The organism is Serpentinimonas sp. SSL01, from assembly GCF_056323735.1.
This window is the reverse complement of the sequence record NZ_CM150487.1, coordinates 507,107-617,037: the sequence shown is the minus strand read 5'-3', so window position 1 is coordinate 617,037 and position 109,931 is coordinate 507,107. Positions and strand designations below refer to the sequence as shown.

The 109,931-nt window shown below is 66.8% G+C and carries 108 protein-coding genes, 4 tRNA genes and 2 pseudogenes (2 of these 114 running past the window's edge); 37 read left to right on the top strand and 77 right to left on the bottom strand.

Annotated elements, in window-relative coordinates:
* The 3 genes from argG to ACVMK0_RS02915 form a co-directional block, all read left to right on the top strand.
* A protein-coding gene (gene argG / locus ACVMK0_RS02925) for an argininosuccinate synthase (protein WP_476464240.1) crosses the window boundary here: on the top strand, positions 1-1,220 show its 3' portion. It extends 109 nt beyond the left edge of the window; 1,220 of the gene's 1,329 nt are visible here — the last part of the coding sequence; its start codon lies off the left edge, out of view; its stop codon occupies positions 1,218-1,220.
* Positions 1,221-1,305: 85 nt separating this feature from the next.
* Positions 1,306-1,914, top strand: a complete 609-nt coding sequence (locus tag ACVMK0_RS02920; protein ID WP_250959649.1) for a type IV toxin-antitoxin system AbiEi family antitoxin domain-containing protein — start codon at positions 1,306-1,308, stop codon at positions 1,912-1,914.
* Entirely contained in the window at positions 1,911-2,051 is a 141-nt protein-coding gene (locus ACVMK0_RS02915) for a hypothetical protein (RefSeq protein ID WP_432715190.1), read from the top strand. The genes ACVMK0_RS02920 and ACVMK0_RS02915 overlap by 4 nt, the downstream gene beginning before the upstream one ends.
* 9 nt (positions 2,052-2,060) lie before the next feature.
* On the opposite strand, the gene ACVMK0_RS02910 is transcribed toward ACVMK0_RS02915, so the two are convergent.
* Both ACVMK0_RS02910 and murB read right to left on the bottom strand, forming a co-directional pair.
* The gene (locus tag ACVMK0_RS02910) at positions 2,061-3,380 is read right to left on the bottom strand and encodes an MFS transporter (protein WP_476464239.1); all 1,320 of its coding nucleotides are present in this window, start codon (positions 3,378-3,380) and stop codon (positions 2,061-2,063) included.
* On the bottom strand, positions 3,377-4,420 hold the full coding sequence (murB, locus tag ACVMK0_RS02905) for a UDP-N-acetylmuramate dehydrogenase (RefSeq protein ID WP_476464238.1): 1,044 nt from the start codon (positions 4,418-4,420) through the stop codon (positions 3,377-3,379). The genes ACVMK0_RS02910 and murB overlap by 4 nt, the downstream gene beginning before the upstream one ends.
* Before the next feature lie 44 nt (positions 4,421-4,464).
* On the opposite strand from murB, the gene ACVMK0_RS02900 reads away from it, so the two are divergent.
* Both ACVMK0_RS02900 and ACVMK0_RS02895 read left to right on the top strand, forming a co-directional pair.
* Positions 4,465-4,950 (top strand): YajQ family cyclic di-GMP-binding protein, encoded by a 486-nt coding sequence (locus ACVMK0_RS02900; RefSeq protein ID WP_045534840.1) that lies wholly within the window; start codon positions 4,465-4,467, stop codon positions 4,948-4,950.
* A gap of 19 nt (positions 4,951-4,969) precedes the next feature.
* Entirely contained in the window at positions 4,970-5,935 is a 966-nt protein-coding gene (locus ACVMK0_RS02895; protein ID WP_476464237.1) for an HD-GYP domain-containing protein, read from the top strand.
* On the opposite strand, the gene plsY is transcribed toward ACVMK0_RS02895, so the two are convergent.
* From plsY to ACVMK0_RS02855, 8 genes are all read right to left on the bottom strand, one after another.
* Positions 5,932-6,564, bottom strand: a complete 633-nt coding sequence (plsY, locus tag ACVMK0_RS02890; protein WP_476464641.1) for a glycerol-3-phosphate 1-O-acyltransferase PlsY — start codon at positions 6,562-6,564, stop codon at positions 5,932-5,934. The genes ACVMK0_RS02895 and plsY overlap by 4 nt on opposite strands.
* Positions 6,565-6,621: 57 nt before the next feature.
* Positions 6,622-7,692: an aldo/keto reductase gene (locus tag ACVMK0_RS02885; RefSeq protein ID WP_476464236.1), complete on the bottom strand. Its 1,071-nt coding sequence runs from the start codon at positions 7,690-7,692 to the stop codon at positions 6,622-6,624.
* Between the two features lie 23 nt (positions 7,693-7,715).
* Positions 7,716-7,808: transfer RNA gene (locus ACVMK0_RS02880), tRNA-Leu, on the bottom strand.
* A 21-nt stretch (positions 7,809-7,829) separates the two neighbouring features.
* Entirely contained in the window at positions 7,830-8,444 is a 615-nt protein-coding gene (locus ACVMK0_RS02875; RefSeq protein ID WP_250959653.1) for a hypothetical protein, read from the bottom strand.
* 8 nt (positions 8,445-8,452) lie between these two features.
* On the bottom strand, positions 8,453-9,403 hold the full coding sequence (ylqF, locus tag ACVMK0_RS02870; RefSeq protein WP_476464235.1) for a ribosome biogenesis GTPase YlqF: 951 nt from the start codon (positions 9,401-9,403) through the stop codon (positions 8,453-8,455).
* A 27-nt stretch (positions 9,404-9,430) separates the two neighbouring features.
* Positions 9,431-10,090 (bottom strand): HAD family hydrolase, encoded by a 660-nt coding sequence (locus tag ACVMK0_RS02865; protein ID WP_045534830.1) that lies wholly within the window; start codon positions 10,088-10,090, stop codon positions 9,431-9,433.
* A 189-nt stretch (positions 10,091-10,279) separates the two neighbouring features.
* Entirely contained in the window at positions 10,280-10,576 is a 297-nt protein-coding gene (locus tag ACVMK0_RS02860; protein ID WP_250959655.1) for an H-NS histone family protein, read from the bottom strand.
* 48 nt (positions 10,577-10,624) lie between these two features.
* On the bottom strand, positions 10,625-11,635 hold the full coding sequence (locus ACVMK0_RS02855) for an RluA family pseudouridine synthase (RefSeq protein WP_476464234.1): 1,011 nt from the start codon (positions 11,633-11,635) through the stop codon (positions 10,625-10,627).
* Between the two features lie 518 nt (positions 11,636-12,153).
* Here ACVMK0_RS02855 and ACVMK0_RS02850 point away from each other — a divergent pair.
* The 4 genes from ACVMK0_RS02850 (at position 12,154) to ACVMK0_RS02835 (ending at position 17,894) form a co-directional block, all read left to right on the top strand.
* Complete coding sequence (locus ACVMK0_RS02850) at positions 12,154-15,255, top strand: Rne/Rng family ribonuclease (RefSeq protein WP_476464233.1); 3,102 nt, start codon at positions 12,154-12,156, stop codon at positions 15,253-15,255.
* Between the two features lie 107 nt (positions 15,256-15,362).
* On the top strand, positions 15,363-15,908 hold the full coding sequence (locus ACVMK0_RS02845) for a bacteriohemerythrin (protein ID WP_476464232.1): 546 nt from the start codon (positions 15,363-15,365) through the stop codon (positions 15,906-15,908).
* A gap of 5 nt (positions 15,909-15,913) precedes the next feature.
* Positions 15,914-16,606: a VC0807 family protein gene (locus ACVMK0_RS02840; RefSeq protein WP_045534823.1), complete on the top strand. Its 693-nt coding sequence runs from the start codon at positions 15,914-15,916 to the stop codon at positions 16,604-16,606.
* A 133-nt stretch (positions 16,607-16,739) separates the two neighbouring features.
* Positions 16,740-17,894 (top strand): alpha-hydroxy acid oxidase, encoded by a 1,155-nt coding sequence (locus ACVMK0_RS02835; protein ID WP_476464231.1) that lies wholly within the window; start codon positions 16,740-16,742, stop codon positions 17,892-17,894.
* Positions 17,895-17,900: 6 nt separating this feature from the next.
* On the opposite strand, the gene soxZ is transcribed toward ACVMK0_RS02835, so the two are convergent.
* From soxZ to ACVMK0_RS02810, 5 genes are all read right to left on the bottom strand, one after another.
* Positions 17,901-18,215: a thiosulfate oxidation carrier complex protein SoxZ gene (soxZ, locus tag ACVMK0_RS02830; protein ID WP_476464230.1), complete on the bottom strand. Its 315-nt coding sequence runs from the start codon at positions 18,213-18,215 to the stop codon at positions 17,901-17,903.
* Between the two features lie 78 nt (positions 18,216-18,293).
* On the bottom strand, positions 18,294-18,746 hold the full coding sequence (gene soxY / locus ACVMK0_RS02825; protein ID WP_045534818.1) for a thiosulfate oxidation carrier protein SoxY: 453 nt from the start codon (positions 18,744-18,746) through the stop codon (positions 18,294-18,296).
* A gap of 150 nt (positions 18,747-18,896) precedes the next feature.
* Entirely contained in the window at positions 18,897-19,601 is a 705-nt protein-coding gene (lolD, locus tag ACVMK0_RS02820; protein WP_476464229.1) for a lipoprotein-releasing ABC transporter ATP-binding protein LolD, read from the bottom strand.
* Positions 19,594-20,844, bottom strand: coding sequence for a lipoprotein-releasing ABC transporter permease subunit (locus ACVMK0_RS02815; protein ID WP_476464228.1), 1,251 nt, complete (start codon positions 20,842-20,844; stop codon positions 19,594-19,596). Before ACVMK0_RS02815 ends, lolD begins: the two co-directional genes overlap by 8 nt.
* Positions 20,845-20,988: 144 nt before the next feature.
* Positions 20,989-21,648 (bottom strand): class I SAM-dependent methyltransferase, encoded by a 660-nt coding sequence (locus ACVMK0_RS02810; RefSeq protein ID WP_476464227.1) that lies wholly within the window; start codon positions 21,646-21,648, stop codon positions 20,989-20,991.
* A 149-nt stretch (positions 21,649-21,797) separates the two neighbouring features.
* Here ACVMK0_RS02810 and recJ point away from each other — a divergent pair, with 149 nt between their 5' ends.
* Positions 21,798-23,534, top strand: a complete 1,737-nt coding sequence (recJ, locus tag ACVMK0_RS02805) for a single-stranded-DNA-specific exonuclease RecJ (protein ID WP_476464226.1) — start codon at positions 21,798-21,800, stop codon at positions 23,532-23,534.
* 36 nt (positions 23,535-23,570) lie between these two features.
* Here recJ and ACVMK0_RS02800 read toward each other — a convergent pair whose 3' ends face one another.
* The 10 genes and pseudogenes from ACVMK0_RS02800 to ACVMK0_RS02755 form a co-directional block, all read right to left on the bottom strand.
* Positions 23,571-24,209 carry a 3-oxoacid CoA-transferase subunit B gene (locus ACVMK0_RS02800; RefSeq protein WP_476464225.1) on the bottom strand — a complete coding sequence of 213 codons (639 nt, stop codon included), beginning with the start codon at positions 24,207-24,209 and terminating at the stop codon, positions 23,571-23,573.
* A 17-nt stretch (positions 24,210-24,226) separates the two neighbouring features.
* Complete coding sequence (locus ACVMK0_RS02795) at positions 24,227-24,931, bottom strand: CoA transferase subunit A (RefSeq protein WP_045534809.1); 705 nt, start codon at positions 24,929-24,931, stop codon at positions 24,227-24,229.
* Positions 24,932-25,030: 99 nt separating this feature from the next.
* The gene (locus ACVMK0_RS02790) at positions 25,031-25,324 is read right to left on the bottom strand and encodes a type II toxin-antitoxin system RelE/ParE family toxin (RefSeq protein WP_476464224.1); all 294 of its coding nucleotides are present in this window, start codon (positions 25,322-25,324) and stop codon (positions 25,031-25,033) included.
* Complete coding sequence (locus ACVMK0_RS02785; RefSeq protein ID WP_476464223.1) at positions 25,324-25,593, bottom strand: type II toxin-antitoxin system ParD family antitoxin; 270 nt, start codon at positions 25,591-25,593, stop codon at positions 25,324-25,326. The genes ACVMK0_RS02790 and ACVMK0_RS02785 overlap by 1 nt, the downstream gene beginning before the upstream one ends.
* 76 nt (positions 25,594-25,669) lie before the next feature.
* Entirely contained in the window at positions 25,670-26,539 is an 870-nt protein-coding gene (gene queF / locus ACVMK0_RS02780) for an NADPH-dependent 7-cyano-7-deazaguanine reductase QueF (protein ID WP_476464640.1), read from the bottom strand.
* 38 nt (positions 26,540-26,577) lie between these two features.
* Positions 26,578-27,267 (bottom strand): annotated as a pseudogene (locus tag ACVMK0_RS02775) (2OG-Fe(II) oxygenase); the annotation flags it as partial.
* A gap of 11 nt (positions 27,268-27,278) precedes the next feature.
* The gene (gene yaaA, locus ACVMK0_RS02770) at positions 27,279-28,049 is read right to left on the bottom strand and encodes a peroxide stress protein YaaA (protein ID WP_476464222.1); all 771 of its coding nucleotides are present in this window, start codon (positions 28,047-28,049) and stop codon (positions 27,279-27,281) included.
* Positions 28,050-28,097: 48 nt separating this feature from the next.
* Positions 28,098-28,427 carry a DUF2442 domain-containing protein gene (locus tag ACVMK0_RS02765; RefSeq protein ID WP_476464221.1) on the bottom strand — a complete coding sequence of 110 codons (330 nt, stop codon included), beginning with the start codon at positions 28,425-28,427 and terminating at the stop codon, positions 28,098-28,100.
* Positions 28,428-28,511: 84 nt separating this feature from the next.
* Entirely contained in the window at positions 28,512-28,910 is a 399-nt protein-coding gene (locus ACVMK0_RS02760) for a PIN domain-containing protein (RefSeq protein ID WP_476464220.1), read from the bottom strand.
* Entirely contained in the window at positions 28,907-29,143 is a 237-nt protein-coding gene (locus tag ACVMK0_RS02755) for a ribbon-helix-helix domain-containing protein (RefSeq protein WP_476464219.1), read from the bottom strand. Before ACVMK0_RS02755 ends, ACVMK0_RS02760 begins: the two co-directional genes overlap by 4 nt.
* 205 nt (positions 29,144-29,348) lie before the next feature.
* Between ACVMK0_RS02755 and ACVMK0_RS02750 the strand changes: the two genes are divergently transcribed.
* Positions 29,349-32,483, top strand: coding sequence for a valine--tRNA ligase (locus ACVMK0_RS02750; RefSeq protein ID WP_476464218.1), 3,135 nt, complete (start codon positions 29,349-29,351; stop codon positions 32,481-32,483).
* 16 nt (positions 32,484-32,499) lie between these two features.
* On the opposite strand, the gene ACVMK0_RS02745 is transcribed toward ACVMK0_RS02750, so the two are convergent.
* Together ACVMK0_RS02745 and cysM are read right to left on the bottom strand one after the other, a co-directional pair.
* Positions 32,500-32,727 (bottom strand): sulfurtransferase TusA family protein, encoded by a 228-nt coding sequence (locus ACVMK0_RS02745; protein ID WP_034112787.1) that lies wholly within the window; start codon positions 32,725-32,727, stop codon positions 32,500-32,502.
* 73 nt (positions 32,728-32,800) lie between these two features.
* On the bottom strand, positions 32,801-33,676 hold the full coding sequence (gene cysM, locus ACVMK0_RS02740) for a cysteine synthase CysM (RefSeq protein ID WP_476464217.1): 876 nt from the start codon (positions 33,674-33,676) through the stop codon (positions 32,801-32,803).
* A 252-nt stretch (positions 33,677-33,928) separates the two neighbouring features.
* Here cysM and ACVMK0_RS02735 point away from each other — a divergent pair.
* A tRNA-Leu gene (locus ACVMK0_RS02735) sits at positions 33,929-34,016 on the top strand.
* A gap of 68 nt (positions 34,017-34,084) precedes the next feature.
* Positions 34,085-35,080 (top strand): calcium/sodium antiporter, encoded by a 996-nt coding sequence (locus ACVMK0_RS02730; protein ID WP_476464216.1) that lies wholly within the window; start codon positions 34,085-34,087, stop codon positions 35,078-35,080.
* Positions 35,081-35,088: 8 nt separating this feature from the next.
* Here ACVMK0_RS02730 and ACVMK0_RS02725 read toward each other — a convergent pair whose 3' ends face one another.
* Both ACVMK0_RS02725 and parS read right to left on the bottom strand, forming a co-directional pair.
* Positions 35,089-35,997, bottom strand: coding sequence for an SDR family oxidoreductase (locus ACVMK0_RS02725; RefSeq protein ID WP_476464215.1), 909 nt, complete (start codon positions 35,995-35,997; stop codon positions 35,089-35,091).
* A 12-nt stretch (positions 35,998-36,009) separates the two neighbouring features.
* On the bottom strand, positions 36,010-36,432 hold the full coding sequence (gene parS / locus ACVMK0_RS02720) for a type II RES/Xre toxin-antitoxin system antitoxin (RefSeq protein WP_476464214.1): 423 nt from the start codon (positions 36,430-36,432) through the stop codon (positions 36,010-36,012).
* A 246-nt stretch (positions 36,433-36,678) separates the two neighbouring features.
* On the opposite strand from parS, the gene ACVMK0_RS02715 reads away from it, so the two are divergent.
* Positions 36,679-37,713 carry a CDP-6-deoxy-delta-3,4-glucoseen reductase gene (locus ACVMK0_RS02715; RefSeq protein WP_476464213.1) on the top strand — a complete coding sequence of 345 codons (1,035 nt, stop codon included), beginning with the start codon at positions 36,679-36,681 and terminating at the stop codon, positions 37,711-37,713.
* Positions 37,714-37,780: 67 nt separating this feature from the next.
* Here the strand turns inward: ACVMK0_RS02715 and ACVMK0_RS02710 are convergent, their stop codons facing one another.
* Both ACVMK0_RS02710 and ACVMK0_RS02705 read right to left on the bottom strand, forming a co-directional pair.
* Positions 37,781-38,176, bottom strand: coding sequence for a type II toxin-antitoxin system VapC family toxin (locus ACVMK0_RS02710; RefSeq protein ID WP_476464212.1), 396 nt, complete (start codon positions 38,174-38,176; stop codon positions 37,781-37,783).
* Positions 38,173-38,427, bottom strand: coding sequence for an AbrB/MazE/SpoVT family DNA-binding domain-containing protein (locus tag ACVMK0_RS02705; protein ID WP_476464211.1), 255 nt, complete (start codon positions 38,425-38,427; stop codon positions 38,173-38,175). Before ACVMK0_RS02705 ends, ACVMK0_RS02710 begins: the two co-directional genes overlap by 4 nt.
* A 295-nt stretch (positions 38,428-38,722) precedes the next feature.
* Here ACVMK0_RS02705 and ACVMK0_RS02700 point away from each other — a divergent pair, with 295 nt between their 5' ends.
* Positions 38,723-39,244 carry a hypothetical protein gene (locus ACVMK0_RS02700; RefSeq protein WP_476464210.1) on the top strand — a complete coding sequence of 174 codons (522 nt, stop codon included), beginning with the start codon at positions 38,723-38,725 and terminating at the stop codon, positions 39,242-39,244.
* 63 nt (positions 39,245-39,307) lie between these two features.
* Positions 39,308-39,451: pseudogene (locus tag ACVMK0_RS02695) on the top strand (CDP-6-deoxy-delta-3,4-glucoseen reductase); the annotation flags it as partial.
* Positions 39,452-39,535: 84 nt separating this feature from the next.
* Here ACVMK0_RS02695 and ACVMK0_RS02690 read toward each other — a convergent pair.
* The 13 genes from ACVMK0_RS02690 to ACVMK0_RS02630 form a co-directional block, all read right to left on the bottom strand.
* Positions 39,536-41,083: an O-antigen ligase family protein gene (locus ACVMK0_RS02690; RefSeq protein WP_476464209.1), complete on the bottom strand. Its 1,548-nt coding sequence runs from the start codon at positions 41,081-41,083 to the stop codon at positions 39,536-39,538.
* Positions 41,084-41,406: 323 nt separating this feature from the next.
* Positions 41,407-41,850, bottom strand: a complete 444-nt coding sequence (locus ACVMK0_RS02685) for a pilin (RefSeq protein ID WP_476464208.1) — start codon at positions 41,848-41,850, stop codon at positions 41,407-41,409.
* A 291-nt stretch (positions 41,851-42,141) separates the two neighbouring features.
* Entirely contained in the window at positions 42,142-42,795 is a 654-nt protein-coding gene (locus ACVMK0_RS02680) for an SCO family protein (protein WP_476464207.1), read from the bottom strand.
* Positions 42,796-42,844: 49 nt separating this feature from the next.
* Positions 42,845-43,384 carry a GNAT family N-acetyltransferase gene (locus tag ACVMK0_RS02675; protein ID WP_476464206.1) on the bottom strand — a complete coding sequence of 180 codons (540 nt, stop codon included), beginning with the start codon at positions 43,382-43,384 and terminating at the stop codon, positions 42,845-42,847.
* A gap of 34 nt (positions 43,385-43,418) precedes the next feature.
* A complete protein-coding gene (locus ACVMK0_RS02670) occupies positions 43,419-43,598 on the bottom strand; it encodes a hypothetical protein (RefSeq protein ID WP_476464205.1) in 180 nt (59 codons plus the stop codon).
* A gap of 191 nt (positions 43,599-43,789) precedes the next feature.
* Positions 43,790-44,107 (bottom strand): helix-turn-helix domain-containing protein, encoded by a 318-nt coding sequence (locus tag ACVMK0_RS02665; protein WP_476464204.1) that lies wholly within the window; start codon positions 44,105-44,107, stop codon positions 43,790-43,792.
* Entirely contained in the window at positions 44,100-44,234 is a 135-nt protein-coding gene (locus ACVMK0_RS02660) for a hypothetical protein (protein ID WP_476464203.1), read from the bottom strand. The genes ACVMK0_RS02665 and ACVMK0_RS02660 overlap by 8 nt, the downstream gene beginning before the upstream one ends.
* A gap of 196 nt (positions 44,235-44,430) precedes the next feature.
* Entirely contained in the window at positions 44,431-45,036 is a 606-nt protein-coding gene (locus ACVMK0_RS02655; protein ID WP_250959723.1) for a hypothetical protein, read from the bottom strand.
* 219 nt (positions 45,037-45,255) lie between these two features.
* Positions 45,256-46,302: an Rpn family recombination-promoting nuclease/putative transposase gene (locus tag ACVMK0_RS02650; protein WP_476464202.1), complete on the bottom strand. Its 1,047-nt coding sequence runs from the start codon at positions 46,300-46,302 to the stop codon at positions 45,256-45,258.
* 88 nt (positions 46,303-46,390) lie between these two features.
* Positions 46,391-47,293: a methyltransferase domain-containing protein gene (locus tag ACVMK0_RS02645; RefSeq protein ID WP_476464201.1), complete on the bottom strand. Its 903-nt coding sequence runs from the start codon at positions 47,291-47,293 to the stop codon at positions 46,391-46,393.
* A gap of 70 nt (positions 47,294-47,363) precedes the next feature.
* Positions 47,364-47,636, bottom strand: a complete 273-nt coding sequence (locus ACVMK0_RS02640; RefSeq protein ID WP_476464200.1) for a type II toxin-antitoxin system Phd/YefM family antitoxin — start codon at positions 47,634-47,636, stop codon at positions 47,364-47,366.
* 8 nt (positions 47,637-47,644) lie between these two features.
* The gene (gene mazF / locus ACVMK0_RS02635) at positions 47,645-47,983 is read right to left on the bottom strand and encodes an endoribonuclease MazF (RefSeq protein WP_034114637.1); all 339 of its coding nucleotides are present in this window, start codon (positions 47,981-47,983) and stop codon (positions 47,645-47,647) included.
* The gene (locus ACVMK0_RS02630; RefSeq protein WP_034114635.1) at positions 47,983-48,225 is read right to left on the bottom strand and encodes an AbrB/MazE/SpoVT family DNA-binding domain-containing protein; all 243 of its coding nucleotides are present in this window, start codon (positions 48,223-48,225) and stop codon (positions 47,983-47,985) included. The genes mazF and ACVMK0_RS02630 overlap by 1 nt, the downstream gene beginning before the upstream one ends.
* A gap of 182 nt (positions 48,226-48,407) precedes the next feature.
* Between ACVMK0_RS02630 and ACVMK0_RS02625 the strand changes: the two genes are divergently transcribed.
* From ACVMK0_RS02625 to ACVMK0_RS02600, 6 genes are read left to right on the top strand one after another with little or no spacing between them, the layout of a single operon-like run.
* Positions 48,408-49,028 (top strand): GspH/FimT family pseudopilin, encoded by a 621-nt coding sequence (locus tag ACVMK0_RS02625; RefSeq protein WP_476464199.1) that lies wholly within the window; start codon positions 48,408-48,410, stop codon positions 49,026-49,028.
* A complete protein-coding gene (gene pilV / locus ACVMK0_RS02620) occupies positions 49,025-49,603 on the top strand; it encodes a type IV pilus modification protein PilV (RefSeq protein ID WP_476464198.1) in 579 nt (192 codons plus the stop codon). Before ACVMK0_RS02625 ends, pilV begins: the two co-directional genes overlap by 4 nt.
* Before the next feature lie 14 nt (positions 49,604-49,617).
* Complete coding sequence (locus ACVMK0_RS02615; RefSeq protein WP_476464197.1) at positions 49,618-50,766, top strand: PilW family protein; 1,149 nt, start codon at positions 49,618-49,620, stop codon at positions 50,764-50,766.
* A complete protein-coding gene (locus ACVMK0_RS02610) occupies positions 50,763-51,329 on the top strand; it encodes a pilus assembly PilX family protein (RefSeq protein WP_250959738.1) in 567 nt (188 codons plus the stop codon). The genes ACVMK0_RS02615 and ACVMK0_RS02610 overlap by 4 nt, the downstream gene beginning before the upstream one ends.
* 41 nt (positions 51,330-51,370) lie before the next feature.
* A complete protein-coding gene (locus tag ACVMK0_RS02605; RefSeq protein ID WP_476464196.1) occupies positions 51,371-55,831 on the top strand; it encodes a pilus assembly protein in 4,461 nt (1,486 codons plus the stop codon).
* A 60-nt stretch (positions 55,832-55,891) separates the two neighbouring features.
* Positions 55,892-56,380 carry a type IV pilin protein gene (locus ACVMK0_RS02600; RefSeq protein ID WP_476464195.1) on the top strand — a complete coding sequence of 163 codons (489 nt, stop codon included), beginning with the start codon at positions 55,892-55,894 and terminating at the stop codon, positions 56,378-56,380.
* 34 nt (positions 56,381-56,414) lie between these two features.
* Here the strand turns inward: ACVMK0_RS02600 and dnaE are convergent, their stop codons facing one another.
* Positions 56,415-59,990: a DNA polymerase III subunit alpha gene (gene dnaE / locus ACVMK0_RS02595; protein WP_476464194.1), complete on the bottom strand. Its 3,576-nt coding sequence runs from the start codon at positions 59,988-59,990 to the stop codon at positions 56,415-56,417.
* Between the two features lie 148 nt (positions 59,991-60,138).
* Here dnaE and ACVMK0_RS02590 point away from each other — a divergent pair, with 148 nt between their 5' ends.
* Entirely contained in the window at positions 60,139-60,477 is a 339-nt protein-coding gene (locus ACVMK0_RS02590; RefSeq protein WP_476464193.1) for a hypothetical protein, read from the top strand.
* Between the two features lie 79 nt (positions 60,478-60,556).
* Here the strand turns inward: ACVMK0_RS02590 and ACVMK0_RS02585 are convergent, their stop codons facing one another.
* Both ACVMK0_RS02585 and ACVMK0_RS02580 read right to left on the bottom strand, forming a co-directional pair.
* Positions 60,557-61,117, bottom strand: coding sequence for a flavodoxin family protein (locus tag ACVMK0_RS02585; RefSeq protein ID WP_476464192.1), 561 nt, complete (start codon positions 61,115-61,117; stop codon positions 60,557-60,559).
* A gap of 60 nt (positions 61,118-61,177) precedes the next feature.
* Positions 61,178-61,876: a pirin family protein gene (locus ACVMK0_RS02580; RefSeq protein WP_250959745.1), complete on the bottom strand. Its 699-nt coding sequence runs from the start codon at positions 61,874-61,876 to the stop codon at positions 61,178-61,180.
* A 185-nt stretch (positions 61,877-62,061) separates the two neighbouring features.
* Here ACVMK0_RS02580 and ACVMK0_RS02575 point away from each other — a divergent pair, with 185 nt between their 5' ends.
* From ACVMK0_RS02575 to ACVMK0_RS02535, 9 genes are all read left to right on the top strand, one after another.
* The gene (locus ACVMK0_RS02575) at positions 62,062-63,027 is read left to right on the top strand and encodes a LysR substrate-binding domain-containing protein (protein WP_476464191.1); all 966 of its coding nucleotides are present in this window, start codon (positions 62,062-62,064) and stop codon (positions 63,025-63,027) included.
* Positions 63,028-63,191: 164 nt separating this feature from the next.
* Positions 63,192-64,067, top strand: a complete 876-nt coding sequence (locus ACVMK0_RS02570) for an energy transducer TonB (RefSeq protein WP_476464190.1) — start codon at positions 63,192-63,194, stop codon at positions 64,065-64,067.
* Between the two features lie 9 nt (positions 64,068-64,076).
* Positions 64,077-64,838, top strand: a complete 762-nt coding sequence (locus tag ACVMK0_RS02565; protein ID WP_045534748.1) for a MotA/TolQ/ExbB proton channel family protein — start codon at positions 64,077-64,079, stop codon at positions 64,836-64,838.
* A gap of 17 nt (positions 64,839-64,855) precedes the next feature.
* Complete coding sequence (locus ACVMK0_RS02560; protein ID WP_045534746.1) at positions 64,856-65,266, top strand: ExbD/TolR family protein; 411 nt, start codon at positions 64,856-64,858, stop codon at positions 65,264-65,266.
* A 141-nt stretch (positions 65,267-65,407) separates the two neighbouring features.
* On the top strand, positions 65,408-66,517 hold the full coding sequence (locus ACVMK0_RS02555; RefSeq protein WP_476464189.1) for an NAD(P)/FAD-dependent oxidoreductase: 1,110 nt from the start codon (positions 65,408-65,410) through the stop codon (positions 66,515-66,517).
* Complete coding sequence (locus tag ACVMK0_RS02550; protein ID WP_476464188.1) at positions 66,514-67,593, top strand: glutamyl-Q tRNA(Asp) synthetase; 1,080 nt, start codon at positions 66,514-66,516, stop codon at positions 67,591-67,593. Before ACVMK0_RS02555 ends, ACVMK0_RS02550 begins: the two co-directional genes overlap by 4 nt.
* Before the next feature lie 119 nt (positions 67,594-67,712).
* A complete protein-coding gene (gene trmB / locus ACVMK0_RS02545) occupies positions 67,713-68,618 on the top strand; it encodes a tRNA (guanosine(46)-N7)-methyltransferase TrmB (protein ID WP_476464187.1) in 906 nt (301 codons plus the stop codon).
* Between the two features lie 10 nt (positions 68,619-68,628).
* Positions 68,629-69,831 carry a bifunctional diaminohydroxyphosphoribosylaminopyrimidine deaminase/5-amino-6-(5-phosphoribosylamino)uracil reductase RibD gene (ribD, locus tag ACVMK0_RS02540; protein ID WP_476464186.1) on the top strand — a complete coding sequence of 401 codons (1,203 nt, stop codon included), beginning with the start codon at positions 68,629-68,631 and terminating at the stop codon, positions 69,829-69,831.
* A gap of 94 nt (positions 69,832-69,925) precedes the next feature.
* Positions 69,926-70,870 carry a pseudouridine synthase gene (locus ACVMK0_RS02535; protein ID WP_476464185.1) on the top strand — a complete coding sequence of 315 codons (945 nt, stop codon included), beginning with the start codon at positions 69,926-69,928 and terminating at the stop codon, positions 70,868-70,870.
* A 76-nt stretch (positions 70,871-70,946) separates the two neighbouring features.
* On the opposite strand, the gene alaS is transcribed toward ACVMK0_RS02535, so the two are convergent.
* Complete coding sequence (gene alaS / locus ACVMK0_RS02530; protein ID WP_476464184.1) at positions 70,947-73,598, bottom strand: alanine--tRNA ligase; 2,652 nt, start codon at positions 73,596-73,598, stop codon at positions 70,947-70,949.
* Between the two features lie 66 nt (positions 73,599-73,664).
* Between alaS and ACVMK0_RS02525 the strand changes: the two genes are divergently transcribed.
* The gene (locus ACVMK0_RS02525) at positions 73,665-74,228 is read left to right on the top strand and encodes a dihydrofolate reductase (protein ID WP_476464639.1); all 564 of its coding nucleotides are present in this window, start codon (positions 73,665-73,667) and stop codon (positions 74,226-74,228) included.
* 19 nt (positions 74,229-74,247) lie between these two features.
* Here ACVMK0_RS02525 and ACVMK0_RS02520 read toward each other — a convergent pair whose 3' ends face one another.
* From ACVMK0_RS02520 to ACVMK0_RS02480, 9 genes are read right to left on the bottom strand one after another with little or no spacing between them, the layout of a single operon-like run.
* A complete protein-coding gene (locus ACVMK0_RS02520) occupies positions 74,248-75,738 on the bottom strand; it encodes a 3-deoxy-D-manno-octulosonic acid transferase (protein ID WP_476464183.1) in 1,491 nt (496 codons plus the stop codon).
* On the bottom strand, positions 75,707-76,768 hold the full coding sequence (locus ACVMK0_RS02515) for a glycosyltransferase family 4 protein (protein WP_045534735.1): 1,062 nt from the start codon (positions 76,766-76,768) through the stop codon (positions 75,707-75,709). Before ACVMK0_RS02515 ends, ACVMK0_RS02520 begins: the two co-directional genes overlap by 32 nt.
* 2 nt (positions 76,769-76,770) lie before the next feature.
* Positions 76,771-78,171 carry a phosphomannomutase/phosphoglucomutase gene (locus ACVMK0_RS02510; RefSeq protein WP_476464182.1) on the bottom strand — a complete coding sequence of 467 codons (1,401 nt, stop codon included), beginning with the start codon at positions 78,169-78,171 and terminating at the stop codon, positions 76,771-76,773.
* Between the two features lie 3 nt (positions 78,172-78,174).
* Positions 78,175-80,001, bottom strand: a complete 1,827-nt coding sequence (gene typA / locus ACVMK0_RS02505; protein WP_476464181.1) for a translational GTPase TypA — start codon at positions 79,999-80,001, stop codon at positions 78,175-78,177.
* Positions 79,998-81,011: a tRNA pseudouridine(55) synthase TruB gene (truB, locus tag ACVMK0_RS02500; protein ID WP_476464638.1), complete on the bottom strand. Its 1,014-nt coding sequence runs from the start codon at positions 81,009-81,011 to the stop codon at positions 79,998-80,000. Before truB ends, typA begins: the two co-directional genes overlap by 4 nt.
* Before the next feature lie 56 nt (positions 81,012-81,067).
* Positions 81,068-81,439: a 30S ribosome-binding factor RbfA gene (rbfA, locus tag ACVMK0_RS02495; RefSeq protein ID WP_476464180.1), complete on the bottom strand. Its 372-nt coding sequence runs from the start codon at positions 81,437-81,439 to the stop codon at positions 81,068-81,070.
* A gap of 32 nt (positions 81,440-81,471) precedes the next feature.
* Positions 81,472-84,489, bottom strand: a complete 3,018-nt coding sequence (infB, locus tag ACVMK0_RS02490; protein ID WP_476464179.1) for a translation initiation factor IF-2 — start codon at positions 84,487-84,489, stop codon at positions 81,472-81,474.
* A 29-nt stretch (positions 84,490-84,518) separates the two neighbouring features.
* Positions 84,519-86,036: a transcription termination factor NusA gene (gene nusA / locus ACVMK0_RS02485; protein WP_476464178.1), complete on the bottom strand. Its 1,518-nt coding sequence runs from the start codon at positions 86,034-86,036 to the stop codon at positions 84,519-84,521.
* A complete protein-coding gene (locus ACVMK0_RS02480; RefSeq protein WP_476464177.1) occupies positions 86,033-86,719 on the bottom strand; it encodes an LSm family protein in 687 nt (228 codons plus the stop codon). The genes nusA and ACVMK0_RS02480 overlap by 4 nt, the downstream gene beginning before the upstream one ends.
* Positions 86,720-86,978: 259 nt before the next feature.
* On the opposite strand from ACVMK0_RS02480, the gene ACVMK0_RS02475 reads away from it, so the two are divergent.
* A tRNA-Pro gene (locus ACVMK0_RS02475) sits at positions 86,979-87,055 on the top strand.
* A gap of 73 nt (positions 87,056-87,128) precedes the next feature.
* Here ACVMK0_RS02475 and dnaQ read toward each other — a convergent pair.
* From dnaQ to ACVMK0_RS02410, 13 genes are all read right to left on the bottom strand, one after another.
* A complete protein-coding gene (gene dnaQ, locus ACVMK0_RS02470) occupies positions 87,129-87,995 on the bottom strand; it encodes a DNA polymerase III subunit epsilon (RefSeq protein ID WP_045534724.1) in 867 nt (288 codons plus the stop codon).
* 22 nt (positions 87,996-88,017) lie between these two features.
* Complete coding sequence (gene fdx, locus ACVMK0_RS02465; protein WP_045534722.1) at positions 88,018-88,356, bottom strand: ISC system 2Fe-2S type ferredoxin; 339 nt, start codon at positions 88,354-88,356, stop codon at positions 88,018-88,020.
* Between the two features lie 33 nt (positions 88,357-88,389).
* Positions 88,390-90,300 carry a Fe-S protein assembly chaperone HscA gene (gene hscA, locus ACVMK0_RS02460; protein WP_476464176.1) on the bottom strand — a complete coding sequence of 637 codons (1,911 nt, stop codon included), beginning with the start codon at positions 90,298-90,300 and terminating at the stop codon, positions 88,390-88,392.
* A 9-nt stretch (positions 90,301-90,309) separates the two neighbouring features.
* A complete protein-coding gene (gene hscB, locus ACVMK0_RS02455) occupies positions 90,310-90,822 on the bottom strand; it encodes a Fe-S protein assembly co-chaperone HscB (protein WP_476464637.1) in 513 nt (170 codons plus the stop codon).
* 85 nt (positions 90,823-90,907) lie between these two features.
* A complete protein-coding gene (gene iscA, locus ACVMK0_RS02450) occupies positions 90,908-91,231 on the bottom strand; it encodes an iron-sulfur cluster assembly protein IscA (protein WP_045534718.1) in 324 nt (107 codons plus the stop codon).
* 26 nt (positions 91,232-91,257) lie between these two features.
* On the bottom strand, positions 91,258-91,689 hold the full coding sequence (iscU, locus tag ACVMK0_RS02445) for a Fe-S cluster assembly scaffold IscU (protein WP_045534716.1): 432 nt from the start codon (positions 91,687-91,689) through the stop codon (positions 91,258-91,260).
* Between the two features lie 42 nt (positions 91,690-91,731).
* Positions 91,732-92,952, bottom strand: coding sequence for an IscS subfamily cysteine desulfurase (locus ACVMK0_RS02440; protein WP_476464636.1), 1,221 nt, complete (start codon positions 92,950-92,952; stop codon positions 91,732-91,734).
* The gene (iscR, locus tag ACVMK0_RS02435) at positions 92,949-93,482 is read right to left on the bottom strand and encodes a Fe-S cluster assembly transcriptional regulator IscR (protein ID WP_045534712.1); all 534 of its coding nucleotides are present in this window, start codon (positions 93,480-93,482) and stop codon (positions 92,949-92,951) included. The genes ACVMK0_RS02440 and iscR overlap by 4 nt, the downstream gene beginning before the upstream one ends.
* Before the next feature lie 208 nt (positions 93,483-93,690).
* Complete coding sequence (locus ACVMK0_RS02430; protein WP_476464175.1) at positions 93,691-95,640, bottom strand: sensor histidine kinase; 1,950 nt, start codon at positions 95,638-95,640, stop codon at positions 93,691-93,693.
* Entirely contained in the window at positions 95,637-96,293 is a 657-nt protein-coding gene (locus ACVMK0_RS02425; protein ID WP_171820270.1) for a LuxR C-terminal-related transcriptional regulator, read from the bottom strand. The genes ACVMK0_RS02430 and ACVMK0_RS02425 overlap by 4 nt, the downstream gene beginning before the upstream one ends.
* Before the next feature lie 53 nt (positions 96,294-96,346).
* Positions 96,347-98,446, bottom strand: a complete 2,100-nt coding sequence (gene uvrB, locus ACVMK0_RS02420; protein ID WP_476464635.1) for an excinuclease ABC subunit UvrB — start codon at positions 98,444-98,446, stop codon at positions 96,347-96,349.
* A complete protein-coding gene (locus ACVMK0_RS02415; RefSeq protein WP_045534707.1) occupies positions 98,442-99,539 on the bottom strand; it encodes a PDDEXK nuclease domain-containing protein in 1,098 nt (365 codons plus the stop codon). The genes uvrB and ACVMK0_RS02415 overlap by 5 nt, the downstream gene beginning before the upstream one ends.
* A gap of 75 nt (positions 99,540-99,614) precedes the next feature.
* On the bottom strand, positions 99,615-99,881 hold the full coding sequence (locus tag ACVMK0_RS02410) for a helix-turn-helix domain-containing protein (RefSeq protein ID WP_045534705.1): 267 nt from the start codon (positions 99,879-99,881) through the stop codon (positions 99,615-99,617).
* 97 nt (positions 99,882-99,978) lie between these two features.
* Between ACVMK0_RS02410 and ACVMK0_RS02405 the strand changes: the two genes are divergently transcribed.
* Positions 99,979-100,356 carry a cysteine-rich CWC family protein gene (locus tag ACVMK0_RS02405; RefSeq protein WP_476464174.1) on the top strand — a complete coding sequence of 126 codons (378 nt, stop codon included), beginning with the start codon at positions 99,979-99,981 and terminating at the stop codon, positions 100,354-100,356.
* A gap of 375 nt (positions 100,357-100,731) precedes the next feature.
* Here ACVMK0_RS02405 and fghA read toward each other — a convergent pair whose 3' ends face one another.
* From fghA to ACVMK0_RS02375, 6 genes are all read right to left on the bottom strand, one after another.
* Positions 100,732-101,640, bottom strand: coding sequence for an S-formylglutathione hydrolase (fghA, locus tag ACVMK0_RS02400; protein WP_476464173.1), 909 nt, complete (start codon positions 101,638-101,640; stop codon positions 100,732-100,734).
* 10 nt (positions 101,641-101,650) lie between these two features.
* The gene (locus tag ACVMK0_RS02395; RefSeq protein WP_476464172.1) at positions 101,651-102,769 is read right to left on the bottom strand and encodes an S-(hydroxymethyl)glutathione dehydrogenase/class III alcohol dehydrogenase; all 1,119 of its coding nucleotides are present in this window, start codon (positions 102,767-102,769) and stop codon (positions 101,651-101,653) included.
* A gap of 44 nt (positions 102,770-102,813) precedes the next feature.
* Positions 102,814-103,884, bottom strand: a complete 1,071-nt coding sequence (locus ACVMK0_RS02390) for an FAD-dependent oxidoreductase (RefSeq protein WP_476464171.1) — start codon at positions 103,882-103,884, stop codon at positions 102,814-102,816.
* Between the two features lie 207 nt (positions 103,885-104,091).
* Positions 104,092-104,168: transfer RNA gene (locus tag ACVMK0_RS02385), tRNA-Val, on the bottom strand.
* Between the two features lie 37 nt (positions 104,169-104,205).
* On the bottom strand, positions 104,206-106,494 hold the full coding sequence (locus ACVMK0_RS02380; protein WP_476464170.1) for a RelA/SpoT family protein: 2,289 nt from the start codon (positions 106,492-106,494) through the stop codon (positions 104,206-104,208).
* The gene (locus tag ACVMK0_RS02375; protein WP_476464169.1) at positions 106,491-107,483 is read right to left on the bottom strand and encodes an alpha/beta fold hydrolase; all 993 of its coding nucleotides are present in this window, start codon (positions 107,481-107,483) and stop codon (positions 106,491-106,493) included. Before ACVMK0_RS02375 ends, ACVMK0_RS02380 begins: the two co-directional genes overlap by 4 nt.
* A gap of 99 nt (positions 107,484-107,582) precedes the next feature.
* Between ACVMK0_RS02375 and ACVMK0_RS02370 the strand changes: the two genes are divergently transcribed.
* Positions 107,583-108,362: a 3-hydroxybutyrate dehydrogenase gene (locus tag ACVMK0_RS02370; protein WP_476464168.1), complete on the top strand. Its 780-nt coding sequence runs from the start codon at positions 107,583-107,585 to the stop codon at positions 108,360-108,362.
* 62 nt (positions 108,363-108,424) lie between these two features.
* Here the strand turns inward: ACVMK0_RS02370 and ACVMK0_RS02365 are convergent, their stop codons facing one another.
* On the bottom strand, positions 108,425-109,198 hold the full coding sequence (locus ACVMK0_RS02365; RefSeq protein WP_476464167.1) for an SIMPL domain-containing protein: 774 nt from the start codon (positions 109,196-109,198) through the stop codon (positions 108,425-108,427).
* A 222-nt stretch (positions 109,199-109,420) separates the two neighbouring features.
* Between ACVMK0_RS02365 and ompR the strand changes: the two genes are divergently transcribed.
* Positions 109,421-109,931 carry the 5' portion of an osmolarity response regulator transcription factor OmpR gene (gene ompR, locus ACVMK0_RS02360; protein ID WP_476464166.1) on the top strand. It continues 236 nt past the right edge of the window, so the window shows 511 of its 747 coding nt (coding positions 1-511); the start codon lies at positions 109,421-109,423; its stop codon lies off the right edge, out of view.

Here is a 109,931-nt window from a genome sequence, read left to right as displayed (position 1 = left end):
TGCCCTACGCCTACACCGCCCACTTGGGCCAGCCCGACGAGAGCGACTACGACGCCATTCCGCGCAAGGCGCTGGGCTACGGTGCCTTGGCCGCGCGCCTGATCGACTGCCGGCCGCAGCTGGTGGCCGAAGGGCTGGCGGCGCTGCAAGCCGGGGCTTTTCACATCAGCACCGCCGGCAACACCTATTTCAACACCACGCCGCTGGGCCGCGCCGTCACCGGCACCCTGCTGGTGGCCGCCATGCGCGCCGACGAGGTGCACATCTGGGGCGACGGCAGCACCTTCAAGGGCAACGACATCGAGCGCTTTTACCGCTACGGCCTGCTCACCAACCCGGCGCTCAAAATCTACAAGCCTTGGCTGGATCAGCGCTTCATCGACGAGCTCGGTGGCCGCACCGAGATGAGCCAGTTCCTGATCGCGCACGGCTTCGACTACAAAATGAGCGTAGAAAAAGCCTACAGCACCGACAGCAACCTGTTGGGCGCCACGCACGAGGCCAAAGACCTCGAGCACTTGAGCAGCGGCGTGCGCATCGTCAATCCGATCATGGGCGTGCCGTTCTGGCGTGAAGACTGCGCCATCAAGGCCGAAGAGGTGACGGTGGCCTTTGAGGAGGGCGTGCCGGTGGCCCTCAACGGCCAGCGCTTCGAGTCGCTGGTGGCACTGTTCGAACAGGCCAACGCCATCGGCGGCCGCCACGGGCTGGGCATGAGCGACCAGATCGAAAACCGCATCATCGAAGCCAAGAGCCGCGGCATTTACGAGGCCCCCGGCATGGCGCTGCTGCACATCGCCTACGAGCGCCTGCTCAGCGGCATCCACAACGAAGACACGATCGAGCAGTACCGCGACAACGGGCGCAAGCTCGGGCGCCTGCTGTACCAAGGGCGCTGGTTCGACCCGCAAGCCATCATGCTGCGCGAAGCGGCGCAGCGCTGGGTGGCGCGCGCCATCACGGGCAGCGTGACGCTGGAGCTGCGCCGCGGCAACGACTACTCGATCCTCGACACCGCCAGCCCGAACCTGAGCTACGCGCCCGAGCGCCTGAGCATGGAAAAGGTCGAAGACGCCGCCTTTGGCCCCAGCGACCGCATCGGCCAGCTGACCATGCGCAACCTCGACATCGCCGACACCCGCGCCAAGCTCGGCATTTACGCCAACAGCGGCCTGCTGGCGCTGGGCCAGGGCACCGACTTCATGCGCTTGGAGCGCTAGGCGGGGGCTGGCTGGGCGCGGCAGCATTGTTGCGTTTTTTCGTCAAAAAATTTCTTTCGACGAAAAAAAGGAACATACTCGCGCCATGCCAGTCGCTCTCACCCACGGCCAGCGCGTCCTCGATCTGGCCAGCCTCAAGGGGCTGCTGCGCGCCAGCGATCTGGATGCCATCGGTGCGCCCCGCATCACGCTCTCGCGCCTGTGCGCCGCTGGCCTGCTGGAGCGGGTTGGGCGCGGCCTCTACCGCTTGCCCAGTCACCCGGCTTCAGAGCACGAAAGCCTTGCGGCCATCGCCACCAAGGTGCCGCAAGCCGTGTTCTGCCTGCTGAGCGCGCTGCAATTTCACGAGCTGACGACCCAACTGCCGCGCCAAATCTGGATCGCCATGCCGCGCGGCAGCCACCTACCCCGGATCGACTACCCGCCGCTAAAAATGGTGCAGATGAGCACCGCAGCCTATGCCACCGGCGTTGAAGAGCACCTGCGCGACGGCGTGAGGCTGCGGGTTTTTGGCGTGGCCAAAACGGTCGTGGACTGTTTTAAGCACCGCAACCAAATCGGCCTCGACGTGGCGCTAGAGGCACTTAAAGATGCCCGCGCCCAGCGCAAGGCAACGGCGGACGATCTGTGGCGCTGCGCCAAAATCTGCCGCGTGGCCAATGTGATGCGCCCATATTTGGAGGCCATCGAATGAACGACAGGGCAGCTTCGGTGCGCGCCCGCCTGCTCAAGCTTGCCCAAGCGCAAGGCGTGGATTTCAACCAAGTGTTGGTGCGTTTTGCGCTTGAGCGCCTGCTTTACCGGCTGGGCCAGTCTGCTTACGCAGACTGATCGGCTCGATCAGCCCTGCGCCAAAGCCGCCCGGTAGCCCCGCTCGGCATCGACCCCGCGCAGCAGCAGCAGCCCAATCACAAAGTACAGGCCGGTGACGAGCATGGCGGTGCGGTGGTCGCCGCCGGTGAGCCAAGTCACCAGCCCGTAGGTGAGCGGGCCGACGATCGAGGCCAGCATCACCGCCAGCCCCCAGAGCCCAAAAAATTCGGCACGCTGCGCCGGCGGTGCCAGGTAGCCGACCAGCGCCCGCCCGGCCGACTGGCTTGCCCCTAGGCACAGCCCGGCCAAGTTGGCCGCGACCCAAAAGCTGGCCGCGCTCTCGCTCGACCAGGCCACCAGCACCATCGCTATCCAGCCCAGCAGCGTGAGCGCAATGCCGCGCACCGGGCCGATGCGGTCTTGCAGGTAGCCAAAACCCAGCGCCCCGATGGCGGCGGTGATGTTGACGACAAAAATCATCATCACCGTCTGCGCGGTGTCAAAACCCATCACCTCTTGGGCGTAGATGGCCGCCAGCGCGATCACCGTCATGATTCCGGCCTGATAAAACACGATGCAGATGATGAAGCGGCGCATGTCTTGATATCGGGCCGACTGCCGCCAGGTCTTGGCCACCTGCGCCCAAGCCGAGATTCCAGAGCGCGTTTGCGGCTGCGCGCGCTCACGCACCAAAATAAAAAACGGCAGGGCCGTGAGGGCAAACAGGCCCGCCGTGATGAGCAAGGTGACCGGCACGAACTCCGATGCCGTGTGGCCGCGCGCCTGCGCCCACGTGATGTAGGCCAAACACAGCGCCAGGCACAGCAGACCGCCGACGTAGCCCAAGCCCCAGCCCCAGCCCGACAGGGTGCCTAGGCGCTGCGGGCGCGCGAGCTCGGGCAAAAAGGCCGCCACCAGATTGCCGCCGGAGCTGAAAAACGCATTCGACAGCACCAGCAGCGCCAGCGCCAGCAGCACGCTGCCCGGCCCAACCCAGCCCAGCGCCGCCGTGGTGAGCACGCAGCCGAGGGTGGTGAGCGCCGCCAGCCGTTTTTTGCCGGCGTGCACATCGGCCCAAGCCCCCAGCACGGGGGCGCTGAGCAGCACCAGCAGATTGGAAAAAGCCAAAGCCGCCGTCCAAGCCAGCGTGGCCCAAGTGGCGCCGCCGGCGATGCCGGCCACGAAGTATGCGCCGTAGATGGCCGTGATGACCACCGTGGTGTAGCCCGAATTGGCAAAGTCGAACATCGCCCAGCCGAAGGCCTCGCGCCGGCGCACGCCGTCTTGCAGCACCGGGCCCAGATTCGCCGCCGATGCGGGCGTGGGGCTAGAGGGCTCAGGGCTCACCACAGCTCCGGTTCGATTTCGAGCCGCACGCCAAAGCGCTCGAGCACGCTGGCTTGGATGGCGGTGGCCAGCGCCATGACATCGGCGCCGCTGCACGGCTGGTAGGCGTCGCCGCGGTTGACCAGCACCAGCGCTTGTTTTTCATAAACGCCGGCGCGGCCCAGCGTCTGGCCCTTCCAGCCGCAGGCCTCGATCAGCCAGCCGGCTGCGAGCTTGACGCGCCCATCGGGCAGCGGGTAGTGCACCACGGCTGGATGGCGGGCGCAGATTTCGGCACACTGCTCGCGGCTGACCAGCGGGTTTTGGAAAAAACTGCCGACGTTGCCGATCACGGCCGGGTCGGGCAACTTGGCGCGCCGGATTTGGCACACCCAGTCAAAAATCTGCCGCGCCGTGGGCTGCTCTAGGCCGGTCTCGGCCACTTTGCGCTCCAGTTCGAGGTAGCCCAGCACCGGCTGCCAGCGCTTGGGCAGCCAAAAGCGCACCCGCGTGATGAGCCAGCGCCCATGGCCCGGTGCGACGGTGCGCTCGCGCTTGAACACCGAGTCGCGGTAGCCGAAGCGGCACTGCGCCGCGTCTAGGTTGTGCACCTCGCCGCTGTGCAGATCGATGGCGTCGAGCGAATGAAAGCGGTCTTGCAGCTCGAGCCCGTAGGCGCCGATGTTTTGCACCGGGGCCGCGCCCACCGTGCCGGGGATGAGCGCGAGGTTCTCGAGCCCATACCAGCCCCGATCCAGCGTCCAGGCGACGAAATCGTGCCAGTTTTCGCCCGCGTCGGCCTCCACCAGATAGCCGGCCTCGGTCTCGCGCAACAGGCGCCGCCCCAGCATTTCGATTTTCAGCACCAAGGGCTCGACGTCGCCGGTGAGCACGATGTTGCTGCCGCCCCCGAGCACGCGCAGGCGCTCGGCGCACCAACCGGGCTGGCGCACCAAGTCGGGCAGCAGCTCGGCCTTGCGCAGCCGCAACAAGCGCTGTGCCTGCGCCGCGATGCCAAATGTGTTGTGCGGCTGCAAGGCCGCGTTGTTCTCGACTAACATCTGGCTATTGTCGCACCCCCGCATTACATTACCAGCACCGCACCATGCCTTCATTCGATACCGTCCTCGAACCCGACCGGGTTGAAATCAAAAACGCCGTCGATCAAACCGCCAAGGAAATCGGCAACCGCTTCGACTTCAAAGGCACCAGCGCCGCCATCGAGCTCAAAGAAAACGACATCGTGCTCAGCGGCGACAGCGATTTTCAGCTCGCCCAGATCGACGACATCCTGCGCGCCAAGCTGAGCAAGCGCAGCGTCGATGTGCGCTTCCTCGATGCCGGTAAAATCGAGAAAATGGGCGGCGACAAGGTGCGCCAAGTGCTCAAGGTGCGCGAAGGCATCGCCAGCGAAGACAGCAAAAAAATCCAGCAAGCCATCAAAGGCAGCAAGCTCAAGCTGCAAGCCGCCATCCAGGGCGAGGCGGTGCGCGTCAGCGGCGCCAAGCGCGACGAGCTGCAAGCCGCCATGGCCCTGATCCGCCAAGCCCTGCCCGACCTGCCCCTGAGCTTCAACAATTTTCGCGATTGAAACCGCCCGCTTGCCGCCCATGAATTTTGCCGCTGCGCCCGACCCCGCCTACGCGCTCATGCGCGAGTGGACGCTGCGCTGGTCCGATCTCGAGAGCGATCTGGCGCACCTGCTGCTGCAGCCCCGCACGCACAAAGACTTTTGCGCCCGTTTGCATGCGCTGCAGGTGCAAGCCCAAGAGCTGCTGCAAATCGACCCTGACGCCAGCCTGTACTGGTTGCTGCAACTGGCCACCAGTTCCAGCATCGGCTACAGCAGCTCGCACGCGCTGATGTGCTGGGCCTTGTGCAGGCTGGTGGCGCCCAGCCTCGATTGCCCCGCAGCCAAGCAGGACAGCCTGGCACACGCGGCCTTGACCATGAACATTGGCATGACGCAGCTGCAAAACACCTTGGCCGAACAGACCATCGAACCCAGTGCCGAGCAACGCGCCGCCATCGACACCCACGCCGCCCGGGGCGCCCAGTGGTTGCGCGAGCTCGGCGTCACCGATGCTGACTGGTTGCACACGGTGGAGCAGCACCACGAACGCTCTGACGAACTCGACACCCCGACCCGGCTGCTGCAAGCCGCCGACCGCTACGCGGCGCAGATCAGCCCGCGTGAAACCCGCGCCGGCCGCTGCGTGACCGATTCGGGCCGGCACGCCATGCTAGCCACCGATGCAGGTGCAGGCAGCGGAGCAAGCGCGATCAACGCCATCGGCCACGCCCTGCTGCGCACCGTGGGCATTTGCCCGCCGGGCAGCTTTGTGCGCCTCGAAGACGACACCATTGCCGTGGTGCTGCGCCGCACCACGCAGCCGGGCGCGCCTTGGGTGGCCAGCGTGCTCGACGTCGCCGGGGCGGCGCTGGCCGAGCCCACGCTCATCGACACCCGCAGCGACGGTTGCGGCATTGCCGCGGCCTTGGTGGCGCAAACGGTGCGCGTGCGCCTCAACCACGCCCGGCTGCTGCACCTGTCGCGCATGGCGCTGGCGCATTAGCCTTTTTTGCGGCCCACCTGGCTCTCTTGTCCGGCCAGCAGACGCTGGATGTTGCCACTGTGGCGCCACAGCAGCAGCGCACTCATGGCGCTGATGGCAAGCCCTAAGGCGGGTTGCATCTGCCACCAGGCGGGCGAACCGAACCAATAGAGCAGCGGCGCCACCAGCGCCGCCACGATCGCCGCCAGCGAGGAGTAGCGCGTGAGCAATAGCGTGAGCACCCACGACAGCAGCACCAGCAGGCCCAGCAGGGGCTCGAAACCCAGCAGCACCCCGGCGGCGGTGGCCACCCCTTTACCGCCCTGAAAGCGCATAAACACCGGATACACATGGCCGATGAAGGCGGCCAAGCCAACCAGCGCAACCGTGCCCCAGCCCAGCCCCCATGCGGGCCCAAACTGCAGCACCAGCCACACCGGCAGCCAGCCCTTGAAGGCATCGAGCAGCAGCGTGAGCGCCGCCGCCACCTTGTTGCCCGAGCGCAGCACGTTGGTGGCGCCGGGGTTTTGGCTGCCGTAGGTGCGTGGGTCGCTCAAACCCATGATGCGGCTGATGAGCACCGCAAACGACAGAGAACCGATCAAATACGCCAGCACCACAACCGGCAGCCAGAGCCACTCAACAATCATCGTCATCCCTTGCTCATGCCTTGTAAATGCAGCGCTGGATCAGCGCTGGCGAGCTGATCAATAGGCCGGGTCGCGCTGCTCGAGCCGAATGGCGTCGATGGCTTGCAGCAGCTCGGGCGCCAGCACCGTGCCCCAGGCGTCTAGGCAGGCATCGAGCTGCGCCAGCGACGTGACGCCGATCAAGGTGCTGGCCACCTGCCACTTGGTGTAGCAAAAAGCCAGCGCCATTTGGGTGGGCGCCAGGCCGTGCTCGCGCGCCAAGGCGTTGTAGCGGCGCGCCGCCTGCAGCGCGCTGGCGCGGCCCCAGCGCTGCTGGCGCATGCTGGCAAAACGCGCCATGCGGCCCAGCGCCGGGTCGGCGCCCTCAAAGCCGCTGTCATCGTACTTGCCCGTGAGCAGGCCAAAGCCGAGCGGCGAATACGCGAGCAGCCCGACCCCGAGGCGGTGCAGGGTTTCGTCGAGCCCGTTTTCTGCGCCACGGTGGATCAGGCAGTAGGGGTTTTGCACGCTCGCCACGCGCGGCAAGCCGTGCTGTTCGGCCAAGCGCACGAACTCGTGCACGCCGTAGGGGGTTTCGTTGGACAGGCCGATGGCGCGCACCTTGCCCTGCTGCACCAGCTGCGCCAGCGCCTGCAACTGCTCCAAGATCGAGGGGCATGGCCGATCTTTGGACGGGTCGTAGTACATCGTGCCAAACATCGGCACGTTGCGCGCCGGCCAGTGGATTTGGTACAGGTCGATGGTGTCGGTGCCCAAGCGGCGCAGGCTGCCTTCGCAGGCGGCCACGATCTCGGGCGCCGTCAGGCCGGTGTGCTCGCCCCGAATCCAGCTCATGCCGCGCGCTGGCCCGGCCACTTTGGTGGCCAGCACCACGCGCTGGCGCACCCCGGGGCGCGCCGCCAGCCACTGGCCGATGATGCGCTCGGTGGCGCCATAGGTTTCGGCCCGCGGCGGCACCGAATACATCTCGGCGGTATCAAAGAAGTTGACCCCACGCTCGAGCGCCCGGTCCATGATCGCAAAGGCCTCGGCCGCGCCCACTTGCTCGCCAAAGGTCATGGTGCCCAAGCCGATGACGGGCACTTGCAGGCCGCTTTGGCCGAGGGTGACGATTTTGATGGCCGACATGCAAACTCCATTTAAGCCAGCGCTGGTGCCCCGAGCCGGAATCGAACCGGCACGCCGCTTATGCAGCAAGCGGCGGATTTTAAGTCCGCTGTGTCTACCTGTTTCACCATCGGGGCGCAAGCCGACGATTCTAGCCTTTAGGCGGCGCGCGGGCCGCCTTCGAGCAACGCCAGATAGGCGCGCCGGGTGGGTACGGCGACGGCTTCGAGCACCTGCTCGTAGGCGGTGCGGTGGCGCGCCAGCAGGCGAAACGAGGCCACGCTGCGCGATTTGCAGAACCAGTGACAGGTGTGCTGAAACAGCATCAGCTCAGCCAGCAGCGTGTGGGCGCGCGCTTTGGCGCTGCGCTGCTCGTGGTTGGCGGTGGCGGCTCGCACGGCCTCAGCGTGTACGCGCAGCACGGCACGCAAATCGAGCGTGGACTGGGGCAGCCAGCGCTCGATCATGGGCAGGCTGACGCGGCACAGGCGGGTTTGCTCGGCCGGCAGCTGGCCGATGTCGGCAGCCAAGTCGCTGAGCTGCTGCGCCAGCTGGCCCTCGGCCTCGCTCAGTGCGGCCCACATCGGGTTGCGGCGCTCGGGGTCGGGCTCGCCGAGGGCGCGTAGGTAACCGTGGTTGAGCTGCTCCATCAGCTTTTCGATCTGGTAGCGGCGCAGGTGGCTGCTGAGCAAGGCGATGCGCTCGCGCTCGCTGCGCGCCTTGAGCATGAAGTAGCCCAAGCCAAACAAAAAAGCGATCAGAAAGGCGTCCATTGGGAGGGTCAGGTGTGGGATGCGCGATCCACTTGGGGTTTGGGTAGGCGCGCGGCAGCGCGCTCGGCGGCGCGCTCGGCCTCGGCTTGCTGGGCGGCGCGCAGCCACTGGGCAAATTGCTGCGGCGTCTCGAGCGTGATGGGCCCTAAGGCGGCGCTGCGAAAATCGCTCAACAGCACCTCGGCGGCTTTTTGGGTGTTCAGGCGCCCGCCGGGCAGCAGGCAGCCCCGGCGCTGGCCGATGGCTTGCAGCAAGGCGTCATCGGGCATGGCGGCGATCTGCTCGAGCGTTTGCGGCAGCTGGTAACGCGCTTGCAGCAGCGCGGCATAAGGCTGGCGCAGCCGCAGCAGCAGCTCGAGCGCCACGCTTTCTTCGTCGTAGGCGTTGCGCCCCACGGCGCCGCTGGCCGCCAGCAGGTAGCCGCTTTCGGGCACGATGATCTTGGGCCACAGCACGCCCGGCGTGTCGTAGAGGTAAAAATCGTCGGCCAGCAAAATGCGCTGCTCCGCCCGCGTGACCCCGGCTTCGTCGGCGACGCGGGTGGCGCGCTTGCCCACCAGGGTGTTGATGAGGGTGGATTTGCCCACGTTGGGGATGCCGCCGATGAGCACACGCATGGGCTTGGCCAACCCGCCGCGCCTAGGGGCCAGCTCGTGGCAGGCGCCGATCAGGGCGCGCGCCGGCCCGGCCACGCTGGCATCGAGCCCGATGGCGCGGGTGTGGGGCTGGCTTTGGTAGTGCGCCAGCCAGGCCTGCGTTTGGGCCGGGTCGGCCAGATCCTGCTTGTTGAGGATTTTGAGCGTGGGCTTGGGGCCGATCAGGCGCGCCAGCATCGGGTTGGCGCTCGAGCCCGGCAGGCGCGCATCGAGCAGTTCGATCACCACGTCGATGGACTTGAGGCGCTCGGCGATCGCTTTTTGTGTCGCGTACATGTGCCCGGGAAACCATTGCACCGCCATGTTGTGTTCTCTTGGATGCCTGTGCGCTTAGGCGTGTGCGGCCAGCCAGGCGCGCAGTTCGGGCACCGAATGCACCACCTGCAAGGGCCCGAGGGGGTCGAAATGGGCGTGGTCGTGGGCGCCGTAGCTCACACCCACGCTGGCGCAGCCGGCGTTGCGCGCCATCTGCAAATCGTGCGTGGTGTCGCCGATCATGAGCGTGCGCTCGGGCGCCACGTCGAACGCCTGCATGAGCTCGTGCAGCATCAGGGGGTGCGGCTTGCCTGCGGTTTCGTCGGCGGTGCGCGAGCCGTCGAACACCCCTTGCAGCTGCACCGAATGCAGCGCTTCGTCGAGGCCGCGGCGGCTTTTGCCGGTGGCCACCACCAGCAGGTGCTGGCGCTGGCGCAGTTCGGCCAGCAAGGGCAACACGCCCTCAAACAGGGTCAATTCGTGCTGCTGCGCCAAATAATGCTGCTGGTAGCGCTGGCCCAGCAGGGGATAGCGCTCGGGGGGCACGTCGGGGGCAACGTGGGCCAGCGCCTGCATCAGGCCCATGCCGATCACCCAAGCGGCCTGCTCGTCGCTGGGCACTTGGCCGCCGACGTCGCGCACGGCGGCTTGGATCGCGCGCACGATCTGGGCGGTGGAGTTGAACAGGGTGCCGTCCCAGTCGAAAGCGATCAGGTCGAATTGGCGCGGGCGCATGGGACGGGTGACTACAAAAAAGAGGAAGGGCGCATTCAAGCGCCCCCGTGGGATCTGCTGGGCGGGCCTGACGCTGCACCCAAAGACAAAGCGTCGCGCTTGACAGCGGATTATCGCAGAACCGACGCCACTGACGCCTGAACTTACGCCGCTGACGCCTGAACCGACGCCGCTTACGCGGCGGGGCACTCAAATGCGGTAGTTTTCGATGTTTTTGCCTTCGGCCTGCAGGGCCCGCACCCACTCGGGCTTGCGCCCTGGACCGCCAGACCAGGTTTCGCCGTTGGGGCCTTTGAATTTGGCCGGGGCTTTGGCGCGGGCACCGGCCTTGCGCACTGCGGCACCCAAGTCTTCGAGCGTAATGCCGTGCTCTTTCATGGTGGCCTTGATACCCAAAATGACATTGGTCAATTCCTGCTTGCGCACCTGCTCGGCTTGCAGCAGCAGGGCTTCGGCCTGGGCTTTGAGTTCGGCGTAAGTGGCCATATCGAGATTCCTTTAAATGAAGGGTGGTAGCAGAAGGCCCGATTGTAATCACAAAAAACGCTGGCAATCGGCCCAATGCAACAAATCGGGGGGCAATGGCGCCTGCAGTTGCACTTCCTGCCCCAACACAGGGTGCGCGAAGCGCAATTTCCAGGCGTGCAGAAACATGCGCTTGCCACCCAGTTTTTGCAAGACACGATTCCAATCAAAATCGCCGTATTTGTCGTCACCGGCAATCGGATGCCCAGCATGCGCCAAATGCACCCGAATCTGGTGCGTGCGCCCGGTTTTAATGGTCACAGCCAGCAGCGTGGCCACTTGTGCGGCACCGCTTTCGCTGGCGCCAGCCAACGTGAGTTGCCCCAACACCTGCACCAGACTGATCGCGCGCATGCCTTGCGGATCGTGCGCATCGGTGACGCGCACCCGGCGTTCGCCATCGGGCAGCAAATATTTATGCAAGGGCCAGTCGAGCACTTTGAGCCGGGCTGGCCATGGGCCTTTGACCAGCGCCAGGTAGCTTTTGCCCATGCTGCGCTGGCGCAACTGCTCTTGCAACAGGCGCAGCACGCTGCGTTTTTTGGCCACCAGCAAAATTCCGCTGGTATCGCGGTCTAGGCGGTGCACCAGCTCCAGCAGCGGCGCTTGCGGGCGTGCGCGGCGCAGCTGCTCGATCACGCCAAACGACACCCCGCTGCCCCCGTGCACGGCCACCCCGGCGGGCTTGTCGATGGCCAGCAGGGCGTCGTCTTCGTAGAGCACGGGAAACTCGCGCGCTGGCACCGCAGCCATCCCCGCTTGATCGGGCGCCGACTGTGCGGACGCGGCCAAGCGCAAGGGCGGGATGCGCAGCACATCGCCGGCGACCACGCGGCTGTCGGCCTGCACCCGGCCCTTGTTGCGCCGCACCTCGCCCGAGCGGATGAGGCGGTAGATCAGGCTTTTGGGCGCCCCTTTGAGCTCGCGCAGCAGGTAGTTGTCGAGCCGCTGGCCGTCGGATTCGGCATCGACCACGAGCAGGCGCACGGCGGGGCTGGGATTGTTTATAATGGTTGCCACCTGAGTCGATGGGTGAGTGTGGGACAAGCCTTTGAGCAAGCCTCTTTGAGCCAACCCTTAAGGCAGCCTTGAATTTTAAGGCACCACCACCCCCGGCTCGGTAACAAGTCGCCAGCCCTGCCCTTTCGTGCCGCCCCGCATAGGCTGCAGCAAAGCCGCCCACAGCGGCCGCACGAACCGCAGGATGGGTCAGCACAAACGAAGCGAACCCGATACGGAATACCCCAAACATGCAGCCCGCGCCCTAGCGCCGCAGGCTGCATGCGGACCAAAGTGAAACCAAAGCCCCACTGGCATACGCTGTGACAGCCCACCACTGGCCCCCTTTGCTCACCGCCCTCCACGCGCCCATGCCTGGGCAGGTTTGAGGCTGCGCGGCTGCGCTCCAGCAGCCGATTGCGCAGCCCCCGCTTGCGCCCGGGATCTCCGGCAATTCCTCCTCGTTCGCTCGCCGCACGCTGGCCGCTGGCCGTGCGCCCCGTTTTGGGGCATGGTGTGTGCAAGCTAGAGGAAATTTTATGAAACGCATGTTGATCAACGCCACGCAAGCCGAAGAGCGGCGCCTGGCCATTGTGGATGGGCAAAAACTGCTCGACTACGAAATTGAAATCGAAGGGCGCGAGCAGCGCAAAGGCAATATTTACAAGGCGGTGGTCACGCGCGTCGAGCCCTCGCTCGAAGCCTGCTTTGTGGACTATGGCGAAGAACGCCAAGGTTTTCTGCCCTTCAAGGAAATTGGGCGCCAATACTTCCAGGGCAACACCGCGCCGGCGCAAGCGCGCATCCAGGACGTGATCAAAGAGGGCCAGGAACTGCTGGTGCAGATCGAAAAAGAGGAGCGCGGCAACAAAGGGGCGGCGCTCACCACCTTCGTTAGCCTCGCCGGGCGCTACGTGGTGCTGATGCCCAACAACCCGCGCGGCGGCGGTGTGAGCCGGCGCATCGAAGGCGACGAACGGGCCGAACTCAAAGCGGTGCTGGACCAACTCGACTACCCGGGCGGCATGAGCATCATCGCGCGCACCGCCGGCATTGGGCGCGAGGCGGGCGAATTGCAATGGGATTTGAACTACCTGCTCAAGCTCTGGAACGCCATCGACGGCGCCGCCAAAGCCGGCAAGGGCGCGTTCCTGATTTACCAAGAATCGAGCCTGGTGATTCGCGCCATCCGCGACTATTTCAACACCCAGATCGGTGAGATCCTGATCGACACCGACGACATCTACGAACAGGCGCACCAGTTCATGAGCCACGTGATGCCCGAGCAGGGGCATCGGGTGAAACGCTACCGCGACGACGCGCCGCTGTTTTCGCGCTTCCAGATCGAGCACCAGATCGAAACAGCCTACAGCCGCACGGTGCAACTGCCCAGCGGCGGCGCGATCGTCATCGACCAGACCGAGGCGCTGGTGGCAGTCGATGTGAACTCGGCCCGCTCCATCAAGGGCGGCGACATCGAGGAAACCGCGCTGCGCACCAACCTCGAAGCCGCCGACGAAGTGGCGCGCCAAGCGCGGCTGCGCGATTTGGGCGGCCTGCTGGTGATCGACTTCATCGACATGGAAGAATCGCGCAACCGGCGCGAAGTGGAAAACCGCCTGCGCGACGCACTGCGCCAAGACCGCGCCCGGGTGCAGTTCAGCGCCATCAGCAAGTTTGGCCTGCTCGAAATGAGCCGCCAGCGCCTGCGCCCCACCTTGGCCGAAGGCGCCTCGATCCCCTGCCCGCGCTGCGGTGGCTCGGGCCACATCCGCGACACCGAGAGCTCGGCGCTGCAGATCCTGCGCGTGATCCAAGAAGAATCGCTCAAAGACGGCACCGCCGCCGTGTTCGTTCAGGTGCCGGTCGAGGTGGCGAGCTTTTTGCTCAACGAAAAGCGCACCGAGATCACCAAGATCGAACTGCGCCAGCGCATCAACGTGCTGCTGGTGCCCAACAAATCGCTCGACACGCCGCACTACAAGCTCGAGCGCCTCAAGCACGACGACCCGCGCCTCGACAAGCTCGACGCCAGCTACCGGCTGGCCGAGGAGATCGACGACGTGGCCACCGTGACCCGGCGCAGCCACGAGCGCGCCAACAAGCAAGAGCCGCTGATCAAGGGCGTGCTGCCCGACGGCCCGGCCCCGCAAGTGGCGGCCAAGGCCAGCCCAGGCGCTGGCGCAACCGGTGCGGCTGCGGTGGTGCCTCAGGCACCCACTGCGACACCAACCACCGCAGCCAGCGCGGGCGCAGCTGCGCACGGCGTGCCGGCCGCCGCCTCGAGCGGCTTCATGACGTGGTTCAAGCGCTTGCTGGGCTTGGCACCGGCACCCGAGGCTGCGCCTGCAGCAGCACCGGCTGCCACGCGCGCCGCAACGGCCGGCCCTGCTGCCACCAAGGCCGAGTCGCCACGCGGTCCACGCGGCGGCAGCGGCCGCGGTCGTGGCGGAGAACGCGGTGAACGCAGCGAGCGCGGGGAGCGTGTTGAACGCAGCAACCGCGCCGAAGGCGCTGCCGAAGCCGGTGCACGCACGGGCGAAGGCCGCCGCGGCGAGCGCAGCGATCGCCCCAGCCGCAACGAAGGGCGTACCGAAGGCCGCATCGAGGGCACAACAGAAGGCCGCACCGAGCGCGGTGGCGCACGCACCGAGGCCGGCGAACGGCCAGAGCGCAGCGAAAGCCGCCGCCCCGGTCGCCCAGAGCGCGGCGAGCGGCCCGAGCGCGAAGGGCGCCCAGAAAACACCAGCACCGAAGCCCAGCTGCCCAGCGCCGCTGGTGATGCAGAAGGCCAAGCCAGCACCAGCGCACCCGCCGACCACGCGCGGCGCGAGCGCAGCCGGGGCGGACGCGGCGAGGGCCGACGCAGCGCCGCCGCAGCCGATGCCAGCGCAGCCTTTGCTGACCCAAGCGACGCCGACACCAGCGCCCAGCCGGCCTTGGCCGATGGCGCTGTAGCCCAAGAAAACGGCTCCAGCCAGCCAGCGGGCGAACGCGAGAACGAGGGCACGGGTGGGCGCCGCCGCAGCCGCGACCGCTTCGGCCGCGACCGGCGCGAACGCGCCGCCAGCACGGAAGGCACCGAGGGCAGCGAGGGCAACGCCGACAGCCCAGAGCGCGCCGCAGCCTTGGCCAGCACAGCAGCCGCCGCAGCCAGTGCCGCCAGCGCAGCCGCCGAGCCCAGCGAGCACGAGGACGCCGCACCGGCACGCTCGTACTTCAACCGAGCCAGCAGCCAGCCCGTGCCTGCCGCACCTGCCTCCAGCCCCACTGCCGCTCTGAACGCAACGGCAAAGGCTGATGCAGCGACGGCGCAGCAGGCCGATGCAGCAAGCAACCAAAGCCAGACCCCGACAGCGGCCACCGTGCCTGCAGCACCAGCCCCGGCTCCGGCCGCAGCCAGCGCCCCCTTCACGCTGCCGCTGCCAGAGCTCGAGGCGCTGGCCGCCCAAGCCGGCCTGCAGTGGGTGCAGTCCGACCCGGCCCGCATCGAGCAGGCCCGCGCCGCCAGCGCCGCTCTGGTGCCGGCGCCACAGCTGCCGCGCCAGCCCAAACCGGTGCAACTGCCCGACGACGGCCCGCTGGTGCTGGTCGAAACCCGCCGCGACCTGCGCCAACTGGTGCTGCCACACGAAGGGTGAGGGTTACCCCCACGCTTGGCGCTTTCTGAACTTAATCCGGCTGCAGGACTCAGGCATTTGATGCGAATCAAGGCCTGAGTCACCCGCTGGCGCTATCCTGTAAAGCTATGAACACCGCCACCCTCGAGCCCACCACCAGCCCAGCAGCAGCCCCCAGCGCCCCAGTGCGCGAGTTTCCGCCCGTGCCCGATCTGCAGTGGTCCGAGGCGCTGCAAACGGGCGACGCGCGCATGGACGCCACGCACCAAGAGATGGTGGACATGCTGGCGCGCCTGCGCGCCCTGCCGCCTGAGCAGCAGCTCGAACCCTACCGCGCACTGCTCGCGCACACCACCGAGCACTTCGCCCAAGAAGACCGCTGGATGCTGGCCAGCGGCTTCACCGCCGACAACTGCCACAGCCTGCAGCACAAAAGCGTGCTCGACACCCTCATCGCCGTCGAAGCGCACTTCCACCAAGGCGACCGCAGCATCATCACCCGCATGGCCGAGGCGCTGGTCGAGTGGCTGCCCCTGCACGCGCAGAGCATGGACGCCGGGCTGGCGCAGCACCTGCAAGCGCTGCAATTCGACACCCAAACCGAAACCCTGCCCGACCCCTCCCGGGTGCGCCCGGCGAGCATGAGCGGTTGCGGCAGCATCAGCTGCAGCTAAGCCCCATGACCGAGCGCAAACCCACCAGCCCCCTGACCGAGGTCCTGATCGCGGTCATCGTGCCGTCGATCATCCTGATGCAGCTCAGCGGCCCCGAAGACCTCGGCCCCGTCAACGCGCTGCTGCTGGCGCTGGCTTTTCCGCTTGGTTGGGGCGCGCGCGACCTGTGGCTGCAAAGCCGCATCAACCCCTTTGCCGTGCTGGGCTTGGTCAGCATCGGGCTCACCGGCGGCATCGGGCTGCTCGAGCTCGACGCCTTTTGGCTGGCCGTGAAAGAGGCCGCCATCCCGGGCCTGATCGGTTTGGTGGTCATCGGCTCCACCTGGACCCGCTACCCGCTCATCCGCACCGTGCTCTACCACCCGCGGCTGATCGATGTCGAGCGCGTGCAGGCGCAGTTGCAGCTGCGCGGTGCCCAAGCCGAATTTGAAGCCCGCCTGCTGCGCGCCACCTGGATGCTGGGCGCCACCTTCTTCTTTTCGGCCACCATGAACTTCATTCTGGCGCGCTGGATCGTGGTCAGCCCGGCCGGCACCACCGCCTTCAACGAAGAGCTCGGGCGCCTTACGCTCCTGAGCTACCCCATGATCGCCATCCCGGCCACGCTGATGATGCTGCTCGTGCTCTACTACATCGGGCGCGCCATCCACCAGCTCACCGGGCTCAAGCTGACCGAGTGCCTGCACACGGCGCAGTAAGCCACCCAAGTAAGCCCTCCAGCGCGACAGCAGCGCCATATTTCACGCCCCAGCAGCCGCTTTTCAATCGCCTAGGGCGGCCTTTGCTGCCCCCGGGCGCTACCATGCGGGATCACTCACAGGAGACCCGCCCATGACCGTCATCACCTGCGTCGAAGACCTGCGCCGCTTGGCCCAAAAGCGCGTGCCACGCATGTTTTACGACTACGCCGACAGCGGCTCGTGGACCGAAAGCACCTACCGCGCCAACGAGGCCGACTTCGTGCCCATCAAGCTGCGCCAGCGCGTGGCGGTCAACATGGAGGGCCGCAGCACCCGCAGCACCCTGATCGGCCAGGAGGTGGCGATGCCGGTCGCGCTCGCCCCCACCGGCCTGACCGGCATGCAGCACGCCGACGGCGAAATCCTCGCCGCCCGCGCCGCGCGCGCCTTCGGCGTGCCGTTCACGCTCTCGACCATGAGCATCTGCTCGATCGAAGACGTGGCCGAGCACGCCGGGCCTGGTTTCTGGTTTCAGCTCTACGTGATGCGCGACCGCGACTTCATCGAGCGCCTGATCGACCGCGCCAAGGCCGCCGGCTGCTCGGCGCTGGTGCTCACGCTGGATTTGCAAATTCTGGGCCAGCGCCACAAAGACCTCAAAAACGGCCTCTCGGCCCCGCCCAAACCCACCGTGGCCAGCGTGCTCGACCTGCTCAGCAAACCGCGCTGGTGTCTGGGCATGGCGGGCACCAAACGGCGCCAATTTGGCAACATCGTCGGCCACGTCAAGGGCGTGAGCGATATGTCGCAGCTCAGCGCCTGGACGGCGCAGCAGTTTGACCCCGGCCTGAGCTGGGCCGACGTCGAGTGGGTGAAGCAGCGCTGGGGCGGCAAACTGATCCTCAAGGGCATACAAGACGAAGCCGATGCCCGGCTGGCGGTGCAATCGGGGGCCGACGCGCTGATCGTGAGCAACCACGGCGGGCGCCAGCTCGACGGCGCCGAGAGCAGCATCCACGCCCTGCCCAAGATCGTGGCGGCCGTGGGCTCGCAGATCGAGGTGCATATGGACGGCGGCATCCGCAGCGGTCAAGACGTGCTCAAAGCGCGCGCATTGGGCGCCCGTGGCACCTACATCGGCCGCGCCTTCCTCTATGGCTTGGGTGCCCAAGGCCAAGCCGGTGTGAGCAAGGTGTTGGAGCTGATCCAAAAAGAGCTGGAAATCAGCATGGCCTTCACCGGCCACACCGCCATCGACACCGTGGACCGCTCCATTCTGCTGCCCGGCACCTACCCGGTGGCTTGAGCCGGTTTAGGCGATCACGGCTTCGTCGGTGCGCGTGCCGCCGCGGTTGTCGGTCCAGCGCACCGCCACCCGGTCGCCCTTGGCGGCGCCCCGGAAGCGAAACGTAAGCAAGGGGTTTTGCGCCACCGCCGTGCCCCACTGCGCGCTGAGCACGGCGCGCCCATTGTGGGTGGCCTCTACGAGGGTGATGTAGTGCGAGGGGATCGGGGCACCGTCGGCGTTGCGGCGCACGCCGGTTTCCATCGGGTGTTCCATGAGCACGCGCACGGTGGTCAGGCCGGCTTCTTCGGTGGCACGGATGCGCATCGGTCTGGTGGACATGGTTGCTGGCTCCTAAGGCTGCAAGGGTGTGGCGCGGGTGTGTCTGGGTGGGGCGTGGGCTTTGTGCGGGCTTTGCGATCAGGCGCCGCAGCCGCCCAAGGTCACCCGCGTGCTCTTGGTGGCCGAAAACAGCTGCCCATTGGAGCGCACCACGGCCACGATGTTGCTGCTTTGGCCCATGCGGATGCGGATCTGCACCTCGGGCTCGGTGCCCGGCGCAAGGGTGAACGCAGCCAGCAGCGGAAACGGGTTGTCCTCCACCAAAATGAACAATTCGGTGACGCCGGGCAAGATGCTGGAAACACCCACCGGCACCAAAGCGCCGTTTTCGGCGATATCGGGCGAGGTGACGCGGATTTGGTTGCTCGGGGCTGGCACGCCGCCCACGGCCCGCAGGGCGTCTTGCAGGGTGCGCGCCTCAAAGCCCGGCCGACCCGCGGCGTGGGCTTGCTGGGCGGTGACGATGCCCAGCGCGACCAAAGACGCCAAGGCGCCACCGGTCTTGATTGCAGTGCGACGATTCGCTTTCACGGCTTCATCTTTCTGAATAAAGAACCTAGATTTTATATTCGATTCAAAATATCCGACTGAGTTCAGTGGATTGCCATCGCTACGCCACAGGGTTCTGGCGGCTTGAGCGCAAGACAGCGGTAGTGCAGCTGGGCAACGGTAGCGCAGGCTCTACGCTGGGCCCAGCGGCTGCAAACGCCCACCCTGCATTTGCAGCACCCGGTCGCAGCGCCGCGCCAGCTCGGGGTCGTGGGTCACGACCACAAAGGCCGTGCCCTGCTGGCGCGCCAGCTCGAGCATGAGCTCGAACACCGTACCGGCGCTGGTGCGGTCTAGGTTGCCGGTGGGTTCGTCGGCCAGCACGCACGCCGGCTTGGTCACCAACGCGCGCGCCAAGGCCACGCGCTGGCGCTCGCCGCCCGAGAGCTCGGCTGGGCGGTGCTGGGTGCGCTCGGCCAGCCCCACCCGCGCAAGCCAGTGCGCGGCCTGCTCGGCCGCTTGCGCACGCGGCTCGCGCCGAATCCACAGCGGCATGGCGACGTTGTCGAGCGCCGAAAACTCGGGCAGCAAGTGGTGGAATTGATAGACAAACCCCAGATGGCGGTTGCGCAACTGCCCTTGCTGCGCCGGCCCCAACTGGTGCAGCGGCTGGCCGCAGAGCTGCACCGCGCCGCTGCTGGGCGCATCGAGCCCGCCGAGCAGGTGCAGCAGCGTGCTCTTGCCGCAGCCCGAGGCGCCGACGATAGCCAGCGTCTGGCCGGCGCAGACTTGCAGATCGACGCCTTGCAGCACGGTGAGGTCGATCGGCCCTTCGCGAAAGCGCTTGACCAGCCCCTGCGCGGCCAGCACCACGGGCGTTTGGGCTTGCTCACTCATAGCGCAGCGCCTCGGCGGGGTTGACGCGGCTGGCGCGCCAGCTCGGGTAAATGGTGGCCAAAAAAGCCAGCAGCAGCGCGATCAGCACGATCGGCACGATGTCGGCGGCGCGCGGGTCGCTAGGCAAGGTGGTGATGAGGTAAATCTCGGGTGGCAGCAGGGTAAAGCCGAGCAGGCGCTCGAGCCCCGCCATCAGGGTATCGACGTTGAACGCCACCCCCAGCCCGAGCAGCAGCCCGAGCGCGGTGCCGATCAGGCCGGCCAGCGCCCCCTGCACCATGAAGGTGGCCATGATGCTGCCCGGGCTCGCCCCCAGGGTGCGCAAAATGGCGATGTCGGCGCGCTTGTCGGTCACGGTCATCACCAATGTCGAGACGAGGTTGAACGCCGCCACCGCGACGATCAGCGTCAGGATGATGAACATCATGCGTTTTTCCAGTTGCACGGCGGCAAACCAGGTGCGGTTGACGCGCGTCCAGTCGCGGATGAACAGGTCGCCGCTGAGCGTGGCCGCCAGTTGCAGGGCCACTTCGGGGGCTTGGTGCAGATCGCGGATTTTGAGCCGCACCCCGGTGGGGCCTTCGAGGCGAAACAGCCGCGCCGCGTCTTGGTAGTGCAGATACGCCAGGGTGGAGTCGAACTCGTGGTGACCCGAATCGAACAGGCCCGACACCGTGAGCTGGCGCATGCGCGGCATCACCCCCGCCGGCGTGAGCTGGCCGCTGGGCACGATCAGCGTCACCGCATCGCCCAGCCCCACGCCCAGGTTGCGCGCCAGCGCCGCCCCCAGCACCACGCCAAAGGCACCCGGCTGCAGCTGCGCCAGCGCCTGCTGCTCGGCCGCCAGTTCGGTCACCTCGGGCTCGAGCACCGGGTCGATGCCCCGAATCTGCGCGCCGCGCATGGTGTCGCCCCACGCCAGCAAGCCCTGCGCGGCGATGAAGGGCGCGGCGCCGATAACCTCGGGGTGCGCGCGCACTTGGCTCAAGGTCAGATCCAGGTGCGGGATGGCTTGCTCGCCAGGCGCGAACACCTCGACGTGCGCCAGCACGCCCAGCATGCGGTCGCGGACCTCGGTCTGAAAGCCGTTCATCACGCTGAGCACGATGATCAAGGCCGCCACGCCCAGCGCGATGCCCAACATCGACACGCCGCTGATGAAGGAGATGAAACCGTTGCGCCGGCTGGAGCGGCCAGCGCGGGTGTAACGCCAGCCGAGCCGGAGTTCGTAGGGAAGCTGCATGAAGTCGAGAGCGGGTCCGGGCCGGCCGCCCTGGGCGGGAACGAAGCGGGGGGGATGAAAACAGGCTATGTTAGCGCAAAGCGCTGCCGCTGGTGCAAATTGGCTGCCGCCCCCCGCTGTGGCTCCGGCTGCTACTGCGCCCGCTCAACGCGCCGCCTGCGGCGTGTAGCGCCACACCGAGGCCGGCGGAAAGTTGGCCGGCGTCCAGGCTTCGCGCTTGCCCTGCAGGCCCAGCTTGTGCGCCGACAGCGGCGAGGTGACGCAGTACGAGTAATGCAGAAAGCCGCGCCCGGGGGCCACGGCCTCGATGGCGTCGATCAGCCCCTGCTGGCGCTCGAGTGGCAGCAACACCATGGGGATGCCGCAGACCACGCTGCCGATGCGCCCCAGCGCTTGCAGGCCGAGCAACTGCGGCAGGCTCCAGGCGTCGCCGCAGATCACCGTGACCCCGGGGTAGGTTCGGCGCAGCACCTCGGCCATTTCGGGCACGATTTCCACCACAATCAAGCGCTCGGGGCCGACGCCGCCACGGATCATGGCCGCCGTGATGGCCCCGGTGCCGGCGCCCAGCTCGAGCACCATGCCGTCGGGGCCGCGGTGCACCGCTGCGGCCACCAAGCTGCCAAGCGCGTCCGACGAGGGCACAATGGAGCCCATTTGCAGCGGATTGGCCAGCCAGCGCTTGAAAAACACCCACGCCCGACCGGCCGCCGTGCTGGCATGGCTGCTGTGGGGCAGCGCTGTGCTCGGGCCAGAGGCGGCGGTATGATCGGCGCTGGTGGCGCGGGCGCGTATGGGTTGCATGGGGTTTGAGCCTTGATGTAAAACAGCAATCAACGATCAGCCAGCGGCTGAAGCTTTATCGATGCTAGCGCTGCTGTGTGAAAGACATTTGACGCTTGCATGGCAAAACCGTGGCATGGCGCCCTCCCCTCCTCTATTTGGCCCCAAGCTTGAAAATCACCCTGCGCGACGCCCCGCCTCGAGCCATCTGGGCGCTCGAACAAGCCGGCATCCACCCCTTGCTGGCGCGCCTATACGCTGGCCGCGGCGTGCGCTCCCCCGACGAACTCGACGACCAGTTGGCCCTGCTGCCGCCACCCGAGCAGATGCGCGGCTGCACCGACGCCGCGCGACTGCTGGCCCATGCCTTGCAAACGGGCGAGCGCATCTGCATCGTGGCCGATTACGACTGCGACGGCGCCAGCGCTTGCGCGCTGGCCCTGCGCGGCTTGCGCCTGCTGGGCCAACCGCTGGGCTGGAGCCGCGCCGACTACTTGGTGCCCGACCGCGTGCAAGACGGCTATGGCCTGACGCCCGCCATCGCCACGCGCGTGCACGCCAGTGGGGCCGACGTGCTGGTGACGGTGGACAACGGCATCGCCAGCGTCGAAGGCGTGGCGCACGCGCGCGCCCTGGGCCTGCAAGTGCTGATCACCGACCACCACCTGCCCGCCGTGATCGGCGGCAGCGTGGCGCTGCCCCAAGACTGCGTCATCGTCAACCCCAACCAGCCCGACTGCGGCTTCGAGAGCAAGGCGCTGGCCGGGGTCGGGGTGATGTTTTATGTGCTGCTGGCGCTGCGCGCCGAGCTGCGCGCGCGCGGTTTGTTTGGCGCCAGCAACCAGCCGCGCCTCGACCCGCTGCTGCCGCTGGTGGCGCTGGGCACGGTGGCCGACGTGGTGCGGCTCGACGCCCTCAACCGGCGCTTGGTGGCGCAGGGCCTCAAGCGCATCCGCAACGGGCAGATGCCCGCCGGTCTGGCGGCGCTGTTTGAGGTCGCCGGCCGGCGCAGCGCCTTGGCCAGCAGCTTCGACCTCGGCTTCGCCCTCGGGCCGCGCATCAATGCCGCCGGCCGCTTGAGCGACATGCGGCTGGGCATCGAATGCCTGAGCTGCGACGACCCGGCGCGCGCAGCCGAGCTGGCGCAAACGCTCGACGCCATCAACCGCCAGCGCAAAAGCCTAGAGGGCGAGATGCGCGAGCAGGCGCTGCAACTGGCCGAAGAACGCTGCACCACCCACACCGCCACCCCGCCGGCTTTGTGCCTGTACGACAGCGCCTTTCACGAAGGCGTGATCGGCATCGTGGCGGCGCGGCTCAAAGACAAGCTGCACCGTCCCACCTTCGTGTTTGCGCCCAGCCAGGCCGCCGACCAGTCGGGCACGCTCAAGGGTTCAGGGCGCTCGATCGTGGGTTTTCACTTGCGCGACGCACTCGATTTGATCGCCAAGCGCCACCCCGGCGTGCTGCTGCGCTTTGGTGGCCACGCTGCCGCGGCCGGCTGCACCATTGCCGCCGATCAGCTGCCCACCTTTGCCGCCGCCTTCGAGCAGATCGGCAGCGAATGGCTCGACGCCGCCACCCTGCAGCAGCGCCTCGAGACCGACGGCGCGCTCGAGCCCCAGTACCGCCGCCTGGACTTGTGCGACTCGCTGCAGCAGCAGGTTTGGGGCCAGGGCTTTGCCCCGCCGCTGTTTTGCGAAGAGCTCGAGGTGCTGTCGCAACGCCTGCTGGGGCAAAAACACCTCGCGCTCAAGCTGCGCCACGGCGGCGAGCCGGTCGATGGCATCTGGTTTGGCCGCACCGAAACGCTGCCTGCGCGCGCCCGGCTGGCCTACCGGCTAGACGCCGACGAGTGGCAAGGACGGCGCCGCCTGCGTTTTTTGATCGAAGCCGCCGAGACGTAATGGGGGCCCGGCGTGGAGCAGCCCGCCCCCAAAGGTTCAGAGCAGCGGCACCCCGGTTTTGCTCTGGATTTCGTCGCGCGTCACGCCCTCGGCCAGTTCCACCAGCTTAAGGCCTTCGGGCGTCACGTCCATCACCCCCAGGTCGGTGATGATGCGGTTCACCACCCCTTTGCCGGTGAGCGGCAGGGTGCATTGGGGGATGATTTTCAGGTCGGTGCTGCCGTCTTTTTTGCGCGCCACGTGCTCCATCAGCACCACCACGCGCGGCACGCCGGCCACCAAGTCCATGGCGCCGCCCATGCCCTTGACCATCTTGCCCGGAATCATCCAGTTGGCCAAATCGCCGCTGCCGGTGACTTGCATCGCGCCCAAGATCGAGAGGTTGATCTTGCCGCCGCGGATCATGGCAAAGCTGTCGTGGCTGCCAAAGATCGACGAGCCCTTGATGGTGGTCACGGTCTGTTTGCCGGCGTTGATCAGGTCGGCATCCACTTCGTCCTCGTAGGGGAAGGGGCCGATGCCGAGCATGCCGTTTTCGCTTTGCAGCCAGACCTCGATGTGGTCAGGCACGTGGTTGGCCACCAGCGTCGGGATGCCGATGCCGAGGTTGACGTAAAAGCCGTCTTGCAATTCTTGCGCCGCGCGGGCGGCCATCTGGTCTTGGGTCCAAGGCATGGGGGGCTCCTGCGGTGTCAGAATTTGCGGTCGCGGGTGGTGCGCTTTTCGATGCGCTTTTCGGGCGTGGGGTTGTGCACGATGCGGTGCACGTAGATGCCGGGCAGGTGCACGTCGTCGGGGGCGATGTCGCCAGTGGCCACGATGCGCTCGACCTCGACGATGCACAGTTTGCCGGCCATGGCCGCGGCCGGGTTGAAGTTGCGCGCCGTGAGGTGAAAGCGCAGGTTGCCCGACAGGTCGGCCACGTCGGCCTTGACCAGCGCCACGTCGGGCCGCAGGGCGCGCTCCATCACATAAGTGGAGCCGTCGAAGTCGCGCAGCTCTTTGCCCTCGGCCACCAGGGTGCCGACGCCGGTTTTGGTGAAAAACGCCGGGATGCCGGCGCCGCCGGCGCGCAGTTTTTCGGCCAGGGTGCCCTGCGGGGTGAACTCGAGCTCGAGCTCGCCGGCCAAATACTGGCGCTCAAATTCTTTGTTTTCGCCCACATAAGACGAAATCATCTTGCGAATCTGGCGCGTCTCGAGCAGCTTGCCCAAGCCAAAGCCATCGACCCCAGCGTTGTTGGAGATCACCGTCAGGTCGCGCACGCCGCTGTCGCGCAGCGCGTCAATCAGCGCCTCGGGGATGCCGCACAGGCCAAAGCCGCCCACCGCGATCAGTTGCCCATCGGCCACCACGCCCTGCAGCGCCGCCGCCGCACTGGGATAGACCTTGTTCATGCACGCTCCTGTGTGTAGTTGATGGGCACGAATTGTACGGGGGCTACGGGGCTAGGGCCGATGCCGCTGCGTGGGAACTCGTGGCCTGATCCTGATTTTTTAGTTTTCTGCAAACTGCGCCTCGATGTCCATCGCGCCGTGCAGGATGCGCACGATCTGCACCAGTCCGTCGCTCTCTGCGTAGAGAATGAGGTAGTTGCCGTGGGCGCATGAGCGCAGACCTTTGCCGAGCTCTGGCCGGGGCCTGTAGGCTTTGGGCGACATGGCCAGCTTGCGGCACTGCGCTTGCAACTCGCGCACAAAACTGGCGGCACGGCGTGGGTTGTTTAGCGCGATGTAGTCACCGATGGCCTCGAGATCCTGCTCGGCCTTGGGCAAAAACACCAATTGCATCAAACTCTTTCGGCCGCTTCGGCCAGCGCGAGAAACTTGGCCTCTAGGCGGTCAAAAACCTCCTCCTCTGACAGGCACGGCCCACTGGCCAAGCCCACGGCAATCGCCTCGCGCAGGGCCTGCAGCTTGGCGGCTTGTTCGGCTTCGCGCTCTTCGAGCAGGCGCAGCCCAGCGCGCACCACCTCGCTGGCGTTGTTGAAGCGGCCCGCCTCTACCTGCTGGCGGATGAAGGTTTCAAAATGGGGGCTGAGGGCCACACTGGTCGGCATCGCAGATTCTCCTAACTGTTAACAACTGTTATTAAATCCAGCGCACAGGTCCTTGTCAAGAGCCAGCCACCCCACCCTATTGGCGCGCCGTGCGCACCGGCTCGGGCGGCTGCTGCGGGTGGCTGCAGCGCCAGGGGTTGATGTCGAGCCCGCCGCGGCGCGTGTAGCGCGCATAGACGCTGAGCTTGAGCGGGCGGCAGCGCTGCCAGATGTCGAGGTAGATGCGCTCCACGCATTGCTCGTGAAATCCGGTGTGCTGCCTGAAGCTCACCAAGTAGCGCAACAGGCCGGCTTGTTCGATCGGCGCCCCGCTGTAGGCGATCTGCACGCTGGCCCAGTCGGGCTGGCCGGTCACGGGGCAGTTGCTTTTGAGCAGGTCGCTGGTCAGCACCTCTTGCACCACGGCTTGGCTGGTGTCGGCCTGCAGGTGCTGCGGGGCGGGCTCGTAGTCGCTGCACTCCTCATCCAGTCGGTCCAGGCTCAGGCCCTCGAGCGCTTGCAAGCGCTCCTGGCCAAACTGCGCCGGGCGCAGCAGGCGCACGCCCACGCCGCCGCTGCGCTCGCTGCCGCGCCACAGCGCCTCGGTCAAATCCTGGCGCAGGCGCTGCTGCACCGCTTCGGCGCTGTCGAACACGCTCTGGTTGTAGCTGTTGAGGTAGAGCTTGAACGATTTGCTCTCGATCAGCTGCGGCGTCTCGCAGGGCACGGTGAAATGCACGATCGCCAGCTGCGGCTTGCCGCGCGCATTGAGCCAGCTGAGCTCGTAAGCCGTCCACAGATCGGCCCCCAGAAAGGGCAAGGTGGCCCCTACGCCCAGCTCGGCGCGCTTGGGCGCACGCGGCAGCGGGCACAGCAGCGTGGGGTCGTAGCGCTCGGGGTAGGCGGTGGGCTGGCCGAGCAGCAGGGGCTGCGGGGACTGATCGGGCGGTGGGCAGGTGGACGACATCGGCTGGATGGGGCTATGCGTGTGACTGGAGGGGGGCATCAGACAAAGGTGTGCTCGCGCAACCACTTGGTGGCGATCCACTTTTCGCCCTCCCATACCGGCACGCTGCCGTGCAGGGTGCGGGTGCTGGGGTGTGGGCGTTCATAAGCAAAATACAGCGCCTGCCCGCACTGCGGCAGCACCTCGAGCCCCAGATCGGGGAAGGTCGTGGCGCCGCCGCGCGGCACTTGATTGAGGTAAATCAGCACCGTGGCCAAGCGCTGGCCGCCGCGCCGCGTCAGGGCGGGGGTGCCGGGCTCGCCTGGGTCGAAGTAGTCGTAATGCGGCTTGTACTCGCCGCCCTCGGGGTAGTGCAGCACCTGCAAACCCTCGCCGTATTCAATCGGCCAGCGCAGCAAGCGGGCAATGCGCGCCTCTAGGCGTCGCACCAGCTCGGTTTCGCCGCGCCCAAAAAACATGCCGCTGCTGGTGCGGTCGGGGTTGATTTCGCTGCCCCCGCTGCGCGTCTGCACGGTGAGCGAGCGCTTGAGCCGCGGCCGCGCGGCCTCGATCAGCTGCGCGCACTCGGCCGGCGTGAGCAGCCCATCGAACAGCGCCAGCGGCGGGTGCTGCAAGCGCAGCCGCAGCTCCACCGACCGATCGCCGCAATCAAAGCAGCGCTGCGCCGCGCCCCAGTCGGGCTGAGGCAGGGCTGCGGGCGTGGGGGCTGGCTGGCCGGTGGGGGGCATGGCAAAAGAGTTTAGGCCGGCAAGCGGAACACCAGCCGATCCGGCCCCGATTCGCTGGCTACAAAGCGGTAGCCTTCGGCGTTGAAAGCTTTGAGCTGCTCGAGGCTGATGGCGCGGCAGTCGATGGCGTGGCGCATCATCAGGCCGCGCGCGCGCTTGGCGGCAAAACCCATGACCCGGTAGCGCCCGCCGTGCAGTTGCTCAAACACGCACTGCACCACCCGCGGCTGCAGGGCCGATGCATTCACCGCCTTGAAGTATTCCTCGCTGGCCAGGTTGACGACCAGCGGCACCGGGTCGGTGCTGGCGCGCTGGTTCAGGTAGTCGCTGATCTGGCGGCCCCAGTATTGCACCAGGTTTTTGCCCCGGGCGGTGGCCAGCCGGGTGCCCATTTCGAGCCGGTAGGGCTGCATCAGATCGAGCGGACGCAGCACGCCGTACAGGCCGCTCAAGATGCACAGGTGCTGTTGCGCCCACTGCAGATCGGCTTCGCTCAAAGTGCGCGCCTGCAAGCCATCGTACACATCGCCGTCGAAAGCCAACAGCGCCTGCTTGGCGTTGGCAGGCGTAAAAACCGGCTCCCAAGCCTGAAAGCGCGCCGCATTGAGCGCCGCCAGCTTGTCGCTCAGGCCCATGAGCTCGGCCAGCTCGTGCGGCGCCAGGGCGCGCAACTGCGCCACCAGTTCGGCCGCCTGCGCCACAAACTGCGGCTGGCTGTGGCTGGCGCTGTGGGCAGGGGTCTCGAAATCGAGCGCTTTGGCGGGCGACAACAAAAACAACATCGGTGGCGGGTCCTCTGGTCTGCGGCGGGGGCTCTGCTTAATGCGCGATTATCGGGGCAGCGCAAGGCGGCGGGCGGGCTGGTGCAACCAGCTCCAGATGCGCTCATGCCCGATGCCGCCCGCTTGTTCGACGCTAAGGTTGCGCAGATTGTCGGCCGCCAACTCAATCTCGCCCTCGGCCCACTGCACGTGCTGCCCAAAATCGCCCAACCGCGCTTGAGCATAAACGGCTGGGGCGCGAAGGGGCGCGAGCGCCTGGGTGGCGCCGATCCAGTCGTTCAGATCGACCTCAAAGCCCTGACCGTCGGCATAGGTCAAGCGCAGACGGGTGTCGGGCAAGACCTCGACGGCGGTGAGTGTGAAATGGTTTTTTCTCATGCTTGCAAATCCTCGAAAGTTTGGGCGAGCCACGCTTCGCGCTCCTTGGCCACAGCCATGAGGGTCAGGCCACGATTTTCTCAGCTAGCGCCAGTTCTCGACCTGCAAGCCGCTGACGCGGTTGAACTCGCCCACGTTGGAGGTCACCACGATCAGGCCGCGTGCCACGCCGGTGCCGGCAATCAGCGCATCGTAAGCGCCGATGGGCTGGCCCTGCAGCTTGAGCGCCGCGCGAATGGCCGCCGTGGCCTTCGCGTCGGCCTCGTTGAAGGGCACGGTACCGACGACCGAAAACAAGGCATCGAGCACCGGCGCCAGCTTGCGGGCGCGCTCGCTGTTGAGCGCGAGCCCATAATCGATCTCCATGCGCGTGAGCGCCGAGACCACGATCAGCTTCGGTGAGGTCGCCTTCAGGCGGGCCATCACGCCCGCTTGGCCCTTGACAAAATCGGACACCGTGCAGGTGTCGAGCAGATACTTCATGCCAGCGGATCATCCACCGGCGCTTTGAGCCGCTCGCGGCTGGCTTCAAACCGCGGCACATCGGCCAGACCCTGAAAGCTGGCCACGGCTTGGGGCCATTGCGGCTGGGATTGCTGCGCCAGCCACTCGCGCACCGCAGCGCGGATCAGCGCATTGCGGCTCTGCCCCACCTGCAGTGCCATGGCGTTGAGCTGCTGCCCGGTGCTGTCGTCGAGATAGATGTTGAAGTGCATGGCGGCCTCCGTGCGTTGGGCATTCAGTATAACACCTTGCTATGTTATATCACACAAGGGCCAATATCAAAAGGAAGCTCTGCGACCACGCCCGCCCGCCCGCCACCCCCTGCCCGCCACCCCCCGCCAGCCCGATAAAATCGACCACCCCCCTGCCCCAGTGCAGCCGCCCGCGAACCCTTCCCCAGCCCGCACCTTGCCCACCATGCCTGACACCCCTGCCCAACCGGGCCTGCACAGCCTGCCCAAATCGTTCCAACCGGCCGAACTCGAGGCGCGCTGGGGGCCCGAATGGGAGCGGCGCGGCTTGGGGCGCGCGGGCGTGCGCGGCACGGGGCAGGCGCAGGCCGGCGTGCCCGCCTTTGCCATCCAGTTGCCGCCGCCCAACGTCACCGGCACCTTGCACATGGGGCACGCCTTCAACCAGACCGTGATGGACAGCCTCACGCGCTACCACCGCATGCTGGGCCACAACACGCTCTGGATGCCGGGCACCGACCACGCCGGCATCGCCACCCAGATCGTGGTCGAGCGCCAGTTGCAGGCCCAGGGGCGCAACCGGCACCAGCTCGGCGCCACCGAAACCGCGTCGCGCCAGCGCTTCATCGAACACGTGTGGCAGTGGAAAGAGCAATCCGGCCAGACCATCACGCAACAGATGCGGCGCATGGGCGACAGCGTGGACTGGAGCCGCGAATACTTCACCATGGACGAGCGCCTGTCGCCGGTGGTCACCGAGACCTTCGTGCGCCTGTACGAGCAGGGCCTGATCTACCGCGGCAAGCGGCTGGTCAACTGGGACCCGGTGCTCAAGAGCGCCGTGTCCGACCTCGAAGTTGAGAGCGAGGAAGAAGACGGCTGGCTCTGGCACATCGCCTACCCGCTGGCCAGCGGCGCCGGGCAGATGGTGGTGGCCACCACGCGCCCCGAAACCCTGCTGGGCGACGTGGCCGTGATGGTGCACCCCGAAGACGAACGCTACGCGCACCTCGTGGGCCAGTACGTGCGCCTGCCCCTGTGCGAACGCGAAATCCCGGTCATCGCCGACGCCTACGTCGATCGCGCCTTTGGCACCGGTGTGGTCAAGGTCACGCCGGCGCACGACGCCAACGACTACGCCGTCGGGCAGCGGCACCAGTTGCCGATCATCGGCGTGCTCGCGCTCGACGCCACCCTCAACGACCACGCCCCCGCGCCCTACCGCGGCCTAGACCGCTTCGAGGCGCGCCAGCGCGTGGTGGCCGACCTGCAAAGCGCCGGGCTGCTGGTCGAGACCAAAAAACACCGCCTGATGGTGCCGCGCTGCACCCGCACCGGCCAAGTGGTGGAGCCCATGCTCACCGACCAATGGTTCGTGGCCGTCAACCAAGCCCCGCGCGCGCACGCAGCCGATGGCGCCAACAACTACACCACCCCCGACAGCCGCAGCATCGCCCAAAAAGCCATCGACGCGGTCAACAGCGGCGCGGTGCGCTTCGTGCCCGAAAACTGGGTCAACACCTACCACCAGTGGATGGGCAACCTGCAAGACTGGTGCATCAGCCGCCAGTTGTGGTGGGGGCACCAGATCCCGGCTTGGTACGACCTCGAGGGCCAAGTCTATGTGGCGCGTGACGCCGCCGCCGCCCAGGCCCAATTCGAAGCCCGCTGCGCCAGCCTCAACCCCAGCCAGCGCGACGCCCTGCTCGCCGCCGGCTTGGTGCGCGACCCCGACGTGCTCGACACCTGGTACTCCAGCGCGCTGATCCCGTTTTCCACCCTAGGCTGGCCGCAAGCGGCTGAGGGGAAAAGTGCCGGAGACGGCGGGCCAGCCGGGGGCGCTCGCAGCGCCATTGCGGCCGAAGGACGCCTAAGCAAGAGTGCCCCCGGCTGGCCCGACGGCTCCGGCGCGAGCGCCAACCAAGCCAGCGCCGCCCCCACCGACTACGACCTGTACCTGCCCAGCAGCGTGCTCGTCACCGGCTACGACATCATCTTTTTTTGGGTCGCGCGCATGATCATGATGAGCACCCACTTCACCGGCCGGGTGCCCTTTCGCCACGTCTATATCCACGGCTTGGTGCGCGACGCCCAAGGCCGCAAAATGAGCAAAAGCGAAGGCAACGTGCTCGACCCGGTTGACCTCATCGACGGCATCGAACTCGCGCCCCTGCTCGACAAACGCAGCAGCGGCCTGCGCAAACCCGAAACCGCGCCCGCCGTGCGCAAAGCCACCGAACGCGAATTCCCCGACGGCATCCCCGCCTACGGCGCCGACGCCCTGCGCCTGACCTTCGCCGCCCTAGCCAGCCTAGGGCGCAGCATCAACTTCGACAGCAAACGCTGCGAAGGCTACCGCAACTTCTGCAACAAACTCTGGAACGCCACCCGCTTCGTGCTCATGCACTGCGAAGGCCACGACTGCGGCCTAGACGCCCACCCCCCCAGCAGCTGCGCCCATACCGATGGCGCCTACCTCGACTTCAGCGCCGCCGACCGCTGGATCGTCTCGCGCCTGCAACGCGCAGAGGCCGAAGTGGCCCAAGGCTATGCCGACTACCGGCTCGACCTCGTGGCGCAAACCGTGTACGAACTGGTCTGGAACGAGTTTTGCGACTGGTACTTGGAGCTGGCCAAAGTGCAGCTGCAACAGGGCAGCCCGGCGCAGCAGCGCGCCACCCGCCGCACCCTCATCCGCAGCCTCGAAACCCTGCTGCGGCTGGCGCACCCCATCATCCCCTTCATCACCGAAGCGCTGTGGCAAACCGTGGCCCCCGTGGCCGGGCGCTGGCCGCAAGACGCCAACGGCCAGCCGCTGCCCCAAGCCAGCATCAGCGTCGCGCCCTTTCCGCTGGCGCAGCCCGAGCGCATCGACCCGGCCGCCGAAGCCGAAGTGGCGCAGCTCAAAGCCGTGATCGACGCCTGCCGCAACCTGCGCGGTGAGCTTGGCGTGTCGCCAGCGCAGCGCCTGCCGCTGTACGCCTACGCCCACAGCAGCGCCCAAGCCCAATGGCTGGCGCGCATGGCGCCGCAGTTGCAGGCGCTGGCGCGCTTGAGCGAAGTGCGCCCCTTTGCCGACGAAACCGCTTGGAGCGCCGCCGCCGCCGCCGCCCCTGTGGCCATGCAGGGCGATCTGCGCCTGTGCCTGTACGTCGAGGTGGACGTAGGCGCCGAACGCACGCGCCTAGGCAAAGAAGCGGCGCGGCTCGAGGCCGAAAGCGCCAAGGCCCAAGCCAAGCTCAACAACCCGGCCTTTGTGGCCAAAGCCCCGCCCGCCGTGCTCGAGCAAGAGCGCAAACGCCTGGCCGACTTCGATGCCACCCTGGCCCAAGTGCGCCAGCAGCTGCAGCGCTTGGGCTAGAGGGGAATCGCAGGGCCTAGCGCCGCCGCAGCACCGACACGTACTCGGGCCCGGCGGTGTCTTGCTCGATCAGCTCGTTGCCGGTCTGTTTGGCAAAGGCTTGAAAGTCGCGCACCGAGCCGGAGTCGGTGGCGATGATCTTGAGCGTCTGGCCGCTGCTCATTTCGGCCAAGGCTTTTTTGGCCTTCAGGATGGGCAGCGGGCAGTTTAGGCCGCGGGCGTCGAGTTCTCGGTCTGCATTCATGGTGTGTGGTGTAACCTTTGCCGGGTATTTTAGCGCCGCGCATGCGTTGGTCGCCGCGGGCACAGGCAGCGGCTCAAGCCGGAAACACCCCCGTGGACAGGTAGCGGTCGCCACGGTCGCAGACCACGAAGGCGATGGTCGCGTGTTCCACCGTGGCCGCGATCTGCTGCGCCACCCAGCAAGCCCCAGCAGCCGATATGCCAGCAAAAATCCCCTCCTCGGCGGCCAGCCGGCGGCACATCTGCTCGGCGTCGGCCTGGCTCACATACACCAGCTCGTCCACCTGCGCCGGGTCGTAGATTTTGGGCAGATACTCAGGCGGCCATTTGCGGATGCCCGGTATGCGCGAGCCCTCGCTCGGCTGCGCGCCCACGATGCGCACCGCCGGGTTGCGCTCCTTCAGGTAGCGGCCCACGCCGGTGATGGTGCCGGTGGTGCCCATGGCGCTCACAAAATGCGTGATGCGCCCAGCCGTCTGCTGCCACAGCTCGGGGCCAGTGGTCTCGTAGTGGATGCGCGGGTTGTCGGGGTTGGCAAACTGGTCCAGCACCCGGCCCTTGCCCTCGCGCTGCATTTTTTCGGCCAGATCGCGCGCGTACTCCATGCCGCCGCTCTTGGGCGTGAGGATGAGCTCGGCGCCAAAGGCCTTCATGGTCTGGGCGCGCTCGATCGACAGGTCTTCGGGCATGATCAACACCATGCGAAAACCCCGAATCGCCGCCGCCATGGCCAGCGCGATGCCGGTGTTGCCCGAAGTGGCCTCGATCAAGGTATCGCCGGGGGCGATCTCGCCGCGTTCTTCGGCGCGCCGGATCATGGCCAGCGCCGGCCGGTCTTTCACCGAACCGGCCGGGTTGTTGCCCTCGAGCTTGGCCAGCAGCACATTGCCCCGGGCCCGGTTGGCCTCGGCCCCGATGCGCTGCAGCGCCACCAGCGGCGTCTGGCCCACCGTGGACTCGATGCTCGGGTAGGCCGGCGGCTGGGCCGTGGCCGCTGCCCCTTTGACCCCTTTCGCCGCTTTTGCTGCTTTGGCAGACTGAGCAGAAGGGGCAACGGGCGTGTGAGGCTGGGAGGGCTGTGTAGGCTGGGCGCGTGGCATGGTGGCTAAATCAGACGATCAATCAGCAAAATGCGAACCGTGCGCCGGGCAGCGCAGGCCGCTCAAGGCCTCTAATGTGCCATAATCCAGCCTCACTCCAGTGCCGGAGTGGCGAAATTGGTAGACGCAGCAGATTCAAAATCTGCCGGTGTAACCCACCGTGCCGGTTCGAGTCCGGCCCCCGGCACCACCCGAGGCAGCATCCCACCCGATGTTGCCTTTTCTTTTGTCTGCAGCGCCTTTGGGGGTCAGCCGATCATGTCTTTGCTCTTGCCTTTGTTGTCGGTCTTCGTGGGTCTGGCCGTACTGGTTTGGGCGGCCGACAAGTTCATCGACGCCTCGGCCACGGTGGCGCGCCACTACAGCCTGCCGCCGCTGCTCATCGGCGTGGTGATCATCGGCTTTGGCACCTCGGCGCCCGAGCTGTCGGTGTCGGCGCTGTCGGCGCTGGCGGGCAGCCCCGGCATCGCGCTGGGCAACGCCTACGGCTCCAACATCGCCAACATCGCGCTCATTTTGGGCATCACGGCACTCATCAGCCCGATCGTGGTGCAGTCGGGCATTTTGCGCAAAGAGCTGCCGCTGTTGGTGGGTGTCACGCTGCTGTCGGTGGCGCTGCTGTGGGATTTGGACATCAGCCGGCTCGACGCCGTGGTGCTGCTGCTGGTTTTTGCTGGCGTCATGGGCTGGGCGGTCTGGCAGGGAACGCGCGGCGGCCAAGACACGCTGGGCGAGGACACCGCCGCCGAAATGGACGCGCACACCATGGGCTCGGTCCGGCTGGCCTGGTTCTGGCTGGCTGCCGGGCTGGTGCTGCTGATCGCCAGCGCGCGGCTGCTGGTCTGGGGCGCGGTGCTGCTAGCCCAGTCGCTGGGGGTGAGCGAGCTGGTGATTGGCCTGACCGTGGTGGCGGTGGGCACCTCGCTGCCCGAACTGGCCTCGTGCATCGCGGCGGCGCGCAAAAAGGAGCACGATCTGGCCATCGGCAACATCTTGGGCTCCAACCTATTCAACACGCTTGCCGTGGTCGGGCTGGCCGGGGCCATCCACCCGCTGCAGGCCGAGCCGGCCGTGCTCTACCGCGACATGCTGGTCATGGCCGCGCTCACGCTGGCGCTGTTTGTGCTGGCGCGCACCCGTGGCGGCCAGTCCGGGCGCATATCGCGCGTCAGCGGCGCGCTGCTGGTGTTGAGCTTTGTGGGCTACACGGTTTACCTGCTGCTCACCACCGTGGGCGCGCAGGTCGCCGCTTAAACCCGAATCTAGGCCCAAAGACCCTGCTGCGGCGTGGGGTAGCGCAAAACCAGCCGCAGCTCGCGCTTCAGGCGCTGGTTGTGCAGCCGGCGCGATTCGCTCATGAAGCTCAGCAGCATCGGGCTCAGCTGCGCGGCGGCCTCGGTGCGGCTGATGCGCGCTGGCCGTGGCAGGCCGTACAGGTCGGCGGCCAGGTCGAAGTAGTCGCCCATACGCAATTCGCTGTCGTCGCAGACATGGGCGCAGCGCTGCGGCGCGTGCCACCAGAGCGCGCGCACGCAGGCGCGGGCCAGGTCGTCGGCATGGATGTGGTTGGTGTACACGTCGTCTGGCGAGCACAGCACCGGCGTGCCGCGCAGCAGGCGCTCGCGCGCGCCACCGGCACGGCCACCGCCATAAATGCCGGGGATGCGCAGCAGCGACACATCCACCCCGCGCCAGCGGCCCCAATTGCGCCAGGTGCGCTCGGCCTCCAGCCGGCGCTGCCCGCGCGCCGTGCTGGGCTGCGGCGGGCGGGTTTCGCTCACCCAGGCGCCGGCGCAGTCGCCATAGACGCCGCTGGTGGAGCCATAGACCAGCTTGCGCGGCCGGCTGCGCCGCCCCAGCGCTTGCGCCAGAGCGCGGCTGCGCGGGTCGGTGGTGGTGGTGCCCGCATTGGGTGGCGGCGCCAGATACAGCACCCTAGTGGCCAGCCCGGCCAAGCGCTGCAGGCTGGCGCGGTCGTCTAGGTTGCCCAGCAGCGGCACCACGCCTTGGGCGCGCAGCAGCGCCACGCGCTCGGGCGACGAGGTGAGCGCCAACACGCGCCGCCCCGGCCGCAGCAGCGCCGCGCAGCGCAAGCCCACGTCGCCGCAGCCCACGATCAACACCCGCTCGCGCCTAAAGCGCGCCGGCAAAGCCCCCAGCAGCATGGTCATGCAAAATTGCCCTCAGGCAAACACGCCGTGCTCGATGCGGCCCAGGGCGTCGAGCACGCTGTCGGCGCCCAGGTCGGTGTCGAGCAATGAAAGCGGCGTCACGCCGCCCAGCGCCGCGTTTGGGCTTTGCAGCCAGCTTAGGGCCGGCTCGGCGCCCTCAAACACCGTTTCGGCGCGCTCGACGATGCGCGCAAAGCGCAGCAGCTTGGCCGATTCCTCGGGCGCCAAAGCCCCGGCGCGCTTGCGCCGCGCCAGAGTGCGCGGGGCGATCGCTAGGGCTTGGGCCAACTGCGCGTGCGTGATCTGCGTCAGGCGCACCGCCGCATCCACCGATGCCGACGGCAAGCCTTGGCGCACCAAGGGGATCCAGTCCATCGAGGCCCTAGGGTGGGCGTGCAACACGGCCTCGCCGCCCAGCAAGGCCAGGGCAGACATCAAAGGCGGGGGCAAAGGGGCGCTGTTCATGGGTTCCTTGGGCTGGCTTACACGCCAGTTGTCGCTCAGTCTAGTCAAAAATGGCGCCCCAGTCTAGGCCCATGGTCTAAAGCCACCCGCGCGGATCAACACCCGCTCGCGCCTAAAGCGCGCCGGCAAAGCCCCCAGCAGGGTCATGAGCGCCATCCAATTTGAGAAAATAGCCGCTTTGGCTGCTACCGGCCCCACCCTAGGAACCGCGCCCGCATGAGCTACACCATCACCATCGAACCCAGCGCCCGCCAGTTTAGCGCCGAAAGCGGCGAAACCGTGCTGCTTGCCGCCATCCGCCAGGGCGTGGCCCTGCCCTATGGCTGCCAAGACGGGGCTTGCGGCTCGTGCAAATGCAAAAAGCTCAGTGGCACGGTCGAGCACGGCGCGTTTCAGCCCAAGGCGCTGTCCGAGGCCGAGCAGGCGGCCGGCTACGTGCTCACCTGCCGCGCCCAGCCGCTCAGCGACGTGGTGCTCGAATCCAAGCAGGTGGGCGCGGCCGACGCCTTTCCGGTGAAAAAGCTGCCCGTGCGCGTGAAAGCGCTGCAGCGCGCCACCGACGACGTGATGATCGTGCACCTGCAACTGCCCGCCAGCGACCGATTCGACTACCACGCCGGCCAGTACATCGACGTGCTGCTGCGCGACGGCAGCCGGCGCAGCTACTCGATGGCCAGCGCGCCGCATTTTCAGGCGCTGGCGCCGGGGCTGGAACTGCACATCCGGCACCTGCCCGGCGGCAAGTTCACCGACCAGGTGTTTGGCGGCCTGAAAGAAAAAGACATCCTGCGCATCGAAGGCCCGCTGGGCGGCTTTTATTTGCGCCCCGACAGCGCCAAGCCCATCATCCTGTTGGCCTCGGGCACCGGCATGGCGCCCATCAAGGCGCTGATCGAGCACCTGCGCCTGCTCAACTGCGAGCGCCCCATCACCCTCTACTGGGGTGGCCGGCGCCCAGCCGATTTGTACCTGCACGACTGGATCGCCAGCCAGTGCGCCGACATGCCCAACCTGCGCTACGTGCCGGTGGTGTCCGACGCGCTGCCCGCAGACGGCTGGAGTGGGCGCAGCGGCTTTGTGCACCTGGCCGTGCTGGCCGACTTCCCCGACCTGTCCGGCCACCAAGTCTATGCCTGCGGTGCGCCGGTGGTGGTGGAAGCGGCGCGGCGCGACTTTGCCGCCGCCGGCCTGCCCGAGCACGAGTTTTATGCCGATGCGTTTACTTCGGAGCGGGATAAGCTGGGGGTTTGAGGGGGCTTACGGGGGCGGTGCGGCCGCCTACAGACCAAGGGCGGCCAGCCGGGGTGTATAGACCGGCTCACAAAAGGCGTGCCGACTGGCCTTGTGCGGTGAGCAGGGCCACCGCTTTGCGGTCGAAGGAAACGAAGGTTTCCCCACCGAGCCAGTTGCCTTCGTAAGCGATCACGCCATCGGCAAAATCCCCTCCCGCTTCGAGCACCGACAGCCCGGCCTCCACGGCTGGCCGATTCACTTCCACATTGGCGGCGGCGAGCAGGGCGCGGATCGCGGCGGCTGCGTCGGTGGGTTTGAGGCCGTAAACCCGGAGCAGCACCCATACAAATTCGCACAGGCACGGCAGCGCGACCGCGATCAACTCGGCATCGGTCAAAACCTTGGCGGCAATGCTTGCTTGCTCAGGGTCATCGCCCACGGCAGCGCGCACCAGTACGTTGGTATCGACAACGACTTTCATCGATCTTTTCCGGCCCAGCCTTGTGCGGCCGCCGTGTTGATTTCATCAATGGTGGCGACTTTGTTGGTCCGGCCGGCCAGCAAGCCGACGAAGCCGGAAATGGTTCCGGTTGGCTGGGCGGCTTTGATCACGCCCCGGCCATCGGGCAGCAAATCCAGCTCGATCTTTTCCCCCGGCCTGATGCCGAGGTGCTGCAGCACGTCTTTTCTAAAGGTCACTTGCCCCCGTGCGGTAACGGTCAAGGTGGTCATGGGTGCGCTCGCTTCGTTTGAGTGGGGCCTTTATGGTAAGGCAAAATCACCTTACGGGCAATGCAGCAACTGGAATCCCTACCCTGCTCTGTTCTGCCCTCTCCTTTGGCCCTCGCCAAGCACCCGCACGGGCTTTGCTGTGGCGGCCCGACCAATCAGGGCGACAGCTGCCTCCAGCAGATAGAGGGCGGCCAGCCGGTGTATAGACCGGCTTGCGATCCGGGTCACGCCAACGGAAACGTATGTATTACCATTTCACCAATGATCTACCAAATCAAAGAGCTGCTCTTATCCGATGGCTGCCGCCAAGGTCAGCGTGGCCGCTGCGCGGATGGCGCAGGGCAACCTGTCGAATGTGGAGTGGTTCCGTGGCATTGGCGAGTACAAGATCGACTGGCGGCCGGGCTACCGCATCTACCTGGCCAAAGACGGCCTGAAGGCCTTGTGGGAAGACCACAAGCGCCGCAAGGCACGAACGAAAAAAGGAGCGCAACCCATGGCACTGACCCGTGATTTCAAAGCAACCGTGGTTGCCCGCGTGCAGACCGATCCGGCTTTTGCCCAGGCCTTGCTCGACGAGGCGATCACCCTGTTCATCGACGGCGAGCCCGACACCGCCAAACTCATCTTGCGTGACCTAGTGAATGCAACCGTCGGGTTCGAGTCGCTGACCGAGGAAATCCACAAGCCAGCCAAGAGCCTGCACCGGATGCTGTCGGCCTCGGGCAATCCAACCATGAACAACCTCTCGGCGATCTTCGCCGCCATCAAGCGCGCGCTCAAGGTTGAGGTTCACACCACCGTCGTGATGGCATAGCCCCCCTTGATCCGCTTGCGACCCGCAGAGCCCAAGCCCAAAAGCAATAGCGCCATCGACTCCGACCTGTCCGGCCACTAGGTGTATGCCTGCGGCGCACCGGTGGTGGTGGAAGCAGCGCGGCGCGACTTTGCCGCCGCCGGCCTGCCCGAGCACGAGTTTTATGCCGATGCGTTTACCTCGGAGCGGGATAAGCTGGGGGTTTGATTTGGTGAACCAAGCAAACCTGCCCACTTGAAATACCCCCAAGCGCGCTCTGCCCCAGCGGCCCGCAACCCATGCGTGCCGCCATCAGTGACCAAACAAACCTTGCAACCACAGACGTGGGAGGTAGGGGCCGCCGACCAGCTCACTCAGCGGCAGGCGCAGCGCAAAGTCCAGCGGCACCCCCACAGCGGCCACCACCCCCACCAGCGCGAGCAGCGCCACCGTGGCGGCGCGGGCCACAGCGCCGCACCTTGCAAGCACTGCAGGGCCGAGCCCAGATTGCAGCCTAGCCGCCAGCCGCTGTGGCCAAGCGCTAGCATCGGCGCCGCTGCCCAGCGGGTGCACGCTGAAATAAAAACCCAGCGCCAGCGCCGTCATCAGCAGCGAATAGGGCATGACAAAGTTGCCGTCAAACAGCGAAACGGCCGCCGCGCTTGCCAGCGCCAGCAGCGCGCCCGCGGCCACGGTGGGCGCGGCTGCAAGCGAGCCGTTGGGGCCGTTGGGGCCATTTGGACCGCTGGGGTGGTGTGCAGGCTGCGCATACAAGCGGCCCAGCGCGCGCCACGCAAAACTCCCCAATAGCAGCCCCAGCACCAGCGTGAACAGCACGCCCCACTCGGCCAGCAGCTGCAAGGGCAGCGAATGCGGGTGGGCCGCAATCGGGTTGTCGCCATGGGCAAAATGCATCGGGCCCAGCCCCAGCCAAGGGTGCTGCAGCGCATGGCCCCAAGCCTGGGCCCACAGAACTTGGCGGCCAGAGAGCGGGTTGTCGCTGACCAAGGTTTGTGCAATGCGCCCGCCCCAGTGCGAAGCCCCCTCCACCCACCCAAGCCAGGGCAGCAGCACAAACAGCCCCAGATAAAGCAGCAAGCCCAGCACAAAGCTTCCGGCCAGGGTGGGCAGCCAGCGCTGGCGCAAAGGGCGCAGCAGCGCGCAGAGCAGCAGCGCCGTGCCGGCGCCCAGCAGCCCGGCACGCGATTCGGTCATGAGCAGCACGCACCACCACAACAACAGCAGCGCAAACACCAGCAGCCGGTAGCGCTGGCGCTGGGCTTGCAAAATCAGACAACTGGCGGCGATGAGCGGCAGCAAAACGGCCGCAAACTGGCCAAAAAAGCGCAGGTTGTCAAAGCCCGGCAGCAGCAACCACGGGTTGAGCGGGTGCCCTAGGTGCAGAGTGGCCACCAAGGCCGTGGCCACGGCCACACAAAAAGCCGCTGCCAGCAGCGGCGCAAAATGCAGCAGATGCGCCCCGTGGCCTACTTGCGCCCGAAGCACCTGCCCCAGACAAACCGCCAGCAGAAAAGCGCCAAACAGCTGCGCAAACTCGATCAACGCATAATACGGATGCGCAGCCCACAGGCTCGACGCCAGCCCGATAGCGGCCAGCACCAGCAGCCCCCAAGGCGCCACCCACGGGCCAGCCGCCGCAAACAAAGGCGCGCGCACCCGGCCCACCAGCAGCAGCCACAGGCACGCCAGGGCCAAAGGCCATTGCAGCAGCAGGCGGTGCTGGTCGTGCAAGAAAGCCTGCACCAGCGGCAGATTAAAAAAGGGCGAGGCCAAGGGCGGCAGCACCGCCAGCAGCAGCAAGATCAAAGGCGCAATGGCTGCGCGCGCGGTAAAGGCCATGGGCTGATAAATTCTGCTTGGCCGCGTTGGCCGTAAAAATTTGGGCGCGCCGCGAGGGGCGCAAAAAAAGCCAAGCGGGGGGAAGTTTAGCTGCCCACGGCACAGCCCACGGGCAGCAGGGGGGCGACCACGCTGCTTTCGCACACCCACTGGCCGGCACCGTTGCGTGCGAGCCGCACAAATTGGGGCGACTCATGGGGTGCAGCGGATTCAAAGCAGCAATTAAAAAGCCCGTTCGTGGATTGAACGGGCTTGTTTAGGCCTGTGAGCGCTAACTGCAGCGCACAACGGCCAACTGCTGATGTGCTGTAGAGGACTGGAGATCAAGTTCCAGCAGCACAACCACCAGTTCCCGGGCGAATGCCTCGGCTTGCATTACAAATCGTACCTGTGGTAACCCAATTTATCGCTGTGTCCCCTTGAGTAGGCGTCAAGATTGCTTGCATAGCTGCACCTCCTCCTCCAACAGTTGCGAGGGATGTTGCCGTAATAACACCATCCTCTACAGTTAGAGCTGTAACATTAGGCGTAAGTGTTACAGCTGGAATTCCGCTGCTTCCTGCGTCACAGGTTGTCAAACTGCCAGTTTCCTGTGCACACAAAGCCACTGCCGTTCTGTAAGCAGCCAACTCAGCCACTGTTGCAGCGGCGTTGGTTCTGGATACAAAATTGCCATATTGTGGAATGGCAATCGCCGCCAAAATGCCGATGATGGCCACCACGATCATCAGTTCGATCAGGGTGAAGCCTTGCTGTACACGTTTCATGGGATGTTCCCTCCAAGAGTGGTTGAAAAACACGGGTTGAGCCTAAAACCGACCTCAAGGGGTTTGAGGTTGCACACACTCAAGCAGCTTTCGTGCCAGGCTAGGCGCTTGGCCCTGTGCCGCTGGGGCTGGGTAGGCTGCAGCAGGGCGGCTGCAGGGGCGCAAAGCGGTGGCGCAAAGCGGTTACACAACACGGGGCGAGCGCAAAATGGGCTTCACCTTGCCCGCAACCGCATCAAATTTTCACGTTAAATTTTGATGTGCGGCAGCTGGGTGCAGCCGCTGCCCGCATCAACTGCGCACCGGCTCGGCCAGCAGCAGCTTCACGTCGGCGGCGATGGCTTGCGCGCTGCTGCCAAAGGCGTGGTGCACGCGCACGCGGCCCGATGGGTCGAACAAGAATTTGCCGGCCGAGTGGTCGATGGTGTAGCTGCCGGGGGTGCTGCCCTCGACGCGCCTGAAATAGACCCGAAACGCGCGCGCCAGCGCAGGCAGCTCGGCCTCGGTGGTGTAGAGGGCCAAAAAGCTGGGGTCGAAGGCGGCCATGTAGGCGCGCATGATCTCGGGCGTGTCGCGCGCCGGGTCTAGGCTCACAAACAGCACCTGCAGGCGCTCGGCCTGCGCGCCCAGCAGCCGCCGCGCATGGGCCAAGGTGCCCATGCTGGTGGGGCACACATCGGGGCAGTGCACGAAGCCAAAAAATAGGGCCACCACCTGCCCCCTAAAGTCGGCCAGGGTGCGGCGCACGCCGTTGTGGTCGGTCAGGTCAAAGCCCTGGGCGTAGCTGGCGCCGCTGATGTCGATGCCCGCAAAGGGCGAACGCGGCCCGCAAGCCGCCAGCAGCCCCCCCGCGCCCACGGCCAGCAGCGCGTGCAGCAGGGCGCGGCGGGGGTGGGGGTGGGGGCGAAGGCGGGGGTAATGCGGCGGCTGCGGTCTGCTACTCATGCGCGGAATTGTGCCCCAAAGGCTGTGGCGCAGCGCAGCGCAAGCTTTTCTAAGTGGGCGTTGGCGCGGGTGGGCGCATGTTTTCGGCGTGCTGCTGGTACAGATCTTTGAGCATCAGAATCGTGTCGCGTACCTTCTGGCGCTGGCGCTCTTTTTTTTCCGAGAGACTCTCGATGAAACCGGTGCGCTGATAAAAATTCAGCACTGCATCCTGATTGACCGCATCAACCGTCAGCAAACGCACGGCAAACGGAGCGGTGGACACGATGCCGCAAATCAGGTCAATGAGTGCATCACCGATGCCGCTTCGTTGCAGTTCGGACATCACTGCCAGCTTGGTGATCTTGACGGCCGGGTAGTAGCTGATTGGCACATCGAAGGGCAGACCTAGGTCGGTACGCTCGCCGCTACTCAGGTGAACGGAGTCAGCCGTAAGGCTGAAGTACGCGACAGGAACATCGTAGCCTTGGGCAAACACCAGCACCGTGCTGGTCAGGCCATGCGCGTCGTAGTCGCGCGCATCTTCAACTAGGAATTCGTCGAGCTGGGAGCAACCGCAGGAGAACCGCTGTAGAACCTCGTCTTCCACATCGCGGATGTGTCGAAGGGTGAGGCTGCCTCGATCAATGGCCATTGCCCTTGACAGGCAGCGGCCGGGCGAAGGCTAGGCGCGCAGACTCGGCCAGCGAGGCCAACTCGCGGCGGCGTTTTTCGGTCAGGGTGACACCACCGACGGCCTTCAACAAGGCTCGGCTGGCTTCAACACCCAACTTCGGGGTCGCTTTGAATGCTGCTGATTTCATAAATTCGCTCCAAGATCGAACACCACTCCGCGCTGGGGTGTTGTCCGCAATTATCCGTCAATCAGCCTGCCAGAGCAAATGTGCCAGAGCATATTCCAGTCTTGTCCAACGAGGTATGAGCCTAGAGTCGGGCTCGTGATTCCAACGAGAGTTGGGGAAATCGGGGCCAGACTACACCCAACGTCGTGGCCTTATGCAATCGCCGTTAGGCCTTTTTTCTGGATCACGGTCAGCAGGCGCAAGGCGGCGCCACCGGGCTTTTTCACGCCCCGCTCCCAGTCCGAGACCAGGTTTTTTGAGACGTTGAGGTAGCGCGCAAACACCGGCTGCGAGATGTGCTCGCGAGCGCGGATTTGTTTGATTTCATCGGGTGCCAGCACTTGCACGGGCGTCAGGCAGGCCTCATCGAACTCGCGCATCGTCTGCTTGCTGGCGGCGCCGATCTCGTGCAAAGCCTCCATGGTCTCGTGGATCGCGGCCAAGGCATCGCTGCGGTATTTCTTAGACATCTTTGACTAACTCCTCAAACTGGCCGCTGTCGATCAGGCGCTGCAGCGGCTCGTCAGCAAGCGCCAGCACGTGTTTGGCCATCTTTTTGAATTGCAGCGCCTCGTCGGCGCCGATGTTGCCCTGCACGCAACCATGCGTTCAGGTAAACCCTCAAGACTCAGCACCTTATGCGACGAAGCCGAAATGTATCACACTTTGCGTGACATAGGGCCAAGCTTATCGTGGTCAGACCACGGTTTCCGCAGCGCAGTCTTGTCCAACGAGGTATGAGCCTGGAGGCGGGCTCGTGATTCCAACGAGAGTTGGGGAAATCGGGGTCAGACTACACCCACCGCCTAGGCGCAAAGCCGCTGGGCGTGGTGAGTTCGAACATTTCGTCGTGGATGCGCGCGGTGTACAGCCCGGCAGCTTGGGCCGCTTGCTCCACTTCGGGCTGCCAATCGACACCGGCCAAAATGCCTAGGCGAGCTTTGCCGGCCAGCTCGGGCAGCAGCAGCGGCAGGGTTTCGATCTGCTCAAGTAGCTGCTCGATGGCCTCGGGGCGCACGCGGCTTTTTACTTCGACCAGCACCACGCTGTTGACGTCGCCGTTGGCCCAGGCCAGCACATCGTATTCTTGCTCGCGCCCCAAGCGGCGCACGCGGTGCCGGGGCGAGATGTTTTCCATGCCAAAGCGCTCGGTCAGCAGCCGCTCCATCGAGGGCAGCGCCATGCCTTCGGTGAAGTAGCCAAACTTGTCGCCCAAGCCGGCGATCTGCTGCCCGAGCTGATCGAGCCGGCGCCCGGTTTGCTTCATGCGCTCGTCGGTGTCTTTCATGCGCGCGTCGGTTTCCCTCATGCGCATGTCGGTCTCGGCCGACTGCTGCGCCAGCGCGCGCAGCATGGCGCGAAGATCGTCCCAGCTGGTGTGTTCGGTATCGGTTGTCACGCGCTTGGCCCTCGCTGATGTAGCGGCGTTCATTCTAGCGCTGCAGCCCGGTTTGGGCAAAAGTTTGGGCAGGGTTGTTAGATTGTGCAGCGGCCCGCCTCGGGGGGTTTGGGGTGCCCCTAGCCGCGGCCTTGGCGCAGCCACTGGCGCATCTGCTCGAGCGGCACGCTGCTGCTGGCGGCCACGGGCACGCGGGGGGGGGGGGTGCAGCGCAATGCCTTAGGTCAAATCGCCTTGGCCCGCTTCACCAAAGAGCTCCGACAGGGACGAAGCCGACAAGATGCGGGCCATCCAGTCCATCAGCTGCTCTTCGCTGGCTTGCGCCAAGCGGGTGTCCACCCACTGCGGCACGGCGCCGAAACGCAGGCGCAACTGCAAGGCCAACGCCTTGGCGTAACCTTGGTGTACGCCCTGCTGTACGCCCCGCTGCACACCCTGCTCCAACCCCTGCTGCAGCCCCTGCTGCAGCCCCTGCTTGAGGCCCTTCATGGTGGCCTCGTCGAACCAGCGTTCAATGGTTTGCTCTAGCATGGCGCTACCCTCTAGTAAGTCGTTGATGGTGTCGATTTCGTCAATGTTAGCGCGTGGCGCCTTGCGGCGCAAGAGCATGCGCACCCAGACGCTGATCGTGCGCCGCAGGGGTTGCATGGCTTCGCCTTGCAGCAGCTGGCCCAAAGCGCCCAGCACCTGCGCGATATCGGCCGGCGTGCGGCTGCGCTCGAGCTTAAACAGCGCTTCGGCAAGGTTGCGCACGTCTGCCAAGGGATGGAGCTTGAGCCGGACTTCGTCCACTAGGTGGTAGAGCAGCCGCGGCCGGTAGGGTTCCAGCCCGGGCAGGCTGGGGCCGTAGCTGTCGGCGACGTCGGTGGCGGATTTCCAGGGCGCGGCGCCGTTGTACAGCACGATGGGCACGATGTTGGGCAATTGGCCGTCTTGCAGCTCGCCTTCTTTGACCAAGTGTTGCGACAGCAGCCCGACATAGACCATCATGCGCAAGGCCATCCAGGGGTCGGGCTCGCTTTGGAACTCGAGCAGCAGGTACACCCAGACCCACTGCTGGCCCACCCGCAGCCGCCAGACCATGTCGTCGTGGCGCTGGCGTTCGGTCTCGCTCACATAGCTGGCGTTGACGCGCTCCAGGGTGTTGAAGTCGGCCTGCTGCAGCCACTTACCGCCCAAGTAGCCGGTGAGCAGGTCGCGCACCATCTCGGGGTGCGAGAACAGCAGTTTGTAGCCGGTGTCGTGGGCGTGATTGGGGTGGGGCATGGTGCGGTCGATGATACCCGCCAGACGAGGCCAGCTACGGCTTGCCTGTGCAGCGGCCAAGCTTGGGGCGGCTTGGGCTTGGGGCCCCCTAGGCGCGCCCTTGGCGCAGCCACTGGCGCATCTGCTCGAGCGGCACGCTGCTGCTGGCGGCCACGGGCACGCGGGGGGTGGCGCGCACGGCGTGGCCGTAGACGATCTCGAAGGTGAGGCTCCATTGGCCCTCTGGGGTGCGTGGCAGCTCGTGCTCGATGGCGGCCAGCAGGTGCTGGCGGTGGCCGCGGCCGCGCAGGCTGGCGGGGCGCAGCGGGTGCAGGTTGCGGCCAAAGGCGCGCAGGTCGGCCAGCAAGCGCTCGGGGCTGGGGTAGCACAGCACGATGCGCTCGGTGTCGAGCACCGGGGCGGCAAAGCCGCTCTCGACCAGCATGTCGCCCCAATCGTGCATATCGACAAAGGGCTGGTGCGGCGGCGGCCAGCCGCGTGTTGCGTAAATCGGGCGCAGCTCGCGCAGGGTATCGGGCCCTAGGCTCGAAAAATAGAGCAGCCCATCGGGGCGCAGCCAGCGGTGCCAGCAGGCCAGCAGCGGCTGCGGTTCGGCATACAGGTGCAGCGCCATGTTGGCCCAGAGCAGATCGGCCTGTCCGGGGGCGATGGTGGGGGGCTCTGGGCTGGGGGTGGCCGAAGTGGGCGTAGGCTCTGGGCTGGCGGCGTGCGGCTGCAGCCGGCCTTGTTCGTCGAGCAGGTGCAGGCGCGCTTGCGGCCAGCGCGCCGCCACCGCCTGCTGCGCCTGCCAGCCACCCAGCGCCGGGTGCCAGCTCAGCCAAGCAGCGGGCGTCTGCAGCAGCCAGTCGAGCCGCTGCGCCATGCGCTGCCCCACCTCCTCGTGCAGCCACGGGCTGTGCGCGCGCGCAAGGCCACGCCAGCGCTGGGCGGCTTGGGGGTCGAGCTCGGGCTGGGCAGTGGGCGGGGCGTCTGTGGGGAGGGGTGCGCGCATGGCGGGGGCATTGAAATTTTGTAGGGGGCACGCCAATCTGATTGCGATTGGGCGGCACCGCTGCAGTTGCTCAGGCATCGTCAATGCCGACCTCGATGGCTCGGGCCTTGTCGGCAAGGAGGCTTGCCACTTTGCGGTAGAGCTCTTGGTCGGCAAGCTCTTCCATCATGGCTTCGAACAGGCGCGGCTCGACCATGTAGAAGGCGGCGCGGTTGTGGTTGAGCACCGCCACCGGACGGTGATTGGCCTGCCTGAGCACTGCGGCCGGGTTTTTCTTGAACTCGGACATGCTCACAGCGACATCAGCAAGAATGGCTTCCATATTCTTCATCTCCATCAACATAGATGCACTCAAGCGAGCTTGAGCAGCGCCCTGACCTTGGCCCTGATCTCGGCCAACTCGGCGCTCGTGGCTTGGCCCTTGCGCTGGGCTAGGCGCGACTTCCAGTCTAGGCTCTTGACTTGGTCGGCCAAGGCGGCGCCGCTGGCACCGCCGCCAGACAGCGGCACCTCGAACGGGTAGCCTTTGATCTGGCTGGTGATGGGCACACACAGCAGCAGCCCCGAGCGCTGGTTGTACGCCTTGGGGCTGATGACGACTGCCGGTCGGCGCCCGGCCTGCTCGTGTCCGCTTTGGGGCGTGAAGTTGAGCCAAACGATGTCGCCTTCGTCGGGGACGTACAGCGCCATCAGAGCAGCTCCTGCCCTTGCGCTGGCCCAAAGTCTTGCTCGGTGTGCCGGTTTTGCGGCGTGATGCCGGCTAGCAGCGCCTCCAGATCGTAGGCCGGCGCGGCTGGCTCGATGACGATGCGGCCGTTTTGCGCACGCACCTCCACCGCCTGATCCAGCCTAAGGTGCGCCGCCTCCATCACCGCTGCAGGCAAGCGCACGGCAGGGCTGTTGCCCCATTTTTTGACAAACTGCAGCGCCATGATGGCCTTTCGTAGAAACAAAAGTAGATACGCAGGTAGTATAGCCCATGGTTGTGCAGGCAGCAAGCATATTCATCTTTTGCGGGTAGGCAAGCCCTTGCAGCCCACCGCTGGGCAGCCCAAAAGCGCCGCTCGTCGGCAGGTGGCACGAACACGCGCCTGCGCAGGATTATGATTGGGTTATGTTTAATTTGGCCCGCCTTCGTCGCCGCGTTCGTGGCGTAACCCTGATTGAGGTCATGGTGGTGGTGGGCATTGTGGCCATTTTGGCCATGATGGCAGCGCCCAACTTTCGCGCCATGATCGAGCGCAACCAGATCAACAGCGCCACCAACGAGCTGATGATGGGGCTGCAACTGGCGCGCTCCGAAGCCATCCGGCTCAACAGCACGGTCACGCTGTGCCGCAGCGCCAACGGCACCTCCTGCGGCAGCCCCGCTGGCTGGGAAAGCGGCTGGATCGTGTTCCACGACCGCGACGGCGACGGATCGGTCACGCCCGCACAGGCTGGCCCGCCCGCCGTGGCAGCCGATGCGGTGCTGCGCACTTGGGGAGCCCTTGGGCCAAGGCTCACGCTGCGCGGCAGCGCCGATGTGGCGCAGCGGGTGAGCTACAACGCACTCGGTCAGGCACAGCTCGCAATCACCAACTCACATCATCTGATCGTCTGCCACAACAACCAACTGCTGCAGGCACGCGCCATCGTCGTCACGCGCACCCGCCCGCGCTTGTCCACCGACAGCAATGCCGACCGCATCCCCGAGAACGATGCCGGCGTCAATTTCGCAACCTGCACGCCATGAACCCTACCGCCCGCACCCCCTCCCCCCCCTTGGGCGAAGCACGCCGGCTGGGCGGCGGCCCGCCGCTTGGGGCGAGGCTGTGCGGTGCGGCTCCGGCCAAGCGCCAGCGCGGGGCCTCGCTGATCGAGGTGTTGGTGGCGTTTTTGCTGCTCACTTTTGGCTTGCTGGGCATGTCAGCGATGCAGATCAACGCGCTGCAAAACAACCACAGCGCGCTGCAGCGCAGCCAGGCCTCGATGTTGGCGCACTTTAAGATGGACGCGATGCGCGCCAACCGACAAGATGCCATTGATGGCTTTTACAACTTGGGAGCGCTGGGCACGCCTGGGCCACCGGCCTCGCCGGATGTGACGGTTTGCACCCCCCCAGCCGACACCAGCTTGGTCACACACGACCAGCGCACTTGGCTGCTGGCCATGCGCGCCACGCTCGGCGATGCCAACACCACCTGCGGCTTGGTGGCCTGCGTGGCGGGGGGCGGGTCGGCCAGTTGCACCGTGCGGGTCTATTGGGACGATACCCGCGGCACCGGGGGCGCGCAGTCGCAGATGGTCGAAATCGTCAGCCAGCTATAGCCCGACCACACACCATGCACACCTCCACCGCCCGCCCCGCCCGCACCCAGCGCGCCTTGCCGGCCCCAGTGGCAGCACACGGCGCACTGGGGCGCCGCCCTGTCCAGCGCCCGCGACACGGCGCTGCTGGCGCATTGCGCCAGCGTGGCCTGACGCTGATCGAAGTCATGGTGGCGCTGCTGCTGGGCCTGCTGCTGATCGGGGCTGTGGGCGGGCTGTATCTGGCCAACCACCAAACCTTCCGCCAAGTTGAAAACATGGCGCGCATCAACGAAAACGCACGCTTGGCCTTTGAGTTGCTCGGGCGCGACCTGCGCGAAGCCGGCGGCATCGCGTGCGGCAGCCGCTTGCCTACGGCCAACGTGGTGCAAGCGCCCGCCGGCACTTGGTGGAACCAGTGGGGCCAAGGGCTGCGGGGCTACGAGCAGGACGAAGCAGTCCCTACTAACCAGTTGCCCGCTCGCGCATTTGGGCTGGCGGCGCTCGACCGCGTGGCGGGTACCGACGCGGTGGTGGTGTGGTCGGGCAGCAATGAGGTCGCGCTCAGTGTTGTCAACCACAACCCGCCCGCAGCAGCTTTGCATATCAACCGCAACCAACATGGGATCGAAGATGGTGACATCGTGCTCGCCTGCGACATGCGACAGGCAGCCATATTCCAGGTGAGCAACGCCAACCAAGCCAATGCCACCATCGTGCACAACACCGGCGCTGCCGTTAGGCCTGGCAATTGCCGCAAAGAACTCGGCCTCTCGAACGCGGCCCCGCACGACTGCTCGACTGCAGGCAGCGATTATTCCTTTACCTCCGGCGGTTTCCTGACCCGGCTGCAAGCCAGTGCTTGGTACATAGGCTTCAATGGCCGCGGTGGCACCTCGCTCTACCGCGTTTCGCTGGGCAACGACGCTGGTACCGCTCAAGCGGGCGCCCCAGAAGAAGTGATCGAAAACGTAACAAATCTGCAGATATCTTACCTCGAGCGCAGTGCCGCCGGTGCGCTGGGCGACCGCTATGTCATCGCAACCGATGTGAACGACTGGAGCCGGGTGCACGCCGTGCGCCTCGAACTCACCTACACCACCGCCGAAGCCGTGGGCACCGATGCCCAGCGCATCACCCGCACCCTGCCCTTTGTCGTTGGTCTGCGCAACCGCTTGCCATGAACACCCCCCTGCTCCACCGCCCCCACACCCAAAGCGGCATGGTGCTGCTGATGGCGCTCATCATGCTGCTGCTGGTCACGCTGCTGGGCGTGACCTCGGTGCGCATGCTCACGGTCGAAGAGCGCATGGCGACCAACACCTTTGACCGCAACTTGGCCTTTCAGGCCGCCGAAACTGCGCTGCGCGAAGGCGAAGCGCTGGCCGACGCGCAGTCGCTGCTGCCCACACCCAACTCGGGCTTCCCGGGCGTGGCCATGGACTGCAACAACCTCAACAACGGTGCCTGCGCGGCCGGCCTGTGCTCACCCCCGGCCGCAGCTTGCAACAGTGCTCGCTGGGACGACGCCAGCTTCAACGGCTGGCGCAACGCCACCACGGCGGTTTCACCGTTGGCCGTAGGCGCGCCGCAGTTTTTTGTCGAGCACCTGGGCTCGAACTTTCCTTGCAACCCGCAAGAGCCCTCGCTCGACCTGCACTGCGAGCGCTACCGCATCACCGCGCGCAGCCAGCCGGTCGACGGCCGCGCCGTGGTCATCCTGCAGTCGATCTACGCCGCCCAATGAGGAGCCGCGCCATGCCACACCTTGCCCGATCTCTATCCCCCATGCATTGGCCCGCTGCAGCCCGGCGCTGGCTGCGCCGCTGTGCTGTGCTGCTTGCTTTGGGTGCCGCTGGTGCCAGCCTGCTGTTGGGCCCCATGGCCACTGCGAGCAGCCCGGGGGCGCTGGGCGCCAGCCCCGAAACCGCCGCGCCGCTGGCCGTGGCCCAAGGCGCGCCGCCGCTGGTGATGCTGACCATGGCGCGCGACCACACCCTGTTCTACGAAGCCTACAACGACGCCTCCGACATCAACGGCGACGGCCGACTCGACACGCGCTTTGACCCGCGGATCACCTACCTGGGCCTGTTCGACTCGCGCCTGTGCTACGCCTACACCTACGGCACGACCGACCCTGAGGCCCGCCGCAACGACAATGACGGCATTTTTACTCCTGCCGCTGCCGCTATCGCAGCTCCCGGCACCAACACCAACTTCAGCTGTGCCACCGACAGCCACTGGTCGGGCAACTGGCTCAACTGGGCCACCACCAGCCGCATCGACGCGCTGCGTGTGGTGCTCTACGGCGGCTACCGCGAAGTCGACACCGCCACCCAAACGGTATTGCGCCGCGCCTACATCCCGCAAGACGCGCACTCGTGGGCCAAGGAATACACCAGCGTGGCCGTTGACGGCTACGACATCAGAGACTTCACCAGCCTAGCTCTGCCCATAGACACTGGCACCCAGCGCCATTTCTTTGGCAACCTGACCGATGTGCGCAATCGAAATTGCGCCAACCTGAGTAACTGCAGCGACCGCGCGCCGTTGTTGCGTGTCGTCACCAACGCCCAAGACGCCCGGGTCTGGCAGTGGGCCTCGACCGAACGCCCGGTGCTGCACGAGAACGACAACCTGTTTGGTGGCACCCGCACCGACCACACGGTGCGGGTCGCGGTCTGCACTGCGGCTTTCAACGCCGGCTGCAAACGCTACCCCGGCGCCAACGCCGACATCACCACCGACGACATCTTCAAACCCGTCGGACTGCTGCATGAATTTGGCGAAAACGGCTCCATGCTCTTTGGCCTGCTTACGGGCAGCTACAACCGCAACCTATCGGGCGGGGTCTTGCGCAAGGTGGTGTCGTCGTTTGCCAACGAAGTGAACCCCATCAACGGCACGTTCACGGCCAATGCCACCATCGTCAATGCGATTGACGCGTTGCGCATACGCGGCTTCAACGACGGCCGCACCGACAACACCTACCGCGGCGGCTGGGTCACGACCCGGCCCATGAACGAGGGCGAGTTCGTCGATTGGGGCAACCCGGTGGCCGAAATGATGTACGAGGGCTTGCGCTATTTTGCTGGCCGGGGTAGAGCCACACCAGCCTTTGCCACCAGCGGCGGGGTCGATGGCCACTTGGGGCTGCCAGTAGCCACTTGGGACGACCCCTTCAACCCCCTGGCCGGTGCCGCCCGAGCGCGCTGGTGCGCACGGCCAAACCAGCTCGTGATTTCGGGCGTCAACCCCTCATTCGACTCAGACCAGCTGCCGGGCAGTGCTTTTAATAACTTTAGCGGCGACTTGAGCGGCCTAAACGTAGCCAACATCGGCCAGACCATCGCCACCCACGAGCCGGGCATTGTAGGTATGCGCTTCATCGGCCAGGTAGGAGCCGACTTCGACGGCGCGCCCACGGCCAAAAACGTGACGTCGCTGGGCAACATCCGCGGTCTGGCGCCTGAGGGCCCAACCCAGCAGGGCAGTTTTTACTCGGCCTCAGTGGCGCACTTTGGCCGCAGCACCGACTTGCGCCCGGCGCTGCAAGGCCAGCAAACCGTGGACACGCACGTGGTAGCGCTCAGCTCGCCCCTGCCCACGATTGCGGTGGCCGCCCCCGGTGGGCGCACGTTCTCGCTCGTGCCCTTTGCCAAGTCGGTGGGTGGCTCCAGCATCAGCAATGCAAAGGGGGCGTTCCAGCCCACCAACCAGATCGTCGATTTTTATGTCGATACCATCGCCAACTCCTGCCCCGCGGCGGGTGGCGGCGTGGCCAGCATGTGCGCAGACTTTAACAACGCCGTCAACGGTGGGCGCTATTTTGCGCGCTTTCGCATCAATTTTGAAGACGTGGAGCAAGGCGCCGACCACGACATGGACGCCATCGTGATCTACGAAATCTCGATGCAAGCCGATGGCCGGTTGCTTGTCGTGCTGACCCCAGAATACCAGGCGGGCGGCATTCAGCACAGCTTTGGCTACGTGCTCTCGGGCAGCACGGCCGACGGGGTTTATCTGGTGGTGCAAGACGAAAACGTCAGCCGCCCCTTCCACCTCAACGTTCCGCCCGGGCGGTTGCCGGGGTTTTGCGACACCGCCTCGCCGCACAGCAGCTGCAACACCCTGCCGGGCTTGGGCGGCGGCACCGGCCGTGAGCGCAGCTCCGACCGCCTTTTCACCGCCAGCGCCACCCCTGCGGCCAGCGTGCTGCCCAGCCCGCTGTGGCTGGCGGCCAAGTGGGGCGGCTTTACCGACCTGAACAACAACCAGCGCCCCGACCTGCAGGCCGAATGGGACGTGAACCGCGACGGCGTGCCCGACACCTTTCACCTGGTGCAAAACCCGACCCTTCTGCGCGATCAGCTGGCGCGCGCCTTCACCACCATCCTCGAGCGCAACGCGGCAGCCGGTAATGTGTCGGCCAACAGCACCTTCATCACCACCGACAGCGCGGTGTTCCAAGCCACGTTCAACAGCGCCAATTGGTCGGGCGACTTGCTGTCTTTCCCCGTGACCGCCGCCGGTGGGGTGGGCGCAGTGCCGCTGTGGCGCGCCAGCGAGCGCCTGCCGGCTTTTGCCAGCCGGCGCCTGTTCACCACCAACGCCGCCGCCAGCCCGGCCACCGTTCCTTTTGCCTGGTCTGGGCTCTCGACCGCACAGCGCAATCTGTTTGGCGCCACCGACCCCGCACGCCAGGAGGTGATCAACCACCTGCGCGGCGACCCCAGCCGCGAGGTGCGCAACGGCGGCACGCTGCGCAACCGCCCCACCACGGTGCTGGGCGACATCATCCATTCGTCGCCGGTGTATGTGGGCGACAACAACACCGTGTTCGTGGGCTCCAACAGCGGCTTCTTGCACGCCTTCAACGCCAGCACCGGCGACGAGCGCTTCGCCTTCGCCCCCAGCAGCCTGCTGGCGCACATGCCGCGCTTGAGCGACCCCAACTACGTACGCCGCTACTTCGTCGATGGCGAGCTGGCGGTGTCGCAACGCGCAAACACCGGCAACCGCAATATTCTGGTGGGCTTTTTGGGCCGCGGCGGGCGCGGACTGTTTGCGCTCGACGTCACCGACCCAGCCAACTTTGGCGCCACTGGCAACGCCAGCCGGGCGCTGTGGGAGGCTTATGGCGCCAGCGACGCCGACATGGGCTACCTACTCGGGCGGCCGATGATCGCCAAGGTGCGCGGCGATCGCGCGGGCGCGCCGCCCATAGACGTGGTGATTTTTGGCAACGGCTACAACAGCGCCAGCGGCCGGGCGGTGCTGTACGTCAAAAACCTGCACACCGGGGCCCTGATTAGCAAAATCGACACCGGCGTGGGCAGCGCAACCAGCCCCAACGGCTTGGCCAGCCCAGGGTTGGCGCTCGATGCCAACGGCGTCGTGGAGCATGTGTACGCCGGCGACCTCGAGGGCAACGTCTGGAAGTTTGACCTCACGCACCGGAACCCGGCGCAGTGGCAGTCGTCTTTTGGCAGCCGCAGCACCCCTGCCCCGTTCTTTGTCGCCACCAATGCCGCCGGGGTGCGCCAGCCGATCACGGCCCCGATCACGGTGGCCACCAACAACGTGGCCGGCGACCCGCACGTGGGCAAACGCTTTGTCTTTTTTGGCACCGGCAGCTACATGCGCGCCACCGACCCGGCCGACCGGCAAGTGCAGTCCTTCTATGGGCTGATCGACGAAGGCGCGCAAATCACGGGACGCACAGCCTTGCGCCAGCGTAGCATCAACCAGGTGGGCACTTTTGCCGGGCGCCCGGTGCGCACTTTCTCGGTTGCCTCGGCCGGCGACATGGCCGGCCGTCAGGGCTGGTTCCTCGACTGGGTCGATCCACCTGCTGCCACAGCACGCGGCGAGCGCGTGGTGAGTGCGGCGCGCATCATCCCCACGGTCGAGCCGGCGCTGGTGGTGAGCTCGATCATCCCGGTGGCTGACGACCCCTGCATACCTGGCGGCACCGGCTTTTTGAACCTGCTCAACCCCTTTAGCGGCGGCTCGATCACAGTCGGTCTGCTCGACGTCAACCAAGACGGCAGCTTTGCGGACGACAGGCTGGGAGGCCAGTTCATCGCCTCGTTCGACCCCGGCATCGGGCTCTTGAGCGAATCTGTGCTGGTGGGAGACCGGCTGGTGGTGGGCGGCTCCGAGGCGCGCGTGGCTGACGTGCGCGTGCTGCGCCCACTGGCTGCAGGGCTGCGGGGCCGCATCTCGTGGCGCGAAATTATCCGCTAACGGCCCCCCATCACACACACCCCATCACACCCACCCAAACCGACCACGCCTACAGCTGCCATGTACCAAGAAGCACCCACACCCATTGCTCCAGTGCTGACCGCAGCCCGCGGCGCCGGCCACGAGCCTTTACCGCTGCGCCGAGTGCCAGCAGGCTTCACCTTGGTCGAGCTGATGATCGTAGTAGCCATCATCGCCATTCTGGCGGCGATCGCCCTGCCGAGCTACCAGCGCCACGTCACCGAAACGCGGCGCGACGCGGCCACCGCCTGCCTGCTGGAGCTGGCGCAGTTTGCCGAGCGCCACTACACCACGCGCATGGCTTACACCGGCTTGGTGCTGCCCAATATCCAGTGCAGCACCGACTTGTCACAGCACTACACCTTCAGCCTCAACGGCGTGCCCACGGCGAGCACCTACTCGATCCAAGCCGTGGCCCAAGGCGGCCAAGCCGGACGCGATGCAGCCTGCCTGACGCTGCGCATCGATCAGCGCGGCACCCAAACGGCGTTGAACAGCGCCAATGTGGCGAACCCGGATTGTTGGTGATTGCAAGCCCTCTGCCGGGTTCGCATAGCCTCAATCAGTCGTACACCACCTCGGCGCGCTGCTGGTGCGCTTGGGTGCGCCAAGCGGCCAGCGCGGCGTCGCAGGGGTAGCACTGGGCGCGCTGGGGGTCGAGCTGCAGCGTGGCGCGCACGGTCTCGAATTCCACTTCGAGGCGCAGCGGCAGGCCACGCAGCACCTCGCCCAGCTCGGTCTGGTGGCGCCGGGGCGGGTGCGCTTGCAGCAGCGCGGCCACCTCGGGGCGCTGCTTGGGCCCCACGGCCACGCGCAGGTATTTGCCAAAACGGCAGCGCGCAGCGGCCAAGTCCCACACCTGCTGCACCTTGAGGCGCAGCCCACCCGAAAAACGGTCGGGCTGCGCCAGCACTTGCAGCAGCACCAGTTCGTCGTCTTGCAACAGGTGGCGGTGCGCCTGTAGCAGCGCGTCGTCGGCGCTGGCTTCGAGCACGGCGCTGCGGTCGTCGAGCTTAAAAATCGCCACCTTGCCGCGCTGGCCGTTGATCACGCGCAAGTCGCTCACGATGCCGGCCAGCAGCTGCGGCTCGCGGCTCTCGGCCACGTTGGCCAAGGGGGTGCGGGCGATGCGGCGCACTTCGTCGGCGGCTTGGTCGAACAGGTGGCCCGAAAAGTAAAACCCGAGCGCGGCTTTTTCGTGCGTCAGGCGCTCGCGCACGCTCCACGGCGGCGCCTCGGCCAGCGCCGGCTCTTGGTCGCTGGCGCCGTGGCCGCCGGCTTGGCCGGGCAGGTCGAACAAGCCGCCCTGCAAGGCGTTGGCCTGCTGCGCCTGGGCAAAATCAAAGGCCAGCTCGACCGAGGCCAGCGCGGCGGCGCGATCCGGGTGCAGGCGGTCGAAGGCGCCGGCCTTGACCAGCGCCTCGACGGTGCGCTTGTTGAGGCGGCCGCGTTCGATGCGGGCGCAAAAATCGAACAGGCTGCTAAACGGCCCCACCACCGTGGCCCGCGGCCCCGCGCCATGGCCTTGGCGCGCGGCCACGATGGCCTCGATGGCCTGCTGCCCGGTGCCCTTGACGGCCCCGAGGCCGTAGCGGATGCAGCGCTTGCTCACCGGCTCGAAACGGTAACCGCCCAAGTTGACGTCGGGCGGCTCGAATTCGAGGCCGAAGCGCTGCGCGTCTTCGACCAGCAGCTTGAGCTTGTCGGTGTCGTCCATCTCCAGCGTCAGGTTGGCGCAGAAGAATTCGGCCGTGTAGTGCACCTTGACCCAGGCCGTGTGGTAAGCCAGCAGCGAGTAGGCGGCGGCGTGCGACTTGTTGAAGCCATAGCCAGCAAACTTTTCCATCAGGTCAAAGACCTCATCGGCCTGCTGCGGGCTCAGGCCCTGGGCGGCGGCGCCGGCGCGAAACACCAGCCGCTGCTGCGCCATTTCTTCGGGCTTTTTCTTGCCCATGGCGCGCCGCAGCAGGTCGGCGCCGCCCAGGCTGTAGCCGCCCAGTATCTGCGCCGTCTGCATCACCTGCTCTTGATAGACCATGATGCCGTAGGTCTCGGACAGCACCTGTTCGAGCAGCGGGTGCGGGTACTGCACCACCTCGCGCCCGTGTTTGCGCGCCACGAAGCTGGGGATGAGGTCCATGGGGCCAGGGCGGTAGAGCGCGTTGAGGGCGATCAGGTCTTCGAGCCGACTGGGCCGCGCGTCGCGCAACATGCCTTGCATGCCGCGGCTTTCAAACTGGAACACGGCCTCGGTTTTGCCGTCTTGGAACAGGCGATAGGTGGCGGCGTCGTCGAGCGCCAGCGTTTCGTAGCTGAAGCCGGCTTGGTCCGGGTGGCGCTGCACGATCAGCTCTTTGGCCTGCTCGAGGATGGTGAGCGTGGCCAGCCCCAGAAAGTCGAACTTGACCAGACCGATGGCCTCGACGTCGTCTTTGTCGTACTGGCTCACGGCGGCCGTGCTGCCGGGCTGCTGGTAGAGCGGACAAAAATCGGTGAGCTTGCCGGGCGCGATCAGCACCCCGCCGGCGTGCATGCCGACGTTGCGCGTCAGGCCCTCGAGCTTTTGCGCCAGCTCGATCAGCAGCCGCACCTCGTCTTCTTTTTCGATGCGCTCGGCCAGCAGCGGCTCCATCTCGATCGCGTACTGGTTTTTGTCGTTGGCGGGTTTGGGCTGCGGTGGGTACTGCAGCGTCACGCTCTGGCCCGGCTTGTTGGGGATGAGCTTGCTGATGCCGTCGCAAAAACCGTAGGGGAAATCGAGCACGCGCCCGACGTCGCGGATCGCGGCACGCGCCGCCAGGGTGCCAAAGGTGGCGATCTGGCTCACCGCTGCGAGGCCGTATTTGCCCTTGACGTAGTCGATCACACGGTCGCGGTTGGCTTGGCAGAAGTCGATGTCGAAGTCGGGCATCGACACCCGCTCGGGGTTCAGGAAGCGCTCGAACAGCAGCTGGTAGCGCAGCGGGTCGAGGTCGGTGATTTGCAGCGCGTAGGCCACCAGCGAACCGGCCCCGGAGCCGCGCCCCGGCCCGACCGGGCAGCCGTGCGCCTTGGCCCATTGGATGAAGTCGGAGACGATCAAAAAGTAGCCCGGAAAGCCCATTTTGATGATGGTGCCGAGCTCGAATTCGAGCCGCTCTTGGTAGCGCGGCTGCTGGCGCAGGCGCTCGGCCGCGTCGGGGTAGAGCTGCTGCAGGCGCTGCTGCAAGCCCTGCTGCGAGGCGTGGCGGAAGTAGTCTTCGGTGCCCAGTTGCTGCCCGTCCACGGGCGGGATCGGGAACGCCGGCAGCTGCGGCTTGCCGAGGCTGAGCTGCAAGTGGCAGCGGCGCGCGATTTCGACTGTTTGCGCCAGCGCCGTGGGCAGGTCGGCAAACAGGGCCGCCATTTCGGCGCTGGTCTTGAAATGCTGCTCGCGCGTGAAGCGCCGGGGCCGCCGGGGGTTGCCCAGAATCTCGCCTTCGGCGATGCACACGCGCGCCTCGTGGGCCTGAAAATCGTCGGGCGCCAGAAACTGCACCGGGTGCGTGGCCACCAGCGGCAGCTCCAGCTGGCTGGCCAGCGCCACGGTGGCGCGCAGGTGGCGTTCGTCGTCGGCACGGCCGGCGCGCTGCACCTCGAGGTAGAAGCGCTGCGCAAAGGTGCCGGCCAGCTGCTGCGCCAGCGCGGCGGCGGCGGCCTCATCACCGGCCAGCAGCGCCTGCCCCACCGGCCCGGCGGCGGCGCCGCTGAGCACGATCAGGCCCTCGTGGTGCTGGCGCAACCAGTCCCAGCGCAGCACGGCTTGGTCGCGCTGCACCGGGCTGCCCCAAGCCAGCGACAGCAGCTCGCACAGGTTCAGGTAGCCGGCCTGGTTTTGCGCCAGCAGCAGCAGGCGCGGCCAGGTGGTAGGCCCAGCCTGCGCGGCGGTACCCGAGGGCGCGGCGCCCAGCCCCTGCAACAGCACCTCGGCCCCGAGGATGGGCTGCACCCCGACGCTGCGCGCCGCTTGGTAGAACTTGATGGCCCCAAACAGGTTGTTGAGGTCGGTGATGGCCAGCGCGGGCTGGCCGTCGGCGGCGGCGGCGGCGGTGACGGCGTCGATGCGCGTGGTGCCATCGACGACGGAAAACTCGGTGTGCAGGCGCAGGTGTACGAACATGGGCACGATTGTAGGGATGCCCGTCCTGCCCCCTGGCCCCCCTGTGCCCTTATTGCCTACCCTCTGCCACAAAACTGCAACATCTGGGGGCAAGAATGCAGGGGCTTGCCTTGTTCCTGGTTTGTGTCAATCACTGGAGGTTTTTCCGATGCGTCATCTGCTTTTGGCCGCTGTGGCCGTTGTCACCCTGGCCGCTTGCGCCACCCCGCCCACCGCCACGGCGCCGGCTACCCCGGCTCCGGCTCCGGCTCCGGCTGCAGCCGCCCCTGCCGCAGCACCGGCGGCCCCGGCTGCAGCAGCAGCACCGGCTGCGCCCCCAGCACCGCCGCAGTGCTGGAACGTGGACACGCGCAGCTTCGTGCCTGTGGGTACGCGCATCACCTTTGGCACCACCAACCTCGAGTGCCGCGCCATCCGCGACGGCCGCGCCGCCCAGTGGGACACCCCCACTGCTGCTGCAGCACCGGCTGCTGCTCCGGCGCGCTGAGCGCTCCCCCCAGCGAGCTTTGCCACGCGTTGCGCGCGCCTTTCGTAGGCGCGCGCTTTTCAGATGGGTGGCTTGGTTTTTAGGCCCCCTTGGCCCAGCGCTGCGCCGTGGCGGCCACGCGCTGGCCGAACAGGCGCGCGGTTTCGAGGTCGCCGGGCAGCATTTCGTGCGCGCCGGCATCTGAGGGCGTTTGCGCCATGGCACCGCTCGAGGAGCCGACGTAGTTCACGTCGTTGCGCTGCGCCGCTTTGCTGTTGCTGGGCATGAGGCCGGTACCCACCCAGAGGCCGCCGTGCTGCATGGCCAGCGTGTAGAGGTAGTGCAGGGTCGAGAGCTTGTCGCCGTTCATGGTGGCGCTGTTGGTGAAACCGGCAAAGAGCTTGTCTTTCCACGTTTGCGCAAACCACGCTTTGCTCGAGGCGTCGGCAAACTTTTTGAACTGCCAGCTCACGCTGCCCATGTAAGTTGGGCTGCCCATGACGATGGCGTCGGCGGCGTCGAGCGCCTCCCAGCCGCCTGCGGGCAGGTTGCCGTCGGCGTCGACGGCCAGCAGCTGCGCGCCGGCCCCGTCGGCCACGGCTTGCGCCATGCGTTGCGTGTGGCCGTAGCCAGAATGGTAAACAACGACGATTTTGCTCATGGAAGGGCTTTCAAAAAATGCGCCGACCTGTGGCCGCGCGCGGGTTGGGAGGAAATCGAATCAGGCCGCCAGATCGAACACCAACACCTCGGCATCGTGCCCGTGGCTGAGTTTAAGTGTGCTCTCAGTCGCCAGCAGGGCCGCGTCGCCACCTTGCAGCGCGCTGCCGTTGACGCTGATGGCGCCGCGCACCACGTGCACGTAGGCCTTGCGCTTGGGGTCGAGCTTGAGCTCGGCGCTCTCGGCGCCGTCGAACAGTCCAGCATACAGCGCGGCGTCGGCGTTGATGTGCACCGAGCCATCGGCGCCGCCGTTGCTGGCCACTAGGCACAGGCGGCCGCGCTTGAGGGCGGTGTCAAAGGTTTTTTGCTCGTAACCGGGCTCTACCCCCTTGAGGCTGGGCTCGATCCAGATTTGCAGCAAATGCGTCTGCGCGCCGGGTTCGTGGTTGAATTCGCTGTGGCGCACGCCGGTGCCGGCGCTCATGCGCTGCACCTCGCCGGGGCTGATGGTCTCGACGTTGCCCATGCTGTCGCGGTGCGCCAGCCGACCTTGCAGCACGTAGGTGACGATCTCCATGTCGCGGTGGCCGTGGGTGCCAAAGCCGGTGCCGGGCGCGATCCAGTCTTCGTTGATCACGCGCAGATTGCCCCAGCCCATGTGCGCCGGGTCGTAGTAGTCGGCAAAAGAAAACGAGTGGTGGCTTTGCAACCAGCCGTGATCGGCGTGGCCACGTTCGGCGCTGCGGCGGATGTGCATGGGGCGCTCCTTGGTCAAGGTTTGTAGGCTTTGGCAGCAGCGCGGTGGCACCCCGGCCTAGAGGGGGCCGGCCGCTGCTTGGCTGTCTGCTTGGGCGATGGTGTGAATGTAGGCGCTGCAGCGGGACTGGTGGCCGCAGAGATTTGCTGGCATCATTCAAAACTTTTGAACATACAGGCCCCAACATGCCCAATCCGCGCCACGCCTTATCCCCCGACAACCTGCACCTGATCGGCACCGTGGCGCGCTGCGGCAGCCTGGCGGCGGCGGCGCGCGAGCTGGGCATGGTGCCCAGCGCGCTCACCTACCGCGTGCGCCAGGTGGAAGATGCGCTCGACGTGCTGCTGTTCGACCGCCGTTCGCGCCGCGCCACCCTGACCCGCGCCGGCCAAGAGCTGCTGCGCGCCAGCGAGCACCTGCTGCGCGAGCTCGACGCGGTGGCCTTGCGCGTGCGCCGCATCGCCACCGGCTGGGAGCCTGAGCTCACGCTGGCCGCCGACGCGGTCATCGCCAGCGCGCCGCTGTTTGATCTGTGCCACGATTTTTACGCGCTGCAAGCCCCGACGCGGCTGCGCCTGCGCACCGAAACGCTGTCGGGCACGCTGGAGGCGCTGCTGAGCGGGCAGGCCGATCTGGCCTTGGGTGTGGCGCTCGATGGCAGCGGGCTGCCGGGCTTGCACAGCGGTTTTTTGGGCGAGGTGGAGTTTGTGTTTGTGGTGGCGCAGCAGCACGCGCTGGCCAGCGCCCCCGAGCCGCTCACGCCGGCGGCCATCCAACCGCACCGCGTGGTGGCGGTGGCCGACACCGCGCCAGCGGGGCGTGGCCAGAGCGTGGGCTTGCTGCCGGGGCAAGAGGTATTCACCGTGCCGACCATGCAGCACAAGCTGGCGGCGCAGTTGCGGGGCTTGGGCTGCGGCGCGCTGCCGCTGCCGCTGGTGCAAGGGCACCTACACAGCGGCGCCCTGCTGCGCAAGCGCACCACGCTGCCGGCGCGGGTGCACCGCATCGGCTACGCTTGGCGCAGCAGCGCCGCCAGCGCCCCCGGCCCGGCGCTGCAATGGTGGCTGCAGCGGCTGGCCAACCCCGCCAGCGCCAGCGCTTTGCTGCATCATTTTGCTGACTCCCCGGCCGGGGAGGCACAAAACGGGTAAAACGATGGCCTCATTTATGCCGCACTGCGGGACTGGCAACTGCGGCTATTTGCGCATGATTCTCATTTATAATTGAGCGGCGCCGACTACAGTTTGCTATGCTGCTCGGCTTGCCCTGCGCACCAGCGGGCAACTTTCTTGCTTCCTGCTTGCTCCCAGCTTTCATGCCCTTGCCCCGCCCGCCTTGGCGAACCTTTGCACGCCCCGTCAGTGTGACCGCCGCCGTGGCGTTGGCGCACGCCGGGGCGCTGTGGGCGCTGCACAGCGGCTGGGCACCGCCCGCCTCCAGTGCACCGGCGCAGGTGCAGGTGGTGGTTGAACTGCGCGCCCAAGCGCCCAGCGCGCGCCCTGCAGCACCCGCCCCCGTGACATCCGCACCCCCCCGGGCCAGCGCGCCCGCCGCGCCCGCTGCACGCGCCTTGCCCGAGCGCGCCGCCCGCCCCGAACCACCCGCTCCTGCAGCGTCGCTGCGCCCTTCCGAACCGTTGCGCCCCGCTGCTTTGCTGCCACCCGCCAACCCCAACCCAGGGCCGGAGCCGGTTCAGCCGTTGGCCCCGACCCAGCCAGTCGCCACGGCGCAAGCGCCAGCAGGTGCAGAATCCAACCCGCACAGCGCCCTCCACCACAGCACACAAGGCAGCGCAGCACCCCACAGCGCAGCGCAAGATCAGCGCAGCAGCGGCACTGGCGCCTTGGATACAACAGCCCATGCGGTTGCCGGCCGAGCATCGTCTGGGCAGGGTCAAGCGCCAGCGCAGATCGTGCCCCCGTCGAGCAGCGCGGCCCATCTGCACAACCCGGCCCCGCCCTACCCGGTTTTGAGCCGCCGCTTGGGCGAACAGGGGCGGGTGCTGCTGCGCGTGCGCATCGAAGCCGACGGCAGCGCCTCGGCGGCACAGGTCTATGGCTCGAGCGGCTTTGTGCGCCTAGACCAAGCGGCGCAGCAGGCGGTGTTGCGCTGGCGCTTTGTGCCCGGCACGCGCAACGGCGAACCGCAAGCCATGTGGCACCTGGTGCCGATTCATTTTGTGTTGGAGTAAAAAGCAAGCATGGAAACTCATTTTGGACTGGCCTACGTCTGGCACCAAGGCGACTGGGTGATACGCGGCACCGCGCTCGCGCTGCTGGGCATGTCGATCGCCACTTGGGTGGTGATCGTGCTCAAGGCGCTGCACCTGCGCCAGCTGCGCGCGCGCGCGCAATTGCTCGAGAGCTTCTGGCACAGCAAAGACTTTGCCGAAGGCCTGAACAAACTCGGGCCCGACGGCCACAACCCCTTTTACCTGCTGGCGTTGCAGGGGCGCGAAGCCACCAGCCACATCCTGCACCTCGACGGCACACCCACGCGCCAGCTGCACGACAACCTCGACGTCAGCGACTGGGTCACGCGCTCGCTGCGCAACGCGCTCGACGACAGCAGCGCGCGCCTGCAATCCGGCTTGGCCATCTTGGCCTCGATCGGCTCGACCGCGCCCTACGTCGGGCTGTTTGGCACGGTGTGGAAGATCTACCACGCCTTGGTCGGCATCGGGGCGGGCGGCGGCGCCACCATCGACCAGGTCGCCGGGCCGATCGGGGCCGCGCTCATCATGACCGCGCTCGGGCTGGTGGTGGCGATCCCAGCCGTGCTGGGCTACAACGCCTTACTGCGCGGCAACAAAGCCATCCTGCACCGGCTCAACCGCTTCGCCCACGACCTGCACGCCTACTTCGTGACCGGGCACCGGGTGGCCTCGAACCGCCCCGGCGCGGCCGCCCCTTCATCCGCCCCTTCATCCGCTCCGGCAACCGCACCGGCCTGCCCGCACTGACCCAAGGCGCACGCACCATGGCCCCCCCATCCAACCTCGAGCCCGACCAAGGCGAACTGCACAGCGAGATCAACATGATCCCGCTCATCGACGTGATGCTGGTGCTGCTGATCGTGTTCATCGTCACGGTGCCGGTGATCACGCATTCGATCCAGGTGCAACTGCCCCACGCGGCTGCCACAGCCAGCGCGCCCGCGCCCGAGGCCGTGCGCCTGAGCGTCGATGCGCAGGGCGGCTTTCATTGGAACGATGCCGCCGTGCCCGACGCCGAACTGATGCCGCGCCTGCAAGCGCTGGCGCAGCAGGTGCCGCAACCGCCGCTGCACCTGCAAGGCGACGCCGCCGCCCGCCACGAGCGCGTGGCAATGGCCCTGGCCGCCGCCCAGCGCGCCGGCATCGAGCGGCTGGTGTTCGTGACCCAGCCCTGAAGCACTTGAAATTGAAGCCGATTGCCCCTTGCTGACCAAATCGTCTGGTCCTGATTGCTTGATCTGCAACGCCTGGTCCGGCTTGATGCGTCCGCACAGGTCGAGCGCTTCGCTACACTGTCGCATCCACAGGAGACCGACATGAGCACCAAACCTCGCCGCAACGCCGGCACCCCCCGCGCCTCTGCCACCGACGGCACCCCACGGGCGCGCCGCATCGCCGTCGTCGGGGCGGGCATGGCCGGCATCACCGCAGCGCGCACGCTGGCGCAAGCTGGCCACGAGGTGCTGCTGCTCGACAAACACCACAGCCCCGGTGGCCGCATGTCCACGCGCCTGACCGAGTTTGGTGGCTTCGACCACGGCGCCCAGTTTTTCACCGTCACCGACGAGCGCTTCAAGGCCGCGCTGGCGCTGCACCCCGAGCTGATTGCCCAATGGCAGGTGCCCACCGTGCGCTTGCTCGACACCCTGGGGCAGGCCCTGGCCAGCGCCAACCCGATCGAGAAAGCGCGTTGGGTGGGGGTGCGCGGCATGAACGAACTGCTGCGCCAGTGGGCGCTGCCGCTGGCAAATGGCTCGCTCAACGCCAGCAGCCACTACCACGCCCAAGTGGTGGGCATAGAGCGCGACGCCCTGCACCCCAAGCAGTGGCAACTGCGCTGTGCCGGAGCCGCCGGCGCGCAACAGGTGATAGGCGGGCTGGACCGCGTGCTGCTGGCCATGCCGGCGCCGCAGGCGCAGGCGCTGCTGCGCGCCAGCGCTGTGGCGCCCGCTTGGGTCACGGCCTTGGATGCGGTGCAAACCGCGCCCTGCTGGACGCTGATGCTGGCTTTTGCCCAAGCCGCCCCGGGCGGAGCCGAACCCTTTGGCCCGCCTTGGCACGCCGCCAGCAGCGACCACCACCGCATCCGCTGGGTGGCGCGCGAAAACAGCAAGCCCGGGCGCGCGGCGATCGAGCGCTGGACGGTGCAGGCCAGCCCGCAGTGGTCGGCCGAGCACCTGGAGGACGACGCCGAACGCGTCAAGGCCAAGCTGCTCAAGGGCTTTGCCGAAGTCACCGGCATCCGCGCCGAACCCACGCTGGCGCAGGTGCACCGCTGGCGCTACGCGCAGACGCAGCGCGCGCTGGGGCAGCCGTTTTTGTACGACGCTGCCGCCGGCCTAGGCTTGTGTGGCGACTGGTGCCTAGGCCACCGGGTGGAAAACGCCTTTGTCTCGGGGCTGGAACTGGCCCTGGCTGCGACTTGATCGGCACGGGCGCAACGACGACGGCCCCAGGCGGCTACCGCGGCCGCTTTGCGCCCACGCCCAGCGGGCCGCTGCACGCCGGCTCGCTGGTCGCGGCGCTGGCCAGCTGGCTCGACGCCCGCGCCCACGGCGGCACTTGGCTGCTGCGCCTCGAAGACGTGGACCGCCCGCGCTGCGTACCCGGCGCCGATCGCCTGATCGTGCAGCAGCTCGCCAGCTGCGGCCTGCTGCCCGACCAGCCCCCCACGTGGCAGAGCGCCCACGAGGCGCGCTATGCCGCCGCCTTGCAGCGCCTGCAGGCCCACGGCTGGGCCTACCCGTGCCGCTGCAGCCGCAAAGCCATCGACGCCGCCATTGCCGCCCTAGGGCTGCTGCGCCCGCTCCACGGCGAGCGCATCTACCCCGGCACGTGCCGGCCGCCGGGGCGTTTGGGGGCGGGCTCAGGCTCAGGCTCAGGCTCAGGCTCAGGCTCAGGCTCAGGCTCAGGCTCGAGGGAGGGGGCGGGGGCGGGGGCGGGGGCGGGGGCGGGTGTGGGTGTGGGTGTGGGTGTGGGTGTGGGTGTGGGTGTGGGTGTGGGCGCGCCAGCCTGGCGGCTCGACGTAGCCGCGGTGCAGCAAGCGCTGGCGCTGCCTAGCCCTACGCGTTGGCACGACCGGCGCTTGGGCGCGCAGCAGCAACTGGTGGCGCTCGAGGTGGGCGACTTCGTGCTCCAGCGCGCCGACGGCCTGTGGGCCTACCAGCTGGCCGTGGTGGTTGACGATGCCGCACAGGGCATCACGCACGTGGTGCGCGGCGCCGACCTGGCCGACAACACCGCGCGCCAACTGCTGCTGCAGGCGGCGCTGGGCCTGCCCACGCCGCGCTACCTGCACACGCCGCTGGTGCTGGGCCCCGACGGCAGCAAGCTCTCGAAGCAAAACGGCGCCGCCGCGCTGGACTTGCAAGCGCCCCTGGCCGCCCTCAACCGAGCCGCCGCCGTGCTCGACCTGCACCCCAGCAACGGGCCCGTGCCCGAGGCGCTCGCGGCTTGGGTGGCGCAGTGGCGCCTGCGCTGGTGCGCCAGCGGCCTACAGTAGGCCTGCCCTAGACCGGCCTGAGGCTTGGCTCTGCGCCTAGGCACTGTGGCTTGAGCGCGCAAGCCGTATCATCGGCCACCGGCAGCGCACGGCGCGCCGCCCTCATAGACCTACACACGATGGCTGCCCCACCCGCCCCCCCCGAATTGGGCCTGCACAAGGCGCTCGCTGGCGCCCCCGAACCCGACCGCGACGCCGCCCCAGCGCCCGGCGCCCCGAAGGTGCCGCACCCCAAGACCATCAAGAGCTTCGTCAAACGCGGCGGGCGCACCACCACCGCCCAAGCACTGGCCTTGGCCACCCTGGGGCCGCGCTGGCTGCTGCCGTTTGCGCGCCAGCCGCTCGACGCCCGCGCCGTGTTTGGCCGCAGCGCGCCGCTGGTGCTCGAGATCGGTTTTGGCATGGGCGAGGCCACGGCGCACATCGCCGCCCTGCGCCCGCAGCACGATTTTCTTTGCTGCGAGGTGCACGAACCGGGCGTGGGCGCGCTGCTCAAGCGCATCGACGCGCTGGGTTTGAGCAATGTGCGCATCGTGCGCCACGACGCCGTCGAGGTGCTCGAGCACATGCTGGCGCCGGCGACGCTGGCCGGCGTGCACGTGTTTTTCCCCGACCCGTGGCACAAGCTGCGCCACCACAAACGGCGCCTGATCCAGCCGCCGCTGGTGGCGCGCCTGGCGCAACGCCTGCAGCCCGGCGGCTACCTGCACTGCGCCACCGACTGGCAGCCCTACGCCGAGCAGATGCTGCAGGTGCTGGGGGCCGAGCCGCTGCTGGTCAACACTGCCGCTGGTGCTGGTGGTGCTGGTGGTGCTGGTGGTGCTGGTGGTGCTGGTGGTGCAAATGCTGCTGTTGTTGCTGGTGACGCTGTCACTGCAAACGCCACCGCTAAATCCGGCTCGGGCTCGGGTCTAGGCCAAGGCGGCTACGCCCCCAAACCCGACTATCGCCCCCTGACCAAGTTCGAGCAGCGCGGTCTGCGCCTGGGCCACGGCGTGTGGGATTTGGTGTTTGTGCGCCGCTGAGGCTGCCCCCATGACCGCCCCCCAAAGCGCCTTTGACCCCCGCTGGCTGGCCGGGCTCGACACCTTGGCCGAGCAAGCCACCGGCCTGTCGGAGCCCAATCCGCGCGTGGCCTGCCGCATCATCGCCCCCGACGGCCGCGCCTTTGAGGGCCACACCCAGCGCGCCGGCGGGCCGCACGCCGAAATCGTGGCCTTGCGCGCAGCGGCGGCGGCCGGGGCCGATCTGCGCGGCGGCAGCGCCGTGGTCACGCTCGAGCCCTGCAGCCACCACGGCCGCACCCCGCCGTGCTGCGACGCGCTCATCGAGGTCGGGCTGGCGCGGGTGCTGGTGGCGTTGCGCGACCCCAACCCGCTGGTGAGCGGGCGCGGCATCGAGCGCCTGCGCGCGGCCGGCATCACCGTCGAGCTGCTGCCGCCCGAGCACCCGCTGGCCGCCGCCACGCGCGCCCTGAACGTGGGTTTTTTGAGCCGCATGGAGCGCGGCCGGCCGTGGGTGCGGCTCAAGATCGCGGCCTCGCTCGACGGCATCACGGCGCTGGCCAACGGCGCCAGCCAATGGATCACCGGCACGGCGGCGCGCCGCGACGGCCACCTCTGGCGCAAGCGCGCCGGTGCCGTGCTCAGCGGCAGCGGCACCGTGCTCGCCGACGACCCGCGCCTCGACGTGCGCCTGGTGCCCACCGAGGTGCAACCGGTGCGCGTGCTGCTCGACTCGCAGTTGCGCGTGCCGGCAGCGGCGCGCGTGTTGCAACCGCCGGGCCAAGTCTGGGTCTATCACACCCCGACCCAGCCGGCAGACGCCGCCGCCCTGCGCGCGCGCCGCGCTGCCCTCGAGGCCACAGGGGCCCGCGTGCAGGAAATCGCCGCCACCCCCGACCGCCCCCCCCGCACTCGCCCGCGCATCGACCTAGCGGCGCTGCTGCTCGACCTCGCCGCGCGCGAGATCAACGAGCTGCACGTAGAAGCCGGGCAGCGCCTCAACGGCGCTTGGCTGCAAGCCGGCTTGGCCGACGAATTGCTGCTCTATCTGGCGCCCACGCTGCTGGGCCAAGGCGGCGCGGGCTTGGCCCAAATCGGCCCCCTGAGCGCGCTCACCCAAGGCGTGGCGCTGGCCTACACCGAGGTCAGCCCGCTGGGGCCCGACCTGCGCATCCGCGCCCAGGTGCTGGCGCCACAAGCTCCAGCGCCGCAGCCACCGCCCCCAACCGCCTAGGCGCTACTGCACCGCGTCGGTTTGGGCTATCCATCCCCCAACCGCAGCGCGGCTACGCCTTGTGCACAATCTGCGCTCAACACACGCAAGCCCCATGGCCCACCGCCCCAAAAACCCCGCCATCGCGCTGCGCGCCGGCGTGGCGCCCAGCTGCTTGGCGCTGCCGCAGATGCGCTGCCCGCCTTGGCTGACGCTGCTCGACCACCTGTGCCAGCGCTTGCCGCGCATCGGCCGCGCCCAGTGGCAGCAGCGCTTGGCCGACGGCCTGGTGTGCGCCGAAGACGGCCGCCCACTGGCGCCAGACAGCCCCTACCTGGGCGGAGCGCGCATCTACTATTGGCGCGACCTGCCCGAGGAACGCGGGATTCCATTTGAGGCCACCGTGCTGCACCAGTGCGCGCACCTGGTGGTGGCCGACAAGCCGCATTTTTTGCCCGTGACGCCCGGCGGGCGCTACGTGCAGCAGACCTTGCTGGTGCGGCTCAAGCAGGCGCTGGGCCTGCCCGACCTGAGCCCGCTGCACCGCATCGACCGCGAAACCGCCGGGCTGGTGCTGTTTGCCGTGCGCGCCAGCGACCGCGACGCCTACCAGCGCCTGTTTCGGCAGCGCCAAGTGGACAAGGTCTATGAAGCCATCGCCCCGGCGGCGCCGCAGCTGCCGTGGCCGATCGTGCGCCGCAGCCACATCCTCGAGTGCGAGCACGCTTTTTACAAGATGCGCGAAGCCAGCGCCGCCGAAGCCCTGCCGCCCAACAGCGAAACCCGCATCGAGCCGATCGGGCAGCGCGGGCCGTGGGCGCGCTACCGCTTGCAGCCGCTGAGCGGGCGTCGCCACCAGTTGCGCGTGCACATGCTGGGGCTGGGCCTACCGATCGTCGGTGACCAGTTCTACCCCGAGGTGCGGCGCCAGCCCGACGAGGCCGAAGACTACGCCGAACCGCTGCGCTTGCTGGCGCGCACGCTGGCCTTCACCGACCCCTTAAGCGGCCAGCCGCGCCAATTCCAAAGCCAGCGCAACCTCGATTGGCCGGCAGACTGATCTAGCTGGTGCGCGAGGATCGCGAGGGACGTGCGGGGCAAGCGCCGCAACGCCTGCACACTGCACTGAGCCCCCCTCAAACCCGCTCGCGCACCCAGCCCGCCACGCTGGCCAGCGCCTGCGGCACGGCGGCGGCGTCGGTGCCGCCGGCCATGGCCAGATCGGGCTTGCCGCCGCCTTTGCCGCCCACCTGCTGCGCGACGAAGTTCACCAGTTCACCGGCCTTGAGGCGCGCCATGCAGTCGGGCGTGACGCCAGCGGCCAGCTGCACCTTGCCGCCCTCGACGGCGGCGAGCACGATCACGGCGCTGCCTAGGCGGGCCTTGAGCCGGTCCAGCGTCTCGCGCAGCGCTTTGGCGTCGGCCCCTTGCAGGCTGGCCGCCAGCACCTTGACCGCGCCCACCTGCACGGCCTGCGCCAGCAGCTCGTCGCCCTGCGCGGCCGCCAGCTTGCCCTTGAGTGCGGCCAGCTCTTTTTCCAGCGCCCGCACCTGCTCGAGCACGGTGTGCAGACGCGGCAGCAGCTCGGCCACCGGGGCCTTGAGCGCCTCGGCCGCTGCGCCCGCTTGGGCCTCAAGCTGTTGCAGATAGGCCAGCGCGTGCGCGCCGGTCACGGCCTCGATGCGCCGCACCCCGGCCGCCACCCCGCCTTCCGCGACGATCTTGAACAGCCCGATGTCGCCGGTGGCGCGCACGTGGGTGCCGCCGCACAGTTCGCGGCTGCTGCCGATGTCGAGCACGCGCACGGTTTCGCCGTATTTTTCGCCAAACAGCATCAGCGCCCCCGACTGCTGGGCGCGCTCGAGGTCCATCAGCCGCGCCTCGGTGGGCTGGTTGGCCAGAATCTGCGCGTTCACCCGCGCTTCGATGGCCACGCATTCGGCCGGCGTGAGCGGCGCGTGGTGGGCAAAGTCGAAGCGCGTGCGCTCGGGCGTGACCAGCGAGCCCTTTTGCTGCACATGCGCCCCCAGCACCTCGCGCAGCGCCAGATGCAGCAAGTGGGTGGCGCTGTGGTGGCGCGCGATCGCGGCACGTCTGGCCTCATCGACCTCGGCCAGCACGTGATCGCCCACGGCCAGCGTGCCCGCTTCCAGTTGCCCGTGGTGGCCGTACACGTCGGCCTTGATTTTTTGCGTATCGGCCACGGCAAAGTGGGCCGAACCGCTGTGCAGGCGACCGCTGTCGCCCACTTGGCCGCCGGATTCGGCATAAAACGGCGTGGCCTCGAGCACCACCACCCCGGCCTGCCCGTGCTTGAGCTCGGCCACCGGCACCCCGTCGCGGTACAGCGCCAGCACCTTGGCGCTGGCCTGCAAGGCGCCGTAGCCGACGAACTCGTTGCCGCTGCCCGCGTAGTCGAGCCCGCGCTCCATTTTGAACTTGCCGGCCGCGCGCGCCTGGGTTTTCTGGCGCTCCATGGCGGCGTGAAAGCCGGCTTCGTCCACCCGCAAACCGCGCTCGCGGCAGACATCGCACGTGAGGTCGAGCGGAAAGCCGTAGGTGTCGTGCAGCTTGAAGGCGACTTCGCCCGACAGCGTCGCTTGCCCCGAAGCCGCCAGTTCGGTGAAGGCGCGCTCCAAAATCTCCATGCCGTTTTCCAGCGTTTCGTAAAAGCGCTCCTCCTCGATCTGCAACAGCCCGGCGATGCGCGCTGCACTGGCCGCCAAATGCGGATAGGCGCCCCCCATCTGCGCCACCAGTTCGTCCACCAGCCGGTGCAGAAACGGCAGCCTGCAATCGAGCTTGTAGCCGTGGCGGATGGCGCGCCGGATGATGCGTCGCAGCACGTAGCCGCGGCCCTCGTTGGCCGGCAGCACGCCGTCGGCGATCAGGAAGGCGCTGGCGCGCAAGTGGTCGGCAATCACGCGCAGCGAGGGGCTGCTGGCGTCGGCACAGCCGGTGACGCGCGCCGCCGCGCCGATCAGGGCCTGCAACAGATCGATCTCGTAGTTGCTGTGCACGTGTTGCAACACCGCCGCCAGCCGCTCCAGCCCCATGCCGGTATCGACGCAGGGCGCGGGCAGCGGCTTGAGCGTGCCGTCGGGCTGCATGTCGAACTGCATGAACACGTGGTTCCAGATTTCGATGTAGCGGTCGCCGTCGGCCTCGGGGCTGCCGGGGGGGCCGCCTGCCACCTCGGGGCCGTGGTCGTAAAAGATCTCGGAACACGGGCCGCAGGGGCCGGTGTCGGCCATCATCCAAAAGTTGTCTGACTGGTATTTGCCGCCCTTGTTGTCGCCGATGCGCACCACGCGCTCAGGTGGCAGGCCGATCTCTTGCGTCCAGATCTCGTAGGCTTCGTCGTCGTCGATATAGACCGTGGCCCACAGCCGCTCCGGCGGCAGGCCATAGACCTCGGTCAGCAGCTCCCAGCCCCAGCGCAGCGATTCGCGCTTGAAGTAGTCGCCAAAGCTCCAGTTGCCCAGCATCTCGAAAAAGGTGTGGTGGCGCGCGGTGTAGCCCACGTTTTCGAGGTCGTTGTGCTTGCCGCCGGCGCGCAGGCAAGCCTGCACCGAGGTCGCGCGCACGTAGGGGCGGCGGTCGGTGCCCAAAAACACGTCCTTGAACTGCACCATGCCCGAGTTGGTGAACATCAGCGTCGGGTCGTTGCCCGGCACCAGCGGGCTCGAGGGCACCACGCTGTGGCCGCGCTGGGCGAAGTAGTCCAGAAAGGTCTGACGGATCGCGGCCACGCTGGCCACGGGCAGGTTGAGGGTGCTGGAGGTCATGGTCGGGCTCGGTTAAACCGCAGATTTTATTCGCCCGGCCAAATCCTCTACGCTATGCTCGCCCCCATGCGCATCAACCTGATCTACGCCCGCGCCGCCAATGGCGTCATCGGCCTGCACAACCGCCTGCCCTGGCACCTGCCCGAAGACTTGGCGCACTTCAAACGCCACACCCTGGGCTGCCCGGTGCTCATGGGCCGCGCCACCTGGGACGGTCTGCCGCCGCGCTTTCGGCCCCTGCCTGGGCGACTCAATCTGGTGTTGACGCGCGATGCGCTGCGCGCCGCCGCCTTGCGCGCCGAAGGGGCCCAGCCCTGCACCAGCCTAGAAGACGCGCTGGCCCACTGCACCGCCCTCGAGCCCGCGCCACCCGAACTGTGGGTGATCGGCGGCGCGCAGATCTATGCCCAGGCCCTGCCCCTGGCGCAGCGTGTGTTGGCCACCGAGATCGACGCCGACTTTGAGGGCGACGCCCATGCCCCGCCACTGGGCCCGCAGTGGCGCGAATGCGCGCGCGAGCCGCACACCAGCACCAGCGGGCTGCGTTTTGCCTTTGTCACCTACTGCAACTCGAGTGCCAGCGCGGCAGCCGGGCAGTCGGCATCGGTGCAATCGCAGATTTGCACATGAGAACGGCCACAACCTCTGGCTAGAGTTGCCCGCTTGTGTCCCTGGGCGTCCCTGAACGCCCCCAAACGCCCAGCACGGTGGTGGCGCAGCGCTGGGCGGCGCCTTGGCCCTGCTGCCACAGAGCGGTGCAGCCTTGTAGGGCGGCGCGGTGGGCGCTGGCATTGAGCAGCAACTGGGCGCTGGCGTGCAGGGCGGCGGCCATGTCGGGCACGCGCTGGGCGGCGCCGAGCTGCTCGGCCTGGGCGGCGGCATCATGAAAGTTGTAGGTGTGCGGCCCCATGACGATGGGGCAGCCGCAGGCCGCAGCTTCGATCAGGTTTTGCCCGCCCAGCGGCAAAAAACTGCCCCCCAGCCAAGCCAGATCGGCCAGCGTGTAGTAAGCCTGCATCTCGCCCAAGCTGTCGCCGAGCCAGACTTGGGCCGCGCGGGCCTCAGGCGGCAGATCGGTGCCTTGCTGCCACTGGCTGCGGCGCCAGACGCGCAGGCCGGCTTCGTGCAGCAGCGCGGCCACGGCGTCGAAACGCTGCGGATGGCGCGGCACCAGCAGCCAGAGCGCATCGGGGGGGAGATTTGGGGGGCCTTGCTCCGGCTCCAGCTCCTGTCGCTGCGCCTCGCGCAGGGCCTGCAGCCACAGCGCTTCTTCGCCGGCGCGGCTGCTGGCGAGCATGAGCACGCGCCGCCCGCCCAGGGCCTGCTTCCATTGGCGCCCGCGCTCGATCAGCGCGGCGTCGGTTTGCAGGTCGAACTTGAGGTTTCCCATGACCTGCACCGCAGCGGCCCCGGCCTGGCGCAGGCGCTGCGCGTCGGCCTCGGATTGCGCCAGCACCGCGCTCAAGCCCGCGTAAGCGGGGCGCAGCAGCACGCGCAGCCGCTGGGCACCACGGGCCGAGCGCGGGCTCAGGCGCGCATTGACCAGCAGCAGCGGCACGCCCTGAGCGCGGCAACCTTGCACCCAGTGCGGCCAGACTTCGGTCTCGATCAGCAGCCCCACGGCGGGCTTGAAATGCGCCAGAAAACGCGCCACCGCAGTGGGCGTGTCCCACGGCTGCCAGACTTGCAGGTCGCCGGGGCGCAGCAGCTGCGCCCCTTGGGCGCGCCCGGTGGCGGTGCCGTGGGTGAGCAGCAGGCGCAGCCCCGGCATCTGGGCGCGCAGCTCGGCCAGCAGCAGCGCCGCGGCGTGCGTTTCGCCCAGCGACACCGCGTGCACCCAGAGCCAGCCGCTCGAGGGCACCAGACCGGGGTAGCGGCCCAGGCGCTGCTCGACGTGCTCCAGATAGCCCGGCTCGGCCCGGCCACGCCAGCGCAGCTTGAGACGCACCAAAGGCCACAGCAGCCGCTGCAGCAGGCCGTAGAGCGCGAGCGCCACGCGCTCCCAGCGGCTCAGGGTTTGGGGTGGCGCATCAGCCGCATCAGCCGCAGACGCAGCCGGGGGTATCGCCGGCGCCGGGGCGGGCTTGGGCGCAGGCTGGGGCGCGGCCTCAGGCACCATCGAACAGGGACTGATAGACACGGCCTATGCCCGCCGCCTCTTGCTCGAGGCTAAAAGCCGACGCCACCCGCGCCCGCGCCGCCTCGCCCAAGCGCAGCGCCGCTTGCGGGTCTTGCAGCACCTGGCGCACCGCCTGCGCCAGGCCTTCGGCGTCGTCGGTGCCCACCAGGTAGCCGTTGACGCCCGGCTGCACCAGCTCCTCGAAGGCGCCGGTGCGCGAGCACACCAGCGCGCAGCCGGTGGCCGCGGCTTCGAAGGGGGTGAGGCCAAAGGGCTCGTAGCGCGGGCAGGCCACGCACAGCAGGCAGCGCTGGTACCAGCGGTGCACCTCGCCGGCCGGCACCTCGCCCAAAAAAACGATGCGCTGCTCGAGCCCGGCGGCGGCGATCTGGGCCTGCAAGCCGCGCTGGTAGTCTTGGTGCTGCGGCTGCGCCAGCCCGGCGATCACCGCCGTGACCTCGGGCAGATGCGGCAGCGCGGCGATCATGGCTTGCACAAACACGTCGGTGCCTTTGTCGGGCCGCACGCGGCCAAACACGCCCACGCCGTAGCGCCCGGGCAAGCCGCTGTCGGCCCAAGCGTTGAGCTTGTCGGGCGGCGGCACAAAGCGCGCCAGGTCGATGCCGTGCGCCACCACGGCGCTGGTGTTGGGCACGAAGCTGGCGGCCTTGGGGGTGGTGGCAATCACCGCGTCCATGCGGCTGATGAGCCAGCGCGGAAACCAGCCGTGCCGGTGCTGCGCCGCCGAGGTGAACACGAGCTTGATCGGCAGCCGCAACACGTCGCGCGCCCACAGACCGGCCAGCATCTCGGGGTCGCGGCGCACGTGCCAGATGCGAAAGCGCCGCCCCGGCGCCGGCCGGCGCGAGAGCGCGATCGCCTGCTTGAGGCTCAGGCCCGGCACACCGTTGGACAGCGGCGTGCCGCAATAGGCCAGCGGCCACTGGTGCAACTGCAGCGGCACCAGCGCGTTCACCGTGGCCGACACGCCGGTGTAGCGCTGCTTGAGGTTGAAGACGATGACCTCGGGGTCGGGGCTGGGGCTGGCCATGGTCAGTGCGCCGCGGCGCCCACGTGGGCCTCGGACTTGACGCGTCGCAGCAGCGCCAGCAGCTCGGCTTCGATGCGCGCCAGCGCCGCCGCCGTTTGGCCCTCGAAGCGCAGCACCAGCACCGGCGTGGTGTTGGAGGCGCGGATGAGGCCAAAGCCGTCGGGCCAATCGACGCGCAGGCCGTCGATGGTGTTCACCTGGGCCGGCGCGGCAAAGTCGGCCAAGGCCTGCAGTTCAGCCACCAGCCGGTGTGGCTCGCCTTCGGCGCAGGCCACGTTGAGCTCGGGCGTGGCAAAGCTGTTGGGCAGGGCCTCGAGCACCGCGGCGGCGTTGGCTGCGCGGCTCAGGATTTCGAGCAGGCGCGCGCCGGCGTAGCTGCCGTCGTCAAAGCCGAACCAGCGCTCTTTGAAAAAGATGTGGCCGCTCATTTCGCCGCCAAGGGGCGCATCCAGTTCGCGCATTTTGGCCTTGATGAGCGAGTGCCCGGTTTTGTACATCAGGGCCACACCGCCGGCGGCGCGGATGGCCGGTGCCAGCCGCTGGCTGCATTTGACGTCGAAGACGATGGTGCCGCCGGGCACGCGCGCGAGCACGTCTTGGGCAAAAAGCAGCATCTGCCGGTCGGGGTAGATGTTTTGCCCGCTCGGGGTGACGATGCCGAGCCGATCCCCGTCGCCGTCGAAAGCCAAGCCCAGTTCGGCGCCGCTGCGCTGCACGGCCGCGATCAGGTCGCGCAGGTTCTCGGGCTTGGACGGGTCCGGGTGGTGGTTCGGGAACTCGCCATCGACCTCGCTGTACAGTTCGATCACCTCGCAGCCCAAGGCACGAAACAACCCCGGCGCGCTGGCCCCGGCAACGCCGTTGCCGCTGTCGATGACGATCTTGAGCGGCCGCGCCAGCTTCACGTCGGCGACGATGCGCGCCACGTAGTCGGGCAGCACGTCGATGCGCTCGAGCTTGCCCTCGGGCTCCGCTGCCGCTTCCGGCGCGAGTGCCGCCATCGCCAAGCGCAGCGCCTGAATCTCGTCGCCGTAGATCGCGCGCCCGGCCAGCACCATCTTGAAGCCGTTGTGCTGCTTGGGGTTGTGGCTGCCCGTGACCTGGATGCCGCTGTGGCAACGCGTGTGCGCGGCGTAGTAAAGCATGGGCGTAGTGGACAGGCCGATGTCGAGCACCGCCACCCCGGCCTGGCGCAGGCCCTCGATCAGCGCCGCCGCCAGCGTCGGGCTGCTCAGGCGGCCATCGCGCCCCACGGCCACGGTACGCTCACCCAGCGCCAGCGCCCGCGCCCCAAAAGCGCGCCCCAGCGCGTGCGCAAAAGCCGGGTTCAGCGCCTCGGGCACCACGCCACGGATGTCGTAGGCCTTGAAGGCGCTGGCCGGGAATGGGGATGCGCGGCTCATGCCTCAACCCTCGCGGCTGGCGCGCTTGCGCTCGTGCTCTTTGAGGTGGCGCTTGCGCAGCCGGATGCTCTTGGGCGTGATCTCGACCAGTTCGTCGTCTTCGATGAACTCGACCCCGTACTCGAGCGTGAGCTCGATCGGCGGCGTGATCTTGATCGCGTCTTCCTTGCCGCTGACGCGGAAGTTGGTGAGCTGCTTGGTGCGCGTGGCGTTGACCACCAAGTCGTTGTCGCGGCTGTGGATGCCCACGATCATGCCCTCATAGACCGGGTCGTTGGGGCGCACGAACATGCGCCCACGGTCGTCGAGCTTGCCCAGCGCGTAGGTGAAAATCTCGCCATCGTCCATGCTGATGAGCACGCCGTTTTTGCGGCTGGCGATCTCGCCCTTGTGCGGCTCGTAGCCGTCGAAAATGTTGCTGATCAGGCCCGAACCGCGCGTGAGGTTCAAAAATTCATTGGAAAACCCGATCAACCCGCGCGCCGGAATGCGGTATTCGAGCCGCACACGCCCACGGCCGTCGGGCTCCATGTTCACCAGATCGCCCTTGCGCTCGCCCAGCGCCTGCATCACGCCGCCCTGGTGCTGCTCCTCGATGTCGGCGGTGACCAGCTCGATCGGCTCGTGGCGCTCGCCGCCCACCTCGCGAAACACCACGCGCGGCTTGCTCACCGCCAGCTCGTAGCCCTCGCGCCGCATGTTCTCGAGCAGGATGGTCAGGTGCAGCTCGCCGCGGCCCGAGACTTCAAAAATCCCGTCTTCCGAGGTTTCGCGCACGCGCAGCGCGACGTTGGACTGCAGCTCTTTTTGCAGCCGGTCCCAAATCTGGCGGCTGGTGACGAACTTGCCCTCGCGCCCGGCCAGCGGGCTGGTGTTGACGCAAAAGTTCATGGTCAGCGTGGGCTCATCGACCTTGAGCATGGGCAGCGGGCGCGGGTCGGCCGGGTCGGTCACGGTGACGCCGATGCCGATGCTCTCTAGGCCGTTGATGAGCACGATGTGGCCCGGCCCGGCTTCGGCGGTTTGCACCCGGTCCAGCCCCTGAAAGGTGAGCACTTGGTTGACGCGGCCCTTGGCCGGCTTGCCCTCTGGGCCTTCGTACACCAGCACGTCCATGCCGGGGCGGATGCGGCCGGCGCTGATGCGCCCGACGCCGATGCGCCCGACGAAGCTGGAGTAGTCGAGCGCCGAAATCTGCAGCTGCAGCGGCGCCTCGGGGTCGCCTTGGTGCGCCGGCACGTGCTGCAGCACGGTGTCAAACAGCGCCGACATATCCGGTCCCCACTGCTGCCCCGGCTCGCCCTCGGTGAGCGAGCTCCAGCCGTTGATGCCGCTGGCATAGACCACGGGGAAATCGAGCTGCTCGTCGTTGGCACCGAGCTTGTCGAACAGGTCGAAGGCGGCGTTGACCACCTTGTCGCAGTTGGCGCCGGGTTTGTCCACTTTGTTGACCACCACGATCGGGCGCAGGCCCAGCGCCAGCGCCTTTTTGGTGACGAAGCGGGTCTGGGGCATGGGGCCTTCTTGGGCGTCGATGAGCAGCAGCACGCCATCGACCATCGACAGCGCGCGCTCGACTTCGCCACCAAAATCGGCGTGGCCGGGGGTGTCCACGATGTTGATGTGGGTGCCCTTCCAGCTCACGGCGCAGTTTTTGGCCAAGATGGTGATGCCGCGCTCGCGCTCGATGGCGTTGCTGTCCATCACCGTGTCCACGACTTTTTCGTGCTCGGCAAAGGTGCCGCTCTGGCGCAGCAGTTGGTCGACCATGGTGGTTTTGCCATGGTCAACGTGGGCGATGATGGCGATGTTGCGTATCGGGGTGCTCATGAAGGGTTTTGCAGTTGGATTTGTTGGATTTCGATCGGGCTCAACAGCCGCCCGGGGATGAGTTCGCCGCCCGCGATGTGGGCGCTGCCCAGCAAGGCGGCGGGTTGTGGGCCAGATGTTGCAGACGCGGCAGAAGCCGCAGACGCCGCATAAACGGCCACGCGCTCGCTGTCTGGCCAAGGGCCGCGGCGGCGCAAACCGGTGAGGAAGCGGGCTGCATTGTCGTCGTCGAGCGTGACGCGCTCGTGACCGGCCAGCAGCGCATCCACCGGCAACAGGGCGCGCAGGCGTTCGACCTCGGGCAACGCTTCGAGCTGCTCGAGCGTGAGGCTGCGCTCCAGCCCCAAGCTGCCGCTGCGCAGGCGGCGCAAGGCGCTCAAGTGCGCGCCACAGCCCAGCGCGGCGCCGATGTCCTCGGCCAAGCTGCGGATGTAGGTGCCCTTGCTGCAGTGCACGCGCAGGCGCAGCGCCGGCTCGGGGCCCTCGAGCTCGAGTGCGAGCAGCTCCAGCGCGTGGATGCTGACGCGGCGCGGCGCGCGCTCCACCTCCAGCCCGGCGCGGGCGTATTCGTACAGGGCCCGGCCTTGGTGCTTGAGCGCGCTGTGCATGGGCGGCAGCTGCTCGATGGCGCCCCTAAAGCGCGCCAGCACCTGCTGCACCTGCTCGGGGCCGCAAGCCACCGGGCGGCGCTCGAGCACTTCGCCTTCGGCGTCGCCGCCGTGGGTGCGCACACCCAAGCGCAAGGTGGCCTCATAGACCTTGTCGGCGTCGAGCTGCAGTTGGCTGAACTTGGTCGCCGCGCCAAAGCACAGCGGCAGCAGCCCGGTGGCCAGCGGGTCTAGGGTGCCGGTGTGGCCGGCTTTGTCGGCGCGCAGCAGCCATTTAGCGCGCTGCAGCGCCTGGTTGCTGCTGACGCCCAGCGCTTTGTCGAGCAGCAGCAGGCCGTGCACCGGGCGGCGCTGCAGGCGCTGGCGCGGCGGTGCTGCTGCAGCATGCGCGCGGTCTGGCACGGCACCGCCCCCCTGGGCGGCGTCGGCACCCAAGGTGAACCCGACGGCGCTCAACTTTAGTCGCTTTCTTTGGAACGCGAAGCCACGGCCTGCGCGATCAGGGCGTTCATGTCGGCGGCGCGCTCGGGGGTGCGGTCGAAGACAAAATGCAGCGTCGGCACGGTGTGGATGTGCAGGCGCTTAAACAAGCCGTTGCGCAAAAAGCCGGCGGCTTGGTTCAGCGCCTCGAACGCGAGCTGGGGGTCGCCCGTGAGCACGCTGAAATAGACCTTGGCATGGGCGTAGTCGGGCGTGAGCTCGACCGCTTGCAGCGTCACCAGCCCCACGCGCGGGTCTTTGAGCTCGCGCGCGATGAGCTCGCTCAGGTCGCGCTGAATCTGATCGGCGACCTTGAAGCTGCGGTTGGAGGGGGCTTTTTTGCTCGGCATGGTGGGCAGGCGCGCTGGTCAGATTGCGCTGATCAGAGTGTACGGGCCACTTCCTTGATCTCAAACAACTCCAGGAGGTCGCCTTCCTTGATGTCGTTGTAGTTTTTGAGCTTGATGCCGCACTCGAAGCCTTCTTTGACCTCGCGCACATCGTCTTTCATGCGCTTGAGCGACTCGAGCTCGCCGGTGTAGATCACCACGTTGTCGCGCAGCAGGCGGAAGTGTGCGTTGCGCGTGACGCGGCCTTCGGTGACCATACAGCCGGCCACGGTGCCGATCTTCGAGGCCACGAACACGGTGCGAATTTGGGCCGCACCGATCACCTCTTCGCGCTTCTCGGGCGCCAACATGCCCGACATGGCCGCTTTGATCTCATCGACGGCGTCGTAGATGATGTTGTAGTAGTGCAGATCGACGTCGTTGGACTCGGCCAGCTTGCGCGCCCCGATGTCGGCGCGCACGTTGAAGCCGATCACGATCGCTTTGGAGGCGATCGCCAGGTTGACGTCGCTCTCGCTGATGCCACCCACACCCGCATAGACCAGCTGCACCCGAATCTCGTCGGTCGAGAGCTTGAGCAGCGAGCTGGTGAGCGCCTCTTGCGAGCCCTGCACGTCGGACTTGACGATGATCGGCAGGGTCTGCACCTCGCCGGCTTGCATGTCGGCAAACATGTTTTCGAGCTTGGCGGCTTGCTGCTTGGCCAGCTTGGTGGAGCGAAACTTGCCAGCGCGGTAGGTGGCGATTTCGCGCGCCCGGCGCTCGTCGGCCAGCACCATGAACTCGTCGCCCGCCCGGGGCACCTCAGACAGGCCCTGGATTTCGACCGGGATCGAGGGCCCGGCCTCTTTGGCCGCGCGGCCGTTTTCGTCCAGCATGGCGCGCACCCGGCCCGAGGTCTGGCCCGCCAGCACCACGTCGCCCACCTTGAGCGTGCCCGATTGCACCAGCACCGTGGCCACGGCACCGCGGCCTTTGTCGAGCCGGGCTTCGATCACCAGACCCTTGGCGTTGGCCTGCACCGGCGCCTTGAGCTCGAGCACCTCGGCTTGCAGCAGCACCTGCTCGAGCAGCGCGTCGATGCCCAAGCCGGTCTTGGACGACACCGGCACAAAGGGCGATTCGCCGCCGAACTCTTCGGGCACCACCTGCTCGGAGATGAGCTCGGCGCGCACGCGCTCGAAGTTGGCGTCGGGCTTGTCGGCCTTGGTCAGCGCCACCACGATCGGCACATTGGCCGCCTTGGCGTGCTTGATGGCTTCTTTGGTCTGCGGCATCACGCCGTCGTCGGCGGCGCAGACCAGAATCACCACGTCGGTGGCTTGGGCGCCACGGGCGCGCATGGCGGTAAAGGCTTCGTGGCCCGGGGTGTCGAGGAAGGTGACCATGCCGCGCGGCGTCTCGACGTGGTAGGCGCCGATGTGCTGCGTGATGCCGCCGGCCTCACCCGCCGCCACCTTGGTGCGGCGGATGTAATCGAGCAGCGAGGTCTTGCCGTGATCGACGTGGCCCATGACCGTGACCACCGGCGCGCGCGGCAGGAATTCGGCGCTTTGCAGCGCGGTTTCTTCTTCGGTGAAGGCCTCGGGGTCGTCGAGCGCTGCGGCCACCGCTTGGTGCCCGAGCTCTTCGACCACGATCATCGCCGTGTCTTGGTCCAGCGACTGGTTGATGGTCACCATCTGCCCCAGCTTCATGAGCTGCTTGATGACCTCGGACGATTTGAGCGCCATTTTGTGTGCGAGCTCGGCCACGGTGATGGTCTCGGGCACGTGCACCTCGAGCACCTTGGCTTCAGACTGGGCCGGCTCAAAGCCGTGCGAGCGCTCGTCGCGGCCACCGCGGCCACCACGGCCCCCTTTGGCGTTGGAGCGCCAGGCGGTGCCGCTGGAGCGCACGGCGCTGGTGCTGGTACCACGGCCTTTGACTTCTTTTTTCTTGGCCGCTTCGTCTTTCCAAGTGGACGACAAGGCTTCGGATTTGACTTCTTTTTTGCCCGCCCCGGCGGCCGCAGCACCCGGCGCGGCCGGTTTGGCGGCACCCGCTTTGGCCGGCGCTGGCGTGCCGGCCGGTTTGTGCAAGGTGCCCTTGATTCCGGGCTTGGCCTCGGCCACCGGGGCCGGCTTGGGTTCTTCGGGTTTTTTGGCCAGCAGCACCTTTTTGGGCGCCGCCATCATGTCGCGGATCGCCTGCGCCTCGGCCAACGCCTTGCGGCGGCGCTCATCGAGATCGCTCGCGCGCTGCTCGTCGGCCAGCCGCTGCGCCGCCTGGCGCTGTGCCAGTTCGGCGGCTTGTTGCGCGGCCTGCTCGGCGGCTTGCTGGGCAGCTTGTGCTGCGGCCTGCTGCGCTGCAGCGGCCTGCTGGCTGGCCACGGCGGCCGCGGCTTCGGGCGACACGGGTTTGGGCGCCTTGACCGCGCGCTGGCGGCTTTGCTGCACCTCCATGTCGGCGCGGGCGCGCTGCTGCGCCAACTGCTGCTGGCGCTCTTGGTCGAGGGTGGCAGAACGCTCTAGCGCCTCGCGCTCCTCGCTCTGTTGCCGCGCTTGGCGCTGCTGCGCCAGCTCTTGCTCTTGGAGCCGAATTTGCTCGGCCTGCTGGCGCGCTTGTTCTTCGCGCCGCTCGAGCTCGGCCTGCTGCGCTTGCTGCGCGCGGGCTTCGGCGGCTTCTGCTTCGGCGGCTGCTGCTGCAGCGGCAGCCTCGGCGGCTGCGGCCGTGGCCTCAGCCGCTCCGGGGCTGGCGAGCGGCTCGTCGTCGCGGCGCACGAAGGTGCGTTTTTTGCGCACCTCGACCTGGATCGTGCGTGCGCGGCCAGAGGCATCGGCCTGCTTGATCTCGCTGGTCGATTTTTTGGTGAGGGTGATTTTGTTGCGCTCGGCGCTGGCTGTGCCGTGGCTGGCCTGCAAAAAGCTCAGCAGCCGTTGCTTGTCGGACTCTGCCAACGCATCGCTGCCAGACAGCTTGCGCACCCCGGCCGCAGCCAACTGCTCCAGCACGACGTGGGTGGGCCGGTTCAGTTCGGCGGCAAATTCTGCGACGGTGTTGCTTGACATATGTACGATTCTCCGTGTCGCCGCTCGGTTCAGGACTGCGAGGGTTGCGAGGATTGCTCGGGGGCCTGATCGGCGGCAAACCAGTGCTGGCGCGCGCGCAGGATCAGCGCGGTCGCTTCGTCGGCACTTTGCCCGGTGATTTCGATCAATTCGTCGCTGGCCAGATCGGCCAGTTCGTCGAGGGTGTGGACACCGGCTGCGGCCAATTGAGCCAGCAACTCGGGGTTGAGGCCCTCGAGGTCGCGCAGTTCGCGCACAGCGTCTTCCACGCTTTCTTCTTTGGCGATGGCCAGCGTGAGCAAGGCCGCCTTGGCGCGGGCGCGCAATTCGCTCACGGTGTCTTCGTCAAAGGCCTCGATCTCCAGCATCTCTTGCAGCGGCACGTAGGCCACTTCTTCGAGGCTGGTAAAGCCTTCGCCGATTAGGATGTCGGCCATCTCTTGATCGACGTCGAGCTTGTTCATGAACAGCGTGCGCGTGGCGTCGGTCTCTTGCGCCTGCTTGGCCGACGATTCGTCGGCGGTCATGATGTTGATCTTCCAGCCCGTCAGGTCGGCGGCCAGGCGCACGTTCTGGCCACCGCGGCCGATGGCGATCGCTAGGTTTTCTTCATCGACCACCACATCCATGGCGTGACGCTCTTCATCGACGACGATCGACTGCACGTTGGCCGGCGCCAGCGCGCCGATCACAAACTGCGCTGGGTCTTCGCTCCAGAGCACGATATCGACGCGCTCACCGGCCAGTTCGTTGGTCACGGCGTTGACGCGCGAGCCGCGCATACCCACACAGGTGCCGATCGGGTCGATGCGCTTGTCGTAGGATTTGACGGCGATCTTGGCGCGCGAACCGGGGTCGCGGGCGCAGGATTTGATCTCGAGCAAGCCCTGTTCGATCTCGGGCACCTCTTGGCGAAAGAGCTCGATCATGAACTCGGGGGCGGCGCGCGACAGCAGGATGGGGGCGCCGCGCAGGCTCAGGTCCACTTCCATGATCATGGCGCGCACGCGGTCGGCGCTGCGCAGGTTTTCTTTGGGGATCATTTCGGAGCGCTTGAGCCGCCCCTCGACGCGCCCGCTCTCCACGATCAGGTCGCCTTTGTCGAGCCGCTTGACGGAGCCGACAAAGATCTTGTCGCCGCGGCTCATGAAGTCGTTGAGCAGCATCTCGCGCTCGGCGTCGCGGATGCGCTGCAAAATCACTTGCTTGGCAGCCATGGCGCCGATGCGCCCAATCGGCACCGATTCGATCGGCACCTCGATGTACTCGCCCACCTGGATGCCGGGGTGTTCGTCGGCCACGTCGGAGAGCATTTCTTCGGCGTCTGGGTTTTGCAAGCCGGCCTCGTCGGGCACCACCAGCCAGCGGCGGTAGGTGTCGTAGGCGCCGGTGTCGGGGTTGACGCTGACGCGGATGTCCACCTCACCCTTGTAGAACTTTTTGGTGGCCGAAGCCAGCGCGAACTCGACTGCGCTCAGGACCACGCTGCGTTCGACGTTTTTTTCGCGTGAAATGGCGTCGATGAGCATCAACATTTCGCGGTTCATTTGGGGTCTGCCTTTCCAGTATGGCTGCCACCTGCTTCGGCGGTGGGTGCGGCCGGCGCGGTTGCGCTGCGGCCCTTGAAGTTGACGATCGGTGCCAGCCGCGCCTCGCGCAGCTCGGACAACTCGAAACCAAGCACCTGCAAGGGCAGGGGCTGCGATTTTTTGCTCGGGCGCTGGCCCGGTTTGCGCACCGGCTCCTCGCGCCAGACGATCTGCCAGTGGCTGGCGGGGGCTGGGTTGGGGGCGGCGCCGGACTCGGGGACGGATTCGGGCGCAGCCTCGGGAGCCGTTGCGCGCTCGAGCGTGCCACGAAATTTTTTGCGGTTGGCGGCCACGGCCACCCCACCCGCAGCCACCGCCGCGCCAATGGGCTGCTTGAGCGTGACATCGATCACTGCGCCCACAAAGCGCTCAAAATCGGCGGCGTGACGCAGCGGCCGGTCGATGCCGGGCGAGCCCACTTCGAGCCGCTTGTAGTCCACCGCCTCGACTTCGAGCAGCAGTTGCAGCTGGCGCGTCACGCGCTCGCAGTCTTCGACCGTGATGGCGCGCTCCGGGCTGCTGGCCGCAACCCACGGCCAGTCGATGGTGACGCGCAGCAGGCCACCGGCGGATCGTTCCAGATCCACCAAATCGAAACCCATACCAGTGACGGTCTGTTCTACGGTGTGCTGCCAGCTCATGCGTTTTAGGTGTGCCCCAGCTGCCACAGGGCGGCTGGATAGCGAGGTTGCCAAAAGATTGCGGTAAAAATTGCGGTGACCTTTGGTCTTTGTTGCGCTGCCTTGCGGCTTGCGACCGAGCCAAAAAAAAAGGGCCGGTAAAAACCCGCCCAATCGGTCGTGAAGCCTTGCATTGTAGCACCCGAGGCTGGCCAAAGCAAATATTTTTGTGCATCCTGCCTGCAACGGCGCTGGTGGGCCTTACAATTCGAGGCTTAGTCGGAGCGTAGCGCAGCCTGGTAGCGCATCTGCTTTGGGAGCAGAGGGTCGCGAGTTCGAATCCCGCCGCTCCGACCATTCTTTGATGGAAAACGCCGCCCGGTGCATGCGCTGGGCGGGTTTTTTTATGCGGTCACCTGCGCCACCGCCCTCATTGCTGCGGCGCCACGCTGCGGCGCCACACGGTTTGGCCTTTGCTGGCCCGGTCCAGCTCGAGCAGCAAGGCCTCGTGGGCTTGCAGTTCGAGCTTATTGGCGCGCAGCAATGGCAGCGCCAGATGGGCCGCCCAATCGTGGGCCGCTGCGGCGTCGGCCTGTGCGCCGGACGCAGCTGCGCCTGCCGCGTGGCTGCTGCCGTTCGGGTGGCCGCTCTGGCTACCGTGCGCGCTGCCCTTCTGGCTGCCATTTTGGCCACCGTTCACGCCCGCAGCCGCAGCGCTGCCCATAGGGCTGCCCATAGGGCTGCCCGCGGCGCCTAGGTCGAGCTCCATCAGCAGCGAATCTTGGCCGCGCGTGAGGCAGATGTACACATCGGCCAGCAGCTCGGCGTCGAGCAGCGCGCCGTGCAGCTTGCGGCCCGAGTTGTCCACCCCGAGCCGCTCGCACAGGGCATCGAGCCCGTTGCGCTTGCCGGGGTAAATCTCCTTGGCCATGAGCAGGGTGTCGATCACGCCGCCGGCCAGCTGGCGCGTGGGGCCGTGGCCTAGGCGCTGCCATTCGGCGTCGAGAAAGCCAAGGTCGAAGGGGGCGTTGTGGATGATCAGCTCGGCCCCGGCGAGGTAGTCGAGCAGATCGGCGGCCACTTCGGCAAATTTGGGTTTATCGGCCAAAAAATCAAGCGTCAGCCCGTGCACGCGCTGCGCCTCGGCGTGGATCTCGCACTCGGGGTTGAGGTAGTAGTGGCGGTTGTTGCCGCTGGGCTTGCGCCCCAGCAGCTCGATGCAGCCGATTTCGATGATGCGGTCGCCGTTGGCGGGCGACAGCCCGGTGGTCTCGGTGTCGAGGACGATTTGGCGCATGTTTGGGCGGGTGCGGTGGCGTTCAGTGGTTTTCGCGCGCGTGGTTGATGGTGTAGCGCGGGATTTCCACCGTCAAGTCTTGGCGCCCGAGCCGCACCTGGCAGCTCAGGCGCGACTGCGGTTGCAGCCCCCAGGCTTTGTCGAGCAGGTCTTCTTCTTCTTCGCTGGCGGGCTCGAGGGTGGCAAAGCCCTGGCGCACGATCACGTGGCAGGTGGTGCAGGCGCAGCTCATGTCGCAGGCGTGCTCAATGGCCACGCCGTGGTCGAGCAAGGCTTCGCACAGGGTGCTGCCGCTCAGGCCCTCGATCTGGCGCCCTTCGGGGCAGAGTTCGGGGTGTGGCAAAACGGTGAGGGTCGGCATGGCGAGCGGGGTGGCCTTAAAACGGGTCGAGGTTCAGAACTGGTCGATATTTTGCCCGGCCAGCGCGGTGGCGATGCTGCGGTTCATGCGCCGGGCAGCAAATTCTTCGCAGCCTTGGGCCAGCGCCTCGGTGGCGTCGTCAAGCGCAGCGGCATCGTCTAGCAACCGGATTCGGGCCTGCGCCTGCAACAAGGCCTCGATGGCGGCGCGCTCCTCGGGCTGCAGCAGCGCGCCGTCGGCGGCCAGCGCGCTGCGGGTGGCGGCGGCCATGCGATCGGCCTCCACCTGCGCCTGGCGCAAGGCGCGCGCGCGCATGTCTTGCTCGGCGCTGGCGTTGCCCTCTTGCAGCATGGCGGCGATTTGTTCGTCGCTCAGGCCATACGAGGGTTTGACCTCGATGTGCGCCTCGACGCCGCTGCTTTGCTCGCGCGCGCTCACGCTCAGCAGCCCGTCGGCGTCGAGGTGGAAGGTGACGCGGATGCGCGCCGCCCCGGCCACCATGGGCGGGATGCCGCGCAGCTCGAAGCGCGCCAGGCTGCGGCAGTCTTGCACCAGGTCGCGTTCGCCTTGCAGCACGTGCAGCGCCAGCGCGGTCTGGCCGTCTTGGTAGGTGGTGAAGTCTTGCGCCAGCGCCGCCGGCAGCGGCGTGTTGCGCGGCACGATGCGCTCGACCAGCCCGCCCATGGTCTCGATGCCGAGCGAGAGCGGCGTCACGTCGAGCAGCAGCCAGCCCTCGCCGCTGTCCGGGTTGCCAGCCAGTTGCTGCGCTTGCAGGGCTGCGCCCAGGGCCACAACCTCGTCGGGGTTGAGATCGGTGAGCGGGGCGCGGCCAAAATACGTGGCCACGGCTTGGCGCAGCGCCGGCATGCGCGTAGCCCCCCCCACCAGCACCACGCCTTGCACCTGCTCGGGCGTGACGCGCGCGTCGCGCAGCACGCGCCGCAAGGCGGCCACGGTGCGCTCGGTGAGCGCGGTGGTGGCGGCGTCGAACTCGGCGCGGCTCACCGGGCACTGCAGCGCCTGCCCGTGCAGGGTGGCGGCAAAAGGCAAGGTCTGGGCCGCATCGTCCAGATTGCACAGCGCTTCTTTGAGGCGCCGCGCCTCGGCCAGCAGCGCCGCGCGCTCGGTCAACGGCAGATCGCTGGCGTGGCCGCGGTGGCCGCAGCGCAGCAGCAAGGCGTCGGCAAAGGCGCGGTCGTAGTCGTCGCCGCCCAGGGCCGAGTCGCCGCCGGTGGCCAACACCTCGAACACGCCACGGCTCAGGCGCAGCAGCGACACATCGAAGGTGCCGCCACCGAGGTCAAACACCGCGTACAGCCCCTCGGCCGCTTGGTCGAGCCCGTAAGCCAGCGCCGCAGCGGTGGGTTCGTTGAGCAGCCGCAGCACCTTGAGCCCGGCCAGTTGCGCGGCGTCTTTGGTCGCTTGGCGCTGGGCGTCGTCAAAATAGGCCGGTACGGTGATCACGGCGCCGTAGAGCTCGGCGTCGAAGCTGTCTTCGGCGCGCTGGCGCAAGGTGGCCAAAATCTCGGCGCTCACCTCGACCGGGCTGATGTCGCCGGCCACGGTGCGCACCGCCGCCATGCCCGCGCCATCGACCACGGTGTAGGGCAGGCGCTCCAGCACGCCGCTGGCTTGCAGGTCGGCGCGGGTGCGGCCCATCAGGCGCTTGACCGAGCTGATGGTGTTGGCTGGGTCTTGCGTCTGCGCCTGCAGCGCCTCCCAGCCGATCTGGCGGCTCGGGCTCCGGTGGGGCGCAGCGGCGGGCAGAAAGCGCAGCACGCTGGGCAGAAACACCCGGCCTTGGGCATCGGGCAGGCAGACGCTGTGGCCATGGCGCAGCGCCGCCACCAGCGAGTGCGTGGTGCCTAGGTCAATGCCCACGGCGATGCGCCGCTGGTGCGGGTCCGGCGCTTGACCGGGCTCGGAGATTTGCAACAAAGCCATAAATGGGGTTCAGTAACGGTCTAGGCGCTCGTGCAATTGTTGCTCGAAGCGCTCGATGAACAGCAGCGCGCGCACCTGCTGCGCGGCGGCGCGGGCGTCGTGCTGCACGTCGATGGCGGTTTGCAGGGCCGCCAGCCGCTGCGCCCGCTCGGCCTCGAGTTCGGCTTGCAGCGGGCTCAGGTCAGCGGCGCTGCCGGCTTCGGCCAAGGCCTCGCGCCATTGCATCTGCTGCACCAAGAAAGTGGCCGGCATGGCGGTGTTGTCGTGCGCACCCACGCTCTGCCCCTGCAACTCGCACCAGTAGGCGCCACGCTTGAGCGGGTCTTTGAGGCGCTGGTAGGCTTCGTTGATGCGCACCGACCACTGCAAGGCCAGCCGCTGCGCCGCCGCGCCTTGGGCGGCGTGGCGGTCTGGGTGCGCTAGGCGCTGCATCTGCTTCCAGCGCTGCTCGAGCGCGGCGCGGTCGAGCGCAAAACCCGGCGGCAAGGCAAACAGGGTGTAGTCGTCGGCGCGCAGGCTGATCTCGTCGCCCAGCGCTGCCGCGCCAGAGGCTTCGCCGGCTCCGGCTGGCACCGCCCCGGCCTCCGGCAGCACGCCCACCTGGGCCTCAGACCCGGAACGATTCACCACAGCCGCAGCGGTCGCGTTCGTTGGGGTTGCTGAACTTGAAGCCCTCGTTGAGGCCCTCGCGCACGAAATCGAGCACAGTGCCGTCGAGGTAGGGCAGGCTTTTGGGGTCGATCAGCACCTGCACACCGGCGCTCTCGAACACCACGTCGTCGGGGGCCAGCGCATCGGCGTACTCGAGCTTGTAGGCCAGGCCCGAGCAACCGGTGGTCTTGACGCCCAGCCGTACCCCCACCCCCTTGCCGCGCCGGGCCAGGTATTTGCGCACGTGCTTGGCAGCGGCTTCGGTTACCGTGACGGACATGGACTCAAACCCTCAAAATGGTGGTGTCAGTGGGCCAAGGACGCTGGCTGGGCCGCAGCGGCAGCCGGGGCTGCAGCGGCGTGCTTTTGCCGGTAATCTTCGACCGCCGCCTTGATGGCGTCTTCGGCCAAGATGGAGCAGTGGATTTTCACCGGCGGCAGCGCCAGCTCTTCGGCGATCTGGCTGTTTTTGATCTGTGTCGCCTGATCGAGCGATTTGCCCTTGACCCATTCGGTGATGAGCGAGCTCGAGGCGATGGCCGAGCCGCAGCCGTAGGTTTTGAAGCGCGCGTCCTCGATCAGGCCGGTGGCCGGGTTGACCTTGATCTGCAGCTTCATCACGTCGCCGCAGGCCGGGGCCCCGACCATGCCGGTGCCGACCGTGTCGTCGCCCTTGTCAAAGCCGCCCACATTGCGCGGGTGCTCGTAGTGGTCGATGACCTTGTCGCTGTATGCCATGGTGTACTCCTGTCAAATGAGACGATTTGCCGCGGGATGCTGCTAGTGCGCGGCCCACTGGATGGTGGACAGATCGACGCCGTCCTGGTACATCTCCCACAGTGGTGAGAGCTCGCGCAGCTTGGCCACGTTCTCGCGGATGGTCTGCACGGCGTAGTCGATCTCGGCCTCGGTGGTCCAGCGCCCGATGGTCATGCGCAGGCTGCTGTGGGCCAGTTCGTCGGAGCGGCCCAGGGCGCGCAGCACGTAGCTGGGCTCGAGGCTGGCCGAGGTGCAGGCCGAGCCGCTGGACACCGCCAGCCCCTTGATGCCCATGATCAGCGATTCGCCCTCGACGTAGTTGAAGCTCATGTTCAGATTGTGCGGCACACGCTGGGTCGGGTGGCCGTTGATAAACACCTGCTCGATGCCCGACAAGCCATCGAGCAGGCGCTGGTGCAAGGCGCGGATGCGCGGCAGCTCGGTTGCCATTTCGGCTTGCGCGATGGCGTAGGCCGCGCCCATGCCCACGATCTGGTGCGTGGGCAAGGTGCCCGAGCGCATGCCGCGCTCGTGCCCGCCGCCGTGCATCTGCGCCTCGATGCGCACGCGCGGTTTGCGCCGCACGTAGAGCGCGCCCACGCCTTTGGGGCCATAGGTTTTGTGCGCCGTCAGGCTCATCAGATCGACCGGCAGCTGCTGCAGGTTCACCTCGACCCGGCCGGTGGCCTGCGCCGCATCCACGTGCAGCAGCACGCCGCGCTCGCGGCACAGGGCGCCGATGGCGGCGATGTCTTGCACCACCCCGATCTCGTTGTTCACGTACATCACCGAGGCCAGCACGGTGTCGGGGCGCAGCGCGGCGGCGAAGGCGTCGAGGTCGAGCAAGCCATCGGGCTGCACATCGAGGTAGCTGACTTCAAAGCCTTCACGCTCGAGCTGGCGGCAGGTGTCGAGCACGGCCTTGTGCTCGGTTTTGACGGTGACCAGGTGCCGGCCCTTGTCGCGGTAAAAGTGCGCTGCGCCCTTGAGCGCGAGGTTGTTGGATTCGGTGGCACCGCTGGTCCAGACGATTTCGCGCGGGTCGGCGCCGATGAGTGCCGCCACCTGCTCGCGTGCCTGCTCCACCGCGCGCTCGGCCTCCCAGCCCCAAGCGTGGCTGCGCGAGGCCGGGTTGCCAAAGTGCTCGTAGAGCCACGGCACCATCAGGTCCACGACCCGCGGGTCGCAGGGGTTGGTGGCGCTGTAGTCGAGGTAGATGGGGAAGTGCGGGGTCATGTTTATTTTCCTGCTGCCGTACCCAGTGCAAAAACCGAGTTGGGGGCGTTGACGCGGATGGGCTTGAGCACCGGCGCGCTCGAAATGGCGCGCTTGAGCGAGGGCGTGGCCTCGATCACCATGCCCTTGGCGAGCTGCTCATCGACCAGTTTTTGCAAGGTAACCGAATCCAGAAAGTCCACCATTTTCGCATTCAGCGCCGCCCACAGCTCGTGCGTCATGCAGCGCTCGCCCTCGCCGTGGCAGTTTTCTTTGCCGGCGCACTGGGTGGCGTCGATCGGTTCATCGACCGAGACGATGATATCGGCCACGGTGATGTCGCTGGCCTTGCGCCCGAGCGTGTAACCGCCCCCAGGGCCGCGGGTGGATTCGACCAGATCGTGCCGGCGCAGCTTGCCAAACAACTGCTCGAGGTACGAAAGCGAAATCTGCTGGCGCTGGCTGATGGCCGCCAGCGTGACGGGGCCACCGGCTTGGCGCAGGGCCAAGTCGATCATGGCGGTGACGGCGAACCGCCCTTTGGTGGTGAGGCGCATGGTGCTTTCCTTGGCGTTTGGTTGAGTACACCCTCTCGTGGCCGGCGATCAGACCTGCAGGTTCAGCGTTCGTCACCCCTTGCGGAGTGTGAGAACCGGTGTGCCCAAAAGCATCAACAACCGCATCGACAACCGATCGTTAACCCGAAGTATACCCAATATCCGAGTCTTTTGCTTGGTCTTGCGATGCGCAAGGGATTGGGGCTAGTTACTCGACCGAGGGCACGGTGTCGCCCGCCTCCGGCGTGAAGGTGCGATGGATTGGAAAGGCAAATTCGATCCCGGTTCCTGGGTGGGCATCGAAAAAACGCACTTGGGCCCCGAGCTTGCCCGCGCGGGCGCGCAGATTGCCCAAACCCCGCTGGGCTTGGGGCTTGGTGTGAGGGCGCTGCATGCCCAAGCCGTCGTCGGTCACCGTCAGGTACACATGCGCTGCGTCGCTGCGCGTGCGCACGCACACGCGTCGCGCTTGGGCGTGTTTGACCACATTGGCAAAAATCTCTTGCATGCAGCGAAACAGGTGCATCACGCCCTGCGCATCGAGGCTGGACAGGGCCGGCACGTCCTGCACCTGCCAATCGAGCTCGATCCCGGCGGCCACCAGCGCCGGCTCGATGCGCTGGCGGAAGGTGCCCAAAATGGTGGCCAGGTCGCCCTCCATGGGCTCGAGCGAATCGAGCATCAGCCGCAGCTCTTCGAGCGCGTGGTGGATCATGGATTCGACCGAGCCCGCGTCCAGCGTGTGTTTCTGGCTGCGCACCATGTTGAGCGTCTGCACCAGTTGGCTGCCTAGGCCATCGTGCATGTCGCGCATCAGGCGCCGGCGCTCACCCTCGATGGCGCGTTGCTGCTCGGAGGCGCGCAACTGGTCGAAAGCCTGGCGCAGCTCGGCTTCGCGCTTGGCCAAAATCCCGGCCAAAGACTGATTCAGCCGATGCACCTCGCGCGTGGACGCGGTGGCGCGCTGCGCCAGCACCCAGCTGAGGGTAAAGAGCAAGGCCAGGCTGCCCAGCGAAGTCCAGCGCAGGTCGGCGTCGCCGGGGAAGTTGAGCTGCACCACCAAAAAATCGCGCACGCCGGTGGCCAGCGTAAAAGACGCCACCAGCAGCACCAAAATCTGATCGGATTCCAGCGCGCCGCGTTGGAGCGACCTGAACAGCAGGCTCAGCAACGACAGCGCCCCGCAGACGGCCATGGCACCGGCCCAGATCCGATACAAATCGTAGTCTTGTGTGTGCAGCGTCCAGGCCAGCCAGAACGGACCCACGCCGATCAAAAACCAGGCCAACCCGTGCATCAGGCGGTCCCGAAAAGCCAGCAGCTCGGCCACGAACAACAAGAAAAACCCCACGTACCACGTGAAGGCCAGGCGGTGCAGATAAAAGTACCAACCAAAGCTCAAGGGCGGCTCGAGCGAAACCGACAGGGCCAAGCGCACCGAATGCGCCAGCGCCGCCACCGCCATGAGCAAGAACAGGCGCTCGTTCAAGGTGCGCCACAGGTGCAGCGAGAGCAAGCCCATCAGCAGCGAGCTGATGAGCATCATCCAAGTGCCTTTGACCTGCCAGACTTCGAGCACCTGGTGGCGCTCGAACAGGCTGCCGTGGTAGCCGATCTGCAACGGCCACAAACCGCTGCGCTCGAGCAACTGGCCCTGCACCTGGATGTGTATCTGGTTTTGCTGTGGCTGCGGCTGCAGCAGCCCCGGGGGCAGGCTCACCAGGTAGGGGAACCAGGCGCTCAGGATGTTGCGCTCGGGCGCAGCGTACCAGCCAACCTGGTAGATCTCGTGGCCGTTGAGCAGCACCCGAAAGCGGGTGCCGACGCGCGGCAACAGCAGCGCCAACCGGGTTTGGGCGGGGTCGTCGTAGTGCAGGGCTGCCGGCCAATCGAGCCGGTAATCCACCCAGCCCGACCAAGCGGCAGGCTGATCGTCCAGAATGTGGGGCAGGCTCACCTGCTGCGGCGGCTGCTGCGGGTGCTGCGGCAGGCTCGCTTGCGCCTCGCGCAAGGTCACGGCGTTTTCGAGCCCCGCCGGCATTGACACGCTGTGCAGCGCCCACAGCAAACCGAGCAGCAGCAGCCCCACCCAGAGGTAATGCGGCACCCGCTTGGCGCTCTGCCCGGGCGGTGGCGGCGCAGGAGGCAAAGCCCTCACAACAAACCCCGATCCTGTGCCGCGCGCACCACTTGCACGCGGGTGTGCACCGCCAGCTTGCGGTACAGGTTTTTGATGTGCGTGCTCACGGTGGCGGTGCCGATGCCGAGCCGGCTGGCGATCTCCTTGTTCACGTAGCCTTGGGCCACCAGCTTGAGCACCTCGGATTCGCGCTCCGACAGCGCCGGGGCCGCAGCGACGCTGTCCGCCACCTGGGCTGGCGCGTTGTTGCGCAACTGCTTGAGCAACAGGCGTGCCAGCAGCGGCGAAATCGGGGCGCCGCCGGCGCAGATCTGTTCGATGGCCTCGATCAGTTCGGCGTCGTTGCAGCCCTTGAGCACGTAGCCGGTGGCCCCCGATTGCAGGGCGTGCACGAGGCGCGACTCGTCCCCGAACACGGTGAACACCAGCAGCTCGGCCTCGGGCTTGGTGAGTGAAAGCAGACGCAGCATGTCTTCGCCGCGGCCATCGGGCAGACCCAGATCAACCAGATAGACATCGGCCAAGCTGTTGGGGGCCATGATGCGAGCGTGGGAGTAGGTGGCGGAATGCCCGACCAAGCGCCAGTCGGGCCGCAGCGCCAAGGCGTGATGGACGAACTGCAACACGGTGCGGTCGTCTTCGATCAGGTAAATGCGCGTGCTGCTGGGCATGCGGCGATTGTGGGCCATGCCGGACCCCCCCACTCCCCAAAACAGGGGAGTGGCTACTGCACGCCGTGCGCGCCCAACACCCGGTCTTTGAGCTGCGCCAGCCGGTCGCGCGCTTGCGCCGCCTGCTCGAACTCGAGCTTGCGCGCGTGCTCGAGCATCAGCTTTTCCAGTCGCTTGAGCTCGCGCGCCAAGTCTTTGGCGCTCATGTCTTCGATCTCGGCCTGCTGCACCCGCGCCAGCTCGGTGCGCTGCGCCTGCTCGCTGGCTTTGTCGCTCTGCACACCGTCGATCAAATCTTTGATGCGCTTGACCACCCCCACCGGCGTGATGCCGTGCACGGCGTTGAAAGCCAGCTGCTTGTGGCGGCGGCGTTCGGTTTCGTCGAGGGCGCGGCGCATCGAGTCGGTGACGCGGTCGGCGTACAGGATCGCCATGCCGTTGAGGTGGCGCGCGGCGCGGCCGATGGTCTGGATCAGGCTGCGCTCGGAGCGCAAAAAGCCCTCTTTATCGGCGTCCAAAATCGCCACCAGGCTCACTTCCGGGATGTCCAGCCCCTCGCGCAGCAGGTTGATGCCCACCAGCACGTCGAACGTGCCCAAGCGCAAGTCGCGGATGATCTCGACCCGCTCCACAGTGTCGATGTCGGAGTGCAGGTAGCGCACGCGCACGCCGTTTTCGCCCAGGTATTCGGTGAGCTGCTCGGCCATGCGCTTGGTGAGCACGGTGATGAGCACGCGCTCACTGCGCTGCACGCGCAGGCGGATTTCTTGCAGCACGTCATCGACCTGATGCGTGGCTGGGCGCACCTCGATCACGGGGTCCACCAAGCCGGTGGGGCGCACCACCTGCTCGACCACGCTGCTGGCGTGCTGGCGCTCAAAATCAGCGGGGGTGGCCGAAACGAACACGCACTGGCGCATGCGGGCCTGGAACTCGTCGAACTTGAGCGGCCGGTTGTCGAGCGCGCTGGGCAGCCTGAAGCCGTACTCCACCAGCGTCTGCTTGCGCGAGCGGTCGCCGTGGTACATGCCGCCGAGCTGGCCGATCATCACGTGGCTCTCGTCGAGGAACATGAGTGCATCGGGCGGCAGGTAGTCGATCAGGGTCGCGGGCGGCTCGCCCGGCGCCGCGCCCGAGAGGTGGCGTGAGTAGTTTTCAATGCCCTTGCAGTGGCCAACCTCGACCAGCATCTCGAGGTCGAAGCGCGTGCGCTGCTCCAGCCGCTGGGCCTCGACCAGCTTGCCCGCCGCCACCAGCTCGGGCAGGCGCTGCGCCAGCTCGAGCTTGATGGCCTCGACCGCCGCCAACACCTGCTCGCGCGGCGTCACGTAGTGGCTGCTGGGGTAAACCGTAAAGCGCGGGATGCGCTGGCGGATGCGCCCGGTGAGCGGGTCAAACAGTTGCAGCGCTTCGACTTCGTCGTCAAACAGCTCGATGCGCAGCGCCAGCTCCGAGTGCTCGGCCGGAAAGACGTCGATGGTGTCGCCGCGCACCCGAAACAGGCCGCGAGCAAAATCCTGCTCGTTACGCTCATACTGCATGCGCACCAGCTGCGCGATGGCGTCGCGCTGGCCCAAGCGGTCGCCCACGCGCAGCGTCATGATCATGCGGTGGTAGCTCTCGGGCTGGCCGATGCCGTAGATCGCCGACACGCTGGCCACGATCACCACGTCGCGGCGCTCGAGCAGGCTTTTGGTGCACGACAGGCGCATCTGCTCAATGTGCTCGTTGATGGCGCTGTCTTTTTCGATGAACAAGTCGCGCTGCGGCACGTAGGCTTCGGGCTGGTAGTAGTCGTAGTAGCTGACGAAGTACTCGACCGCGTTGTGGGGAAAGAACTCGCGAAACTCGCTATAGAGCTGCGCCGCCAGCGTTTTGTTGGGCGCAAAAACGATCGCCGGCCGGCCCAGCCGCGCAATCACATGGGCCATGGTGTAGGTCTTGCCGGATCCGGTCACGCCCAGCAGGGTCTGATAGACCTCGCCGGCGCGCACGCCCTGCACCAGCTGCTCGATCGCCGCCGGCTGATCCCCCGCCGGCTCAAAGGGCTGAAAGAGCTCGAAGGGCGAGTCGGGGAAGCGCAGGCACTGGCCAGCGGCTGGGGGCGCCGCCGGGCTGAGCTCTAGAGGGGTTTGGGGGACCACCTGGCTAATGCTGCAACTGCAGCCAGTCGTTTTCAATTTCTTCCACCGTGGGCAGGGCGCCCTTCAGGTTGTCGGGCAGGGTTTCGACCAGTGTGTACTCGCTCACGCCCATGGGTTTGTTCATGTCGCGCAGGGCAAACTCAACCTCGATGTTGTTCTTGTCGCGGCACAGCAGCAGGCCAATGGTGGGGTTGTCGTCGCTGCGCTTGAGCAGGCTGTCCACCGCCGACAGGTAAAAGTTGAGCTTGCCCGCGTACTCGGGCATGAACTTGCGGTTTTTCAGCTCCACCACCACGTAGCACTTCAGCGTGACGTGATAGAAAAGTAGGTCGATGTAATAGTCGTTACCCGCCACCTCGAGGTGGTACTGGCGGCCAATGAAGGCAAAGCCCTTGCCCAGCTCCAGCAGAAACTGCGTAATGTGCTGGGTAAGCTGATGCTCCACATCGCGCTCGTTAAATGGCCCGGTCATGGCCATGAAGTCGAATGTGTAGGGGTCTTTCAGCGTTTGCTGGGCCAAGTCGGACTGCGGCACCGGCAGGGTACGGGCAAAGTTGGTGACGGCCTTGCCTGTGCGCTCATACAAGTTGGACTTGAGTTGCAAAGCCAATACATCGCGGCTCCAGCCCTGTTCCAGCGTTTGCGCGAGGTAAAAGCGGGCTTCGTCTACGCGCTGGCACTTGGTGAAAATCTGGATGTGGTGGCCCCATGGAATCCGAGCCAGCAAGGCTGCCAGCTCGCCGTCTGCGCCACCCCAAGGCGCTGCGCCCATTTTGGCAACAGCCTGTTGCCAAATTGCCGCGTCGCCGTAAAAGCGGAAAAAAGCCCGGCAGTAGCGCAGATTCTTGGCTGAAAAACCGCCGACCTCTGGAAAGGTGTGCCGCAGGTCTTTGCTGAAGGCGTCAATGAAACCGCTGCCCCACTGGGCACTGGTCTCCCGGTCCACGATTTGCGCGCCCAGCTCGTAGTAAAGGGCTATCAACTCGCCGTTGGCGGCCAGCGCCACGTGCATGCGCGCGGCATGAATTTTCTGCTTGATGCGTCCTAGCCACGCCTGGTATTCGGCCAGCGCAGCAGGCTGGACCTTAAAAAGTTGGGTCATGAGAGTGAGCCGGCAGAGATCTCGGAACAATATAAGCTCAATTGCTTAAGCCCTCTTTGGCGCGTGAGTACGCTCTCAAGGTCGGTCGACTGACTGCGCCCGCTCGCGACGCAGTTGATCTAGGTTGCCGCCCTGCCCTTGGGCGACGATGTCGAGCTCGGCACCCAGCACCGCCAGCACGGCCAACAGCTTGCGCGCGCCAAACTCAAGCACCCGCCCACGCTCAAGGCGCGACAGCGATTCTGGCGTTACCCCGGCTTGGGCCGCGACGACGCCTTGCTTCAGGCCCAACAGCTTGCGGCGTGTGGCCACGGCAGCACCGAGTTCTGGCAGGGTTTGCATTTGATTTTTAAATCAAGAAAGCTGTATTTTATGCCTTTTTTTTGACGCAAAAGTCAAAAATATCGCCACTCCAGGTGTTCTGTGCGCACACCATGCCGTGCGCTGCTGTGCCGCTGGCGCCTTGGCGGCTTGCCCAAGCTCGGCTACAGTAGGGTTCAACCTTGGCCTGTGCACAGCGCCTAGGCTTGCTCCTTGTGCACCAACCAGCGCAGCCAACACCGTGTCGCCCACAACCCCAAACACCGCTCTAAAAGCCCCGCTACACGCCCCACTGTGCCCGCTGTGCGGCCAAGCCAACGAGTGCGCGGCCTCGGCCAGCGGCAGCTTTGACACCGCGTGCTGGTGCACCGGCGTCAGCTTCAGCCCTGAACTGCTGGCGCAGGTGGCACTGGAGCAACAGCACCGCGCCTGCATCTGCCGCCGGTGTGCTGAGGGCGGCCATGTCAGTCGTGCAGATCAAGAAAAGGCCCTGTAACTCGAGGCCAGACTGAGGTTTTTACACACTTGGGGAAATCTGCAGAATCACCCCACGGCATGACAACCGCAAGGCTCGGGGCGAGCGGCTCCGCACCCGAAACGCGCAAGGCACGTAAAATTTCGATGTGGGGCGGTGCGAGAGAAAAAACCCGTAGCAGAGCTGCATTGAACTCCGCACGGGCCAACAAAATCGAGCGAGAATTTGCGCAATCTGCTGATATTGTTGGTAGGCGCGATTGGACTCGAACCAACGACCCCCACCATGTCAAGGTGGATGGTACGCTGCACTACAACGATCAACTCGTGATTCTACATCATGAGGTGCGCCACTCAGTCTCGCGCCACTCAGTCTCGGCGGTGCCCTGATGACAAGCTACAAGTTAGCAGCATGGTGCCGCAGGTGGTCTTCCACCACCGTGGCGATGAAGTAGTACCCGTGGTCGTAACCATCGTGGCGGCGCAGCTTCAGAGGCTGTGCCGCCGCTGCACACGACTGCTCCAGCAAGTGTGGGTGTAACTGCTCGGCCAAAAACTTATCAGCCATACCCTGGTCCACCAAAATGCCTTGGGGAAACAATGGCGGCAGGCCGCTAGCGTGGCGCTGACGGATCAACTCGGTTGCATCATGGGCAGCCCAATTCGCAGTGTCGGCACCCAGATAACCTGCGAAGGCCTTCTGCCCCCAGGGGCACTGCCTGGGGGCACAGATGGGGGCGAAGGCGCTCAGGCTGCGGAAACGGTCGGGATGCCGATAGGCTAGCGTGAGAGCACCGTGCCCGCCCATGGAGTGGCCCATGAGGCCGAGTCGCCGCGCCGAGATCGGCAAGTGCTCGCCCACCAGCGGCAGCAACTCGTCCATCAGGTAACTTTCCATGCGCCAGTGGGTGGACCACGGCGCCTGGGTCGCGTCCAGGTAGAAGCCGGCCGCCAAACCAAAGTCCCAGCTGTCAGCCTGGCCGGGCACGTCGGTGCCGCGCGGGCTGGTATCGGGCATGATGAGCGCCAGGCCCAACTCGGCGGCCACGCGCTGGGCGCCGGCTTTAACGGTGAAGGTCTCTTCGTTGCAGGTCAGCCCCGCCAGGTACACCACCGCTGGCACCGGGCCCCGCTGGGCCTGGGGCGGCAGGTAGACGGCGAAGCGCATCGGCAGGCCGATGGTGGCCGAGTCATGCTGGTAAAAGCGCTGCACGCCGCCGAAGCAAGCATGCTCGCTGCGCAGCGTGGGGGCAGGCGCTTCGATGGGGGCATGTGCGCCGCAGGGGCTGGTGTCCAGACGGGTCATGGCCAGGCGCTCAGAACTCGACCACGGCGCGGATGGATTCGCCGCGCTTCATCAGGTCGAAGCCTTCGTTGATCTGCTCGAGCTTGAGCTTGTGGGTGATCAGGCTGTCGATGTCGATCTTGCCGTCCATGTACCAGTCCACGATCTTGGGCACGTCGGTCCGGCCGCGCGCACCACCAAAGGCGGAGCCTTCCCACTTGCGACCGGTGACGAGCTGGAACGGACGGGTGGAGATTTCGGCGCCCGCTTCGGCCACGCCGATGATGATGCTGCGGCCCCAGCCTTTGTGGGTGCACTCCAGCGCCTGGCGCATCACCTGGGTGTTGCCGATGCACTCGAACGAGTAATCGGCACCACCATCAGTCAGCTGCACGATGGCGTCCACAATGTTGCCACCCGCCGCCACGATGTCCTTCGGGTTCAGGAAGTGCGTCATGCCGAACTGGCGCGCCATGGCTTCTCGCCCAGGGTTCAGGTCCACACCGATGATCTTGTCGGCGCCCACCATCTTGGCGCCCTGGATGACGTTAAGGCCGATGCCGCCCAGGCCGAACACGACCACGTTGGCGCCCGCTTCCACCTTGGCGGTGAAGATGACCGCGCCAATGCCTGTGGTGACGCCACAGCCGATGTAGCAGACCTTGTCGAAGGGCGCATCCGGGCGGATCTTGGCCAGCGCGATCTCCGGCACCACCGTGTGGTTGGAGAAGGTGCTCGTGCCCATGTAGTGGAAGATGGGATCGCCGTTCAGGCTGAAGCGGCTGGTGGCGTCGGGCATCAGGCCCTTGCCCTGGGTGCCGCGGATGAGCTGGCACAGGTTGGTCTTGCGGCTCAGGCAGAACTTGCACTGGCGGCATTCGGGCGTATAGAGCGGGATGACGTGGTCGCCTTTTTTAAGGGTGGTCACGCCCGGACCCACGTCCACCACCACACCCGCGCCTTCGTGGCCGAGGATGGCGGGGAAGATGCCTTCGGGGTCGGCGCCGCTGAGGGTGTAGTAGTCGGTATGGCAAATGCCGGTCGCCTTTATTTCGACCAGCACTTCGCCAAACTTGGGGCCTTGCAGGTCCACGGTTTCAATGGTCAGGGGTTGGCCGGCCTTCCAGGCCACGGCTGCGCGTGTTTGCATGAGCTATTCCTCGAGAATACGAAACGGTTTGATCTTCTATCCCATTACTGCGACAGGAGTGTTTTGAGTGGAAGATCGGTGTTGACGACTTGTTCGGGTGACGGCGAACGCCCCGCTTCAATCCACTTGCGAGCCACCATGTGGTCCATCGGCGCATTCACCGACTCCACACAGCGCAATTGACCGCCCTCAAAGTGGAATAGCGAGAAGATGCCCGGGTTGCTGCCGTCTCGACGATAGGTCGTGACCTGCAATGGTAACAGACCGACCATTTGCAAACGGAGCCCGCCTTGCTCAGACCAAAACCAGGGAATCGGAGCATAAACGGCCTCCTGCCCCGCCAGCCGGGCAGCCAGAACGCGAGCTTGGTCATTGGCATTCTGGATCGACTCCAGGCGCAACCGCCGCCCAGCCCCAACCGGGAAAGACGTGCAGTCACCGATCGCAAAAATGGTGGGGTCAGACGTTGACATGCCTGCATCCACCACAATGCCGTTATCACACGCCAAACCTGCCTCTTGCGCGAGTTGCACGTCCGGCTCAGCGCCGATCGCGACCAACAGCAAGTCACACGGTATGACCTCGTCAGAGAGGTGTACCGCCACGACACGGCCGCCGTCGCACAGGACAGATTGCACAACGGCTCCCAGGCGGATATCAATACCCTGGGAGGCGTGAACTGAACGAACGTGCTCGGCCAGAGCAGCCGACACAGATCGACCCATCAAGCGCGGAGCCATCTCGATCACAGTGACACGCTTGCCCAGAGTACGGGCTGTGGCCGCAACTTCAAGGCCGATGAAGCCTCCGCCGAGTACCACCACGCTCTCAGCGGATGCCAGCTGTTGACGCAGAGCCATCGCATCGGATGCGGTCCGCAAGGAAAGCGCGTTGCTTGCCCCCCGGTCCAGCAGAGGAAAGCGTCGTGCCTTCGTTCCCGTCGCCAGCACCAACGCTGAATAGGCCAGCTGCTGGCCATCGTCCAGAGCGACTGTCTGCCGGATACACAGCTTGGAGCCGTTGGGCATGACGAGCATGACGAGGCCTCGCTCGTCAGCAATCTTGTAGAGCTTGGCCCTGGGTTTGGCAGCGCGGATCTTGGAGTCGGAGAGCATGGTGGGTGTGGGTATCTGAGATGTGGGTAACAGTGACTTGTGCATTCAGTCTACCCACCAACGTTACCCACAGCAAATGCAAAACACCCTGAAACACTATGCGACACTAAACGACAAACAAGAGGTGAAAATCTCTCATAACCCGTTGTCCAGAAATGAAAAAAGCCTCAAAGCTAAACACTTTGAGGCTTCTCGAAACAACGTAATTGGTAGGCGCGATTGGACTCGAACCAACGACCCCCACCATGTCAAGGTGGTGCTCTAACCAGCTGAGCTACGCGCCTGAGGTCGGTTGCAAGCTTGCGATTGTAGCACGGCTTTTTAGCGTCGGCGCACGCTGCGCACCCCGGCCACGTCTTGCAGCGCCGCCATGACGCGCTGCACCCGGCTGGCGTCGGTGACTTCGATTGTGAAGGTCATCCAGGCCACCCCTTTCACGCTTTGCGTCTGCACGCCGATGACGTTGATTTTCTGGCTGGCAAAGGTGTCGGAAATGTCGCGCAGTAGGCCTTGGCGGTCTTGGGCCTCGATCGCCACGTCGACGGCGTAGTGGGTGGCGACATCGCCTTTGGCGGCCACGCCGTTCCACTGCACTTCGATCACCCGGCCCGGGTGGCGCTGCGCCAGCGTGGCGTAGTCGGGGCAGTCGGCCCGGTGCACGCCCACCCCTTTGCCGCGCGTGATGTAGCCCCGGATGTCGTCGGGCGGCGCCGGTTTGCAGCAGCGCGCCAGTTGCGTGAGCACCGAGTCCAGCCCCACCACCAGCACGCTGCCCTGCGGGGCGCGGGCCGGGCTGTGGCGTGCCTTGCGCAGCTGCACCTCGTCCGGGGCTTGCAGCGCCGGGGTGGGGTTGAGCAGCTGCTCGACCGTGCGCAGCGTGATTTCCTCTTTGCCCAGCGCCTCGCACAGGCCGGCGGCGTGGTCGTAGCCGATGCGGTTGGCCAACTCGTCGAGGTTGAGCGCGGTTTTGCCCTCGCGCTGCAACCATTTGTCGAGCAGCTCGCGGCCGCGCTGGATGGTGCTGTGCACCGCTTGGGCATTGAACCAGGCCCGCACCTTGCTTTTGGCGCGGTGGCTCACCAGGTAGCCCTGCTCTGGGTTGAGCCAGTCGCGCGAGGGGCCGCCGTCTTTGCTGGCGATGATCTCGACCGTCTGACCCGTTTGCAGCGGCGTGTTGAGGGCGAGCATGGCGCCATCGACGCGCGCGCCACGGCAGCGGTGCCCGAGGTCGGTGTGCACGGTGTAAGCAAAATCGAGCGCCGTGGCCCCCTTGGGCAGCTCGACGATGGCCGCGTGCGGCGTGAGCACGTAAATGGCGTCGTCAAACAGCGGCTGCGTGGCCTGCTTGCGGCGCTCGCTCTCAACGTCGCTCTGCCAAGCCAGCAGCTGGCGCAGCACGGCGATTTTGGCGTCGTAGTCGGAATCGGCGTGCACACCCTCGTAGCCTTTGCCGCCCGCCTCTTTGTAGGCCCAGTGCGCCGCCACCCCGTGCTCGGCGTGGTCGTGCATGGCCTGGGTGCGGATCTGCAGCTCGAAGGCGTGGCCTTGCGCGTCGCGGATCACGGTGTGCAGCGACTGGTAGCCGTTGGGTTTGGGCTTGCCGATGTAGTCGTCAAACTCCTCGGGCACCGGGCTGTAATGGGCGTGCGCGAAGGCCAGCACGCGGTAGCAGTCCTCGATCTGCGGCACCACCACGCGCAGCGCGCGCAGGTCGAACACCTGCTCGAAATCGAGCGCCTTGCCACGCATTTTTTTGACGATGCTGTAGATGTGCTTGGGCCGCCCTTGCACCTCGGCGGCGATGCCCTGGGCACGCAGTGCCTGCTGCAGGCGCTGGCGCACCTGTTCGACGTGACTCTCGCGCTCGATGCGTTTTTCGTCGATGCGGCGTGCGATCTCTTTGTAGGTCTGCGGCTCGAGGAAGCGAAAAGCCTGGTCTTCGATCTCCCACTTGATCGGCCAGATACCCAGGCGGTTGGCCAAGGGCGCAAACACGTGCAGCGATTCGCTCGCCAGGGCGGGGTCGGGGGAGAGTTTGGCGGCTGCGATGTAGCGCAGCGTTTGCAGGCGCGAGGCCAGACGCAGCAGCACCACGCGCAGATCGCGCGAAAACGCCAGCAGCATCTTGCGAATATTTTCGTGCTGGCTGGCTTCGAGCTCGCTGGGGGCGGCGCGCTGGGTGCCGCCGGGTTCGGCCGCGCTGGCGCGCTCTTGGCGCACCTGGGCCGCCTTGATTCGCGTCTGGCGCTGCAGTTGCACCAGCTTGGTGGTTTCCAGCGCCACCGCAGCCAGATCGCTGCCAAAGGCTTTGGTGATGAGCTCGCGCGGGCGGTTCAGGTGCTCGCAGGCATAGACCAGATAGGTGCTGACTTTGAGCTCGGCACCGCCACCGATGAGGTCGAGCACGGCGGCCACGCCGTCGGCATGGGCCAGCGTGTTCTCGCCGGTATCGAGGGTTTCGCTGGCCAACAGTGGTTCGGCAAAGGCGCGCGCACGCAGCACCGCGGCCTGCTCGTCGGCAACGCGGGCCTGCCACTGCGCAACGGCTGCTCCGTCTGCCGGGGCGTCCGGAGCAACCGACGGATCGGGCGCTGGGGGGGCCGATCTCATGGCGCCAACAGAAATTCGCACACCGGCGCCACCTGCTCGGGGGCCACCAGCGTGGGCGCGTGGCCCACGCCCGCAAACTCGAGCAGGCGTGCGCGCGGGCCGCGCTGCGTCATGGCCAGCGCCGTGGCGTGGCTGAGCAGGTCGGACTCGGCTCCGCGCAACAACAGCACCGCAGCGGTGATGGCCTCGTACATCTGCCACAGCAGCGCCTCGCCGGCGTGGATGGCGGCGCCGGCGCTGGGGTCTGGAGCGCTGCCCACGGCCTCGCCCGCCGCCACCAGAGCGCGCAGCGGTTGCGCGATCGCTGGGTCGTAGTGCAGCGCCCAGCCGCCTTGCACCGGCCGCAGCATGGGGCGCGACAGGGCCAGCCACTGCTCGGGGCTGTGCGGGCCAAAGCCCCAGTGCAACTGCGCCAGCGCCTGCACCGCGTCTTGCTCGCTGGCATAGACCCCTTGCGTGCCCACATAGGTGGCGATGCGGCGCAGCGCGGCGGCCTCGATCACCGGCCCGACGTCGTTGAGCACCAGCCGGCGCAAGCCCAACCCGGGCTGGGCCGCCAGCGCCATGCCGATCAGGCCGCCCATGCTGGTGCCCACCCAGTCGATGGCCAGTTCGGCGGGCTCGGCGCTGCCGGTGGCCGCGGCGTGGTTGGCGCGCAGGTGCGCCAACAGCAGCGCCAGATCGGCGGCGTAGGTGGGCACGCCGTAGGCGGCCGGGTCGGCCAGCCAGTCGCTGTGGCCGCGCCCGGCCACGTCGACGCACAGCACGCGCAGCGGCCGCTGCTGACGCTGCGCCTGCGCCAGCAGCGCTTGCGCCAGCACGTCGAAGTCGCGCCCTTGGCGCGTCAGGCCGTGCACGCACAGCACCACCTGCGCCGGGCCTTTGGGTGCCGCGGCCTCGCTGCCCCACTCCCACCAAGCGATGCGGCGCGGTTCGCCGTGCGTGGCCAGCGGGCCGGGTACGGCCAGATGATGCAATACAGGTTCCATGTCGTAGCCTTGTCTCCCTATGCAGGTGGCGCAGGGCACCGGTGGCCGCCCAGCTCCATTGGATAATGCCACCTATCGTAAATCAAATGGAGACGGTTCATGCTCGCAAACAAGACGGCTTTGGTCACGGGTTCCACCAGTGGCATTGGCCTCGGGATCGCCAAGGCGCTGGCGCAGCAAGGCGCGCACCTGGTGCTCAACGGCTTTGGCGACGCGCAAGCGGCCTGCGCCGAAGTGGCGGCCGTGGCCGCACCGGGGGCCCGGGTGGGCTACCAAGGGGCCGACATGAGCCAGCCGCAGCAGATCGAAACCATGCTGCGCGCCGCAGCGGCCGAGTTTGGGCGCGTCGATATTCTGGTCAACAACGCCGGCATCCAGCACGTGGCCCCGATCGAGGACTTTGCGCCCGAGCGCTGGGACGCGGTGCTGGCGATCAACCTGAGCAGTGCCTTTCACACCACCCGGCTGGCGCTGCCGGCCATGAAGGCAGCCAACTGGGGCCGCATCATCAACGTGGCCTCGGTGCACGGGCTGGTGGCCTCGGCCTACAAGTCGGCCTATGTGGCGGCCAAGCACGGGCTGGTGGGCCTGACCAAGGTGGTGGCGCTCGAAACCGCCACCACGGGCGTGACCTGCAACGCCATCTGCCCCGGCTGGGTGCTCACGCCGCTGGTGCAAAAACAAGTGGATGAACGCGCCGCCGCGCTGGGCCTGAGCAACGCCGAAGCCACCAAGCATCTGCTGTGCGAGAAGGAGCCCTCGCTGCAGTTCACCACGCCCGAAGAGCTGGGTGCGCTGGCGGTGTTTTTCTGCTCGCCAGCGGCCGCCAACGTGCGCGGCGCGGCCTGGAACATGGATGGCGGCTGGGCGGCGCAGTAAGCCCGCCAGCCCGTTTCTCGTAGCCCTGAGCCTCTCGTTGCGTTGGCCGGGGTCGCCGGTGGCTATTGCAACTGCACCGCCCCGGACACCGTGATGTGCACCCATTCCGAGCCGGGTTCGGCGGGCAGTGCCACCTCGGCCGTATCGAGGCGGGCCTGCGCCGCCATCATCAGGCGCGGACGCCCGGCAAACTCGGGCTCCGCCGCGCTGATCGCGACTTCGCGCAAGGTGTAGCCGCCAAAGCCGAAGTCGCGCGCCACCAGCTGGGCGCTGGCGCGAAAGCGCTCGATGGCGGCGCTGCGCACCCCGGCCTCGAGCTGCTGGCGCGCTTGCGGGCTGAGCGAGAACTGCATTTGCGACACGCTCAGGCCGCGCACTTGAGCCGGCACCGCCGCCAGCGCGGCCAGATCGCGCCCCTGCACCAGCACCTCGGCTGAGCCATGCCAGCCCACGATCTGGCCCTCGGCGTTGTGGCGCGGCTGCAAACTGAAGCCGCCCGAGCTGAGCTCGAATTCGCCGCTGCGCACCTGGGGCCGCAGCTGTTGCAACGCCGCCTCCACACTGCGGCTGAGCTGGCGCTGCAAAGCCGCCGGGTCGGTGCCTTGCACGCGTTGGGTCAGCGTCAGGGTGAGCCAGTCTTGGCGCGCTTGCTGCCGCGCCGTGGCGCTCAGTTGCACCACGTTGTGGGGCAGCGGCTGCATCCAAGCCGGATTGGGCTGGGTTTGAGCCAAGGCAGTGCCGGCGCCCAGCAAACCCAAGCCTAGGCCCAGCCCCAATGCCGCAACCGTCACGGCACGTCTGGTGCGGATTAGACACAAAAAAGCGTTAAAAGTCATTGCTTCGCTCCAAAAAAATGGGTAACTGCTACACAGGCTTTGCCGCCTGTCCCAGCGCGCTTTCAGTGTGCCATCAAGCGTCCGCCGTTGCCTGTGCCCAAGGCGGTACACAAGCGCAACAACTGTAACGGCGCGTATCCCCCAAGCTTATCAAGCACCCGGCCTGGGCCGCCCGGTGTCACAATGGCCCTCGCCGCCCCAGCTCACGCACCCAAGCCTGCCATGCCATACGCCACCCCAGAACCGCCGCCCACCCGAGCCGACCGCATCGTGGTGGTGGATGACGACGCCCGCATCCGTGAGCTGCTCAACCGCTACCTGAGCCAACAGGGCTTCGAGGTGTTGCTGGCGGCCGATGCGCGCGCGCTCGACAAACTGCTGCAACGCGAGACCTTCGACCTGATCGTGCTCGACCTCATGCTGCCCGGCGAAGACGGGTTGAGCATTTGCAGGCGCTTGCGCGCGGGCCGGCTGCGCACCCCCATCATCATGCTCACTGCCAAGGGCGAAGACGTGGACCGCATCGTGGGGCTGGAGATTGGGGCCGACGATTACCTGGGCAAGCCCTTCAACCCGCGCGAGCTGCTGGCGCGCATTCACGCCGTGTTGCGCCGCCGGCCCCCGCCCGAAGTGCCCAGCGCCCCATCGAGCGCGCACGAAGTGGTGCAATTCGGCCCTTTCGTGCTCGACCTTGGGCAACGCACCCTGCAAAAAAACGGCACCGACATCAGCC

What these genes read in the sequence shown, in the direction of transcription:
- ACVMK0_RS02920 (WP_250959649.1), top strand. Translation starts at nt 1,306, where the DNA reads ATGCCAGTCGCTCTCACCCACGGCCAGCGCGTCCTCGATCTGGCCAGC.
- ACVMK0_RS02915 (WP_432715190.1), top strand. Translation starts at nt 1,911, where the DNA reads ATGAACGACAGGGCAGCTTCGGTGCGCGCCCGCCTGCTCAAGCTTGCC.
- murB (WP_476464238.1), bottom strand. Translation starts at nt 4,420, where the DNA reads ATGTTAGTCGAGAACAACGCGGCCTTGCAGCCGCACAACACATTTGGC.
- ACVMK0_RS02900 (WP_045534840.1), top strand. Translation starts at nt 4,465, where the DNA reads ATGCCTTCATTCGATACCGTCCTCGAACCCGACCGGGTTGAAATCAAA.
- ACVMK0_RS02895 (WP_476464237.1), top strand. Translation starts at nt 4,970, where the DNA reads ATGAATTTTGCCGCTGCGCCCGACCCCGCCTACGCGCTCATGCGCGAG.
- plsY (WP_476464641.1), bottom strand. Translation starts at nt 6,564, where the DNA reads ATGATTGTTGAGTGGCTCTGGCTGCCGGTTGTGGTGCTGGCGTATTTG.
- ACVMK0_RS02885 (WP_476464236.1), bottom strand. Translation starts at nt 7,692, where the DNA reads ATGTCGGCCATCAAAATCGTCACCCTCGGCCAAAGCGGCCTGCAAGTG.
- ACVMK0_RS02875 (WP_250959653.1), bottom strand. Translation starts at nt 8,444, where the DNA reads ATGGACGCCTTTCTGATCGCTTTTTTGTTTGGCTTGGGCTACTTCATG.
- ylqF (WP_476464235.1), bottom strand. Translation starts at nt 9,403, where the DNA reads ATGGCGGTGCAATGGTTTCCCGGGCACATGTACGCGACACAAAAAGCG.
- ACVMK0_RS02865 (WP_045534830.1), bottom strand. Translation starts at nt 10,090, where the DNA reads ATGCGCCCGCGCCAATTCGACCTGATCGCTTTCGACTGGGACGGCACC.
- ACVMK0_RS02860 (WP_250959655.1), bottom strand. Translation starts at nt 10,576, where the DNA reads ATGGCCACTTACGCCGAACTCAAAGCCCAGGCCGAAGCCCTGCTGCTG.
- ACVMK0_RS02850 (WP_476464233.1), top strand. Translation starts at nt 12,154, where the DNA reads ATGAAACGCATGTTGATCAACGCCACGCAAGCCGAAGAGCGGCGCCTG.
- ACVMK0_RS02845 (WP_476464232.1), top strand. Translation starts at nt 15,363, where the DNA reads ATGAACACCGCCACCCTCGAGCCCACCACCAGCCCAGCAGCAGCCCCC.
- ACVMK0_RS02840 (WP_045534823.1), top strand. Translation starts at nt 15,914, where the DNA reads ATGACCGAGCGCAAACCCACCAGCCCCCTGACCGAGGTCCTGATCGCG.
- ACVMK0_RS02835 (WP_476464231.1), top strand. Translation starts at nt 16,740, where the DNA reads ATGACCGTCATCACCTGCGTCGAAGACCTGCGCCGCTTGGCCCAAAAG.
- soxZ (WP_476464230.1), bottom strand. Translation starts at nt 18,215, where the DNA reads ATGTCCACCAGACCGATGCGCATCCGTGCCACCGAAGAAGCCGGCCTG.
- lolD (WP_476464229.1), bottom strand. Translation starts at nt 19,601, where the DNA reads ATGAGTGAGCAAGCCCAAACGCCCGTGGTGCTGGCCGCGCAGGGGCTG.
- ACVMK0_RS02815 (WP_476464228.1), bottom strand. Translation starts at nt 20,844, where the DNA reads ATGCAGCTTCCCTACGAACTCCGGCTCGGCTGGCGTTACACCCGCGCT.
- ACVMK0_RS02810 (WP_476464227.1), bottom strand. Translation starts at nt 21,648, where the DNA reads ATGCAACCCATACGCGCCCGCGCCACCAGCGCCGATCATACCGCCGCC.
- ACVMK0_RS02800 (WP_476464225.1), bottom strand. Translation starts at nt 24,209, where the DNA reads ATGCCTTGGACCCAAGACCAGATGGCCGCCCGCGCGGCGCAAGAATTG.
- ACVMK0_RS02795 (WP_045534809.1), bottom strand. Translation starts at nt 24,931, where the DNA reads ATGAACAAGGTCTATCCCAGTGCGGCGGCGGCGCTGCAGGGCGTGGTG.
- ACVMK0_RS02790 (WP_476464224.1), bottom strand. Translation starts at nt 25,324, where the DNA reads ATGCAATTGGTGTTTTTGCCCAAGGCCGAGCAGGATCTCGAGGCCATC.
- ACVMK0_RS02785 (WP_476464223.1), bottom strand. Translation starts at nt 25,593, where the DNA reads ATGCCGACCAGTGTGGCCCTCAGCCCCCATTTTGAAACCTTCATCCGC.
- queF (WP_476464640.1), bottom strand. Translation starts at nt 26,539, where the DNA reads ATGTCGTCCACCTGCCCACCGCCCGATCAGTCCCCGCAGCCCCTGCTG.
- yaaA (WP_476464222.1), bottom strand. Translation starts at nt 28,049, where the DNA reads ATGTTGTTTTTGTTGTCGCCCGCCAAAGCGCTCGATTTCGAGACCCCT.
- ACVMK0_RS02765 (WP_476464221.1), bottom strand. Translation starts at nt 28,427, where the DNA reads ATGAGAAAAAACCATTTCACACTCACCGCCGTCGAGGTCTTGCCCGAC.
- ACVMK0_RS02760 (WP_476464220.1), bottom strand. Translation starts at nt 28,910, where the DNA reads ATGAAGTATCTGCTCGACACCTGCACGGTGTCCGATTTTGTCAAGGGC.
- ACVMK0_RS02755 (WP_476464219.1), bottom strand. Translation starts at nt 29,143, where the DNA reads ATGCACTTCAACATCTATCTCGACGACAGCACCGGGCAGCAGCTCAAC.
- ACVMK0_RS02750 (WP_476464218.1), top strand. Translation starts at nt 29,349, where the DNA reads ATGCCTGACACCCCTGCCCAACCGGGCCTGCACAGCCTGCCCAAATCG.
- ACVMK0_RS02745 (WP_034112787.1), bottom strand. Translation starts at nt 32,727, where the DNA reads ATGAATGCAGACCGAGAACTCGACGCCCGCGGCCTAAACTGCCCGCTG.
- ACVMK0_RS02730 (WP_476464216.1), top strand. Translation starts at nt 34,085, where the DNA reads ATGTCTTTGCTCTTGCCTTTGTTGTCGGTCTTCGTGGGTCTGGCCGTA.
- ACVMK0_RS02725 (WP_476464215.1), bottom strand. Translation starts at nt 35,997, where the DNA reads ATGACCATGCTGCTGGGGGCTTTGCCGGCGCGCTTTAGGCGCGAGCGG.
- parS (WP_476464214.1), bottom strand. Translation starts at nt 36,432, where the DNA reads ATGTCTGCCCTGGCCTTGCTGGGCGGCGAGGCCGTGTTGCACGCCCAC.
- ACVMK0_RS02715 (WP_476464213.1), top strand. Translation starts at nt 36,679, where the DNA reads ATGAGCTACACCATCACCATCGAACCCAGCGCCCGCCAGTTTAGCGCC.
- ACVMK0_RS02710 (WP_476464212.1), bottom strand. Translation starts at nt 38,176, where the DNA reads ATGAAAGTCGTTGTCGATACCAACGTACTGGTGCGCGCTGCCGTGGGC.
- ACVMK0_RS02705 (WP_476464211.1), bottom strand. Translation starts at nt 38,427, where the DNA reads ATGACCACCTTGACCGTTACCGCACGGGGGCAAGTGACCTTTAGAAAA.
- ACVMK0_RS02700 (WP_476464210.1), top strand. Translation starts at nt 38,723, where the DNA reads ATGGCTGCCGCCAAGGTCAGCGTGGCCGCTGCGCGGATGGCGCAGGGC.
- ACVMK0_RS02690 (WP_476464209.1), bottom strand. Translation starts at nt 41,083, where the DNA reads ATGGCCTTTACCGCGCGCGCAGCCATTGCGCCTTTGATCTTGCTGCTG.
- ACVMK0_RS02685 (WP_476464208.1), bottom strand. Translation starts at nt 41,850, where the DNA reads ATGAAACGTGTACAGCAAGGCTTCACCCTGATCGAACTGATGATCGTG.
- ACVMK0_RS02680 (WP_476464207.1), bottom strand. Translation starts at nt 42,795, where the DNA reads ATGAGTAGCAGACCGCAGCCGCCGCATTACCCCCGCCTTCGCCCCCAC.
- ACVMK0_RS02670 (WP_476464205.1), bottom strand. Translation starts at nt 43,598, where the DNA reads ATGAAATCAGCAGCATTCAAAGCGACCCCGAAGTTGGGTGTTGAAGCC.
- ACVMK0_RS02665 (WP_476464204.1), bottom strand. Translation starts at nt 44,107, where the DNA reads ATGTCTAAGAAATACCGCAGCGATGCCTTGGCCGCGATCCACGAGACC.
- ACVMK0_RS02650 (WP_476464202.1), bottom strand. Translation starts at nt 46,302, where the DNA reads ATGCCCCACCCCAATCACGCCCACGACACCGGCTACAAACTGCTGTTC.
- ACVMK0_RS02645 (WP_476464201.1), bottom strand. Translation starts at nt 47,293, where the DNA reads ATGCGCGCACCCCTCCCCACAGACGCCCCGCCCACTGCCCAGCCCGAG.
- ACVMK0_RS02640 (WP_476464200.1), bottom strand. Translation starts at nt 47,636, where the DNA reads ATGTTGATGGAGATGAAGAATATGGAAGCCATTCTTGCTGATGTCGCT.
- mazF (WP_034114637.1), bottom strand. Translation starts at nt 47,983, where the DNA reads ATGGCGCTGTACGTCCCCGACGAAGGCGACATCGTTTGGCTCAACTTC.
- ACVMK0_RS02630 (WP_034114635.1), bottom strand. Translation starts at nt 48,225, where the DNA reads ATGGCGCTGCAGTTTGTCAAAAAATGGGGCAACAGCCCTGCCGTGCGC.
- ACVMK0_RS02625 (WP_476464199.1), top strand. Translation starts at nt 48,408, where the DNA reads ATGTTTAATTTGGCCCGCCTTCGTCGCCGCGTTCGTGGCGTAACCCTG.
- pilV (WP_476464198.1), top strand. Translation starts at nt 49,025, where the DNA reads ATGAACCCTACCGCCCGCACCCCCTCCCCCCCCTTGGGCGAAGCACGC.
- ACVMK0_RS02615 (WP_476464197.1), top strand. Translation starts at nt 49,618, where the DNA reads ATGCACACCTCCACCGCCCGCCCCGCCCGCACCCAGCGCGCCTTGCCG.
- ACVMK0_RS02610 (WP_250959738.1), top strand. Translation starts at nt 50,763, where the DNA reads ATGAACACCCCCCTGCTCCACCGCCCCCACACCCAAAGCGGCATGGTG.
- ACVMK0_RS02605 (WP_476464196.1), top strand. Translation starts at nt 51,371, where the DNA reads ATGCATTGGCCCGCTGCAGCCCGGCGCTGGCTGCGCCGCTGTGCTGTG.
- ACVMK0_RS02600 (WP_476464195.1), top strand. Translation starts at nt 55,892, where the DNA reads ATGTACCAAGAAGCACCCACACCCATTGCTCCAGTGCTGACCGCAGCC.
- dnaE (WP_476464194.1), bottom strand. Translation starts at nt 59,990, where the DNA reads ATGTTCGTACACCTGCGCCTGCACACCGAGTTTTCCGTCGTCGATGGC.
- ACVMK0_RS02590 (WP_476464193.1), top strand. Translation starts at nt 60,139, where the DNA reads ATGCGTCATCTGCTTTTGGCCGCTGTGGCCGTTGTCACCCTGGCCGCT.
- ACVMK0_RS02585 (WP_476464192.1), bottom strand. Translation starts at nt 61,117, where the DNA reads ATGAGCAAAATCGTCGTTGTTTACCATTCTGGCTACGGCCACACGCAA.
- ACVMK0_RS02580 (WP_250959745.1), bottom strand. Translation starts at nt 61,876, where the DNA reads ATGCACATCCGCCGCAGCGCCGAACGTGGCCACGCCGATCACGGCTGG.
- ACVMK0_RS02575 (WP_476464191.1), top strand. Translation starts at nt 62,062, where the DNA reads ATGCCCAATCCGCGCCACGCCTTATCCCCCGACAACCTGCACCTGATC.
- ACVMK0_RS02570 (WP_476464190.1), top strand. Translation starts at nt 63,192, where the DNA reads ATGCCCTTGCCCCGCCCGCCTTGGCGAACCTTTGCACGCCCCGTCAGT.
- ACVMK0_RS02565 (WP_045534748.1), top strand. Translation starts at nt 64,077, where the DNA reads ATGGAAACTCATTTTGGACTGGCCTACGTCTGGCACCAAGGCGACTGG.
- ACVMK0_RS02560 (WP_045534746.1), top strand. Translation starts at nt 64,856, where the DNA reads ATGGCCCCCCCATCCAACCTCGAGCCCGACCAAGGCGAACTGCACAGC.
- ACVMK0_RS02555 (WP_476464189.1), top strand. Translation starts at nt 65,408, where the DNA reads ATGAGCACCAAACCTCGCCGCAACGCCGGCACCCCCCGCGCCTCTGCC.
- trmB (WP_476464187.1), top strand. Translation starts at nt 67,713, where the DNA reads ATGGCTGCCCCACCCGCCCCCCCCGAATTGGGCCTGCACAAGGCGCTC.
- ribD (WP_476464186.1), top strand. Translation starts at nt 68,629, where the DNA reads ATGACCGCCCCCCAAAGCGCCTTTGACCCCCGCTGGCTGGCCGGGCTC.
- ACVMK0_RS02535 (WP_476464185.1), top strand. Translation starts at nt 69,926, where the DNA reads ATGGCCCACCGCCCCAAAAACCCCGCCATCGCGCTGCGCGCCGGCGTG.
- alaS (WP_476464184.1), bottom strand. Translation starts at nt 73,598, where the DNA reads ATGACCTCCAGCACCCTCAACCTGCCCGTGGCCAGCGTGGCCGCGATC.
- ACVMK0_RS02525 (WP_476464639.1), top strand. Translation starts at nt 73,665, where the DNA reads ATGCGCATCAACCTGATCTACGCCCGCGCCGCCAATGGCGTCATCGGC.
- ACVMK0_RS02515 (WP_045534735.1), bottom strand. Translation starts at nt 76,768, where the DNA reads ATGGCCAGCCCCAGCCCCGACCCCGAGGTCATCGTCTTCAACCTCAAG.
- ACVMK0_RS02510 (WP_476464182.1), bottom strand. Translation starts at nt 78,171, where the DNA reads ATGAGCCGCGCATCCCCATTCCCGGCCAGCGCCTTCAAGGCCTACGAC.
- typA (WP_476464181.1), bottom strand. Translation starts at nt 80,001, where the DNA reads ATGAGCACCCCGATACGCAACATCGCCATCATCGCCCACGTTGACCAT.
- rbfA (WP_476464180.1), bottom strand. Translation starts at nt 81,439, where the DNA reads ATGCCGAGCAAAAAAGCCCCCTCCAACCGCAGCTTCAAGGTCGCCGAT.
- infB (WP_476464179.1), bottom strand. Translation starts at nt 84,489, where the DNA reads ATGTCAAGCAACACCGTCGCAGAATTTGCCGCCGAACTGAACCGGCCC.
- nusA (WP_476464178.1), bottom strand. Translation starts at nt 86,036, where the DNA reads ATGAACCGCGAAATGTTGATGCTCATCGACGCCATTTCACGCGAAAAA.
- ACVMK0_RS02480 (WP_476464177.1), bottom strand. Translation starts at nt 86,719, where the DNA reads ATGAGCTGGCAGCACACCGTAGAACAGACCGTCACTGGTATGGGTTTC.
- dnaQ (WP_045534724.1), bottom strand. Translation starts at nt 87,995, where the DNA reads ATGCGCCAAATCGTCCTCGACACCGAGACCACCGGGCTGTCGCCCGCC.
- fdx (WP_045534722.1), bottom strand. Translation starts at nt 88,356, where the DNA reads ATGCCGACCCTCACCGTTTTGCCACACCCCGAACTCTGCCCCGAAGGG.
- hscA (WP_476464176.1), bottom strand. Translation starts at nt 90,300, where the DNA reads ATGGCTTTGTTGCAAATCTCCGAGCCCGGTCAAGCGCCGGACCCGCAC.
- iscA (WP_045534718.1), bottom strand. Translation starts at nt 91,231, where the DNA reads ATGTCCGTCACGGTAACCGAAGCCGCTGCCAAGCACGTGCGCAAATAC.
- iscU (WP_045534716.1), bottom strand. Translation starts at nt 91,689, where the DNA reads ATGGCATACAGCGACAAGGTCATCGACCACTACGAGCACCCGCGCAAT.
- iscR (WP_045534712.1), bottom strand. Translation starts at nt 93,482, where the DNA reads ATGCGCCTCACCACCAAAGGGCGGTTCGCCGTCACCGCCATGATCGAC.
- ACVMK0_RS02425 (WP_171820270.1), bottom strand. Translation starts at nt 96,293, where the DNA reads ATGCCCAGCAGCACGCGCATTTACCTGATCGAAGACGACCGCACCGTG.
- ACVMK0_RS02415 (WP_045534707.1), bottom strand. Translation starts at nt 99,539, where the DNA reads ATGACCCAACTTTTTAAGGTCCAGCCTGCTGCGCTGGCCGAATACCAG.
- ACVMK0_RS02410 (WP_045534705.1), bottom strand. Translation starts at nt 99,881, where the DNA reads ATGCAAACCCTGCCAGAACTCGGTGCTGCCGTGGCCACACGCCGCAAG.
- fghA (WP_476464173.1), bottom strand. Translation starts at nt 101,640, where the DNA reads ATGACCCGTCTGGACACCAGCCCCTGCGGCGCACATGCCCCCATCGAA.
- ACVMK0_RS02395 (WP_476464172.1), bottom strand. Translation starts at nt 102,769, where the DNA reads ATGCAAACACGCGCAGCCGTGGCCTGGAAGGCCGGCCAACCCCTGACC.
- ACVMK0_RS02390 (WP_476464171.1), bottom strand. Translation starts at nt 103,884, where the DNA reads ATGCTCTCCGACTCCAAGATCCGCGCTGCCAAACCCAGGGCCAAGCTC.
- ACVMK0_RS02380 (WP_476464170.1), bottom strand. Translation starts at nt 106,494, where the DNA reads ATGAGATCGGCCCCCCCAGCGCCCGATCCGTCGGTTGCTCCGGACGCC.
- ACVMK0_RS02375 (WP_476464169.1), bottom strand. Translation starts at nt 107,483, where the DNA reads ATGGAACCTGTATTGCATCATCTGGCCGTACCCGGCCCGCTGGCCACG.
- ACVMK0_RS02370 (WP_476464168.1), top strand. Translation starts at nt 107,583, where the DNA reads ATGCTCGCAAACAAGACGGCTTTGGTCACGGGTTCCACCAGTGGCATT.
- ACVMK0_RS02365 (WP_476464167.1), bottom strand. Translation starts at nt 109,198, where the DNA reads ATGACTTTTAACGCTTTTTTGTGTCTAATCCGCACCAGACGTGCCGTG.